Origin of the sequence: Pyxidicoccus trucidator (assembly GCF_010894435.1) — a bacterium.
GTDB classification, from domain to species: Bacteria; Myxococcota; Myxococcia; order Myxococcales; family Myxococcaceae; genus Myxococcus; species Myxococcus trucidator.
The window spans coordinates 449884-563215 of the sequence record NZ_JAAIXZ010000001.1; the positions used below are offsets into that span (position 1 = coordinate 449884).

Here is a 113332-nt window from a genome sequence, read left to right on the forward strand (position 1 = left end):
GGGCCATCCTCCAGGTCATGCCCTGGCCCATCTACGGGAAGATGCGGGACGCGGACCTGCGGGCCATCTACGAGTATCTACGGGCCATTCCCCCGGCCCAGCCAGGGACAGCGCCCGCCCCGGCGCCCTGAGAGCGGCCACTCGCCGCCCGGCCCCGACCTTTCGGGGCCTCTCTGGCGCCCGTCGGGATTGCGCGCTCACCACAGCGGTTCAGCAAGGTTAGAGTGCGCCACCGGCGAGGGGGCGTCTGACGACATGGCGACGAGAAAGAGCGAGGACCAGGAGCGGCTCATCGACCGCGACCTCACCGCGCTGGGCCGCGAGGGCAAGCTGCCGGCGGCGCACGGGGTGGACGCCGCCGTGACGGAGGTGCTCGGCCTGCTCACGCGGGGCGGAAAGCACCCCCTGCTGGCGGGCGAGCCCGGTGTGGGCAAGAGCGCGCTCGTGCAGGAGGTGGCGCGCCGCATCGCCGAGGGGCGCGTGGACGCCGAGCTGTCCCAGGGACGGCTGGTGGAGGTGTCCGTCGCCAACATCCTCGCGCGCAGCACCCAGCGCCAGGCCGCCGAGAGCTTCGAGGAGCTGCTCGCGCACCTGGGCCGACACTCCTGCCCCATCATCTATATCCGGGACTTGCCGGCGGCCCTGGGAGGCCCCCTGGCCCCGGTGGCCGTGCGCGCGCTGCGCACCGGCGGCCTGCGCTTCATCTTCGAGACGGAGCCCAAGCGCGTGCAGGAATTGCTGCGCTCGGACGAGGCGCTGGCCGAGCGGCTCCACCTGCTGCCCCTGCATGAGCCGCCGCTGGAGAAGGCGCGCTGGGTGCTGGGCCGCGTGGCGGAGGAGCTCGAGAAGGAGCTGCGGCTGCCCATCGACCCGGCCGCGTGTGATTTGGCCCTGCGCCTGTCGGCCAAGTTCCTGCTGGCGCAGCGGATGCCGCGCAAGGCGATTGAGCTGCTGAAGGAGACGGCGGCGGAGGCCGCGGGCGCGGCCAAGGACCACGTCGGCCCCGAGGACGTGCTCGCCCGCTTCTGCGCCGCCACCCGCCTGCCCCGCTTCGTGGTGGACGACACGATGCCGCTGGATTTGGACGAGACGGAGCGCTTCTTCGGGGAGCGGCTGCTCGGCCAGACGGACGCGGTGGGCGCGGTGCTGCGCTCGGTGGCGCTCTTGAAGGCGGGCCTCAATGACCCGCGCCGGCCGCTGGGCGTGTTCCTCTTCGCGGGCCCCACGGGCGTGGGCAAGACGCAGTTGGCGAAGCTGCTGGCGGAGTACCTCTTCGGCTCGGCGGACAGGCTGGTGCGCCTGAACATGGCGGACTACCCCAACGACGGCGACGAGAGCGTCCCCTTCGGCGCGTCGTGGGCCCCGGCCCTGGAGACGCGGCGCGGCGAGCTGAGCGCGCTGCTGGACGGCAAGGTGTTCACCGTGCTGCTGCTCGACGAGTTCGAGAAGGCGGCGCGCAGCGTGCACGACCGCTTCCTCCAGCTCTTCGACGAGGGCACCTTCGTCAACGGGGCCGGCGAGACGGTGTCGTGCAACAACACGCTCATCGTCGCCACGTCCAACGTGGGCGCGGAGGTGTACCGCGAGTCCGGCATGGGCTTCGTGGGCCACAAGCGCTCGGAGGAGATGGTGACGGAGGTGGACCGCCGCATCGGCGAGGCCTTCCGCCCGGAGTTCCTCAACCGCTTCGACGCCATCTGCCACTTCCGGCCGCTGTCCAAGGTGGACATCCGCAAGATTGCCCAGCGCGAGGTGGGCCGCGTGCTGGAGCGCGAGGGCATCCGCGCCCGCGCGCTGGACGTGGAGGTGACGCCGCAGGTGGTGGACCTCCTCGTGGAGCGCGGCTACTCGCCGCAGTTCGGCGCGCGCTACCTGCAGCGGGAAATCGAGAAGACGCTCACCGCGGCGCTGGCGGTGGAGATTGCGCGCAAGCCGCTGCCTCCGGGCACGCCGGTGCGGGTGGAGACGCGGCCGGGGAGCCGGGTGGTGGCCGTGGCGGAGCCGCCCGCGGCACCGCCCTCGCCCACCGCGCAGCTCCTGCTGCCTTCGGCCCGCGCGGCCCCGGTGAAGCGGCGGCTGGACCGCAAGTCGCTCCTGTTCGAGATGGACCGGCTGGTGGGCAAGACGCGCGCGCTGGCCGTGTCCTCGGGCCGGCCGGAGCTGGAGCAGCGGCGCGCGGCGCTGCTGGCGGAGACTCAGGCGCCCAACCTGTGGGACGACCCCACGCGCGCGGCGGAGGTCATCCGGGCCTTCCGCTCGGTGGAGGCGAACCTCAACGAGCTGGAGCGGCTGGAGGCCGCGTGCCTCTTCGCGCGGCGGCTGGTGCGCGAGGCGAAGAACGAGGTGCAGCTCGCCTCCGCGGCGAAGCAGGTGGAGGACGTCGCACGCGAGGTGCAGATGGCGGAGGCGCTCCACGCGTCCGGCTCCACCCCGCAGGACAACGAGGCGCTGGTGGACATCTGCGCCAGCGACGCGGCGGAGGCGCAGGACGCGTGGGTGCAGGAGCTGGCCACCATGTACCTGGGCTGGGCGCAGCGGCGCGGCTACGAGGCCGTGGCGGTGGCCGAGGCGGAGGAGCCCGCGCGCGTGGTGGTGCGCATCGCCGGCCCTGGCGCCTACGGCTTCCTCGCGGGCGAGGCGGGCATGCACCGCCGCCTGGAGGACGAGAAGCGCCAGCGCGCGTACGTGCGCGTGCATCGGGGCGGCGCGCTGTCGGAAGACGAGCTGGAGCTGCTGGACGTGCAGGGCCGTCCGGTGAAGAGCCACGAGGGCTCCTACCTGCAGCGCGTGCGCACGGAGGTGACGGTGAAGGACGAGTCCACCGGGCGCGTGCTCACGCTCACCGGCGCGGGCGAACTGGACGAACTGAAGGACATTGCCTCGCGCGTGGTGTTCGGGCAGGGCGGCTCCACGGACGAGGCCCGGCGCTACTACGTGGGCCGGGGCGCCCGGGTGGAGGACCCGCGCACCGGCGCCGGCAGCCCGCGCGTGAAGGACGTGATGCGGGGCGAGCTGGACGTGTTCATCGCCGCGTGGATTTCCCGCCCGCCCGCGGAGCCACCCGTCACGGGGAGCTGAGGCAGAAGCACCCTGCTCGGGGCTAGGCTGTGGCCCATGCGCCTCAAGTCGGGCTCGCCTCTCTTCTTCGTGCTGCTGTGGTCCGTCGTCGCCCTGGGGGCCGATGCGTTCGTCCTCCTGAGCATCGCCCGCGGCCTCCGCACGGCGACCTGGCCCGAGGCGCCGGGCACCATCCTGGACAGCTCGGTGAAGGCGCACCGGGGCAGCAAGGGGACCACCTACAGGCTGTCCGTGCGCTACAGCTATTCGGTGGACGGGCAGTCGTATGAGGGCACCCGGCACCGCCATGCCATCTGGAGCACCACCAACAGCAAGGTGATAGGGGCCCAGCTTCAGCGCTACCCCGCGGGCGCCCAGGTCACCGTGTCCCACTCGCCGGACGCCACCGACTCCGTGCTGGAGCCCGGAGCCAGCGGTGTGGACATCTTCCTGCTGCTCATCCTCTTCCCCTTCAACGTGGTGCTGCTGGCAACCACGCGCGCCGCGTTGCGAAGCACGAGGCCAGAGGAGGTCGCGGTGGCCGCCGTGCAACGCAGCGGCCGCCTGCACGTGGTGCTCAATGACACGCCACCGAAGCTCGCGGGCGCCTACGGTGCGGGCGGCGCGGCCATCGCGGCCGTCTTCGGCGTGGGCATCCCCGTCGGCTTCGACCCGCGCCTGTCCGTCGCGCTGTTCTCGTGGGCCGCCGTCGCGGCGGCGGGCATGGCCGCGGCGGGGTGGATGCGGGCGCGGGTGGACTCCGGCCACTACGACCTCGTGCTCTCCCCTCGCGCGCGTCGCCTGTCCCTGCCCGCCAGCTCTGGCCGCAAGGAGCGGCTGGACGTGCAGTGGGACGAGGTCCAGGCCATCACCGTGGTTCCCCACGAGGAGACGACGAGCAGGGGCGTCCGGACGACGTACCGTCCCACTCTCGTGCTCACCGGCGAGGTCCAGCCCCGTCAGGTGGTCGTCTTCGACGAGCCCGACGAGGGCAGGGCCGAGGCGCTGGCGGCCTGGCTGCGGGCCCAGCTGAAGCTGGACACAGCAGCGGGCCCGGCCTGGCTGTCCGCCTGAAGTCTCCGCGTCAGCGAGCCCGCTGGGCTACCCGGGCGGGCGGGTTCGCGCCGGGCGCCGAGGCCATGGACTGGCCAAGCTTCCTGGCGCTCTGCGGGAAGGGCCCACGGGCCACTTCCTCACCCGAGGGGCTCAGCACCTTCGCGACGACCTGGTCGAAGCCCTTCTTGAGGCCCATCGACTTGTGGGGCTCGCCCTTCGAGTCCGCCACCATGTACAGCGACGACTCCAGCTCCGCCGGCACCGCCTGCCCGTGCTTGCGGAACATCTGCTTCATCAGGTCGAGCGACTCGCGGTGGCTCTTGCGAATCTCCCCCTTCGCCATGCCCTTGAAGAGGCCGGGCACGTCCCGCAGGTCCACGTGGACCACGACGATGGGCTTCTCCTCGCGCACGTCGTAGATGAACTGGTACACGTGCTGACGCAGCTCGTCACGAGTCCCCTTGTTGGCATAGAGCACCACCGTGGGCCGGCCCTGGCCGATGGGGACGTCCTTGCCGAATACGTCCTGGAGCCCGGCAGCCTGCGCGGGGAGTGCTCCTACCAGTGCCAGCAGACCTGCGAGTGCCGCGATCATCCTCATGTGACGTATCCCTTTCGTGTCGAATTGCGGAGTCCTGACGAACAGGGCGATGCGTGTCCTGAATCCCCGCCACGTGACGGGGACCTCCGGGGTCCTCCCGCTCCCCTGGCGGGCCGCCCCTGGCAGGCCTGCTCGATTGCCCCACGTCCAGGACCTCTGCTATCGCCCCCCACCTCGCGCCACATGAGCGTGGCGCCGGGAGGGGGCAGTCATGTCGCGGCCGTGCAAGGGTTTGAGAGGAATTGTCACACTGTTGCTGATGGCGCTGGCGGTGCCGGCGTCCGCGGCCAATCCGTTTGAGCAGGGGATGGTGACCATCACCCTGGATGACGGCTGGGCCACGCAGTACACGAAGGCGCGTCCGGCGCTCAACGCGCGGAACATGGACGCCACCTACGCGCTCGTCACCAACGCCATCTCCCAGGGCTGGGGCGGCTACATGAGCCTGGCCCAGGTGCAGACGCTCGTCGCGGAGGGTAATGACATCGCCAGCCACACGCTCACGCACCCGGACCTGACGACGCTGTCCGCGCCCCAGCTCACCTCCGAGCTCCAGGACTCGCAGGCGTGGCTCCTGAGCAACCTGAACGTGTCCGCCGTGCCGAGCTTCGTGGTGCCCTACGGCATCTACAACAACACCGTGCAGGGCTCCATCCGCCAGTACTACGCGAGCAGCCGCACGGTGAACGCCGGCCGCAACTTCCGCGACACGCTGGTGTACGAGCTGCGGGGCAATGACGTGCACCGCGCCGTGACGGTGGCCACCGTGCGCGGCTGGATTGACCAGGCCATCGCCGAGAAGAGCTGGCTCATCCTCGTGTTCCACGAGTTCGTGGACGGCACGCCGACGCGCGACACGCAGTACAAGACGGCCAACTTCGCCTCCATCCTCAACTACATCCAGACGCGCGGCGCGCGCACCGTCACCCTGTCCGAGGGCGTGGCGATGATGGAAGGGCGCACCGACCCGGACCCCGTAGCCGGCCTGCCCATCTACGCGGACGCGCTGGAGAGCGGCTTCGCCAACTGGAGCTGGGCGACGCACTCGCTCGACGAGACGGGCGTGGTGCACGCGGGCAGCTCGGCCATCAGCTTCGAGGCGGACGCGTGGTCCGGGCTGATGTTCCACCACTCGGGCGTGGACCTGTCGCTGTACCAGTCCCTCGAGCTGTGGGTGCATGGCGGCACCACGGGTGGGCAGTCCGTGCAGTTGGTGCTCCATGACGGCACGCAGACGCTCGGGGCCGTGTCACTGGACGCGGCGCTGGGGGCGGCCATCGCCCCGGGCACGTGGCAGAAGGTGACTGTCCCGTTCAGCAGCCTGGGCCTGACGTCCGGGACGCTGGTGGACCTGTACTTCCAGGACGCCTCGGGCGGAGACCAGGCCACGGTGTACCTGGATGACATCTCGCTGATTCCCCACTGAGGCGCTCGGTGGGGCCGGGCTCCGGGCCTTCCCTCGGGGAAGGCCGGCCTGGAGCCCGGCGCGGGGGCTTCAGAAGCGGCCGGAGAACCCGCCGATGAAGCCACCGTGAGGCGTGGTGCCCGCGGAGGGGACCAGCAGCAGCGCCGGGCTGGAGCTGGGGCCCCGCCGGGGCTCGGGGCGCGACTGGGAGGGGGACAGGTCCTCGGACAGCTCGAAGCCGACGACGGAGCCGAGCACCGCCGCCAGGGGGACGCTGAGGAGGACGACACTGCCGTCGCCGTTCTCGATACTGCTATTGATGAGCACCGAGGCGAGGAGCGCGCCGCCCCCGCCCACGAGCATCCCCAGGTAGGAGCTTCCCAGCCCACCGCGGACTCCCAACAGCCGCCCGACCGCGAAGACGCCCAGGGGAAGACCGAGGGCCGCTCCGCCGAGTGCTCCAAATAGAATCGGACCGAGGCAATCCTCACTTCCACAGTCGGAGACCCCGACCAGCGCCACCATGCCCAGGACACCTCCCACCGCGCCGGTGGCGCCCGCGCCCAGCGATTCGAGCAGGCCCCGAAGGGCCAGCGGCATGGTGGAGCCACTTCGCGGCTCCGGCTCGCGCAAGTCCAGCGGCTCGCTGAGGAGGTCCGGAATGGGCGTGAGCTCCGGTGCGGGAGCGGGCTCGGCCGGGACGAGCGGCGGAACGGACACGGCCTCCGGGGGAGCGGAGTCCTGGGCCTCCATGGGCACCGCCCAGGCCTCGGAGAGGCCGGGGAGCGCCGTGCACAGGAGGAAGAAGGAGATGGCGAAGCGGCGGAACTTGACCATGCGGGCAAGCCTAGCGACTTCCCGAGACGCCTGCGCAGTGCCCCAGGGTGCGGACGGACCGCGCCATCGGTCTCAGGCGCCGGGCGTCAGCAGGCCGTGGACGTGGGGCTGTCCATCCTCGGCCCTCACACGCCAGGCGACGCCTCCCCCGGGCTGCGCCGCCGTCTGGAACACCACGCGCGAGGGCAGCAGCAGCGGGCGGCGGAAGTCCGAGGTGAGCGTGAGGGCGGGTGCTTCCGCGGCCTCGCCCATCTCCGCCACGCAGCGACCCACGGTCCACATGCCGTGGACGATGGCGCGTGGGAAGCCGAAGAGGCGCGCGGTGAGGGCGTACAGGTGGATGGGATTGTAGTCGCCGGAGGCGCGCGCGTACCGCCGGCCGGTGTCCTCGGGCACCGACCAGTTCGCGGGGCGGCTGCTGGCGAAGCGGGCGTCCTCTTCGGTAGCAGTGGAAGCGCTCGCGGGCTTCGGCTCGCGAGGGCGCGCGTCGGCACCAGGAAGGCGGCGGAGCATGGTGGTGAAGGCGCTCCACACGAGCGTGCCGTCCACCTCCACGTGGGTGTGCAGGTCCAGCTCGCGTCCCAGCCGCACCTCGCGCTGTCCCTCCACCCAGGTGTGCACCGAGAGCGGCGTCCCCTCCTCCAGCCGGCGGTGCTGCTGGATGCGGTTGCGCACGTGAATCATGCCGAGCAGCCGGTAGGGGAACTCGGGGTGGTTGAGCAGCGCGATGTGCAGCGGCGCGGCGAGCACCTGTGGGAAGGGCAGCGGCAGGTACCCGTCGGAGGGGAAGCCGCAGACCTCCCGGTAGCGGGCGAGCTGCACCGGGTCCGGAGCGAAGTGGCGCAGCCGCACTTCCAGTCGGGGCACCTCGGCGGGGCGCGAGGGACGGCGGGCCACGGCGGCACGCAGCAGCTCCCTGGCGAGCGGTGGGGGCGAGGTGAGCTCGAGGACACGCGAGGTAGCGGACACGGAAGGCTCCTATCGGGAAGCGGCCGGACGCCCCCTTATGGCAGCACGCGCGGCGGCGGGCGGAAAGAAGTGTCTCCGGCACGACGCGCGGGAATCAGCCAGACAACGAAGTCGCGGGCGGATGAGCGGGAGTCGGGAGCCGCCCTGCCTGAAGTCCCCTGGCGAAAGCAAGGCCCCTGCCCCGGGCCCCGCCCCTTCTCACGGGCATGCGGCGTGGGAGAACATCCTGGCCGTGTCCTGTTTCGATGAGAAGGCCGCACGCGCGCTCGCCGCCGGCATGCTTCCCAGTGTGGAAGCAAACCGGCTGCGTCGTCATGCGGAGGGGTGCCGCCATTGCGCGTCGCTCCTGGCACGGGTGACGCCCCCGGGTTCCGCCTCTCACCGTGCCGTCGTCGCTTCAGGGGAGGCGGTGACGATTCGGAACGGCAATGAGCCGCGCGGCGCCGCGAAGGCTGGCGCCGACGACAAGCACGTCACCGAGCCCATCCCCGTGGCTCGAGCGTCCAGGTCGCGAAGGGCTGGACGCCGCGACCCCGCCCCCGCGCAGGTGACGTTGGTTGTCCCACCGCCCGCGCGGCCCCAGGGCGCCAGCGTCCGCGTCCCGCCTCCCAACGCGAACGCGAGCGTGCCCGCCTCCGAGAAACCGCTCCGCCCCGAGCCGCGCGGCTCGCCTCCCGAGGCCGTGGCCCCCGCCCCCGCGCGCAAGGCCCCCGCGGACCGCGAGTCGCCCGCACGCGCCTCGGTGGGCCGCTACCACATCCTCGACAAGCTGGGCTCCGGCGGCATGGGCGTCGTCTACAGCGCCTATGACCCGGAGCTGCACCGGCGCGTGGCCATCAAGCTGCTGCACCCGGACGCCAACACGGTGGTCCGGGCCGACGGCTCCTCGCGACTGCTGCGCGAAGCCCAGGCCATGGCGCGCCTCTCCCACCCGAACGTCGTCTCCGTCTACGACGCGGGCACCTTCGCCGGGCGCGTCTTCATCGCGATGGAGCTGGTGGAGGGCCTGTCCCTGCGCCACTGGCTCCAAGCGGAGCACCGCACCTGGCGCGAGGTGATGGAGCTCTTCCGCCAGGCCGGCCAGGGACTGGCGGCGGCCCACGCGGCCGGGCTCGTGCACCGCGACTTCAAGCCCGCCAACGTCATCGTGAACCGCGACGGCCGTGCGCAGGTGATGGACTTCGGACTGGCCCGCACCACCACGGACCTCGAGGCGGCGGAGGCGGGCCGGCCCACCACGCCCTCGCTGCTGCCCATCACCCAGGACGACCTGCTGGAGTCGCCCCTCACCGAGGCCGGCCGTGTCATGGGCACCCCCGCGTACATGCCGCCCGAGCAGCAGCACGAGGACGGGCGCACCGACGCGCGCGGAGACCAGTTCAGCTTCTGCGCCTCCCTGTATGAAGCCCTCTACGGACAGCTCCCCTTCGAGGGGAAGCGCTCGGCGGAGTACCTGAGCGAGGCGCGCACGGGCCGCGTGCGTCCGCCGCCCCGGGGCAGCCGCGTCCCCTCCTCGCTGTTTCGCGCCCTCGCCCGGGGCCTGTCCCCCTCGCCCGAGGCGCGCTACGCGTCCATGGCGGTGCTGCTGGAGGCGCTCGGCGGGGACCCGTCCGTGGACTGGCAACGTCGCGGGGCCGTGGCCGCCGCGGCGCTGCTGCTCGCCAGCGCCGTGGGCGTCACGTGGTGGGTGGGCAACCACCGTCGGACTCCCTGCCGTGACGCCGAGGCCAGGCTGGCCGGTGTCTGGGACGGTCAGCGCAAGGTCGACGTCCAGCAGGCCTTCACGGCTACGGGCAAGCCCCACGCGCCCACGGCCTTCACGCGCGTGACCGCGACGCTCGACGGCTTCGCGCGCGAGTGGACAGGCATGCACCGCGAGACGTGCGAGGCCGCCCGGGTGCGAGGCCACCAGTCCGACGAGGTGCTGTCGCTGCGCATGGCGTGCCTGGAGCGTCGCCGCTCCGCCCTGGGCGCGATGACGGGCGTGCTCGTGCAGACGGATGCCGAGTCGCTCGACTCCGCGCTGGACGCGGCGCAGCGCCTGCCGCCCGTGTCCGGCTGCGCGGACGTGGAGGCCCTGCGACGCGGGCTGCCCGAGTCCTCCGAGCAGCGCGAGCAACTGGAGGCCCTGCGCGCCCGCGTGGACCGCGCCACCGCGCTGGTGGAGGCGGGCCGCTACACGCAGGCCCAGGAGGAGCTGAAGGTGGCGCTGGAGCAGTCGCGCACGCCGGACTCGCGGCCGGTGCTCGCGGAGGCGCTGGAGCTGGAGGGCCGGCTCGGCCTCGTCATGGGCGACGAGGCCCGCGCCCGGGCCGCGCTGCGCGAGTCCCTGCTCACGGCGCAGGCCCTCCGCCATGACCAGCTGGCCGCCCGCGCCGCAGCGCGGCTGGTCACCACCGTCTCCTCCGAGCGCACGCTGGAGGAGTGGAGCGTGGCGCAGGCCCGCTCCGCAATCGAACGCGCCGGCGGAGCCCCGGAGCTGGAAGCGCTGCTCCAGATGAGCCTGGGCCGCAACGACTTCCTCCGGGGCCAGTATGCGCAGGCCGCGGAGGCCTTCGCTCGCTCCGCCACGCTGCGCGAGAAGGACCTCGGCGCCGAGCACCTGCTCACCGTGGAGTCGCTCCGCAATCAGGCCGCGGCCCTGTCCCGCACGCCGGACACCGAGCGCGCCGCCGACCTGCTGCGCCGCGTGCTGGAGACGACGGAGCGGGTGATGGGCCCCGACCATCCGCAGACGGCCATGGCCGCCAACGCCGTCGGCTACCACCTGGTGTCCAGCCGCCGCTTCGAGGAGGGCATGCCGTACCTGCTGCGGGCCATTGCCCTCGAGGAGCAGGCGCTGGGCGCCGACAGCGCCACGCTGAGCTACCCGCTCAACAACCTCGCCGACGCGCTGGAGTCACTCGACCGCTACGCCGAGGCCCGGCCCCTGCGCGAGCGCGCGCTGGCGTTGGACCTGAAGGCCCATGGCCCCGCGCACCCGGAGACGGCCGCGGACCTGACGGCGCTCGGAGACCTGGCCCTGCGCGAGGGCAGGCCGCGCGACGCCATGGACTTCGCCCGGCGCGCGGTGGACGCATACGAGGCCTTCCAGAAGGACCACCCGGACGTGGCCGCCCCGCTGACGACGCTGGGACAGGCGCTGCTGGCCCGGGGACAGGCGCGCGAGGCCCACGCCGCGCTGGAGCGCGCGCTCCACCTCCGCACCCTCCACCCCGGCCCGGGAGCGGACCTCGCGAAGACGCGCTTCGCCCTCGCTCGCGCCCTGCCCTCGAAGGACGCCGCCCGGGCGCGCGCGCTGGCCACCCAGTCCCTGGCCTTCTACGCCTCGGACGCCGCCACCTTCTCCGCCGAGGCCGACCGCATCCGGGAGTGGCTCCAGGGCCGGCGCCGCTGAGTCCTCCGCTCCGGGTCTCTCCGGACCTGTCGGACCTGGCGAGGGCCTCGTCGCCGGCTTCTCACCCTTCGTGCGCCTGGGCGGGCGCCAGCGCCAGCCAGGGGGGCCGGCGACCGGACCCGGTCGCTCTTCCGCCTCCCCTCCATGCAACTTTCCGACGCGCGCGACGGGCTGAGTCCTTACACTTCCGTCAAATGCTTCACGTCATACCCCTCGGCGGCCTCGGAGAAATCGGCCTCAACTCCATGGTCGTCGCCTGTCGCGGGGAGATGCTGCTCATCGATGCCGGGCTGATGTTCCCCTCCGCGGGGATGCCCGGCGTCGACATCATCATCCCGGACTTCAGCCACCTGAAGCAGAACGCCGCCCAGCTCAAGGGCGTGCTGCTCACCCACGGCCACGAAGACCACCTGGGCGCGCTCCCCTACCTGCTCAACGAGGTGCCCGTCCCCGTCTACGGCACGCGCTTCACGCTGGCCATGGCCCGCCACCGCCTGAGCGAGATGGGGCTGGAGGCGGACCTGCGCGAAATCGAGCCGCGCGAGCCCTTCCACGTGGGCACCGCCTTCAAGGTGGAGGCCAGCCGCGTCACCCACACCGTGCCGGACGCGGTGGGCTTCATCATCCGCACCCCCGAGGGCACCCTCATCCACACCGGGGACTTCAAGCTGGACCCGGACCCCATCGACGGGCTGCGCACGGACCTGGAGCGCTGGGGCCAGGCCGGCGAGGAGGGCGTGCTGTGCCTCCTGTCGGACTCCACCAACTCCGAGCTCACCGAGGAGACGGGCAGCGAGCGCGTGGTGGAGCAGACCTTCGAGCGCCTCTTCACCGGCGCCACCGGCCGCATCATCGTCGCCCTCTTCTCCTCCAACCTCCACCGCGTGCGGCACCTCCTCGCGCTCGCCGAGCGGCTGGGGCGCAAGGTGGCCCTCCAGGGCCGCAGCATGATTCGCAACGTGGAGATGGCGCGCGAGCTGGGCTACCTGGACGCGCCCGACTCGCTCTTCATCCACCTGGACACGGTGACGCAATTGCCGGCCCACCGCGTGCTGGTCGTCACCACCGGCGCCCAGGGCGAGCCCCGGGCCGGGCTGTCACAGCTGGCCGCGGGAGACGGGCCCGTGCGGTTGGACCCGGGAGACCTCGTGGTGCTCAGCTCGCGCCCCATCCCCGGCAACGAGCGCTCCGTGGGCGCGCTCATCGACGAGCTCCAGTGGCGCGGCGCGCGCGTCGCCTACGCGCAGCTGGAGCCGGGCGTCCACGTCTCCGGCCACGCCAGCCGGCCGCAGCAGCGGCGGGTGCTGGATTTGGTGAAGCCGCGCCACTTCGTCCCCGTGCACGGCGAGGGCCGCCACCTGCACCGACACCTGGCCACCGCGCGCGAGGCCGGCCTGGAGCCCGCGCAGTGTCTGCTGGCGCAGGACGGAGACATCGTCACCTTCCAGGAGGGCCGGGGCCGCTTCAGCGGCAGCGTGCCGGCGGGCCGCGTCTTCAAGGACAGGTTCGGCAGCGGTGTGGTGACGCCGGACACCCTCCAGGAGCGCGTGAAGCTGTCGGAGACGGGCATGGTGGCCGCCGTCGTCGTCCTCCAGCGGGACAACCAGAAGCTGGTGGCGGGGCCCCAACTGTCCGGCCAGGGACTGAGCCTGGACGAGCAGGTGATGCTCCCCCGGGTGGCCCAGGAGGCCCGTACCCTCTTCGAGGCCCTGTCCCCCCAGCTCCGGGGGGACGACGCCCTGGTGCGAGAGGAACTCACCCGGGCGGTGCGCCGCGCCTTCAAGCTGTACACCTCCCGGCGCCCCCTGGTGGTGCCCATGGTCGTCCGGGTGTAGGTGTGGTAAGGGCCGCACCCGATGCCATCCTTCGACGTCGTCTCGAAAATCGACCTGGCCGAGCTCGACAACGCGGTCAACCAGACCAAGAAGGAGCTCAGCACCCGCTATGACTTCCAGGGCACCCAGGCGGACGTGGTGCTGGCCCCGGACCATACCGCCATCACCGTGAAGGCCAACAGCGAAGACCGCGTCCAGGCCGCCAAGGAAGTCCTCCTGGGCAAGCTGGCCAAGCGCAACATCAGCCTCCACGCGCTGGAGTACGGCGACATCGAGAAGACCGGCCTCCACAACGTGAAGCAGGTCATCAAGCTCCAGCAGGGCATCCCCGTGGAGAAGTCCAAGGAGCTGGTGAGGCTCCTCAAGGACTCGAAGATGAAGGTGCAGGGCTCCATCCAGGCGGACCAGCTCCGTGTCACCGGGAAGAACCGGGACGACCTCCAGGCCGCCATGGCCCTGTTCCGCAAGGAGCAGGACCGGATGAAGCTGGACATGCAGTTCACCAACTTCCGCGATTAGAAGACGCCCATGCGCGCCGCTGCTGCCCTGTCCCTCTTCCTGATGCTGTGCGCCCCGGCCGTGGCTTCCGCCCAGGAGGAGCGCCCCGCCCGGGCAGTGCCCGTCCTGTCCAAGGCCCCGCGCTTCCAGGGGGGCCTCAAGGGCCTCACCTCGCCGTTGCTGCTCAAGCCCGCGCCCGTCGCGGGGGCCAGTGCGTCCTTCACCGCGAAGGTGGGCGTGCGCAAGGACACCCTCTATGTGGCCGTGGAGGCCACGGACGACCAGCTCGGCGCGGCCGACCTGCTCACCGTGTCCCTCTTCTTCCCGGGCTCCGGCCCCACCGCCACCGGCTACACGTGGCGCTTCGCCTTCGACGGCAAGCGCGCCTCGGGCGCGGAGAGCGGCACGCCGGCCTTCGCCCAGGAGAAGGTGACGGCGGCCGTGCAGCGCCGGGGCAACACGCTGGAGCTGATGGCCTCCATCCCCGTGCGCGCCTTCCCCCGCTTCCCCGCCACGGACCCGCTGGTGATGGACCTGTGCCTCACCTACGAGGACCAGGACGGCACGGGCGGCAAGACGACGTCCGTCTCCAACTGCCAGAGCGGCACCATGGTGGGCGAGGCGCTCCGGCTGCCGGACGAGCTGCGCAAGGGCCTGAAGCTGAAGCCGCCGGAGGCCGTCACCGCGCTGGAGCCCGCGAAGGACGGCTGGCTGGGCTGGGATTTGCTCAGCTTCCCGGCCTGGGTGCAGGCGGACGTGCCCCTGACTCCCGCCTCGCTGCGCACGCTGGCGTTGCCGGGCTCGCTGGAGGCCTCGAAGATGGGCGTCAACGTCCCGGAGGCGCTCAGCCTGCCGGACGGGCGCCCCGTCGTCTCGGTGCTCTCAGGGAAGAATCCCTATGCCGTCGACGGTCGGTGTGACGCCGATAGTGAGCTGCGGATGGGGCTATACCTGGTGACGGGGAAGACAGGGCTTCGGGTGCTCGAGTGGCCGGCCGCCACCTGCGCGCTGGGTCGGGCTGCTTCAATGGAATTGGATGAAGAGGGAGCGCTGACCATCGGTTACTCGAACGGCGCGACCATGAACTTTGTCTGGAGTGGCGACCACTTCGGGCAGACTCAACTCGGAAAGCGGTAGACGCAGTGGACGACACCAAGAGCCTGTACATGATGACCCTCGGCTGCCCGAAGAACCGGGTGGACTCCGAGGTGATGCTGGGCACGTTGCAGCACCACGGCTACAAGCTGGTGCAGGAGGCCTCCGAGGCCCAGGTCATCGTGGTCAACACGTGCGCCTTCATCGGTCCGGCGAAGCAGGAGTCGGTGGACTCCATCCTGGAGATGGCCGAGCTGAAGAAGTCGGGCGCCTGCCAGACGCTGGTGGTGACGGGCTGTCTGTCCCAGCGCTACGGCCAGGAGCTGTCGAAGGAGATGCCGGAGGTCGACCACTTCCTGGGCACCAGCGCCTACGCCCAGATTGGCGACCTGCTGGCCGCCGAGGCGTCGCCGCGTCAGGTGATTCCGGACCCCGACTACATCCACGACTCCAACACGCCGCGCGTCAACTCGATGCCGAAGTACACGGCGTACCTCAAGGTGTCCGAGGGCTGCGACAACGCCTGCGCCTTCTGCATCATCCCCACGCTGCGCGGCGGGCAGCGCTCGCGCCCCATCGACGACATCCTCATCGAGGCGAAGCGGCTGGCGGACAGCGGCGTGCAGGAGCTGAACCTCGTCGCGCAGGACCTCACCGCGTACGGGCATGACCTGCCGGGCAAGCCGAAGCTGCATGACTTGCTCAAGGCCCTGGTCCAGGTGGACGTGAAGTGGATCCGCCTGCACTACGCCTACCCGCGCGTGTTCCCGGACGAGCTCATCGAGGTCATGGCCGCGGAGCCGAAGATTGCCCGCTACCTGGACATGCCGGTGCAGCACGTCAGCGACAAGCTGCTGCTGTCGATGAAGCGCGGCCGCAACTCGGAGTTCCTCAAGGGCCTGCTGGCGAAGCTGCGCGCGCGCGTGCCCGGGCTGGTGATGCGCACCTCGCTCATCGTCGGCCTGCCGGGGGAGACGGAAGAAGACTTCGAGATGCTGAAGGAGTTCGTGAAGGCGCAGCGCTTCGAGCGGCTGGGCGTCTTCCAATACTCCGACGAGGAGGGCACCGCCGCGTTCGACTTGCCGGACAAGGTGCCGCAGAAGACGATTGAGCGCCGGTGGCGTGAGGTGATGGCCATCCAGAAGCGCATCAACCGCGAGCAGAACAAGAAGCTCGTGGGGCAGCGGCTGGAGGTGCTGGTGGAAGGCCCCGCGCCGGAGACGGAGCACCTGCTGGTGGGCCGCCACCAGGGACAGGCGCCGGACATCGACGGGCTCGTGTACATCAACGACGGCTTGGCGTACCCGGGGGAGCTCGTCACCGTGGAGGTGACGGAGGCCCACGACTACGACCTGGTCGCCCGCGTGGTGGAGCGCCCGGACCCGAAGCAGCGCCAGCACACCGCCCGCGACGCGCATCCCGCGCCCGTGCCGGTGGTCGCGAAGCCGCGCCCCGCGACTCGCGCGGAGTAGTGCGTCACCCGGGGCCGTGGGCAGTGCGCCACGGCCCGTGCGGCAGTTGGCCCGCTGAAATGGCGCGGGCCGTGCGACGCGCTCACTTCGTGGGCGCGTCCTCCAGGAGGATGCGGCGGCCCGGGCTGACGGCCTGCAGCCGCTCGCGCAGCTTCTCCCGCTCCTTCTGCATCCCCTTCGGCAGCGCTGCCAGCTTCTCGTGCAGCTCGCGCGCCGTCTCGTCGTACCAGTCCTGGCGAGCGGTGCCGCCCGACGCGAGGTAGTGCGCGGCGCCCGCCAGGAGCACGCAGGCGTTCTCCCAGCCCGGGTCCTGTCCGGGACCACCCTCGTTACGGGTGAAGAGGACGGCCTGCCCCAGCGTCGTCCCCGGCGCGAGGACCACGGTGACGAGGGAGAACGCCGCGGTGCCCGAGGGCTCGCGCATGCTGAGCCAGAGGAACCAGTAACGCCCCTCGGGGGCGGGGGACTCCACCACGTAGATTTCAGTAATCGGCGCCAGGCCGCCGCCGGGCAGCCGGCCCACGAGGCCGACCTCTTCAGGCACCACCAGCACCAGCGAATCCACCGGGAGCTTCAGGTCATCACATGGCAGCGTGGGCGGCGTCTCCCTCAGCAGCCGCCGGGCGAGCTCCGCCGTCACTTCGTAGCGCTGCCGGCCTCGCTGCTCGTGGGCGACGAGGTGCCAGTGCCGGAGGACCGTCTGGAAGGTGGACTGACGAAGCTGCTCGCGGGCCGCAGGCGCTTCGATTCCGCGCCGCTCGCTGATGTCGTCCAGGGCGAAGCGCATCGCCTCCGCCATCTCCTTGTCCTTCATGAGCTCGACGTAGCGCGTGTAGCCGACGCGTGCGGCCACGCGCTCGACGACGGCCAGCAGCGCGTAGCGGACGGCGCCCGCACCCTCCTCCGCCGACAGCTTGCCCCGCTCCACATCCTTCACGAGGACACGCTGCATCCGCGTGAAGCCCTCCTTCTCCAGGTAGAGGCGGGCCAGCTCGATGGAGTGGCGCTGCTCGGTGTACTGACGGTCGAACTCGGTCGGGGGCGGTCGCATGAGGGAGGGAACCCGTGGGACGTGGAGCCCGGAGCAGAACGCAGGCCCCGCCGACTGTCCAGGCAACCGGCGTGGCCCATGACGTTCCCACGTCAGTCCGCCAGCCCTCCCCCACCCGCCGTACGGGGAGCAGCTCCGGGCGCTACCTCGGGTCCTCGGGCTCCAGCTCGCGCTCCTCGGGCGGAGGCTCACGCGAGGGCGAGGTGCGGGAGGGCAACGCCACGCCCTCTCCCAGCGGGGTGGGCTGGCACTCGCACAGGGTGCGGCGGGAGGCCGTCTCGGTGACGAAGGCACAGGCCGTGGGGCACTCTGGCTGGCGGCCCTCCTCGAACAGGGCCAGCTTGAAGCTGGCGGCGGCGGACAGGGCCGCATGGCACGCGGGCAGCGCCTGCGCCAGCGAGGTCCACGGCAGACGGTGCTGCGTGGTGAGCCCCCGACTGGTGGCAGGGAAGCTCAGTCCCACGCCGCAGCCCGTCTCCAGCCGCAGGCCGTCCGCGCCCAGGGCCTCCAGGTGCAGCCGTCCCCCCTCGGGCAGGTCGCGATGAACGGCGCCACTGACGGAGACACTGCCGTCCGGCTCGCGCCGCACGTGCAGGCCGTAGCAGGCCTCCTCGCTGAAGGTACCGTCCGGGTGGGCGCACCGCTGGCGCTCCACCGAAGGCGACGCCGCCGACGCCGATGAAGAAGCCGAAGCTTCGCCCGGAGCTGGAGCACCCGACGGAGCCGGGGCCGAGGCTCCGCCCGGTGCGGGGGCAGTAGCCGAAGCCGCCACCCCACCTGACACCGGGGCCGGAGCAGGCGTCAGCGGCCCCACGCGCGGCCGGCGCAGCACCAGCGCTCCACCCTTCGCGTCGAGCGTGGCCGTGAAGCGCCCCCAGACATCCGGGCCCAGCCGCCCCAGGCTACTCGGTGAGTCCCACCGCCCCGCCGCCTCCACCACCAGCGGGCTGGCTCCCACGCCTTCCGCCACCTCCACCGCATCCACCGCGAAGGTCCGCGCTGGAAGGTTGGCCGCCGTCTCCAGCGGTTGCAGCCCCTGCGCCTCGGCGGGCCCCACCGCCAGCCGGGAGAAGGGCTCACGCGAGCCGAGGACGAAGGGGCCCGTCAGGTCCGCACCGCCCTGTCTCACCCGCACGGCCAGCAGCGGCCAGTCGCCCAGCGGCTCTCGGTTGAGCTCCACCACGTAGACCTCGCGCGCGGCCTCGGAACCTCTCGCCTCCGCGGCGTACGCCTCGCGCGGGCGGGAAGCCGTGAAGGTGACCTCGCGACGCAGCGGGTCCACGGTGAGCGCAAGGGGCTCCAGCACGTCCGCGCCCAGCGTCACCGCGCAGGCCCGCTCGCCGGACAGGCCCGCGGTCCGCATCGGCGACACCACCGGCCCCACGGAGAACGCGGGCAACGGCACCACCGGCCAGGACCTGAAGCCGCCCGCGGGCTCCGGAGCGCGCACGGTGCCCTCGGGCGCGGGGGGCTCGCCCTCGAAGCACCCCTTGGACACGAGGGAGAGCGGCCGCGCCACATCCAGCACCACCGGCACGGCGCGGGTGCCCAGCCGGCCCGCCACCGTGAGGCGCAGCGCGGGAGACGCCAGCAACGGCAGCGTCTGGCCCGCGAAGCCCTGGGGCTTGGAAGAAGGGCCGGAGGCCGCACCCTGCCGGCACCCGGCCACCATCATCAACCCTACGAGGAGGAACGCGCCGCGCACGTCCCGCAGGTTACTTCTTCTGGCCCTTGGTGAAGTCATCCACGCGGGTGTCATCCGGCACGTCCAGCTTGAAGCTGTCCGCGGCGATACCCACGTTCGTCTTCAGGTCGATGAAGGAGATGGCATTCTCGCTGCCGTCCGGGTCCACCACGGTGCTCTTGAGCACCTGAGCCGTGCTCGGGTCCACCTCCAGGCGCACCTGGCGGAAGCGGGGCTCGGCCTTCAGCGGGTCCAGCACCAGCAGCGTGCCCTTGCAGTCCTTGCACGCGCCCTTGGTGATGGCGAACTCGTCCGCCAGCTTCCCCTGGCCGAACAGGAATGTCACCGAGGCGGAGAGCTGGCTCGTGTCCACGCTGCCCACCGTGAGGCTCTGCGCGGCCGGGTCGTGCGCGTACACCTTGTTGCCGGCCAGCACGAACGTGCGCGGGGAGGGCTTCTGGTACTCCCACCGCATCAGGCCCGGCTTCTTGTAGCTGACGGTGCCTTCGGACGTCTGCGTGCGCCGGAAGGTCTTGTACTTGTAGTCCTGCCGGAAGGCGGCCCGGAAGTCGCCGGTCTTCTCGTAGAAGGCCTGCATCCGGTCCACCAGCGTCTTCACCTCAGGCGTCATCGCCGGAGCCGGCTTCGCGGCCGCGGCGGGCTTCGCCTCGGCCGACTTGCCCTGCTGCGGGGCCGCGGCCTTGCCGGCCTCGGCGGCGGGCGTGGCGGGCTTCGCGGCGGGGGCCGGCGGCGTCGCGGCCTTGCCCGTCGCAGGCGCCTTGCCAGCCTCGGCCGCGGGCGTCGGAGCGGGCGCGGCCTGGGCCACCACGGGCTTCACCGCCGACTGGGCGGGCACGGGCTGCGCGGGGGAGGCCGCCGGGACGGCGGGCGCGGACAGGAGCGTGGCGAGCAGGGCTTCCAGGAACATGGCGTGCGTCTCCAGGCGGGCCGTGTAGGCCCAGCAGCGACCATCTACCCCATACCGACGGGGGACAGGGGCACGGCATTCATGGCCGCGTCTTGAAGATGCGCTTCCTCTGTTTGATGGACAGCACGTGGAAGCGCTCGCGCAGGGCCTGGGCCTCCTCGGGAGACAGGTCCCCCGAACCCCCCAGGTGCTCGTCCCGCCAGGCGACCGCCCGGCTGATGCAGGCGGACGCGGCGGCGGAGATGTTGAGGCTCTGACTGAAGCCCTTCATCGGCACCCAGAAGGTGCCGTCCACGGCGTTCAGCACCTCCTCACTCACCCCGCGCCGCTCGTTGCCGAAGACGAGCGCCGTCTTCACGTCGAAGCGCATCGTGTAGAGGCTGGTGGCCCCCTCGCGGATGGCGGAGGCGTACAGGAGGAAGCCCCGCGACTTCAGGTGCTCGCGGCACTCGGCGAAGCTCTTGTAGAGCTTCACGTCCAGCCACTTGTCACACCCCTGGGACACCTTCGAGTTGGGAACGAAGGGGGCCTCGGGGTTGATGACGACGTGCACCTCCTGCACGCCCATGGACTCGCAGGTGCGCAGCACCGCGGCCATGTTGAAGCTGTCCTCCAGCCGGTCGAGGACCACGGTGAAGTTGCGCGTCCGTTGGCGGATGACCTGGTCGATCTTCTCCTTGCGCGCTTCGAGCAGGAACTGCTCCGGCTCGAACTGCTCCTTCTCGAAGCGCTCATAGCGACCACCGCCACCGGACATCGCCTCAGGACCTCCTGCCGCCGGGCTTGCGCGCCGGAGCCTTCTTCGCGGCCCGTGTCTGCTTCGCGGCCGGCCGCTGCTTCGCCACCGCCGCGCGCTTCGCCGGAGCCTTGCGCGCAACAGGCTTCTTCGCGGCGGCCTTGCGAGCGGGGGCCGCCTTCTTCGCGGCCTTGCGCGCGACAGGCTTCTTCACGGCCGCCTTGCCCGCACCCGCCGCCTTGCGCGCCGGCGCCTTCTTCACGGCCGTCTTGCCCGTACCCGCGGCCTTACGAGCGGGAGCCGCCTTCTTCGCGGCCTTGCGTGCCGGGGCCTTCTTCGCGGCGCCCGCCGTCGCGGCCTCGCGAGCCGGAGCCTTCTTCGCCGCCTTGCGCGCCGGAGCGGCCCGGACGGGCGGCTCCACATGCAGCTTCTCCGTGCGGCCGGTGAAGAGCACCTCCGCCACCGAGTCCATCAGCGCCTGCATGCCCTCGCCGGTGACGCAGGACACGGGGTAGACGCGGATGCCACGCTCACGCAGCGCCTCGGTGAGGGACTCCAGCTTCGCCTGCGCGTCGGGCAGGTCCAGCTTGTTGGCCGCCACCACCTGCGGCTTGGACGACAGCTCCTCGCTGTACTTCGCCAGCTCCGTGTTGAGCACGTCGAAGTCGTGCAGCGGCGCGCGGCCCTCGCCCTCCGCCCCCATGTCGAGGAGGTGGATGAGCACCTTGCAGCGCTCCACGTGACGGAGGAACTGGTGGCCCAGCCCCACGCCCTCGCTGGCGCCCTCGATGATGCCGGGGATGTCCGCCATGACGAAGGACAGGCTGTCCTTGTACTGGACCATGCCCAGGTTGGGGACCAGCGTGGTGAACGGGTAGTCGGCAATCTTCGGCCGCGCCCGGCTCACCCGGGAGATGAAGGTGCTCTTGCCCGCGTTGGGGAAGCCCAGCAGGCCCACGTCGGCCAGCAGCTTCAGCTCCAGCCGCAGCGTCTTCTCCTCCCCCTTCGTCCCGTCCTGCGCGAAGCGCGGCGTCTGCCGGGTAGAGGTGGCGAAGTTCATGTTGCCCAGGCCGCCCCGCCCGCCCTTCGCCGCCACCCAGCGCTGGCCGGGCTCGCCCAGGTCCACCACCAACTCCTCGGTGCCCGCGTCCTTCACCAGCGTGCCCACCGGAACCCGGAGCACCATGTCCTCGGCGCCACGACCGTTGCAGTCGTTGCCCATGCCGTGCTCGCCGGACTTCGCGAAGTGGTGCTGCTGGTAGCGGTAGTCGAGCAGCGTGGTGAGCTGCGGATCCGCCACGAAGATGACGGAGCCACCATTGCCACCGTCTCCCCCGTTGGGGCCGCCGCGCTCGATGTACTTCTCCCGCCGGAAGGAGACGGAGCCGTTACCGCCATCGCCCCCCTTCACGAAAATGCGGACTTCATCGACGAACTTCATGAAAGGACTCCTGAAAAACGCAGAGCGGGCCGCCCTCGCGTCCCGCTGCCGGAAAGGGCGCGTGGACTGGAGAAGCGACCCGCTCGTGGGTGCCACACGGCTGCCGGCCTCGAGGGGCCGGCGGACCGTCAGGCGCTCGGCTGGGCAGCGGCCGGGTAGACCGAGACCTTCTTCTTGTCGCGGCCCAGGCGCTCGTACTTCACCACGCCGTCGACCACCGAATAGAGGGTGAAGTCACGGCCGAGCTTCACGTTGGAGCCGGCGTGGATGACCGTGCCCACCTGGCGAACCAGGATGCTGCCGGCCGACACCGTCTCACCGCCGTACACCTTCACACCACGATACTGCGGGTTGGAATCACGCCCGTTGCGCGAAGAACCCTGTCCCTTTTTATGGGCCATGACACCTTGCTCCTGAAGTTGGGGGTAAACCGTCCGGACTAGCCGGCGATGGAGGTGACCTTCACCTCGGTGTACGGCTGACGGTGGCCGCGGCGGCGCGTCCAGCCCTCCTTCTCCTTCCGGAAATGGAGGACGCGGCGGTGCTTGTCCTGAGCCAGGACCTTGCCCACCACGCGAGCGCCCGACACGGTCGGCCGGCCCACCTTGGGGCTGTCCGTACCACCCAGCATGAGGATGTCCGTGAAGGTCACCTCGGCGCCAATGTCTCCCGCGATCTTCTCGATCCGGAGCACATCGCCCTCGGCGACGCGGTACTGCTTACCGCCCGTGCGAATGACTGCGTACATCGTCAAACCCCTGTCAGCTTTCGGGTTGGGTCAACCCTTGGAATCGACCGCGCATTTCGGACGGGTCCACCATCCAATCGCGCCAAAGGCGGCGGGATTTACGGGATGTGCCCTGGGGAGTCAAGGCGGATGAAGGATCATCCCGCACACCCGGGGTGGTTTACTCGCCCCTGGAACCAATGTTAACTGGAAACCGGGCTTTCGGTCGCTAGGATGCGGGCCGATCAACCAACCTCTATTCGAGGGGGAATCCACAATGAAGAAGATCATGATCGGCCTGGTGGCCGTCTCGTCGCTCGTTTTCGGTACCGGCTGTGGTGGTGACGTGTGCGAGGACATCGCGGACGCCTTTGAGGGCCTGGACGCGAAGACCGAGGACTGTCCCTCGATCAACGCGGTCGTCGGCAACCTGGAGTTCACCGACGAGGACATCGACGAGTGCAAGAGTGACTTCGAGGATTGCTCGGGCGATGACAAGGACGCGCTGAACGACACCATCGACTGCATCAACGACCTCCCGGACTGCGAGGAGGGCGAAGAGGCCTCCTGGTCCCAGAAGTTCACGGCCTGCAGCGAGAAGAGCGAAGACGTGACCTGCGAGTAGTCCTCGCCTCGTCTTCACTTTTTCGGTAGCGCCGGGGCCCGGCTCCCTCTCAGGGGGACCGGGCCCTGTCATTTCCCGGTGCGGGCGCGGCCCGGGCCGCCAGCGCCCGGCGGACCACCCGGTAGCGCTGAAGCAGCCCCGGCTCCAGCGGATCCAACGCCAGCCCGCGCTCATAGTGATCCAGGGCCCGCGCCAGCTGGCCGCCACGCTCCAGGCCTCCTCCGGACAGGAAGTGCACGCGGGCCATCCCCTCGGCCTGGGGGTGACGGGCGAGGAACTCGCGCCGCAGCGACGCGAGCTGCTCGGCCGTGAGCCCGGCCTCCAGGCAGCGCGCCACGCCCAGGTGATTGCCGTGCCCCGCGTCGTACAGGGCCCGCTGGACGGGCGCCCCGAGCGCGTCGCCCGCCTCGCGGACGCGGACCCGCACCGCGTCGAGCTGGGCGCGCTGGGACGGGGACAGGGGTCGCTGGCGCAGCGACTCCAGGGAACTCCAGGCCTCACGCGTCCGGGCCCGCACCGCCTCCATGTCGGCATCCGGAGGAAGCGCGAGCACCGCGTAGTGGTCCCCCGCCGAGCGCTGGCGCCAGGCCTCCAGCACCCGGACCGCGTCCGCGTCGTCCCCCCGGGGGCTTGGGTTCGGGCCGCGCGGAGTCTCTCCCTTGAGGAGCTGATCCACCGCGGCCTTCAGCGTGGCGGTGGCCTCCACGAACTGGACGCCGAAGCCGGTGGGCATGCCCCAGACCCGGGCCTGCTCGGGAGGCACCTGCCGCACCACCTCGCAGAGCACCGACAGGGGGCCGGACTCCAGCTCCAGCACCACGGGCAGCCTCGCGCACAGCGGCGGCAGCGAGCCCTCGCTGCGCAGGAACAGGCCGCCGCGCGACAGGTCCGAACCCGTGAGCCGCACGGGCTCCTCTCCCGGCCGCAGGACCACCTGCACCGGCAGCTCCACCGTCCGCGGGCGTACCGGCGTCGCGGCCCGGGCCGGAACCGCGGAAGGGCTGCCCACCGAGGCTGGCGTGGAGGAACTGCCCACCGAGGCCGGCGTGGAGGGGCTTCCCTCGGAAGCCGGGGCGGACGGGCTGCCCGCGGCGGACGGGCTTCCCGTGGAAGCTGGCACGGAGGGAGCCCTCCCGGACGGGCGGCTCGGCGCAACAGCCCCGTTGGGGCCCGCGCCCCCCGTGGACGCACCGGGCGGTGTCGCGGCGAGGGCGCCCGCGTCCTGCCCCTGCGGCCGGGCATCCTCGGCGATGGCGGCCTGCAGGGCGGCACGAAGCGCCATCGCGGACGGGTAGCGGTCCTCGGGCGCCTTGGCCAGGGTGCGCAGGATGACGCGCTCCACGGCCGGGGACACGCCCGGGTGCACCGAGCGCGGTGGCGGCGGGGGCCGCGTCTGGTGGGCCACGAGCTGCGCGGCCAGTCCCTCGTCGTTGAAGGGCAGCTTCCCGGTGACGAGCTGGTAGGCGATGACGCCCACCGCGTACAGGTCCGCGCGCCCGTCCAGGCGCCGGCCCACGGACTGCTCCGGCGCCATGTACTCGGGCGTGCCCACGATGATGCCCGCATGCGTCTGCGGCAGCTGCGGATCCACCAGCTTGGCGATGCCGAAGTCGAGCACCTTCACGAAGGGCATGCCCCGCCCGCGTCGCACCAGGAAGATGTTGTCCGGCTTGAGGTCGCGGTGGACGATGCCTCGCGCGTGCGCCGCGTGGAGCGCGTCACACACCTGCGCCAGCACGGCCACCACCGCCGCGGCCGGCAGCGGCGTGCCCACCCACGCGGACAGCGGGGCCCCGTCCAGGTACTCCATGATGAGGTACGGGCGCGGCGGCGCGGCGTTCAGGTCGAAGATGCTGACGATGTTCTCGTGGCCGATGACGTTGACGGCCCGCGCCTCCGCGTGGAACCGCCGCACCAGCTCCGGGTACATGGCCAGGTGGTCGTGCAGCACCTTCACCGCCACCCGGCTGCCAATCGAGACGTGCTCGCCCAGGTACACCGCCCCCATGCCGCCCCTTCCGAGACGGCGCACCAGACGGAAGCTGCCGAACCGCTGGCCCACCAGCGGGTCCGCTTCCTCGCCTGGCGGGGTGCACCTCTGCCGAGGCGTCCCCGCGCTTGCTTCGTCGGCGCGTACCAGCGTCGAGCACGATGCTTCCGCCCCATGCCACCGGCCGCACGCCACGCACTCACCGCTGTTGCTCACCTCGGCCATACCGCTCCCCCGGGCCTGCCTGCACAGCTTGGACACCGGGGAAGACATGCATCCACTGTCGGTACGGGCGGATGTCACGTAGTACCGCGCTACCCGGAGCCGCGGTCGCAGAGGACGGTCCTCCGGAAGACGCCCCTGCTGCCGAGAATCCATCACGCTGGTTAGAGTGCGCGCCCATGTCTGGAACCGCACGCCGCATCCCCGTCGTCAACCTGTCCCACTACCGCACCGGCACACCGGGCGAGCGCGCCCGCTTCGTGCGGGTGTTCGGCGACGGCCTCAAGGAGTTCGGCTTCGTCACCGTCGAGGGCCACGGCGTCGATGACGGGCTCATCCGCCGCACCTACTCGGACGTGGAGCGCTTCTTCGGGCTCCCGGAGTCGGTGAAGGCCCGCTACTCGGAAGCGGAGCGCGGGGGGCAGCGCGGCTACATCGGCTACGGACAGGAGCACGCGAAGAACCGCAAGGTGGGCGACCTGAAGGAGTTCTGGCACGTGGGCCGCGAGCTGCCGCCCGGCCACCGCTACCACCAGGTCTACGGCCCCAACATCTGGCCGGAGGAGGTGCCCACCTTCCGTGAGCACACGCTGTCGCTCTTCCGTGCGCTGGATGGCGCGGCCGGGGTGATGCTCCAGGCGCTGGCCGAGTACTTCGGCCTCGAGCGCGACACCTTCAGCGGCATGGCCACGGACGGCAACTCGGTGCTGCGGCTCATCCACTACCCTCCGCTGAAGGAGCGCTTCATCCCGGGCGGCGTGCGCGCCGCCGAGCACGAGGACATCAACCTCATCACCCTCCTCTGCGAGGGCACCGCGGGCGGACTGGAACTGCTCACGCGCGACGGCGAGTGGCTGCCCGTGGACACGCTGCGCGGGCAGATTGTCGTGGACTCGGGCGACATGCTCAGCCGGGTGACGAACACCATCATCCCCGCCACCACGCACCGGGTGGTGAATCCGCGCGGCACGGACGAGGACACGGTGCGCTACTCCATGCCCTTCTTCGTGCACCCCTACGCGGACTGCGTGCTGCAGCCGCTGCCATTCACGCAGACGACGGACAACCCGGCGCGCCATGCGCCCATCACCGCGGATGCGTTCCTCAAGCAGCGCCTGCGGGAGATTGGCCTGCTGAAGTAGGACCCGCGCTCGGCGCCCGAGACTCGGACGCCATGCCAGTCCCCAGAGGAAGGCTCGACCCCGTCACGACCCGGTGCCATCCTGACGGCACACCTCAGGACGCTTCCTTGGCCGCTCCCCTGCCCGCCTCCCACGTCGAGTTGTTCGCCGTCCAACCCCGCGTCGCACTGGAGGACTACGCCTCACCCGAGTCCTTCGCCGCGCGCCACCGGGCCCTGGCGGCGCGAGTGGACGCCCTGCGAGCGAGGGACGCCTCCGGACAGCCGCTCTACCCCGCCCTCGCGGTGTGGCCGGAGATGGTGGGCGCGGCCCTGGGACTGATGGGGCACCTGCCCCGCGTGCGCCGCTGCCGCACCACGAACGGCGCGATGACGCGGATGGCCCTGGCCGAGGCGTGGGCGATGTGGCGCACCTGGCGCGGCTTCCGGCCACCGACGATGGAGGAGTGCCTCTACGTCGCGGTGGCGCCCCGAGTGCACCGCGCCATGTGGGAGACCTTCTCCGGCATCGCCCGCGACTTCGGCCTGTGGGTGGTGGCGGGCAGCGCGCTGCTGCCGGCCAACCGCCTGGGGCCGGACACCCCGGAGTTCGAGGCGGACGGCGCGCGGACCTACAACACCAGCTACACCTTCTCGCCGGAAGGCCGCTGCGTGGCGGTGACGCGCAAGGTGAACCTGGTGCCCACGCAGGAGGACGTGCTGCACCTCAGCCCGGGGCGTCCGGAGTACCTGCCGGTGCTGCAGACGCCCTTCGGCCGGCTGGGGACGCTCGTCTGCTACGACGGCTTCCGCGAGCCGCACACCGCGAAGGAGCCATGGTTCGTCCCCTGCGCGCAGTACCTGGACGCGCTGGGGGTGGACGTCATCGCCCAGCCCTCCGCCAACGCGTGGCCCTGGGACGCGCCGTGGGCCTTCAACGACACGGCCTCGGGCGAGGCCCAGCTGCGGCGCGAGCAGTGGTTCAACGAGGGGCTCTACACCCAGCTGCGCACGCTGACGCGGGTGCGCTACGCGGTGAATCCCCAGCTCGTGGGCGGCTTCTTCGACAACGTCTTCGAGGCGCCCTCGCTCATCCTGGAGCGGCCGGCGCCGGGCGAGGTGCGCGTGCTCGCCCAGTCCGCGAATCCCCAGGGCGAGGACGTGCTCCACGTCACCGTGCCCCTGCCCGCGAGCACTCCGGCCCAGTCGGCCCGGGGTTAGCCGCCGAGCTTCTTCTTCAGCAGCTCATTGACGAGGGTGGGGTTGCCCTTGCCCTTCATGGCCCGCATCACCTGGCCCACGAAGAAGCCGAACACCTGCGTCTTGCCCGCGCGGTACTTCTCCACCTCACCCGCGTTCTTCGCGAGGATGTCGTCCACCACCGCCTCAATCGCGCCGGTGTCGCTCACCTGCGCCAGGCCCTTCTCCGCGATGATGTCCGAGGGCGCCTTGCCGGTGCGGAACATCTCCCCGAGCACGTCCTTGCCCGCGTTGGCGGACACCGTGCCCTTGTCCACCGCGCCCAGCAGCTCCGCGAGCTGCGCCGGGGTGAAGCGCAGCGCGGACAGCGGCGTGCCCTCCTCCTTCAAGAGGCGCATCAGCTCGCCCAGGAACCAGTTGGAGAGCTTCTTCGCGTCCGCGTAGTGCGCCGCGCACGCCTCGAAGTAGTCCGCCAGCGGGCGCTCGGCGGTGAGGATGCGCGCGTCATACGCGGGCAGCCCGTACTGGCTGGTGAAGCGCTGGAGCTTCGCGCGAGGCAATTCGGGCAGCGCCTTCGCCGCCGCGTCGATGGCCGCGTCGCTCACGTGCAGGGGCGGAAGGTCCGGCTCCGGGAAGTACCGGTAGTCGTGCGCCTCCTCCTTGCTGCGCATGGAGCGGGTGACGCCCTGGTTGACGTCCCACAGGCGCGTCTCCTGGATCACCTTGCCGCCGGACTCGATGACGTCCACCTGCCGGGAAATCTCGTACTCCACCGCCTGCTTGAGGAAGCGGAACGAGTTGAGGTTCTTCAGCTCGCAGCGCTGGCCGTACGTGGACGAGCCCTTGGGCATCACCGACACGTTGGCGTCGCAGCGGAAGCTGCCCTCCTCCAGGTTGCCATCGTTGACGCCCAGGTAGACGAGCACGTCGCGCATCGCCTTGAGGTACTCCACCGCTTCGTCCGCGTCGCGCAGGTCCGGCTCGCTGACGATTTCCAGCAACGGCACGCCCGCGCGGTTGAGGTCCACCAGGCTCTGGCCACCACCCGCGTCGTGCACGTTCTTCCCCGCGTCCTCCTCCATGTGGATGCGGAGGACGCGGATGACCTTCTCGCCCTGTGGCGTGTCGATGACGAGCCGGCCGTGCTCGCAGATGGGCAGGTCGTACTGCGTAATCTGGTAGCCCTTCGGCAGGTCCGGATAGAAGTAGTTCTTCCGGCTCCACACGCTCGTCTTCTTGACGGTGCACTCCAGCGCCAGGCCGGTGCGCACGGCGAACTCCACCACGCGCTGGTTGAGCACCGGCAGCACGCCCGGCATGCCCAGGCACACCGGACAGGTGTTGCGGTTGGGCTCGGCGCCGAACGCGGTGGAGCAGCCGCAGAAAATCTTCGACTGCGTGATGAGCTGAGCGTGGACCTCGAGGCCGATGACAGGCTGGAAATCGCTCACGGGCATGGCGGTGTCACCGATGCGTACGCGCCGCTAGCCCTGGAGGGGCGCCGGGCGGAGGAAGAAGTCGTGCTCGCGCTCGAAGGCGCGGGCGATGCGCAGCAAGCGGGCCTCGTCGAACGGGCGCCCCAGAACCTGGAGCCCCACCGGCAGGCCCGCCTTCGTGAAGCCACAGGGCACCGACAGGCCGGGCAGGCCCGCCAGGTTGCACGGCAGCGTGAAGACGTCCATGAGGTACATGGACAGCGGGTCGTCCACCTTCTCGCCCAGCTTGAAGGCCGGCACCGGCGAGGTGGGTGACAGCACCGCGTCCACCTGCTGGAAGGCCTTCGTGAAGTCCTCGCGGATGAGGGTGCGGACCTTCTGCGCGCGCAGGTAGTAGGCGTCGTAGTAGCCGGCGGACAGCGCGTACGTGCCCAGCATGATGCGGCGCTTCACCTCCGGCCCGAAGCCCCGCTCGCGCGTCAGGGCGTACAGCTCCTTGAGGCCGCGCGCGTCCTTCGCCCGCTGGCCGTAGCGGATGCCGTCGTAGCGGGCCAGGTTGCTGGACGCCTCCGCCGGGGCGAGGAGGTAGTAGGTGGCCAGCGCGTACTTCGTGTGGGGCAGCGACACGTCCACCAGCGTCGCGCCCAGCCGCTCGTACTCGCGCAGCGTCTCGCGGATGGAGGCCTCCACCTCCGGGTCCATGCCCTCGGTGAAGTACTCGCGCGGCACGCCCAGCTTCAGGCCGCGCACCCCGCCCTCCAGGTCCGCCGAGTAGTCCGGCGCCTCCACCGCCGCGGACGTGGCGTCCTGGGCGTCGTGCCGGGCGATGAGTTGCAGCAGCGCCGCCGTGTCCGCCACCGTGCGCGCCATGGGGCCGGGCTGGTCCAGCGACGAGGCGTAGGCGATGACGCCGTAGCGCGACACCCGGCCATAGGTGGGCTTCAGCCCCACGGTGTTGGTGAAGGCCGCGGGCTGGCGGATGGAGCCGCCGGTGTCCGTGCCCAGCGCGCCGAACACCTCGCGCGCCGCCACCGCAGCGGCCGAACCGCCCGACGAGCCGCCCGGCGTGCGCGACAAGTCGTAGGGGTTGTGGCTGGGGAAGTACGCGCTGGACTCGTTGGATGAGCCCATCGCGAACTCGTCCATGTTCAGCTTGCCCACCAGCGGCAGGCCCGCCTCCTTCAGCAGGCGCACCACCGTGGCGTCATAGGGCGGGACGAAGCCCTCCAGGATGCGCGAGCCGGCGGTGGTCTCCACGCCCTCGGTGAGGAAGATGTCCTTGAGCCCCAGCGGCACGCCGTCCAGGGCGCTGGCGGGACTGCCGGCCTTGCGGCGCGCGTCGCTGGCGCGGGCGGCGGCGAGGGCGCCCTCCTCGTCCACGCGCAGGAAGGCGCGCACCTTCGGGTCCACCTGGCGGATGCGCTCCAGGCACGCGCGGGTGGCCTCCTCGGAGGAGACCGTCCGCCCGGCCAGCTTCGCCGCCAGCTCCAGCATGGTGAGGTCCGTGAGCTGCATGGCGTGAGGCTCCGGGGCTACTCGATGATTTTCGGCACGGCGAAGCTGGTGCCCGACTTCGCCGGCGCGTTGGCCAGGGACTTCTCCGACGGCAGCGACGGCCGCATCACGTCCTCGCGCAGGAGCGAGGCCGCGAGCGTGGCGTGGGACGTGGGCTCCACGGCCTCCACGTCGAGCGACTGGAGCTGCGCCACCGCGTCCAACACGGCGGACAGCTGCGTGGAGAAGCGCTGCTCCTCCTCCGGAGTCAGCGCCAGCCGCGCCAGTGTGGCCACGTGGCGCACCTGCTCGAGCGTGAGGGCCATGGAGTGTCCTCCCGGTGTCGCTACTTCTTCTTGAAGAGGTTGAGGATGGCGCCCATCACCTTGCCGCTGCCCTCGTGCCCGTGCTGCTGGACGAGCTGGTCCAGCTCGCCCGCGTCCAGGAAGATGCCGTGGCAGTTGAAGCAGGTGTCGATTTCGACGTTGCCCTGCTTCAGCGTCTGCAGGTCCATGCCGCACTTGGGACACTTCATGTAGTGCAGCTGCTTGAGCTCCTCGCGCTGCTTCGCCGCGGTCTCCGCAGCCTGCTGGAGGGCCAGCTTGCGCTTCTTCTCGATTTCCTCCCGGGCGAAGTACTCCTCTTCGGTGGAAGACGGCTTCTCGGTACGGGCGTCGGCCATGGGTGTTCCTCCGCGAATTCCAGCCACCCCGCGACGCGGCGCGTGGGCGGCGCTGATGGTTGGCAACATACCCCCTCCGTGGAGGGGCGCAGCCGAAATGTAGGCGTCCTGTCGCATGCCTTCCGCGTCACTCGCGCTTCGCTCGGCGGACTGCTGGAAAATTGACCGCACCCCCTCCCTCCCTACACTCGCGACGGGCATTGCTACAGCCCGCTACGCGGCTGAGACGCGCAGAGGGAAGAGGGTCATGACAGCGAAGAAGGGTCGGGCGGAGAAGGCAGTGCTGTCCCGGCAGGAGATCGCCACGAAGCGCAGGGCGCTGGCGGACAAGCGCATGAAGGCCGGCTCGGGCGGAAGTGTCGCCGGGCGGGCCATCACTGGCGTCTTCGTGCTCGCGGCATCCCTGCTGTCACTGCTGGCGGTGGCGACGTTCGATGCAAAGGACCGGGTCGGCCCGGGCTTCCGCAACGCGGTCGGCCCCATGGGCCACCTCATCGCGGAGTCCCTGCGCGGGTTGCTCGGGGTGTGTGCCTACCTGATTCCAGCAGGTGGCATCTACACCGCCATGGTGCTCTTCGTGGGCAGCCGCGAGCGCAAGCGCGGGGCGCAGATAATCGCCCTGGTGCTGCTGACGGTCAGCGTGTCCGTGCTGGCGCAGCTCATGTTCGCCGGGGACAAGGGCTGGGCGCACCCGCCGGGAGGCGCGCTGGGCGCCGGGCTGGGCGGCGTCATGGAGGGCCTGTTCTCCACCGTCGGCACCGTCATCCTCGTGACGGCCATCAGCGCCGCCGCGCTCATCGTCGGCACGCAGTACACCTTCCTCAAGCTGTGCTCGCTGGCCTGGGCCGGCATGTGCGTGCTGGGCAACCGCGTGCGCGAGTCCGCCCTCGTCTTCTGGGAGGCGCAGAAGGTCGCCTACAAGGAGCGCCAGGAGCGCGCCGCGCAGGAGAAGGAGGAGGAGGCCGCCTTCCTCGCGCAGCTCGAGGCGGATGAGGAAGAGCTCGCCGAGGCCGAGCGCCTGGCCGCGGAGGCCGAGGCCGCCGAGGCGGAGGCCATGGCCGAGGAGGCCGTGCGCCTGGCCAAGCAGAACGAGAAGGAGCAGGCCGCCGCTGCGAAGGTGGCCCTCAAGGAGTCCCGGGACAGGGAGAAGCTGGAGAAGCAGCTCGCGGCCCGGAACCCGACGCGTGAGGACGACTCGCTCCCGCCCGTCTCCCCCACCGCCATCACCGAGAAGCCGCCCGCGCGGGCGGAGAAGCGCCTGGGGCCCGGCGCGGACCCCGCCTGGGCCGCGTCGTTCCTCGCCCCCGAGCCCCGCCCCGTGCCCGCCGGCACGGAGAACGCGGAGCCCCCGCGCGGACGACGCAAGACGCCCAACATCGTCACCGGACCGGCGCCGTCCACGCCGCCCGTGTCCGCCCTGGCCCTGGCCTCCGGGCAGGCCGACGACGACGAGCCCATCGCTCCGGCGGTGGTGCCGTCCCTCGCCGCCGCTCCGGTGGCGCCCGCGGCGGCTTCCCCGGCCGCCATCGTCCCGGCGCCCCCGTCCGCGCTGGCGGCGCGCATGCCGCTCATCGTGGAGCCCAAGGCCCCGCCCAAGCCCACTGCGAAGAAGACCCAGGACCAGTTCGAGTTCGTGGGCGACCGCAAGAGCTTCTCGCTGCCGCCGCTGGACGTGCTCGAGTGCGACAGGCAGGAGCGCACCGCGCTGGACAAGGACGCCTTCCTCGTCACCGCGGAGAAGCTGCGGGCGAAGCTGGCGGACTTCGGCATCGTCGGCGAGGTGGTGGAAATCCGCCCCGGCCCCGTCGTCACCATGTACGAGTTCCTGCCGGGCCCGGGCATCAAGGTGAGCAAGATTGCCTCGCTCGCGGACGACCTGGCCATGGCCATGGAGGCCATGCGCGTGCGCATCGTCGCCCCCATCCCCGGCAAGGGCGTGGTGGGCATCGAGGTGCCGAACAAGGACCGTGAGACTGTCTATCTCAAGGAAATCGCCGAGCAGGACGCCTTCAACAAGGGCGCCAGCAAGCTGACCATGTGCGTGGGCAAGGACATCGAGGGCATGCCGTACGTCCTCGACCTGGCCAAGGCGCCGCACCTGCTCATCGCCGGCACCACGGGCTCCGGCAAGTCGGTGGCCGTGAACTCCATGATCATGAGCATCCTCCTCAAGGCCACGCCCGAGGAGGTCCGCTTCATCATGGTGGACCCGAAGATGCTGGAGTTGTCCGTCTACGAGGGCATCCCCCACCTGCTGCTGCCGGTGGTGACGGACCCGAAGAAGGCGGCGCTCGCGCTGCGCTGGGCCGTGGAGGAGATGGAGCGCCGCTACCAGCTGCTCTCCGAGGCGGGCGTGCGCAACATCGCCGGCTACAACAAGCTGGTGGAGAGCACCGCCACCGAGGTCAAGGACGCGGCCCTCGAGCCCGCTCCGAAGAAGAAGTCCAAGCCCAAGAACGTGCTGGTGCTGGACGCGCCGATGACTGGCGGCGAGAGCATGGGCGTGGCCGCGCCCCGCGACGACGACGAGGACATGCGCGAGGCGGTGGTGTCCGAGGAGGCCCCCGAGGTGCCCGAGGTGGAGGCCGAGCCCGAGGACTCCGAGGAGGACCTGGTCGCCGCGGCCGCCGCGGAGAAGGCGGAGAAGAAGCAGCGCCAGAAGCTGCCCTACATCGTGGTCATCATCGACGAGCTGGCGGATTTGATGATGGTGGCCAGCCGCGAGGTGGAGACGTATGTGGCCCGCCTGGCGCAGATGGCACGCGCTTCCGGCATCCACCTGATGGTCGCCACTCAGCGCCCGTCCACGGACGTCGTCACCGGCATCATCAAGGCCAACTTCCCCACGCGCGTCAGCTTCATGCTGCGCTCGAAGCCGGACTCGATGACGATTCTGGGCACGGTGGGCGCGGAGGCCCTGCTGGGCATGGGCGACATGCTCATCATGCCGCCCACCAGCGCGCACCTGCAGCGCGTGCACGGCGCCTACGTGTCGGAGACCGAAATCAAGCGGGCGGTGGACCACCTCAAGGCCCAGGGCAAGCCCGTCTACGACGAGTCCATCCTCAAGCCGCGCGACGAGGAAGGCGAAGGCGGCGGCGGCGAGGAGGACGAGCTGTCCGACGAGCTGTACGACCAGGCGCTCGCGACGGTCAGCGAGATGCGGGCCGTCTCCATCTCCATGCTCCAGCGCAAGATGCGCATCGGCTACAACCGCGCGGCGCGCATGATTGAGCGCATGGAGCGCGACGGCGTGGTGGGCGCGGCGGACGGCGCCAAGCCCCGCGAGGTGCTCATCCGCGGCGTGGGCGACATGCCGGGCGCGGGCGCCATGTAAGTCCGCATGGGAGGGCGCCCCGTCCGGGAACGGGCGTGGCGTCCCGGGCGGTTCTTCCTGTCGGGGGTGTTCGGGCCGGGCCCGGGCGCCCCCGCCTCTTTTTCCGCGAGGCGCGTGCCCCATGATTGTCGCCATCTCCCGCTTCCGCCCGGCGCCCGAGGACACCGAGCGCCTGGTCGCCCGCTTCCAGGAGCGCGCCCGCCGCGTGGACGCCTACGAGGGCTTCCTGGGCCTGGAGGTGCTGCGCTCCTTCGAGCGCTCGCCGGAGTTGCTGCTGGTGACGCGCTGGCGTGACAGGGAGGCGATGCGTGCCTACTTCCAGTCCGAGGACTTCCAGCGGGCGAAGGAGGCCAGCGCCGAGCAGGAGGGCGCCACCTTCGCCATCTACGAGGTGGTGGGCACTTGATGCGTGATGCCGGTTCCCAAGCGGCCCCGCGTCGTCTATGGGCGGTATCCCATGGCTGAACGCATTGCCCTCTTCGCTACCGCCGCCCGAGGCACCGAGGACCTCCTCGCCGAGGAACTGAAGGAACTCGGAGCCCGCCGCATCCGCCAGGACCGCGGCGGCGTGCGCTTCATGGCCACGCTCGACGAGGCGCTGATGGTGAGCCTCTGGTCCCGCATCGCCATGCGCGTGCTCTACCCACTGGGCACCTTCGAGGCCCACGGCGCGGAGGGGCTCTACGAAGCCGCGCTGAGCATCCCCTGGGAGGAGCACCTCAACCCGGACACCACCTTCGCGGTGGATGCCACGCTGAAGGACAGCGAGCACAGCCACTCGGGCTTCGTCGCGCTCAAGGTGAAGGACGCCATCGTCGACCGCATCCGCAACGCGGTGGGTGCCCGGCCGGACGTGAATACGCGAAACCCGGACGTGAGCGTGGTGGCGCACCTGGCGCGCGAGACGCTGTCGCTCTCGCTGGACTTGTGCGGCGAGCCCCTGCACCGCCGGGGCTACCGCGTGCGCCCCACCCCCGCGCCCCTCAAGGAGACGCTGGCCGCGGCCCTGCTGCGCGCCGCGAGCTACACCGGAGAGGAAGCGGTGGTGGACCCGATGTGCGGCTCGGGCACGCTGCTCATCGAGGCGGGCCTCATCGCCCGGAAGCGGGCGCCCGGCCTCAACCGCGACTTCGCGGTGGAGCGCTGGCCGGAGCTGGGGACGCGGGCACGCGAGCTGCTCGCGGACATGCGCGCGGACGCCCGGCGCAACGAGCGCAAGGTGACGGTGCCGCTGCTGGGCTTCGACAAGGACCCGGAGGCCCTGGACGCCGCCATCCGCAACGTGCGCGCGGCGAAGCTGTCGGAGGAAATCCAGCTCGCCGAGGGCGACGCGACGCAGCTTCCAAAGCTGCCCGACAGCGGCGGCCTGCTCATCACCAACCCGCCTTATGGAGACCGGCTGGGCTCGGGCGGGCAGAAGGGCATGAAGAGCTTCTATTACAAGCTGGGCGAGTCGCTCCGCGTGCCGGGCTGGCGCGTCTGGGTGCTCTCCGGCAACACGGCCTTCGAGAGCGCCTTCCACTCGCGTCCGTCCATGAAGCGGGACATGTGGAACGGCCCCATCGCCTGCACGCTGCTGGGCTACCGGCCCCCGGTCGGCTCCGGGTTCTCCCAGCGGGAGGACGGCTCAGAAGCGCCGCTCCGTGTGCCGCATCAGTCGGCCGATGTTGCTCCGGTGCGTCCACAGCATGAGGGCGAAGAGGACAGCTGAGAGTCCGGCGTACTCCATGGCGCGGGCGGTGAGGGCGGACGTGCCCACCGCCGTGGCCCCCGCGGCCAGCGAGCCGAGCGAGCTCACCCGCCACACCGCGAGGATGACGGCGTACACCACCGCCCCGGCCAGCGCCGCCATGGGCACCAGCACCACCAGCACGCCCAGCGCGGTGGCCACGCCCTTGCCGCCGTGCAGCCTCAGCCACACCGGGTACACGTGGCCCAGCACCGCGGACAGGCCCACCAGCACATGCAGCACGGGCTGTCCCGGCAGCAGCCGCAGGGCGAGCGCCACCGGCAGCGCGCCCTTGAGGGCGTCGAGCAGCAGCACCACCGCGCCCAGCTTCTTGCCCGCCACGCGGGTGACATTGGTGGCGCCGATGTTGCCGCTGCCCTTCTGGCGCACGTCCACGCCCACCAACCACCGCGTCAGCAGCACACCGAAGGGAATGGAGCCGGCGAGGTAGCCCAGCAGGACGAGCGCGTATGGCACGCGGTACAGGCTACAGCAGCAGGTGGGGGAAGCGCGTCTTCACCACCACCCAGGCGTAGTTGACGACGATGAGGATGGGCAGCGCCACCTGCAGCACGGCCCACTCCCGGGGGGAGAACTGGACCTCCGGGATGGGCATGGCGAAGACCAGGTGCAGCACGGCCACCACCGCCAGCAGGGCGAAGACGAAGGCGGCCACCGTCCCCAGCGGGTTGGCGTCCCAGGCTCCGGCGAAGTTGAGGTGGGACACCCGGTCCGCCACCCGCGTCAGCCCACAGCCGAGGCAGGGCCAGCCCGTCTGCTCGCGCAGCACACAGCCCCAGAACGGGATGATGCGGGCCACGGGGATGTAGCGGGCCACCAGCAGGCCCAGGATGCCGGCGAGGCCCAGGGCATCCACGGTGCTGAAGCGACGGTTGCGAGGAGGGATGAGGACTTTCATGCACGCCTCACCAAGTGGGGTGGGACAGGACGACTGTAGTACGAGCGCCAGCTTGCCGGGGCAATGACTTCTGGCTAAGCGTACGGGTCATGAACTCGCTCCGCACGTCCCTGATGCTGCTGGTCGCCGTTCCCCTGGTCGCGCTCGCGGGTGACAAGACGCCCGCCAAGGCCACCAAGGCCGCCGAGGGTGACTGTCACCACCCCGCCGCCCCGCAGGCCGCCAAGGCCGAGGCTCCCGCCGCCAAGGCGGAGACGGCCGCCGCGCCTGCCGCCGCCGCGCCCGCCGCCGCTCCGGCCCAGGATGGCTGGAAGCTCACCCGGGGCGAGCCCCTCAAGGGCGCCAAGGCGGTGAAGCTCGCGGACGTGCTGGCGAAGCCCCAGGCGCACGACGGCAAGACGGTGCTGGTCGAGGGCACGGTCCGCAAGGCGTGCGAGCGCAAGGGCTGCTGGATGGAGCTGGCGACCGACACCAAGGACAAGAGCCCCGGCGTCCGGGTGACGTTCAAGGACTACGGCTTCTTCGTGCCGCTGGACTCGGCCGGCTCCCAGGCGCGCGTGGAGGGCGTGCTGAAGCTCGCCGAGCTGAGCGACAGCCGCGCCCAGCACTACGAGTCCGAGGGCGCCATCGTCCCGCGCGGCGCGGACGGCAAGCCCCGCGAGGTACAGCTGGTGGCGACGGGCGTCGAGCTGCGCCGCTGAACCGACACCATGGCGCGAAGCTTCAGCATGAGGGGCGTGCAGGGCGCGGCGGACCGCGCCGTCCAGCACGCCCGCGCGTGGCTGCTGGAAACGGAGCCTGACTCACGCGTGCACGACGTGCAGGCTGACCCGCGCTTCCAGCACCGCGGCGTGGACCTCCTCTGGGAGCTGCCCTCGGGAGAGGTGCGCGGAATCGAAGTGAAGGGTGACCGCAACGCCACCCGCCGCCGCTACTTCTTCGAGCTGGTGTCCAACCTGGAGAAGGACACCCCGGGCTGCTTCCTCTACAGCGGCGCGGACCTGCTGGTGTACGTCTTCCTGTCGCAGGGCGAGCTGCACGTGCTGCCCATGCGCGCCGCGCGCGAGTGGTTCCTCCCCCGCGCGAAGGAGTACACGCTCAAGCACGCCTTCACGCAGACGGGCGCCATCCGCTACACCACGGTGGGCGCGGTGGTGCCGGTGAGGGACGTGTCCGAGGGTGTTCCCGGCGTGCTCCGCGTGCCGCTGAAGCGCACGGCCGACGCCGCGAAGGAGGAAGGCGCCCCCGGCGTGGAGGTGCCTCCCATGCTCGCCTCCGCCCCCAAGGACGAGGCCGGCGGCCCGGACGGGCTGGGCTGACAGGGCGCGGAAGGTGGGCCCTCGTCAGGCCCGCCCACCGCGCCGGAGTCCGGACACCGCCTCAGGGCCCGTGACGGTGCCGCCGGTGGCCCGGGTGAATCTTGTCGTGGGCCGCCTCGAGGCGCTCGGAGATGCGCATCAGGTCCAGCAGCTGCACGCGGTCGTTCTGCGCCTTGTAGATGTGCTCCAGGCGCGGGACGAGGTCCAGCGCGAGGTGCAGGTCTCCGCCCTGCTCCGCCGACTCCAGCAGGGTGCGGGCCGCCGCGGCCGCCCGGCCGTGGGCCTTCACGTGGATGAGGCCGTCCACGGCGAGCAGGCGGGCAATCGGCGAGCGCGACGTGTCCTCGGTCAGCTTCGCCAGGTCGTCCGTGGCGGCGTCCAGCTCGCCGCGAGCGGCGCGGACCATGGCGCGGGAGATGCCCTTGCGGTCCGGCAGCAGGAACTCCTCCACGTCGGCGAAGGCCTCCGCGTGGGCCGCGTGGCCCCGGGACGCCATCGCCTCGGCGAGGCTGTCGAAGACCTCCGCCTGCTTCTCCGTGAAGGGAGCGAGCGCCTCGCGCATGAAGCGCTCCTGCGGGGCGCCCCGCTCATCCAGCGGCATGCGCGAGCGCAGGGCATTCATCTTCTCGAAGGCCGCCGTCACCGGCGCGTCCTGCTTGCCGTCCAGCAGCAGCTCGCACGCGTGCATGAGGGACGTCAGCGTGTCGGCCAGCTCCATCGGCGCCACCCGGTCCGGCAGCCAGCGGCTCCACAGCTCCACGGCCGCCGCGTCGACGAAGTCCTTGAAGGGCCCGGTGCCCTTCCACTTCGGCCTCCACTCCTGGGCGATTCCCAGCGGGAAGGACGTCTCCGCCAGCTTGCGGAAGTCCTCCTCGGCCACGGGAAGCCCGTAGTGGCCGAGCGTCCCCAGCAGGGCCTCCGTCGAATACTCCTTCAGGCCTTTCTGCTGCCACGCCTTGTCCACACGCTGCGCGCTCACACGGTTCTCCGCTGCCCTAGACGCCGGCTATCGGCGCCAGTGGTCTTCTAGCGGAAGCGGGGGCGGCCGTGCACCGCCACATCGCATTCCCCGTCAGGCGGCGGACGCCGGGGGGGAGACTTCCGGAGGCGCCACCTTCGGCACGGTGGGCCACAGCACGGGGTTGCGCCGCCCGTCCGCCACCCTGCGGGCCATGTAGGGCTCGCAGCCCCGGGCCTCGAAGGCGCGCTTCCAGGCCGCGAAGCTGCCCCCGGCACGCCACGCGTCCATGGCCGCCAGCCCGCCTTCCGGGCCGCACTGGGCCAACATGTACTCCACCCAGGCCCAGCGCGCGGACGTGGGCCGAACCTCGGCCCGGCCCCGCAGGCCCTTGCGCAGCCGCTCCAGCCGCCCCTCCACCTCGCGGATGCCGGCGAAGGGCGCCCCGTCCAGGGGCGTGTTCCGCTTGGCCACGAAGGGGGCCACGCCCAGCGCCACCGGGAGGATGCGCGACAGCTCGCTGGTGAAGCGGATCAGCTCGTCGATGTCCTCGTCGCCCTCGAAGGGCAGGCCCACCACGTTGTAGACCTTGAGCTGCCGCATCCCCGCCGTCCGGGCGAAAGTGGCGGCCCGGATGATCTGCTCCTCCGAGTGCTTGCGGTCCACCAGGTCTCGCATCCGCTGCGAGGCCCCGTCCGCCGCCACCGTCAGGTTGGTGGCCCCGCCCCGGCGCAGCTGATCCACCAGCTCCTGCGTCAGCCGATCCGCCCTCAGCGAGGACACGCCCACCTCGCGGCCCGAGTCGACGATGGTGCGCAGCAATTCGACGATGCGGGGGTGGTCCGTCACCGCGGCGCCCACCAGTCCCACCCGCTTCGCCGTCTCGGGGATGAGCGACAGCACCCGCTCCGGCGGCACCGTCCGCATGCCCCCGTTGGTGGTCCGCCGCATGACGCAGTAGTGGCAGCCCCGCGAGCAGCCCCGCTCCGGCTCGATGAGGAACATGGAGCGCAGCTCGGTGTGCGGCGTGACAATCTGCGAGCGGGCCGGCAGCCGGGCGTCCGTCGCCTTGGCGACGTGGTACCGCGTGCCGCCCCGCCCCGGCACCCGCAGGCCAGGGATGCGCGCCAGGTGGGCCAGCAGGGACTCGCGGTCGTCGATGGAAGACGCCGCGTCCACCAGGACGTGGATGAGGTCCTCGGCCTCTCCCTGGACGAGCACGTCCACGAAGGGCTCCAGCGGATCCGGATTGGAGAACGTCAGCGGGCCTCCGGCCACCACCAGCGGGTAGCCACCGTCCCGGCGCTCCTCCGCCAGCAGGGGAAGCCCCGCCAGCTCCAGCAGGGAGAAGAGGCCCGTCAGCTCCAGTTCGTAGGCCACCGAGAAGGCCAGCATGTCGAAGCTGGAGACGGCGTTGCGCGACTCCCAGGTGAAGAGCGGCGTGCGCGTCTTCTTGAAGGCCTCCACGTCATCCGGGAGGAAGACCCGCTCCGCCGTGGCCCCGGGATGCTCATGCACCTCCCGGTAGATGGCCTGGAAGCCAAGCGAGCTCATGCCCACGTGGTAGGGGCTCGGATAGCAGAGGGCCACCCGGTAGGGCGCCGCCTTGTAGAGCGTGCCCTGCTCGTCCGCCAGCAGTGAGCTGACGTGTTCGATGAGTGAGTAACGGCCCTCCAATGCGCCTCCAGACAGGTACAGCCTTGTAAACACCGCGGCCCCGGTGGCCACTCCCATGGGGGAGGGCTGCCGGGGCCGCGTTGGCCACCCGAGTGGGGTGGCACGGCTCAGCTAGGGACTAGTCCTCGCTCGCGACGAACGAGGGGATGGGCTTCGCCGGAACGCAGCACCCGTCGTGATCCGGGTTCAGCGAGCCGCAGTTCGCGATGGCAACGCACGTGGCGTCGAAGTCCGGGTTGAGACCCGAGCCGTTGCCGCAGGCGTTGGCCGGGTCGCTGCCCCGGTCCGCGCCCATGATGCAGCCCTCGGCGGGCCACAGCGCGCGGATGACGTACGTCGAGGTGCAGCCGTCGCGGGTGTACTTGAGCTCGCCCGTGAGCTGCGTACCCGGAGCGGAAGGCGCCGAGTACACCCGCACGTTGCTGAACTCGTAGGTCACCGAGGTGGCCGCCGCGGTGGCGGTGGCCGCCGCGTCAACCGTCGCCACGGAGAAGCCCGTGCCGGAGCAGAACTCTTCCGCGTCCGGCTCCGCCGACAGGCGGCCGAGGGCCGTCTGGCGCGCGGGGTCACCCGAGTCACGGCCGGCCAGGGCCGTGAGGCCCGTGGGACGGATGGTGATGAGGGGCTCCGCCCGGTTGTCCGGGTCGACGAACTTGTACACGCCCAGGCGCTCGCCGATGCCAGGCGAGAACGTGCAGGCAGTACCGTCCGCCAGGCGCGGCTCCTGGACGACGTCGTACTTCGCGTACCAGTTGGTGGCGTCCTGCACGAAGCAGGGGGCCTCAGGCTGCTCGAAGTCGCAGCCCGTCATCAGGCTGCCCGCGCCGAGCACCACCAGCGCAGTCTTCAGGATGTTCTTGGTCATGTCCTTGAGATTCCGTGGATGGCCTGGAGATTAGAACGTGTACCGGATACCGAACCGCACCTGACGCGGCGGCTGGTAACGGCTGGGGTTCTTGAAGTTCCTGTTGACGTCGCCGGCCACCGAGCCGAACTGCGACTCGTCGACCGTCGGGGTGGTCGGGTCGTCCTCACGCTCCGAGCCCTCCTGCCAGTCCAGCACGCCGATCGGGTTCTGGACGTCGCTGGGCTTGCCACCGGCGAGCGGCTGCACGTTCAGGGTGGTGTACGTCTGGTCCACCTGGTCGACGCCCTGGAAGTTGAACAGGTTGAACACGTCCAGGGTGAAGGAGATGACGCTGTCCTTGCTGACGCGGTAGTTCACGCCCACGTTGGAGTCGATGGTGTTGATCCAAGGGGTGCGACCACCCGTGCCACGGGGCAGGACGAAGGACTCATCCGTGCCGTAGGCATCGTGCGCGCCGAAGTAGTTGATCGGCGTACCGGAGCTGCCGCGGTAGGACAGACCGATGCTGGCCGACAGCTCGCTCGTGACGTTGAACTCCTTCGCGCCGAACACCTTGACGGAGTGCGTGCGGTCGAAGGGCAGCAGGCCCGTGCGGTTCTCCAGGAGCTCGATGAGGTCGAAGTCCGAGAGGATGTTCGGGTCGAGCTGCGCCGTCTCCGGGCGGAACAGACCGGGGTAGTTACCGTACAGACGCGACCAGGTGTAGTTGGCCTGGGCGAGCCACCCGTCCGCGAAGGTGCGGTTCAGGTAGACGGTGACGGCGTCGTAGTCACGCTCCGGCTTCGGGAACTCCTTGGCGAAGCCCGAGCCCGGGTTGCCGAGGAAGTACGAGTTGCCGTCGTCGCGGCTCATGTCCTCGATGACCGAGCCCATGGAGCGGTGGGTGTAGCTGGCGCCCACGCGGGTGTTGGCCAGGACCTCGTACTCCGCGCCCACGACGAGTTCGTCGGAGGACTGCGGCTTGATGTCCGGGTCCACCGGCTCGTTCTCCACCTTGCCGCCGGTGTACAGGCGGTTCGGGTTGCGGCTGCTCTCCGGGTTGACCAGCACGTTCTCGGACGCCTGGCACGCGGTCGTCTGGCTGTCACGGCTGGACGGATCGCAACCACCGGCCTCACCCGGCTCCACCAGGCGACGGCGCGCGCTGTAGCGGCGCTCACCCGGGAAGGCGCGGTCGAGCAGGTTGAGGGGAACGGCCTCGTAGTACCGGGCGAAGTTCACGAAGAACTTGGCACGGCCGTTGGCGAACGGGTCAAGGATGGCGCCGACGCGGGGCGACCACTGGTTGCCCAGGATGAGGGCCAGCTCGCCGTCACCGCCGTACATCGCCTGCACGTCGTAGCGCACGCCGAGGTTCAGCGTGACGCGGTTGGCGATGGACCAGGAGTCCTGCAGGAAGCCGCCCACCGTGGTGCCGGTAGACTTGGCCTGCTGGGTCAGCTGGGTGATCGGCGTGTCAGGAGACGTCTGGTAGCCGTAGCGACGGAAGTCGCTGATGGCCGGCGTGACGCCGTCGTAGCCAATCGACTCCTGGTAGAACACGCCGCCGCCGTACGCCTTGGTCTGGTCGTACACCAGGAACTCGGTGTCCACGCCAGCCTTCAGCACGTGGGTGCCGAGGGCGTTCAGCAGGTAGGTGGCCTTCGCGTTGATCTGGTAGCGGTCCAGCTTCGCGTCGCTGATGAAGCCGGGGCCGCCCACCGCGTAGCCGGTGACCGGGCACGGATCCACCAGGCCGACGTCGGTCATGACGGGGTCGCACGCGCCCTGCTGTCCCTCGGGCAGGTTCTCGAACGTCGTCAGCGAACGAGGATTGAGGTAGTTCATGCGCGAGTAGCCAGCCAGGCCGTTGGACGTGCCCAGCTTGCTGCCGTCACCCGGGAGGGTGGACGCGGTCTGGTGGAACCAACCGAGGTTGGCGTCGACCAGGACCTTCTTGTCCATGAACGCACCGGCGTACTTCAGGCCGAGCGACGTGGTGCTGGAGTTGTTCTCCGTGAGGCCGAAGTCTCCAGGACGCGCCGCGAGGGCGCCCGGGAGCAGGCCGGTGCGGGGATCCAACGTCAGCTTGCCCAGACCACCCGTCGAGGACGGGGTGCCGTTCAGGGCGAACGACACGTTGTGGTCCTGGTTGATGAGGTACGTCAGCTTGCCCATGTACTGGACGCTGCGCGAGTCAGCGTAGTACTGGCGATCCGAACCCGGGATGGCGTTGGTGACGACGAGCCCGTTCTCGTCCAGCTGGGCCTCTCCCGTCGTGGTGTTGATGGCCAGCGTGTTGAGCGTGCGGGTGTGCTGGTAGCGGGTGAACGACGGCGCGAAGCCGGCGAAGAACCACAGCTTGTCCTTGAGGATGGGACCACCGAGCGTGGCGCCGAAGTCGCCGAGGTTCTGCAGCTCGTTCAGGCCAGAGATGACCGTACCCGAGTCACGAACCTGCTCGCGCGTCCCCTCGAGCGTGCCAGGCGTCCAGTTGGCGAACACGGAGCCGTGGAACTCGTTCGAGCCCGAGCGGGTCACCGCGTTGATCACACCGCCCGTGGAGCGACCGAACTCCGGCATGTAACCGCCGGTGATGATGTTCACGTCCTGCACGAACTCGATGCTCAGCGGGCTGGCGTTCACGCCGTAGGCCGGGTCGTTCGTGGACAGACCGTCCACCACGTAGCCGTTCTCAGGCGAGGTCGCGCCGTTGATGGACACGCCGTAGTTGTCCGTCTGGGCGCCAGGCGCCAGCTCGGCCAGGGACTCGAAGGAGCGGGCAGCGCCGCCCTTTCCACCCGGACGGGCCACCGCGATGCGCTTGATGAACTCCTGATCCACGTTGACGCCCGTGGTCGTGGAGCCCACGTCGATGGTCGGCGGGGCGCCGACGATCTCCACCACCTCACCGAGCGACTCGGGGAGCAGCTCCACGTTCACGCGGATGGTGCGGTTGAGGCGCAGCTGGACGTCGGACCGGGCGTACGGCTTGAACTGCTCCTTCTCGAACCGCAGGGTGTACACACCCGGCGGCAGCTGGGGAATACGGTAGTTGCCCTGCGCGTCACTCACCACGGTCTGCTCACCCTGAAGGTTGGGCGAGGTCGCGGTAACAACGACGTCAGGAACAGGCTGCCGGCTCTGAGCGTCGATGATCGTACCGATCATCGTGCTCGACTGCGCGAAAGCCGCCGATCCATAAAGCAGACCTGCGGCCAGGACAACTCCGGTTTCCCGGAGCACTCGGTTCAAGTGCATACCATACCCCTCCAAGGCGGGTTGCAACCGAAAATGACTCGGGAAAATATCCGAGGTCGGGCAGTTGTCAATAGACCGTTGCTTTTTGGTGACCAGTGGGGCAATTGCGCGATCACGTCAGTTCGCCTTCGACACGCCTGCTTGAACCCGGACCTCGTTTCTGTATGGTGACGCGCCCTTTCATCCGGCAGGGCGTGGCCGGTGTCCACTGGTGAAGAGGAGTCTATTTCATGTTCGATTCAGTCCTTGACCGGGGTCAGGGGCCCAAGCCGAGATTCGGCATCGGGGCCACCATCTCGGTCATCCTCCATGTAGGGCTCTTCGGCCTCGCGCTCTGGCTGTCGACACGGCCGCCTCCCGTCGAGGAGAAGGAGATCGAGGTCACGCTGAAGGCCTCCATGGCCCCGCCGCCTCCTCCCCCTCCCCCGCCGCCTCCGGCGTCTTCCTCCAAGCCCAAGACGGAGAAGAAGAAGCCCAAGAAGCCGGATCAGATCGTCCAGCCGAAGGAGGTCCCCAAAGAGGTTCCTCCAGAGGCGGAGCCGACCGAGGAGCCCCAGGAGGAGGCCAGCGAGGAGGAGGTCGAGGGTGGCGTGGAGGGTGGCGTCGCCGGCGGTGTGGTGGGCGGCGTGGTGGGTGGTGTGATTGGTGGTGTGGTGGGGGGTCAGCTGGGTGGTACGGGCACGGACGTGCTGCCCTTCGGCGCGGGTATGACGCGCCCGGAGAAGCTTTCGGGCCCCACGCCAGAGTATACGCGCGAGGCGCTGGAGGCCCGCGTGGCGGGCACCATGATCGTCAAGTGCATCGTCACGGTGGAAGGTCGGGTGGAGCGCTGCCGGATCATCAAGCCCCTGCCCCACATGGAGCGGGCCGTCCTGGACGCCCTGACGTCGTCACGTTACAAGCCGGTCACCTTCCAGGGTCGTCCGGTGCAGGTGGACTACACCTTCACGCTGAACTTCAAGCTGCCGCGCTGACCCGGCACGCCGTACCGAAGCACCGCAGACTACCCCGCGCTCGTGAGGAGGAGCGCTCAACCTAACCATGCAATTCACTCTCGCAGACATCTGGGCGCACACGGGCCTCTTTGCTCGTTGCATCATCTTTACCCTGGCCATCATGTCGGTGGCGTCGCTGGTCGTGATGGCGGAGCGGATGCTCGTCTTCCGCAAGACCCGCTCCGACAGCCGCAACTTCGCCGCGAAGATGGGGGCCATCCTGGCCAAGGGCGACCTGAACGCGGCCGCCAACACGAACCTGGGCAAGGACGTGGGTCACCTGGGCCGGGTGATCAACTCGGGCCTGACGGCGTTCCGCATCAGCCCCAACAACAAGGACGTGGCGGTGGAGTCCGTGGCCCGTGCGCTCGAGCGCCAGGCGCAGCGTGAGGTGCAGAGCATGAAGCGCGGCCTGGGCCTGCTGGCCACGGTCGGCTCCACGGCGCCCTTCGTGGGTCTGCTCGGCACGACGATGGGTATCGTCAACGCCTTCCAGCTCATGGCGGCCGCCGGCTCCGGCGGTCTGGGCACCATCTCCGCCGGTATCGCCGAGGCGCTCATCACCACGGCCTTCGGCCTGCTGGTGGCCATCCCCGCGGTGATGGCCTACAACTTCCTGCAGGGCTGGGTGGACGCCCGTTCGGTGGACATCTCCGAGTCCTCCAACGAGTTCCTGGACGTCGTGGCCCGCCACCATGGCGGCGGCGCGCACTCCTCGCACGCGGCCTGAGCCTTCACGGGCGAGCCCAGGGACGACCCGAGGCCCGCCCTTCGCGTAGGTACCGCTCCAGCCCCTGAGTGAGGGGCCGGAGCCGCCGCGCGGGGGCGGGCTCCTCCATCAGGAAGCAGGTACACGCATGGGTATGTCAGCAGGCCCCAAGGGGGGCATCAAGAGCGACATCAACGTCACGCCCCTGGTGGACGTGGTGCTGGTGCTCCTCATCATCTTCATGGTCGTCACCCCCATGCTCCAGCGCGGCAAGTCCGTGGAGCTGCCGAAGGCCACCGAAATCGAGAAGGAGGGGGGCAAAGACGCAGACCCCATCGTCCTCTCCATCACCCCGGACAAGAAGGTGTTCGTGGAGAATGACATGGTGGACGACGCGGCACTCCAGGCGAAGCTGTCTGAGGAGCTGGCGAAGGACCCGGGCAAGAAGATCCTGCTCAAGGGTGACAACACGCTCAACGTCGGCGACGTGCGCAAGGTGCTGGACGTGGCCCGCAAGTCCAAGGCGAAGCAGATCGCGCTCGGCGTAGAGGAGAAGAAGTAATGTCGGGACGCAAGCAGCGGCAGTGGGTCAAGCCCGCGACTCCGCCGAACTCCGAGATCAACGTCACGCCCCTGGTGGACGTGGTGCTCGTGCTCCTCATCATCTTCATGGTGGTGACGCCGCTCCTGGAGAAGGACATCCTGGTGCGTGTCCCCGACACGGAGGTCGAGGAGGAGCCGCAGCCTCCGGATCCGAACGACCAGCAGCTGGTGGTGCAGTTGGACAAGGACGGCGGCTACTCCATCAACACGGAGAAGATTCAGCCCGCCGACTACGTCAACCGCCTCAAGCGCATGCTGGCGGCCAAGAAGCCGGACGAGAAGATCGTCTTCTTCATGGCGGATGACGCCACCAACTACGGTCGCCTCATCGTCGCGCTGGATGGCGCGAAGGCCGCCGGGGCGAAGGTGCTCGGCATGGCCACCGAGCTGCCGCCGAACGCGGTCATCCAGGGCACCGAGGTCGACACCGGCACCGCACCGCCGGCCCCAGCGCCCGCTCCCTGAGAGCCTCCTCCCAGCAGCCTACGCGCCGGGTTGGAGTCGCGGTTCACTTCGAGAAGCTCGTCGGCTAGAGTCCACGACTCATGGCCGACGAGCTTCTCATCTTTGAGCAGACCATCGAAGCTCTGTTCCTCCGCGCGCTGAGCGGACGACTGACGCCCGAGTGCAAGGCACGACTGCGGCAGGCGGGCCTCGACGTGGACCAGAAGCTCCGGCCCGCCTACCCCTTCGAGTCGTGGATGACGTTCCTCCGCATCACCTCGGAGGAGCTCTTTCCCGGGGAGCCGCTGCCGCAGGGCACCTGGAAGCTGGGCGAGGCCTACATCGAAGGCTTCCGCGAGACGATGCTGGGGCGCGCCGTGCTGTCACTGCTGCGCGTGCTGGGCCCCCGTCGGGCGCTGATGCGCGCCACGCAGAACTTCCGCGCCGGCAACAACTACACCGAGTCCCGGCTGAAGGAGCTGGGACCCGCGCAGTTCGAGCTGTGGATGAACGAGGTGGGAGTCTTCCCCGACTTCACCGCGGGCATCATCCACGCCGGGCTGCGGGTGGCCGGAGCGCAGGACATCGTCATCGAGATGTCCGGCTACGACGGCCACGCCTGCACCTACCGCATCAACTGGAGGGAGGCCTCGGTCTCCTCGGGCGTGGCGGGCAGCGGCGACTCCAAGGCGGCCAGGAGGTCCGGGTCCATCATCTCCCTGTAGATGAACTCGGCGATGAGCCCCGTCACCATCCAGATGGGGAGGATGTAGAGCGACGTCATCTCCCAGAGGATGGCGCCCGCGTCCCCGTAGTACCAGATGCGGTAGCCGGTGAGCCGCTCGAGCAGGACGCCGGTGAAGCCCTCGAAGAGCAGGATGACGATGCCGTAGATGGCGGCGCGCAGGCCGGTGTGCTGGTACAGCATCCACCGGTAGAGCGGCTCCACGAACCAGAAGCACGCCACGCCATAGATGAGGAACATCCACAGCGAGCACTGGCCGTAGGCGGTGACGATGGGGGTGTCCCAGATGGCGTTGAGCCCCAGCCTGTCGTCCACGCGCCACTGGAACCGGAAGAGCGCCTCCAGCACGGGCACGTGCCGGGCCACCCGCACCAGGTTGTAGAAGAAGATTTCGGAGCTGAGCCCCAGCATTCCGTAGAGGCAGAAGCGGAACATCCCGAAGGCCAGCTTCATGCGCTGGCCGCGCTTCATGTCCGCTCGACGGATACGGACCGGACGACGTTGACGAGTCTCGGTGCCCACTGTGCCCTGTGCCCCCATTGCGTTCCCCACGTAGGCGGCAAGGTACCGGACTCATCCAGCCCTGGCTAGAGCACGGTTCACTAATCCGGTGCACCTGGAATCAGTGCTCCCGGCGACGGGACGGGCATCCACCGCGTGGGATTGGGCCGGGGCGTCCGACGCCTCGGGTGGGCGGCGGTACGGCCATTGCTGAAGGAGGCGGGGAGCGGCTTCGGGAGGACGGACATGCTGGCGAGGGTGAGGTCGGGGGCGTTGATGGGCATCGACGCGGTGGTGGTGGAGTGCGAGGTCGACATGGCCCTGGGCCTGCCCTACTTCAATGTGGTGGGGCAGGCGGAGGGGGCGGTGAAGGAGTCCAAGGTGCGGGTCATCTCCGCGCTGAAGAACTCGGGCTTCGAGCTGCCGCAGAAGCGAATCACGGTGAATCTGGCTCCGGCGGACCTCAAGAAGGAGGGAGCGGCCTTCGAGCTCCCCATCGCCCTGGGCGTGCTGGTGGCGGCGAAGCAGCTGGAGGAAGCGCCCCTGGCGCGCCTGCTCTTCGGTGGGGAGCTGTCCCTGGACGGCTCCGTCCGGCCCATCAAGGGGGTGCTGCCGCTGGCCGTGGCGGCGCGCAACGGGGGCTACGACGGCGTCATGGTGCCGGCCGCCAACGCGGACGAGGCGGCGCTCGTGGAGGGGCTGCGGGTGCTGCCGGTGGCCCACCTGCGCGAGGCGGTGGACCACCTGACGGGGGCCCGGCTGGTGGCGCCCCATGTCCGCGAGGGTGACGCGGAGAGGTCCGGGCAGGGCCGCTCGGCGCCGGACATGGCGGACGTGCGGGGCCAGCCGGAGTTGAAGGTGGCCCTGGAGATGGCGGCCGCTGGCGGCCACAACGTCTTGATGTGCGGACCGCCAGGCTCCGGGAAGACCATGCTGGCGCGGCGGCTGCCCGGCATCCTCCCGGAGATGACCTTCACCGAGGCCCTGGAGGTGACGAAGGTGCACTCGGTGCTGGGCCTGCTGGGAGAGGGGCACGCGCTGGTGCGCGAGCGGCCCTTCCGGGCGCCGCACCACACCCTCTCGGACGCGGGGCTGGTGGGCGGAGGACTGGCGGCGCGCCCCGGGGAGCTGTCCCTGGCGCACAACGGGGTGCTCTTCCTCGACGAGCTGCCGGAGTTCCGGAAGAACGTGCTGGAGGTGCTGCGCCAGCCCCTGGAGGAAGGCGTCATCCACCTGGCGCGGGCCAACCAGCACATCACCTACCCGTGCCGGGTGATGCTGGTGGCGGCGATGAACCCGTGCCCGTGCGGCTACTGGGGCGTCCCGAGCCGCAGCTGCACCTGTGCCCCCTACCGGCGCTTCGAGTACCACACGCGGGTGAGCGGGCCCCTGCTGGACCGCATCGACATGACCCTGCAGACACGTCCCGTGGAGTACCAGTACCTGGCACAGCCGGACTCGAACGAGCCGCCGAGTCGCTACTACCGCGAGCGGGCGGAGGCCGCGCGCGAGCGACAGCGGGCACGCTTCCGCTCCGAGCCGGGCGTGCACTGCAACGCGCAGCTCCCGCCCCACCTGCTGCGCCGCCACTGTGTCCTGAGCCCCCGCGCCGAGAACATGCTGGAGCGGGCGGTGCGCAAGTATGCGCTGTCCGCGCGTGCCCATGACCGCATCCTCAAGGTCGCCCTCACCCGCGCGGACCTGGAGGAGCACGCGCGCATCGAGGACGTGGACATCCAGCTCGCCATCGACTGCCGGATGCTGGACCGTGAGACCTGGCTGCGCGACAGCACGCAGGGCCCCCTCCCCTCTCAGCAGGAGACCCACGCCGCGCGCGCCCTGCCCTCCGGGCCGGCGAGTCCTCGCGAGGATTGCTGAAGACCCGCCGGGACGTCAGTGCGTCACGGGCGTGGTGGGCTCGGGCCGGGCGACCCTGGCCCGGGCGGCGGCCTCGAGCTCCGCCGACTGCGTGCCCCCATCTGGAAGCCGCGGGCGCGCGGACGGCGCATCCAGCCGGGGCGTGGGGCCGGTGATGATGCGGGCCGACTTGGCGAACGTCAGGTACGAGTAGGCCCAGTCGAGCAGCACCGCCAGCCGGCTGCGGAAGCCGATGAGGAAGGTGATGTGGATGAGGAGCCAGGCCGCCCAGGCGAGGAAGCCCGACTGCTTGAAGCGACGGAAGGCGATGCCCACCGCGTGTCCACGGCCAATCACCGCATACGAGCCGCGGTCCCAGTACTTGAAGGGCACCATGGCCTTGCCGGCCAACCGGTGGCGGATGTTGTGGGCCGCCTGCTTGCCCATCTGCATCGCCGCGGGCGCCACGCCGGGAACGGGATGTCCATCATCGCCCTTCACGGAGGCCAGGTCCCCGACGACGAAGATGTCGTCGTGCCCGGGCACCGTCAGCTCGGGCGTCACCAGGACGCGCCCGGCGCGGTCCAGCTCCACGCCCAGTGTGCGCGCCACCGGGGACGCGGCCACGCCCGCCGCCCACAACACCGTGCGCGCGGGGATGTGCTCCTCGCCGATGAAGACCCCCGTCTCGTTGATGTTGGTGACGCGGGCGCCCGTGCGGACCTCGACGCCCAGCTTCTCCAGCGTGCGGCGGGCCTTGAGGGACAGGTCCTCGGGGTAGACGGGCAGCACGGTATTCACCCCCTCGATGAGGATGATGCGCGCGTCTCGGGGGTCGATGTTCTGGAAGTCACCGGGCAGGGAGTGGCGGCTGATTTCCGCCAGGGCGCCCGCCAGTTCCACGCCCGTGGGGCCCGCTCCGATGATGACGAAGTTGAGCAGCGCGCGGCGGATGTCCGGGTCCGGCTCACGCTCGGCCAGCTCGAAGGCCATCAAGACGCGGCGGCGAATCTCCACCGCGTCCTCGATGGACTTCAGCCCCGGAGCGAACTGCGCCCACTGGTCATTGCCGAAGTACGAGTGCGTCGCGCCGGTGGCGATGACGAGGTAGTCGTAGTTCAGCTCGCCATCCGCCAGCAGCACGCGCTTTCCAGCCGTGTCCACACCCGTCACGTCCGCCAGCACCACGCCCACGTTGTGGGGGCCCAGCAGCCCGCGTAGGGGCGCCGCGACCTCGCTCGGACTGAGCGTTGCCGTGGCCACCTGGTACAGCAGCGGCTGGAAGAGGTGGTGGTTGTGGCGGTCCACCAAGGTGACACGCACCGGCGACTTGTACAGGTGCCTGGCGGCGTAGAGGCCAGCAAAACCTCCGCCGAGGATGACCACATGGGGCAGGTCTTCGCGTTTCGGTTTCGGGCTCACGCGAAGGAAGTTCATATCGAGCCCTCTCAAGTTCAACGCGAAGCGCCAACTTGCGAGCGGCCGGGCGAGCCCTCCCCTGGCATCACCTAGAAGAATGGATGACAACGCACCGCACCGTACAGTGGCCGACACCCGCCGCTGCTCATGTTGCGCCTGTACCCGCAGCTGACCGTGCTCCAGGTCGTCTTCCTGATGGTGTGGAGCGTGTTCTGGATGCCCCTCACCGGGCTGAGCCTGGTCCGCACCACCCTCCACCGCGCGAGACGCGGGGCCACGCTCGTGGACGCCTCCGTTCCCGCCTCTCCGAGGGAGCACGTCCCGGCACGGCCGTTGCTCACCTGCCCGTCCGATGCGCCCGGCACGTCGTGGCGCAGCACCCACTCACAGGCAGGGCGGCGAGGGAGCCGAAGACGCGATGAGCAAGCTCACGGAGAAGCTGAAGGCGGTGGCGGCGGCGGTGGCGGCAATCGAGAAGCAGTTCGGCCGGGGCTCGGTGATGACGCTCGGGGGAGATGCCCAGGAGCAGAAGGTGGCGGTCATCCCCTCGGGCTCGGTGGGCGTGGACCGGGCGCTCGGCGTGGGCGGCTACCCGCGCGGGCGCGTGGTGGAGGTCTTCGGCAACGAGTCCTCAGGCAAGACGACGTTGACGCTGCACGCGATTGCGCAGGTGCAGTCCGCGGGCGGCGTGGCGGCCTTCATCGACGCGGAGCACGCGCTGGACGTGTCCTATGCGCGCAAGCTGGGTGTGAAGGTGGAGGAGCTGCTGGTGTCCCAGCCCGACACCGGTGAGCAGGCGCTGGAAATCACCGAGCAGTTGGTGCGCTCGGGGGCGGTGGACCTCATCGTGGTGGACTCGGTGGCGGCGCTGGTGCCGAGGGCCGAAATCGAGGGGGAGATGGGCGACGCGCACATGGGCGTGCAGGCACGGCTGATGAGCCAGGCGCTGCGCAAGCTCACCGGGGCGGTGAGCCGCTCGGGCACGTGCATCATCTTCATCAACCAGATTCGCATGAAGATTGGCGTGATGTTCGGCAACCCGGAGACGACGACGGGCGGCAACGCGCTGAAGTTCTACTCCTCGGTGCGACTGGAGATCCGCCGCACGGGCAACCTCAAGGAGGGGGACGCAGTGGTGGGCTCGCGGTCGCGGGTGAAGGTGGTGAAGAACAAGATGGCACCGCCCTTCCAGGAGGCCGAGTTCGACCTGCTGTACGGCAGCGGCATCCACCGCGTGGGCGAGGTGCTCGACCTGGGCGTGGCCATGGGCCTCATCGACAAGTCGGGCAGCCACTTCAGCCTGCGCGGCGAGCGCATCGGACAGGGCCGCGAGCGCGCGGCGGAGTGGCTGCGTGAGCACCCCGACGTCCTGGAAGCGCTGGGGAAGGAGCTCACGGGCACGGTGGCCCTCCCCTGCCCTCCCGCCCCCTCGGAAGCGGCGGCCTAGGCGGACACGGGTAGCGCGTCCAGGGACACGGGGAGGGGGAGCCGATTCTGACCGGCGCACAAGAGGAGGCCCCCGTCGGGCCCCTCCTCCAGGAGCTGGCCAAGCTGGTACTGGGCATCACGCGAGAAGCGCGCCCCGGCCCGGCCATGCTTCACGCGGCAGGACAGGACACCGTCCGGCTCCACGTGCAGCGAGGAGATGTCCAGCGCCTCGGCGGTGCGGTCACTCAGCCGGATGGAGACCCGCTCGTCCGGGGTGACGTCCACCGTGCGCACCTCGTAGGCGGCTCCCTCCACCTGGACGTAGCACCAGTCATTGCCGATGCGGAGCTGGTAGCGGCCAGCGTCGTCCAGCACCAGCGAGCTGTTGAAGAGCTCGATGATTTTCGGGTGCTGGATGGGCTCGTCGTCGTGCCACCAGCGCAGGGTGGCATCGAGTCGGATGCCGCTGTCCTCGCGGGTATGCCAGCGCTTGCCGGGAGGGGGCTGTCCGGTGGGAGGTTGCATGGCCTCTCTTATGTGCGCGCGGGGCGCTGAGGATTCAAGCCCGTGGACCCCAGGCGCCTACCAGTTCCGGACAAGCTCCGTGTAGCCGCGGAAGGCCACGGCACCCCAGAAGTTCACCAGCACGCCAAGCGCCACCGCGGCCAGCACCGCGCGGTGGCGCAGGGACCAACCCCCCACGGCGAAGAGCAGGAGGAGATAGGGCGTGTAGTCGAGGCTGAAGCGGAAGCCGAACTGCATGTAGCCGGTGTTCTGGTACAGCAGGCCCGGCAGCGCACACACGGCCACGGTGAGCCATAGCGGCCAGTGCAGGCGCGGACGCGTCTTCGGGACGAGCAGGAAGACGAGCAGCGGCAGCGTCAGCAGCAGCGACAGCCCATGCGGGTCATAGGAAAGCTTCAGCGGCTCCAGCGACAGCCGCGGCAGCTTGAAGAAGGCGGCCTCCAGGTTGCGCGACAGGTATTCCCAGTTGAACAGGCCCCAGCGGTCGATGTCCGTGTTGACGCGGTTGTTGAAGAGGAAGCCATGGCCGAACTCACCGGGACGACCGAAGCGGTAGACGTTGTACGCCGCCGCGAGCAGCCCGAGGGGCGCGGCTCCCAGCGCGAACAGGCCCACCTTCCGCGCCGCGGGCTTCCAGTCCCGGCCCAGCGCCTTGAGCTGCGCCAGGCGGGACTCCGGCCCGGGGCACAGCGCCTCCAGGACGAAGAACAGGCCGGTGAAGAGCAGCGGCGCGCGAGTGAGCGTAGCCATGGAGAAGAACAGGCCGGCGAGCACCGGCCGGTGGGCGCGCACCGCGTTGCGCGCATAGAGGCAGGTGAACGCCACGCCCATGACCTCGGCGCTGAACCAGACCTCGCCGCGAATGGCGCAGTAGAAGAACAGGGTGCCGAAGGCGAGGATGAGCGCGAGTGCGATGTTCTCGTCGCGGTTGCGCGCCGTCTCGCCCTCCTTCGCCAGGAAGCGCAGCAGCGAATAGAAGAGCGCCACCGCCAGCGCGCCGACGATGACGCCGAAGGAGGTGTCGTTGAACTGGTAGCCGTGCAGCGCGACGAAGGGCAGCATCACCACTGCGGGGAAGGACGGGAAGCTCACGAACCAACGGTCGCTCGGGAGCGGCCGACCCTCGCAGCGGACCTTCTCGCCGCCCACCACCCGCACGCAGGCCCAGTCCTCCAGGTTCGGCAACACCTGCGGGTCGATGTCCAGCCGGCCGTCCAGCCACGACTGCGCCTGGTAGACGAAGTGCGGCGCCGCGCTCTGGCGCAGGAAGCGCTGCGAGCTGAAGCTGGCCAGCACCACGAAGGCCACGAGGAACAGCACCACTTCCACCCGGTAGGCGGACAGCCACACGCGCAGGATGTTGAGCGGCAGCCCTCCAGACGGGGTGGCGCCTTGCGACGGTACGGCGGAGCCACCGGCCCCGGCGGCGGGGGCACTCGTGTCGGAGCCGCCGTGCTCGGAAGCGGAGGACGTGGCGGCGGCATCGGGCCCGGAGGCGAACGTCGGTGCGGCCTGGCCACCCGGGCCGGTTGCGGCCGAGCCGGCGTGGCCTTGCTCCGAGGCGGACGTCGGCGCAGCCTTGCCGCCCGAGGCGGGTGCGTCCAGGCGAGCGTGGCCTTGCTCCGGGGCGGACGTCGGCGCGGCCTTGCCGCTCGTGTCGGCCCCGGCGGCGGGCGCCGATGCCGTGGTGCCGGACCGGCCGGGCGTTCCTGGCGCGGAGGAGGACGGACGGGGGCGCTTGGACTTGGAGCGGCTCATGGGGTGGTGGGCGCGGCGAGCAGGTGCCGCCGCAGCATTTCCAGGGTGTGGGAAGCGGCGAACAGGCGCACGCGGTCGCGGTCGCCGGAGAGGGTGATGCGGTCGCAGCGGGTGGGCATCCCCGCGCCGGCCAGCGCGCAGTACACGGTGCCTACCGGGTCCTCCGGCGTGCCACCGCCCGGACCGGCGTAGCCCGTCACCGACAGGCCATATGTGGTGCCGCAAGCGGCGCGCACGCCCTCGGCCATGGCAACGGCCGTCTCACGCGACACGGCGGTGTGGCGCTCCAGCACCTCCGGAGGGACTCCCACCCACGCGGTCTTCATCTTCTCCGCGTACACCACCGCGCCTCCGATGAAGACGCTGCTGGCGCCCGGCACCGCCGTGAGCTGCTGGGCGATGAGGCCCCCGGTGCAGCTCTCCGCCGCCGCCAGCGTGGCCCCTGCCCTTCCGAGCAGGCCCAGCAGCGCCGGGGCGTACTCCTCGGCGTCGGCGCCGAACACGTGAGCGCCCAGCACCCGCCGACAGTCCGCCTCGGCGGCGGCGAGCGCGGCGTCGGCCTGGGCCTGCGAGGGAGCCTCGGACATCAGCTTCAGGTGGTTCTCCGGCGCGTGCGTGCGGAAGCCGAACACCACCTGCGGGTGGCTCGGCGCCAGGGGCATCACCTGCAGGTCCAGCGTCGACTCACCCAGGCCCACCGTGCGCAGCAGGCGGAAGGCACGGCTCGTGCGGCCGGGCTCCGCCTCCAGCCACGTCCGGATGCGAGGCAGCACCTCGCCTTCCAGCAGGGCCTTGAACTCGCGCGGCACGCCGGGGAGGAAGAAGAGCCGGCAGCGCCCCAGGGTGAGGATGACGAGGGGCGCGGAGCCCGCCGGGTTGCGCACCGGCTCGGAGCCCTGGGGGATGCGCGCCATGCGCAGCTGCCCGGCGTTGAGGGGCGACGACATGCCCCTCTCGGCGTAGCGCTCCTTCAGCCAGCCGAGCACCCGGGCGTCCTCCTCCAGCGGCACACCCGCGGCGGCGGCGGCGCACTCGAGCGTGAAGTCGTCCGACGTGGGGCCCAGCCCCCCGGACACCACCACCACGTCGGCGCGGGAGGCCGCGGCCAGCAGCGCATGGGTGATGTCCGGCTTCACGTCCCCGACCAGCACCACGCGCTCGACCTTCACTCCCAGGTCGAAGAGGCGGGCCTCCAGGTACGTGCTGTTGGTGTCCGTGATGAGGCCGGTGACGAGCTCGTCACCGGTGCACAGCAGCTCGACGCGCATGGGCCGCGCATCCTAGCGGCAGCGGGCGGCGGCGGCACGGACTGAAGGAGCGCCGTCCGCCGCTCCGGGTTCCTACAGGTAGGCGGGGCCGTCGTTGCCCGGGCCGGCCTCGGCCTCGGAGTCCTCGTCCTCTTCGTCCTCGTCGTCGATGACGGAGGCGACAGCCACCGCGGCCACCGCGCCAGAGGCCACCTTGCGAGCCACCAGGTGGCTGCGCACCTGCACCGCGGACTCCACCAGCCCGAGCGCCAGGTACGCCCCGCAGCACGCCACCAGCACCCAGGCCGGATGGAACTGCGTGGCAATCACCACCCCGCCAAGCACCATCAGCATGAAGGCCAGCGCGCTCTTCCGATTCGGCCGCGCGTCCTTGAAGGTGCGGTAGCGCACCGTGGACACCATCAGCAGGGACAGCGCCGCCACGGCCACCGCCATGGGCACGGCCGCCGCGGCCGCCAGGGGCTCGCCCCCCGCCGCCGCGTGGTGGGAGATGATGACCGACACCAGCATTCCGGCGGCAATCGGGATGGGCAGCCCCACGAAGAAGCGGCCACCACCACCGTGCGGGTTGCGCGCCGCCAGCACGTTGAAGCGCGCCAGCCGCAGCGCGCCGCACGCGGCGAACGCGAAGGAGATGAACAGGCCCGCGAAGCCCAGGGGCGCGAGCGCCCACTTGTAGACCAGGAGGCCCGGCGCGGCCCCGAACGAGATGACGTCCGCCAGGCTGTCGAGCTGCACCCCGAAGTCGCTCTGCGTCTTCGTCAGGCGGGCCACCCGGCCGTCGAACCCGTCGAAGAACATGGCGAAGAAGATGGCCAGGGCCGCCTGGTAGAACTGCACCGGACCCGCCTCACCCGAGCAGAGGGTGATGGCGTAGAAGCCACAGAAGATGGACGTGACGGTGAAAAGGTTCGGAAGCACGAACATCAGTTTCCGCAGCTTCATCATTCCCTCGACTTCCTCTGATGCCCGTGAGTTCCGGCGGCAGGACGGCGGGTGAACGGACCTTAGCAGGGTTTTATTTGCGCCAACGTCGCCCTGGGGTCCGTTATGGAGGCGGAATGGATGCTTGGCGGTGGGGCGTGTGGGTGCTGGTCGCCGTGCTCGCCCTGGTGCTGTGGAACGTCGTATGGGTAGCAGCCGTGCGGCGGTGGTACCGCCCCCGGACGGAGCTGCCCCAGGCCCTGCGCGCCCGATGCGACGACGGCTGGGAGCTGGTCGTCCACGCGAGGCGGGCCCCGGTGCGCCGTTTCGAGGAGCCGGTGCTGCTGTGCCATGGGCTCGCGGCCAACCGGTACACCTTCGACTTCGAGCCACCCTACTCGGTAGCACACTACCTGGCCGAGGCCGGCTTCGACTGCTTCAGCGTCGAGTGGCGTGGCACCGGCCACTCGCGGGAGCCGCCCAGGGGCCGACGCTATACGGACTTCACCATCGACGACCACATCCTTCATGACGGGCCGGCGCTGCTGGAGCTGGCGCTGAAGGAGACAGGGGCGAAGCGGGCCTTCTGGCTCGGCCACTCGCTGGGGGGGCTGGTGGGCTACGGGGTGGCCCAGGGCGCTGACGGCGCGAAGCTGGCCGGGCTGCTCACCCTGGGAGCACCCGTGCACTTCAAGTCCGGGCCCCTGATGCGCTCGCTCATCGCCATGGGCGTGCGCGCCGCGTGGCCCGCGCGCTTCCGCCAGGAGTGGATGAGCGCCAGCCTCGCGCCCTTCCTCGGCTACGTCACCCTCCCCCTGTCCGATTTGCTCGTGAATCCCGAGCACATCCCTCCGCGCATCCAGCGGCAGGTCTACGCGAACATGATGTCGTCGATGAGCCGCAAGGTGCTGCTCCAGTTCCAGGACTGGATTGAGCACGACGCGTTCCGCTCGTTCGACCGCGTCACGGACTGGCGCGCGGGAATCTCCCGGCTGCAGCTGCCCCTGCTCGTCATGGGCGGCAGCTCGGACCGGCTGGCCACACAGGAGAACGTGGAGTCCCAGTTCGCGCTCGCCACCTCGCCAGACCGCACGCTGCATGTCTTCGGCAGGGACCACGGCGACAAGATGGACTACGGGCACGGGGACCTCGTCTTCGGCACCGGCGCGCCGCAGGAGGTCTACCCCGTCATCCGGGAGTGGCTGGAGCAACACGCCACGCTCCTGCCCTCCGCGTCCGTGCCGCCTCCGGCCTGAGGCCCTGTGAGAGACTGGAGCGTGACGCCTCGCTCCACCCTTTCCGCGAGTCCGCCGCAAGCGTGCCCGAGGCCACGGATGCGCGCCCCCGGGCACGGGCATCCCATGGCGCTTCCCTGAGTCGTCAGCGCGGAGCCCCGGACTCGCTGGCGGGGCGCTCGACACACGGGGCGGACAGGCCGCGCACGTCCGCCGCGCGCACGTGCTCCAGGCGCACTCGGGTGGCGCCCTTGCACTCAGTCCAGGCGAGGCCCTCGGAAAGGTCGCTCGCGCTGAGGTCGTCCACCCGTAGCTCTCCGCCTCCCATGGCGGACAGGGCGACTCCACTCTTGTGGACTTCCAGACTGGGGGCTTCCAGCTTCGCGAGCGTGTCCACCGCCACTCCCGCGCGCTGACAGCCTCGCAGGTCCGCCTCGCGCAGCACCACGCGGGCATCCTGCGCGGCCAACACGCACGCTCCCGCCACGTCGCGCACCCGCACGGCCTCCACGTCCGCGTCCACCTGACGCAGGTGCAGTCCATCCCCAGCAGCGCCGTCTCCCGAGGTCACCCCGGTGATGGAGCCGCGGCGCAGCCGCAGCTTCCCGCTCAGGGCCGACAGCCCGTACTCGGCCGAGCCGTTCACCTCGAAGCGCCGCACCTCCATGTCGCCACCCACGAACTGGAGTCCCCCGAACTCGCCGCTGTCCTTCACTCGCACGTCCTCGAGCACCCCTGTTGAGCGCACCACCCCCAGGCCCGCGCGCCGGGCGCCCTCCGAAAAGAAGCCCCGCACGTCGAGCCTCCGCGCGTTCATGGCCGAGAGCCCGTACTCGTGCCCCGTCACCCGCACGTCCTCGAGGACCAGCGTGCCGTCCACCACGGAGAAGGCCGAGCCCGTGCCCCCCTCCGCCACCGCGCGCCGCACCTCCGCGTGCCCACTGTCCACGCCTAGCGCGGACACCGGCCCGGAGAAGCGCACGTCCTCCAGCTCCACGCGGGCTCGCGTCCCCCGGATCCGCACCGCGCGCCGGTAGGGCCCGGTGAAGGTACCGCGGGTGATGCGCGCTTCCGCCACGGCGGGAAGGAGCGCCGAACCCTGGGGTGCTCGCGCTGGCGCTTCGGGGCGGGGCAGCGCCCGTGGCTCCGGTGGCACCTTTGCCTCCGCCGAGGCTCCGGGCGCTGACGCTGTCGGTGCGCCCTCCGCCGCAGTGGGCCCTGGCCCGGACGCTGGCGATGCTCCCTCCCCCGATGCTCCGGACTCAGGCTCCAGCGGCCCGCCTTCCACCAGGACTCCCGTGGTCTCGGCGACGGTGGCCACGAAGGTTCCGGACTCCACCACCAGTTGCCCGGCCTCGACCCGCACCGCGCCCGTGCGTTGGCCGGTGAAGTCCACCCGCTCCAGCCGCACCCGGCCGCCGCCCGTCACCTCCAGCCCCCAGCCTCCGCCGCGCACCGCGAGCTTCACCAGCTCCGCGTCCCGGCCCGCCCGCAGCACCGGAGCGTCCTTCCCGTCCACGGCCAGCACCGAGTCCGCTCCGTTCCCCTCCAGACGTACGCCCTCGGGCAGGGTGAAGGGCCCCGGGTACGTCCCCGGCCCCAGGTGCACCGTCAGCGGACCGGGCCGGGCCAGCGCCTCGGCCAGCGAGCGCAGGGGCCTCGCCTGCGAGCCGTCTCCGAGCCCGGGCCCGGACTCCGCCGCGTCCACCCACAGGTGGGTGCGGGTCCCCCCTGGCGGAGGCGCGTCGCGCGGCGCCGCCCTCTGACAGGTGCACAGCACGAGGATCAGCGGAAGGAACGTTGGAAAGCGCACGCGGGCGGGCACTCTAGCGCCTCCCCGCACGGGGGCGCGGGAATGCGATCAGCGGCGCCCGCCAAGTGATCATTATTCCAAAGACTTTCTTTCAAAGACGATCACCCACCGCTGTTTCAAACCTCACTGCCGGTGGAGTGTCGGAATGAGACACGAGCTGGCGACTTCTCCTCTGTACGCCCGGTGTTTCACAGAGCCAACTTTTCGTCCCGAGGCCGATTTTTCGGCCTCGGAGCGCTGCCAGCATTGACAGGGAAAAGAGCGATTTGTTACCACCGTTCGGGTTAAGGACTTTCAAGGCCAGACAACGCAAGGACGGAGGGGCGTAATGACCAAGGCAGAGCTCGTCGAGGTGGTGGCGGCGCAGACACGTCTCACCAAGAAGTCCGCGGCGCAGATCCTCGACATCGTCTTCACCAACATCGGCAAGGCGGTGAAGAAGGACGCCCGCTTCAGCTACCCCGGCTTCGGCACCTGGTCGGTGCGCTCGCGCAAGGCGCGGAAGATCCGCAACCCGCAGACGAACGAGATGATGAAGCTGAAGGCCTCGAAGACCATCGGCTTCCGGCCCGCCAAGGAGCTGAAGAACTCGCTGTAGGCCGTCCTCCCGGTACCGCTCGCGGTCGCCCCAGGGGCACCGTCAGCGGACCGGGTCTACGTTCAGGGGCGCTGACCCACCGGGCGGCGCCCCTGATTCGTTGCGGGGCCCACGGCCTCGCGACCCAGGGCCATGGGCGGCACCTCCACCGGGGACGCCTCGTCGCCGCCCAGCGCATCCAGCGGATCCAGCGGCTGGCCGTCCCGCCACAGCTCGAAGTGCAGGTGGACGCCCGTGGCCAGCCCCGTCTCACCCGCCAGGCCCAGCGCGTCGCCGCGCTCAAGGACTTCTCCCGGCTCCACCAGCACACGGGACAGGTGGCTGTAGCGCGTCACCCAGCGGCCCGCGTGCTGCACCTCCACCTGGTTGCCGTGGTCGCCATTCCACCCGGCGCGCAGCACCACGCCCCTCTCGGCGGTGTAGATGGCCTGCCCCTGGCTCGCGGCCAGGTCCACGCCCAGGTGGCGGCGGTGCTCGCCCGTCACCGGGTGCCAGCGCTGGCCGAAGAGGCTGGTGATGGAGACCGGGGCCAGCGGCCACGCGAGGCGCGGGTGCCCCTCTGCCTCCTCCGGGTGCGCCACGCGGCGCAATTCCGCCAGGAGCAACGCGAGCCGCCCCACGCGCTGCACCACCGCCTCCGCCAGCGCGCCCGGCATGTCACCGTACGCACGGCCGTCCTGCTCCAGCTCGGACTCCAGCACGCTCCGGGCCCGCCCCAGGTCGCGTAGGTCCGCTCCCCCCATCGGCCGCGCCAGGAAACCGTCCATGGCCCGGTTCATGGCCTCCCAGTTCGCCACCTGCGTCGCGGGCATCGTCCCGCCCCGGGCCACCTGCGTGCGGTAGACCCGGGCCCGCTCCGCGAACGAGGCGAGCGCGGCCTGGAGCGTCTCGGGTGTGGACAGGTACGTGTCCGGCGACACGGCGGGGGCAGGGCCGTCCACGCTTGCTGGCGCGGGCGGCTGCGAGCGCGAGGCGCCATACAGCTCCTCGAAGCTCATCTTCGGCTCCGCGCGGGGAGCGGCGCAGGCACAGGCAGTGAGGAGGAAGAGGAGGCTCGGGCGGCGCACGGCAGCGCGATTCTACCATGCCCCGCCCGGGCGCCTCCTCATGCTCCGGGAGTGGGCTCCCGGGTGTCCGGTGGTCCGCGTTTCACGCGGCGTGGAGGCAGGCGCCCCCGCTCAGGCCACGGCGCGGCGGATGCGGGCCACGGCCTCGTCGATGTCCGCGGCGGACACGTCCAGGTGGGTCACCAGCCGCAGCGAGCGCGGGCCGCCCGCGGGATTGGTCAGCACCCCCTGCGTGGCCAGCAGCGCCACCATCTCCGACGCGGGCCGCGAGAACTCCGCGAAGACCATGTTCGTCTCCACCTGCGTCGCGTCCACCTTCACGCCCGGGACTTCCGCCAGCCCCGCGGCCAGCCGGCGCGCGTTGGCGTGGTCCTCGGCGAGCCGGGCCACGTGGTGGTCCAGCGCGTACAGCGCCGCCGCCGCGAGGATGCCCGCCTGCCGCATGCCGCCCCCCAGCCGCTTGCGCAGCCGACGCGCCTCGAGGATGACGTCCGCCCGACCCGCCAGCACCGAGCCCACCGGCGCCCCCAGGCCCTTGGAGAAGCACACCGACGTCGAGTCCGTCAGCTTCGACCACGCGGACACCGGGACGCCCGCGGCCACCTCGGCGTTGAACAGGCGCGCTCCATCCAGGTGCACCGCCAGCTTCGCCCGGCGCGCCGCCTCCACCACCGCGCGGAAGCGCTCCACCGGCCACACCGAGCCGCCCCCCCGGTTGTGAGTGTTCTCCAGCGACAGCAGGCGCGTGCGCGGGGCGTGGATGTTCTCCGCGCGCACCGACTCCGTCACCTGCTCCGGCGTCAGCAGGCCGCGCTGGCCCGGCAGCGGCTGCGGCTGCACGCCCCAGAGCGCCGGCACCGCGCCGCCCTCGTACTGGATGATGTGGCTGCCCGCCTCGGTGAGGACCTCGTCGCCCTGGCGGCAGTGCACGCCGATGGCAATCTGGTTCGCCTGCGTGCCCGACGGCGTGAAGACGGCCGCCTCCAACCCGAGCCGCTCGGCCACCCGCTCCTCCAAACGGAGCACGGTGGGGTCCTCGCCGTAGACGTCGTCCGCCACCTCGGCCTCGGCGATGGCGCGGCGCATGGCGGGGGTGGGCTTCGTGACGGTGTCGGAGCGGAAGTCGATGGGCTTCATGGGTCTCTCGAAAAGGGTTGGTCCCAGCCGGTGCTTGGGCTCGCCGCAGGGGTGACATACAACGGCCGCGTGCCTCGACGTGAGACGGTGGCGGAGAAGAAGCAGCGAGCCCTGGCGGTGATGGACCGGCTGCAGGCCGACATGCCGGATGCCCGCATCGAGCTGGACTACCGGACACCCCTGGAGCTGCTGGTGGCCGTCATCCTTTCCGCGCAGTGCACGGACAAGCGCGTCAACCTCGTCACGCCCGCCCTCTTCCAGCGCTTCCCCGACGCCCGCGCCTACGCCGGAGCAGAACCCACGGACGTGGAGCCGTTCATCCGCACCTGCGGCCTCTACCGCGCCAAGGCGAAGAACATCGTCGCCGCCGCCCGGGCCCTCGTGGAGGAGCATGCCGGGCAGGTCCCCCTCCGGCGGAGCGTGCTGGAGCAGCTGCCGGGCGTGGGCCGCAAGACGGCGGGCGTGGTGTGCATACACCTGGGCGGCGACGCGGCCTTCCCCGTGGACACCCACGTGAAGCGGCTGGCGTACCGGCTCGGCTTCACCACCCAGGAGGACCCGGACAAGGTGGAGACGGACATGCAGGCCGTGCTGCCCCCGGAGCGGTGGACCCTGGGGCACCAGTTGCTGGTGTGGCACGGACGGCGGACGTGCTTCGCCCGCTCGCCCGAGTGCGGGCGCTGCGTCGTCGCGGACCTGTGCCCGAAGAAGGGCGTGCGGGCCGCGGGAAGGGGCGCGGAAGCGGAGCCTCGCGAGGCCCCGGCCGCCGGGCCCGCTACCGGGAAGCCTGCGAGCCCAGCTCGCGCTCGCGCGCGGACTTGAAGCGCTTCATCCGGTTGCGGATGAGCTCGCGCTTGAGCGTGGAGACGTGGTCCACGAAGACGGTGCCGTTGAGGTGGTCCGTCTCGTGCTGCACGGCGATGGCGAGCAGCCCGTCGCAGCGCAGCGTCTGCTCCTGGCCCTCCTCGTCGAGGAACTTCACGGTGACGATGGCGGCCCGGTCCACGTCCTCGGACTCGCCGGGGATGGACAGGCAGCCCTCCTTGTAGCTCGTCTCGCCCTCCATGCCGATGATCTCCGGGTTGATCATCGCGATGGGCTTGGACTCGGGCTGGCTGTGCGTGGTGTCCAGGACGATGACGCGCTGGAGCACACCCACCTGCGGGGCGGCGAGCCCCACACCCTCGGAGGAGTACATCGTCTCGAACATGTCCTTCACCAGGACTCGGACGGCGTCGTTCACCTTCGCCACGGGCCGGGCCTTCTGCTTCAGGACGGGGTCGGGCCAGATCAGGATCTCGCGAACCATGGGCGCCGTCTTAACTCCACCCGAGCGGGCGGGCAACCGTGTGTGACGGCCTGCGACCGCCGGGCGCACGGCTGCCCACCGGGCGTCAGTCCAGCAGGCTGCGGGCGTACTCCGCTCGCAGCCGGTCGTCCCCCAGGGCCTGGGCTGCCTCGGAGAGGACACTGCGAATCTGCTGCGCGCGGTGCTGGAGCGCCGGGTCCGGGTGCCCGGCGAAGCGCAGCGGGTGGAACTCGGCGGCCAGCAGTTCGTAGGCGCGCTTGACCTCCTCGCTGCCGGCGGTGCGGGTCAGCCCCAGCACGGTGAAGTAGTCGGCGTCCTGAATCTCCTCGAACTTCGACTCCAGGCGACGCACGTCCAGCTCCGGCGGCAGCTCACCGGAGTCCTCGTCGCTGGCCTCCTGGAGCCTGATGAGCCCGAGCGTCCGAGCCACCGCGAGCGCCTTGAGGGCGGCCTCCTGCGGCAGCCCCGCGCCCAGCAGCAGGGCCTCCAGCGTGTGCTCGCCGTCCACCTGCGACAGGAGCTGCAAGTCGCGGGGAGCCAGTCCGAAGTCGTCGGGGGCCAGGTGGATGTCGCCCCGGGTGACGCGCGCGCGCAGGCTGCCGGCCGCCTCCAGCAGGGCCTCGGAGGTGAGCGTGTTGCGCAGCGCCTCGGCCAGCAGGTGCAGCGGAGGGCGCGTGGCGGCGGCGAGCGCCACCTCGTGCGGTGCGGGCTCCGGCACCAGCCGGTACAGCGTGGAGGGCTCGGCGAGGGCGTCGAGGAAGACCTGCTCGGTGTAGCGCTGCACGAGCGGCACGGACTCGGACTCGCGCAGGTAGCCACGGCCTCGCAGCGCGTCCAGCAGCGCGCCCGTGGTGGCGCTGCGCACCAGGCGCAGCTCGCCTTCCTGGCGCGCGTCGATGAGGCCATCCGCGCGGGCCCGGTCGATGAGCGACTCCCCCTGCGCCGAGGAGACGGCACCCACGAGCGCGCCATCTCTCAGCCAGAGGACGCGCAGGGCGTTCATCACCTTCAGCTCCAGGCGCATCTCCATGCGCGCCTCGCAGAGCCGGAGCACCAGCTTCGCCAGGCCGTCCTGGGTGACGCTGCCGCTGCGAGACACCGCCAACTCGGGCCGACCGGGCGGGGTTTCCAGCGGGAGCAGCGCGGCACGGGCCTGCGCGGCGGCCTCCTCGGCCTCGCGACGCCCACGCTCTTCCAGCTCCACGCGCTCACGCTCGGCGCGGACGCGCTCCTCGGCGGAGTCGGCCTCCAGCTGCGTCTTCTCCGCGCGCAGGGCTTCCAGCGCCTTCTCGACGGCCTCGCGGGCTTCACGCTCGCGCGCGAGCTCCTGGCGGAGCGTCTCGGAAGCCTGTCGCGACTGTTCGAGCCGGCCCTTGAAGGTGGCGAGCTCGGACTCGGCGGCGCTCCGGGCCTGGGACGCCTCTTCGATTCGGGATTCCGCGGCCGCGCGCTGTTGGGACTCGGCCTCCAGTCGGACCTCGAGGGCCGTGCGGTGACGACCCTCGGTCTTGGCACGGGCGACCGCTTCGGTCGCGGCCAGCGCGGCCTGCTGCACGAGGGCCTCTGCTTCCGCCCGGGCCTTCGTCTCGAACTCGGTGCGAGCCTCGGCTTCGGCCCGGCGCTTCGCTTCGGTCTCTGCCCGGGCGTCTGCTTCGGCTCGCTGCTTCGCCTCGGCTTCGGCGCGGGCTTCGGCTGCGGCTCGCTGCTTCGCCTCGGCCTCGGCTCGGGCTTCGGCTTCGGCTCGCTGCTTCGCTTCGGCCTCGGCACGAGCCTCGGCTTCGGCCCGTTGCTCCGCCTCTGCCTCAGCGCGGGCCTCTGCTTCGGCTCGCTGCTTTGCTTCCGACTCAGCGCGGGCTTCCGCCTCGGTGCTGGACGTCGCGCCCGCTTCGGCACGGGCCTCGGATTCAGTACGCGCCTTTGCCTCGGCCTCCGCGCGCGACTCCGCCTCCGCTCGCTGCTTCGCTTCCGCCTCGGCACGGGCCTCGGCCTCCGCGCGCTGCTTCGCTTCCGCCTCCGCTCGCGACTCCGCGCTGGCACGCTGCTCCGCTTCGGTCTCGGCTCGGGCCTCCGCCTCGGCCCGGAGGCGCGCTTCCTTCTCGGCGCGCGCCGCTGTCTCTGTCCGGGCCTTCGCCTCGGACTCCGCGCGCTCCTCCGCTTCGGCCTGAGCCAGCGCCGCCAGCTCCGCTCGGGCCTCCGCCTCGGCGCGAGCGCTGGCCTCGGAGGTCGCGCGCGTCTCCGCCGCGAGCCGGGCCTCGGCTTCGGCTTCCGCCCGCTCCTCTGCCGCCTCACGGGCGCGAATCTCCGCCTCCGCGCGGTCCTCGGCGGAGGAGGTCGCGGTCTCCGCCGACTCCGCGCGGGAGTCCGCATCCCGGCGGGCCTTGGCCTCCAACTCGGCCCGGGACTCGGACTCCACGCGGCCGGCGGCCTCGGACTCCAGGCGCGTCTCGACTTCCTTCAGCGCCTGCATCGCGGCCTTGGCGCGAGTCTCCGCCACGGTGCGGGCCTTCACCTCTTCCCGGAGGCGCGCTTCGAGCTTCTCGATGCGCACCTGCAGCTCACTGCGCGCGAGGGCCTCCGCATCGGAGCGCACCTGCGCCTCATCGCTGGCGGTCGCCGCGTCCTGGGCCCGGACCTCCGCCTGCACACGGGCGTGCTCCTGCGTCTCGGCCCGTGCCTCGGCGTCGATGGCCCGGGTCTCCATCTCCGCGCGCGTCTCCGCTTCTTCACGGGCGCGAGCTTCCGCCTCGCTGGCACGCGTCTCCGCCTCGGCACGGAGACGGGCCTGTTCCTGCGCCTCGGTCTTCAGCTCCTCGAGCTGCGCTCGCAGCTCGGTGAAGTCGTGCTCGCGCTCCTCGATGCGCCCGAGCGCCGCCCTCGCGGCGGCATCCACGGTGGCGCGCTCGCGAGCCTCGGAGCCAGCGCGGGTCTCCGCCTCTTCGAGGCTTGCCTGGAGCGTGGACACCTGCTCGCGCAGTTGCTCCAGCTCGGCGTCACGCTGTTGGATGAGCTCGCGCTCTGCCTCGGCCTCGCGGCGCAGCGTCTCCGCTTGCGAGCCCTGCTCGTCCAGCGTGGCGAGCCGCTCGTGAAGTTCCTGGACCTGGCGCTCCGCTTCTTGCCGCAGCTCCACCTCACGCGAGCGCGCTTCCTCCAGCGCCTGCTCCCGCAGCCGGGCCGCCTCCGCCAGCTCCTCCGCCACGAGCCGCAGCGAGGACTCCTGCTCGCGCGCGGCCTCCGCCTCGACTCGCAGCGCGGCTTCACGGTCCAGCACGCCGCGCAGCGACTCGCCGAGCTCACGTGCTTCCACGACCTGCTGCTCGACTTCGAGGCGGCGCGCGACTTCCGCCTCCAGCTCGGCGCGCACCGTGCGCACCCGCTCGTGCGCTTCAGCGAGGTGGCGCTCCGCCTCCTCCTGCTGCGCCTGCCACTGCGCGAGCAGCGCGGACGGGGCCCCTACCGCGCTCGCGGGCTCGCCTTCCGCCATCCGCGTCGGGGCCTCCTCAGGCGACTGCTCATCCAGGTACGCGGGCGCGTCCGGAACGGAGCTTCCATCCCAGCCCGCGTCCGCCTCGGAACCCGGGAGGGACGAGGACTCCGGCTCCGCTCCAGTCGATCCCCACTCCAGCGTCTTCGGTCCAGGCGCGGTCGCGGCGGGGGCACCGTCCGTGTCCGAGTCGAACCAGTCCGCGCCCGTGCTCGTGCCGGAGGCCACGGTGTTGGCCGTCGCCGGGTCGCTCCACCCCTCCGCCGTGCCCGCGGCCGGGGAGGCGTCGGGATCGGCGGCGCTCCAGTCTTCATCAGAGCCCGGAGCAACAGCCGGGGGCGCGTCCGATTGTCCCCAGGCCTCACCCGGGCCCGCGGCCGCTACGCCCGCGGTGTCGGCCTCCGAGTCGCTCCAGTCCTGCTCATCAGCGCTCGCGCCCGAAGCCACACCGTCGGCGGACTCCGCGTTGTTCCAGTCACGCGCATCAGCGCCTACGCCCGGAGCCACGCCATCGGCGGGCTCCGCGTTGTTCCAGTCACCCGCATCAGCGCTTGCGCCCGGAGCAACGCCATCGGCGGGCTCCGCGTTGCCCCAGTCCTGCTCATCAGCGCTTACGCCCGGAGCAACGCCCTCCGCTGCCGCCGAATCGCTCCAGCTTTCAGAAGCGGCCGTGCCCGAAACGACACCCTCGTCGGCTTCCGCATCGCCAGCGCTCGCGTCCGCGGCAGCACCCTCACCAACGTCAGCGCCGTCATCAGCGCTCCCGCCGGTAATCAGGGTGTTGGCGGCTTCCGAGTCGTCCCAATCCTCACCCGAGCCCTCAGCCGAATCCGACTCGGACGAGGACAGTCCCGCCTCCTCCGCCTCGCGAGCTCGCACCGCGGCCTGCAGCTCCGCTTCCAGCACATCCCAGGCAGACGGCACGGCGTCCGCGTCGTCTTCGGCACCCTCGGACTCCGCGAGGTCTCCGTGCTCAGAGTCCTCCTCGCTCCGCGCCGCTGCATCCCAAGCCGCCTTCCCCGACTCACCAGGGGTCTGCGCCGCGACACTGCCCTCGGTGGGACCGGCCTCTCCCGGTGCTCCGGCCTCGGGGGAATCCGTCCCCAGCTCGGCCTCCGTCCCCCACTCCGAGCCCTGCTCGCTGGAACCCTCCCAGCTCCCCTCCGGAGCCGCACCGGCGTCAACGGGAGCGGACGGAGCCGGCTCGGCCCACCGCACCGCCATCCGCGCGGTGTTCTCCATCTCGGGGTCCGGAGGCAGCTCCATCCAGGACGGAGTCCCGCTGGCGGCCGCCGCGAAGGGCGCCTCCGCTTGCGGCGTGGCGTCCTGCGAAGTCCCGGGCGTGTCGACGTCGAAGAACCCCTCGTCCCCGAGCTGGGGCGCCGCACCCACAGGCCGGGCAACGGGCGGCGAGACGGGCTCCTCCGTCCACGCGAGCCCTCCCACCGGCGGCGACAACTCCGAGGACAGCTCCGCCTGCTCACGCGCCAGCGCCGCGTCAATCTCCAGCTGCGCCAGGCGCTCGGTCTCCGCGCGAACCTCCGCCTCCACGTCCCCGAAATCTGACGAGGGATCCGCGCCCGACTCGAACTGCGAAGCCCCATCTCCGACGTCTGGCGGCGAGAACTCCGCGCCCGGCTGAGACTCCGAAGCCCCGTCCCCGAACTCTGACGAGGGCTCCGCAGCCGGCTGGAACTCCGACGCCCCGTCCCCGAACTCTGACGAGGGCTCCGCTCCCGGCTGGAACTCTGAAGCCCCGTCCCCGTACTCTGGCGAGAACTCCGCGCCTGGCTGAGACTCCGAAGCCCCGTCCCCGAAATCTGACGAAGCCTCCGCGCCTTGCAGCGGCTCTGAAGCCCCCTCTTCCGGGACAGGGGCCTCCGCTCCTGCTCCATCCACCGGCGCAGCCGGGTCCTCCGCTCCCGCGCCATCCTCCGCCGGAGCCGCCGGAGTCCCCTCTCCCCAGCCGTCCCCCACCTCCGTGCCGAGCGCCGAGTCGATGGAAGCCATCGCCTGCGCCTCCACCTCCTTGTGCGCCAACTCCATGGCGGAGAACATGACGAGGGTCGTCCGGTGGTCGCGCTGCTGGGCCTCCTCGTGGGCGTTGCGCTCCTCGCGCGTCATCGCCGCCAGCTCCCAGTCCGTCTGGTGCAGCGGGGCCAGGTCACCGAAGAGCGCGTTCGCCAGCGCCGGGTCTCCCGCCACCGGGCGCGGCGCCGTGGCGTGCCAGGACTCGGTGTCGTCCGCCGGAGTCGCGGGCCCGGACGCGGGCAGGCTGCGGTTCTCCACCACGTGCCAGGCGTCCGCCTCCGTCGGTGCGCGGATGAGCGAGGCCACCAGCGCCATGAAGCCCGTCCCGTCCAGCGGCAGCGGGGCCACCGGCGCGCTGAAGCCGGCAATCGGCTCGCCCAGCAGCAGCACGCGGGCCTTCTTTCCCTCCGGATGCTGGAGCAACTCTTCCAGCACCACGTGCCCGCGTCCGCTCTCCACGCCCGGGGCGAGCACGACGAGCACGGGCAGGTGGTGCCCGAAGCCGATGAGGGCATCCGCGGCGGAGGTGGCGAGGATGACCTCGTACCCTTCACGCGTGAGCAGACGCCGCACCGCGGCGATGGTGGCGATGTCGTCGTGTACGAGGAGAACCGGTGCGCCCATGGGGGGCACCGAGTCTACAGCATGGCCCCCGGATCCACGTCGATCACGACCTTCACCCCATTCGGAACGTCCCCCAGGGCCGCCTCCACCCTGGCGAGCAGCGGGGCAAGCGCCGCATGCGTCGGCCCCTTCACGAGGAACTGCCAGCGCGTCTTCCCCCGGATGCGGGAGATGGGCGCCAGGGCCGGCCCCAGCAGGCGCACCCCCGCCGAAGCAGGCGGCATGTGCCGCGAGACGAGGTTGCCCAGGTGGCGAGCCACCCCGGCCACCTGCTCGGGGTGCTCACCCTCCAAGCGGATGGCCGCCATGCGCGAGTAGGGCGGGTACGCCAGCGCCTTGCGCCACTCCAGCTCCTGCTTCGCGAAGCCGTCGAAGTCGTGGGCCAGCACCCGCCGCACCGGCTCCGCGTCCGGGTTGTAGGTCTGCACCAGCACCTTCCCCGGGTCCTTGCCCCGTCCCGCGCGCCCGGAAACCTGGGTGAGCAGGTGGAAGGTGCGCTCGGCGGCGCGGAAGTCCGGAATGGACAGCGACGTGTCCGCCATGACGACGCACACCAGCGTCACGCCCGGGAAGTCGTGCCCCTTGGCCACCATCTGCGTGCCCACCAGCACGTCCAGCTCCCGGCGGGCGAACGAGGCCAGCATCTCCGTCAGCCGCTCCGCGCTGGTGGCCGAGTCCCTGTCCAGCCGGGCCACGCGCGCGGTGGGGATGCGCTCCAGCACCTCCGCTTCCACCTTCTCCGTGCCGACGCCCAGCTTGAGCATGGGGCCGGTGCACTCCAGGCACCGGTCCGGCAGCGGCATGGCCAGCCCGCAGTAGTGGCACACCACCCGGTTCTGCGAGCGGTGGTGCGTGAGGCACACGTCGCACTCGGTGCACTTGAGCGACAGGCCGCATACCTCGCAGATCAGCACCGTGCTGTGCCCGCGCCGGTTGAGGAAGAGGATGACCTGCTGCCCGCGGCCAATCGTCTCCTCCATGGCCGCCAGCAGCGGCGGGCTGAGGATGGGCGCCTCCTCCGTCACCATGCCCTCGCGGGGACGCTCCACGCGCAGGTCCACCAACTCGATGGTGGGCATGGGCCGGTCATCCACCCGGTTCTTCAGCTCCAGCAGCCGGTAGCGCCCGCGCTTGACGTTCTCCAGCGTCTCCAGCGCCGGCGTGGCCGAGCCCAGCACCACCACCGCCCCGGCCTGCTTGCCGCGCACGACGGCCAGGTCCCGGGCCTGGTAGCGCAGCTTCTCCTCCTGCTTGAAGGACGGGTCGTGCTCCTCGTCCACGACGATGAGCCCCAGGTTGTCCACCGGAGCGAACACCGCCGAGCGCACGCCGACGGCAATCTTCACGTCCCCCCGGCGCAGCGCCTGCCAGTGGAAGAGGCGCTCACGGTCCTTCAGCGCCGAGTGCAGCACCGCCACCTCCGCGCCGAAGCGGCTGCGGAAGCGGCCCACCAGCTGCGGCGTCAGCGCGATTTCCGGCACCAGGATGAGGCTGCCCTTGCCTTGCGACAGCGCATGCTCCGCCGCGCGCAGGTACACCTCCGTCTTCCCGCTGCCGGTGACACCGTGCAGGAGGAAGGGCTGGAAGTCGCCCACGTCCAGGGCCGCGCGCAGCTCCGTCACCGACGTGGCCTGCTCCGGGGTGAGGCGCTCGGGCCGGCCCTGCATGAGGCCGTCCCTCACGCCGGCCTCCAGCTTCTTCTCCTCAATCCGCGCCATGCCCCGCGCGGCCAGCTTCTTCAGCGTCTCGCGGGCGCCCGGAATCGCGTGGGAGACCTCCTCCAGCGGCGCGCGCCCTCCCACGGCCAGCAGGTACGCGAGCGCGGCGGACTGGGCGGGCGCGCGGTGCAGCTCCGGAGGCACCTCGGTGACGAGCGCCACCGCGAAGAGCTGCACGTCCGGCTTCGCTTCCTTCTCGTCCACCGCCTTGGACAGGCCGGGGGGCAGCGCGCCGCGGATGACCTCGCCCAGCGGGTAGCGGTAGTGCACGGCCGCGAAGCGCAGCAGGGCGATGAGGTCCTTCGGCAGCGACGGCGAGTCCTCCAGCACGCGCTGGATGGGCTTGAGCTTGACGCCCTCCTCGGCGGGCGGGGAGGCGGGCCCCAGGTAGAAGCCCAGCGCCGTGCCCCGGCCGAAGGGCACCAGCACGCGCTGGCCTGGCGCCAGCTGGCCGGCGAGCGCGTCCGGCACCGAGTAGGTGAACTCGCCCCGGACGGGACGGCCAACGGCGATGGAGGCCAGGACGGGAGGGCTCACTGCGGCGCCCACTGTAGCGGCGCCTTCGGGCTGGGACAGTTCCCGGCGGCTCCTCGCACCGGACGTACGCACGGACATGGAACCCCGGGTGGAGGGGGCCGCCTCCGGCTTCGCGCCCGTGTCGTCCCACAAGGCTTGCTGTTCCATGACGCTCCCTTCGACCGCCACCCCAACCCCGACCGTCCTGCTACCGGGGTTCACAGTGCCGGATGGGTCTGACATGGCCTCGAAGGTGAAGGACTTGCGCGGTAGTCCGTTCCAGGAGCGTGCTGCCGAGCCCATGAACGTCCGCCCGCCCCAGCCACACCGTCAGGACAGGGGGCGGCTGGAGCCGTGCGTCTCGCGGGAGCTGCGCCTTCCCGAGCGGGGCCTCTAGCGTGAGACCCCGGCCCGGGTGGTGCGCGCGGCGGGCTACCGGCCCACGACCTTCTTCCACGACGGACGGCTGCTCACGCGGTTCCACCACGCGGCCACGTTCTTGTGCTGGTTGATGAGCTCCACGCCGCCGGAGACCGCGAAGAACTCCATGTACGGCATCCAGGACACCTCGGCGAGGGAGAAGCTGTCGCCCGCGAGGTACTGCTGCTTGCCCAGCACCGGGTCGATGACGGCGAAGACCTGCTCCACGCCCTTGAAGCCCTCCGCGATGCGGGCCTCGTCCGGCGCGCCGCCGCCCATGTGCGGCTTGAAGAGGCGCTCGAAGAAGACCTTCCCCGCCGCGGGGGTGAAGTAGGAGTGCTCCACGCTGATGTACTGCTCCATCAGGCCATAGCCGCGCGCGTCGGTCGGCGTGAGCGAGGGGCCCGACAGCTTGCGGTCCAGGTAGCGCATGATGGCGCGCGACTCGTAGAGCATGCCGACCTCGGCGTCCTCGAAGGCGGGAACGACGCCGAACGGCTGGCGCGCCACGTGCGCGGGCTGCTTGTGCTCGCCCTTCATCAGGTCCACGAGGACGAACTGGGCCTCGTGGCCCTTCTCCGCCAGGGTGGTGAGGACGGCGCGCGTACAGCCGCTCATCGGATGGCCGTAGACCTTCATGTGTTGCTCCTCTTGCGTGGCGGGCCGGGTGGAGCCCCGGCCAAGCGTGGCCGGACTCTTCCCCCCAGACGCCGCGCGCCGCAAGGGAATCAGCCCAAGGAGGAGGGGCTCCGCGCCCGCACGCCCGCACGCCCGGCTGCGTCAAGGGCCACGGACGTGTGACGACGGGCCGCGACTACGGCGTGAAGAGCTTCTCCGGAATCGTGGCGCGGTTGTCGCCCTTGAGCGCGGTGAAGCGCAGCGCGCGCTGTCCGCCCTTCCAGACTTCGATGGTGCGCGGCATCCACTCACCGGTGGCCGGCGACGTGTAGTCGAGGAAGCGGATGTCCCAGGCGGTGTTGGCGCTGTCCGTGTAGCGCAGCCGCGCCGGGCGGAAGGAATCCTTGTAGACCCAGAACTGAGGCCGGCCCTCGGCCATCTCGCCAAGCACGTACGCCACCTCGCCGCCGAAGCGCGCCAGGCCGGTGCGGCTCGTATCCACGCCCAGCGACTGGAGGTACTGCTGCAGGGACTCCTTGAGGTCCTGCACGTTGCCGCCGCCAGCGGCGAGAATCGGACACACCTGGGAGACGAGCACCGTCATGGCCGGAATCTCGGTGCCCTCCGAGCGGCGGCGGCCCCCTGCCTGCACGGCGGCGGCGCGGGCGTTGCCGTCGGGCACGGAGGCCTCGAAGCGGCAGCGGCCCGGCACGCGCAGGTACAGGATGCCATCGCCCTGCACTTCCGGGCGGTCCGTGGGGGTGCCGAGCGCGGCCCCGGCCTCCTTCACGGCGGCGCCGCTGAAGCTGAGCGAGCCCTCCACGCGAAGGGAGGACAGCCTGAGCTCGTCGCGTTCGGCCACCGTGCGGCGGAGGATGGAGCCTCCGGGCAGCACATAGGCGCCCGCGGCAAAAGAGACCAGGACTGCCAGGAGTGCGGCAATGCGCTTCACGGCTTCTCCGTCTTGACGACCTCGCGCGGCGGTTCGAGCAACCCGGGGCGCTCAAGGCGCGGAGGCGAGATGGGTCAGATAGCCCACGTTGGGGCCGGGAATCTATTGATGGCACCCGCCCCCTTCAAGCTGGATAGGATGCCAACGACATGCCGATCCGCCCCACTGTCCTGCTGATTGCGCTGTGTGTGTCCACCGCCTCCCTGGCCCAGCCCGCGGAAGACTTGCGGAATTTGATGAGCGCCCGGGCCTACGGCATGGGAGGTGCCTACCGGGCGCTGGGCCTGGGGACCGAGGCCGTGCTGGGCAATCCCGCGGCCATGGCCCTCTTCCCCGCCTACCGGGTGGAGGGCACGGGTGCCTGGGACGTCGAGACGAAGGAAGGCCTGCTGGGCATCTCCGTGCTCGACGCGGCCTCCAGCCGGCTCGCCATGGGCATCGACTACCACTGGGTGAGCCTGGGCCGGGGCGGCGCGCGCACCAGCGCCCATTTCAGCTCCCTGGGCGTGGGGCTGCCCCTGAACCAGGCGGTGATGCTGGGCGTCGTGGCGCGCTACCTGCGACTGAGCGGCGATTCGCGGTACGCGAACTCCGTCACCGGGGACGCGGGCCTGCTGCTGCGCCTGTCGCCGTCGTTCATGGCGGGGGTGTCCGCGCACAACCTCATCGACACGGACAACGCGGAGCTGACGCGCTACTTCACGGCGCACGTGGGCGTGCTGACGCAGCAGTTGACGGTGGCCGCCGACGTGCGCGCGGACTTCGTCACCGAGAACACCAACACCTTCACGTACAGCGCGGGCCTGGAGTACCTCTTCGGGCAGGTGCTGCCGGTGCGTGGCGGCTACACGTATGACGGCTTCCGGAAGATTTCCCAGCTCAGCACGGGCATCGGCTTCGTGTCCGAGGGCGGCGGCGGGCTGGACCTCGCCTACCGTCATGACCTGGGCGGCGAGAAGGGGCGACTGCTGGCGCTCACCATCAAGCTGCTGATGCGCTGATTCAGCGCGACGCGCGCTGCTCGCGCAGCTCGTAGTACCGCTCGGACGCGGCGAAGCGCAGCAGCTCCACCAGCTCCGAGTCCTGGTTGCGGCGCGCGCGCAGGATGGCCAGGGCCGGCCCCACGCTTCCACAGGCGACGAGCCCCGCGCGGTTGGCGGAGTCGCGCGCCGCGTCCGCGAGCGCGGAGGAGTTGAAGTCGCGGGTGCCAGCGTCCAGCAGCGCGAGGGTGCGCTCCAGGGCCCGGGGCGAGAGCGAGTCGCGCACCACGCGAGCCTCGGGGCCGGAGGCGCGCGGGTCCTTGAGGATGGTGGACAGCAGGGCCAGCGCGCGCAGGAGCTGGCCTCCCTTGAGGGCGCGCAGGGCCATCAGGTCCGGGGACAGCGACAAGAGCGCGCGGCCGGCGTGGAAGCGGAGTTCGGCGGCGGACAGGGGCTGACGTATCGACAGGCGCCCCACGAGCAGGCGCGGCTGGCCCGCGTGGACGGCGGTGAAGGGCGGGCCGTCGTCCTCGGCGAGGACCAGCTCGGGCAGGTGGACGTCCAGCACGCGCGCGGCGGTGTGGAGCGCGTCGAGGATGGCGGGCGCGCCGGGGCCCGCGGAGGCGCGCAGGGGCTCCGAGGTGCCGGCGGCGCGTCCCTGGGCGGGGAAGAGGCGGCAGAGGGCAATGCCCGCGCAGGCGAGCAGCTCGCCGGAGGGCGTGCGCAGGCCGGGGTGGCGCAGGCCGGCGCGCTCTTCCAGGGTGAGCTTGGGGCGCTGGAGACGCGGCGCCGCGGGGGACTCGCGCCCGTCGAGTGCGTCGGCGATTTCGCGCATGAGCGAGGCGCGGCCGGGGTCGCCCCGGCTGTCGAAGTACTCGGCGGACTCGCGGTAGGGCTTCGCGTCGAGCGGGCGCTCGCGGAGGTGCTTGAAGGCGTTGGGCTCGGTGTCCTGGTAGGGCTCGGAGACGGCGGGGGCTTCGCGCGTCTCCGAGGCGCCGGGCCCCACCCGGGCGGGAGCTTCGGGGGCAGAGGGCTTCGCGGTGGCCGGTCTGGCCGGGGCGGCTACGGTGACGGTGCCCTCCGGGCGCGCGCGGACGATGCGTCGCACCTGCTGCATGGGGCCGGGAGGAGCTTCCCAGGAGATGACGCGCGTCTCCGCCACGGGCGCGGAGCCAAGGTCCACGGACTGTTCCGCCATGATGTCCATGGCGCTCTTGCTGCGGGGGAGCGACTCACCTTCAGCGGCGCCGCCGCGAGCCTGCGGCGCGGGGACACGGCCGCTCGCGCCGAGGGCCCGGGTCGCCATGACGGAGGGCTCGTCGTCGCTCACGGGCTGGGGGGCGCGGGGTGGAGGTGCCTTGTCTCCACGTGAGGCGGGGCCGCGCTGCGCAGCGGGAGCTTTCGCGGCTGGGTCGGCGCCTTCCGAGGGGATGAGGCGGGGCGGCTCGGGGCGAGCGGAGGGCTTCGGGGCCGGACTGGCGCTGGCCGATGGAGCGGGGCGCGGCGGCTCGGCGCGAGCGGGAGACTTCGGGACAGGGTCCGCGCTGGCCGATGGAGAGAGGCGCGGCGGCTCAGGGCGAGCAGGAGACTTCGGGGCGGGCTCCGATGGCGAGAGGCGAGGTGGCTCGGCGCGAGCAGGAGACTTCGGGGAAGGCTCCGCTGGGGAGAGGCGAGGTGGCTCGGCGCGAGCAGGAGACTTCGGGGCGGGCTCCGATGGCGAGAGGCGCGGCGGCTCGGCGCGGCCAGGCGCCTTCGGAGCCGGGGAGGCTCCGACTGGGGCAGGATTGCGCTGTTCGGCGCGACCGACGGGGACGCCGGGCGCGACGGCAACACCCGGTGCGGGGGGCGCGACGGAAGTGCGCTCCGCACGGGGCGAGGCGGCACCGCCCTTCACGTCGGGAGCCTCGCTGGCCTTGTCTGACTGGGACGCACGCTTCCCCTTGCGCGACGAGGACGGCGCATCACCCTTGCGGGCCTTCTTCCCTGCTCTTTCCCTTCCGGCGCTCGGTGGCTCCACGACGGCGGGTACGGCGCCCGGGTCCGTGGTGGAAGTGACCTCGTTGGCCAGCGCCGCGATACCCGAGGGCGTGAGGGACAACGTCGCGGGCGCCGGAATCAGGGGCGACTTCGGCCCGCTCGGCTCACGGCGTGGCGTGGCGCTGCGGGGCGGCTCGGGAGGAGGAACCTCTCGCTCCTCTCGCGCCTGCCGCAGACTCTCCGCTCGACGCGCGAAGACCTGCGCACGCTCGGAATCGCGGAGGACGTCGCGCCAGAGCCGGGCGAGCCGCTCCCAGGCGCGCTCGCGCTCCTGCTCGTCCTCCATGGCGGTGGCCGCGTGCTCCAGCGCCCAGGCCGCTTCGCCCATGCTCCCGCGCGCGGTGAGACGGTCCACCAGCAGCAGCCACGCTTCCTTGTGGCCGGGCTCGTACCGCACCGCCTGGCGCAGCTCGTTCAGCGCGGCCTCGTCGTCGCCCAGCGCTTCCAGCGTGGACACCAGCTCCAGGCGGGCCTGTCGGGCGGGAGGACCTCGGGACTCGCGGGCGAGCTGCGCGCGCAGGAGCTGGCCGAGCGCCTTCGGGTCTCCCAGCTTCCGCGCGAGCGCCACGAGCTGGCCCCGGGCCTGCTCACTCTCGGGGCTCTCCGCGAGCACCTCCGTCCAGGCCCACTGCGCCATGCGCAGGTCACCCAGCGACTCCTCCGCCGCCTGCGCGAGCATGCGCAGCCCTTCGAGCCGGTCGGGCGCGCGGCGGGGCGCGGCCGCGAGTGCGACCCGGAGCCGCTCGGCGGTGGCCGGCCGCTCCGCCTCGGAGACACAGCGAAGGAGCCCCGCGAGCACGGGCAGCAGTCCCGGCACGAGCGCCTCCGCCGCCTCGAAGTCCACGCGCGCCATGGTCGGCTCGCCCATGTGGAGCCATCGCTCTCCGCGCGTGAGGAGCGCGCCCGCGCGAGCCCGGGCACTGCGAGCCCGCTGGATGGCCTCGTCGAGCGCGCGCCGCACCAGGGACGCATCGCCACGCGTGGACAGGAGCCGCACCTGCTCCCGGAGCGCGGAGCGGTCCCCCGTCAGGTCGACGATTTCCCGGTACATGCGCGCGGCACCCGCGGGGTCCTGGAGCTCGTTCTCCATCACCTCCGCGAGACGGGTCAGGGCCTCCGCGCGCACGGACGCGTCCTTCGCCCGGTCGGCACGCTTGAGATAGAGCTGCGCCAGCTCGCGCCACGCCTGACGCGCGATGAGCTGGGCCTCCAGCTTCTGCGAGCGCGCAAGCTCCTCCGCGTCCTCGGGCTTCAGCCCCGGGCCGGCTTCCACACGTGCACCGGGAGCACGCCCCGCGCCTGGCGCCAGCGTGTCCGCGCCGTCAGCGCGAGCCGTGGGAGCACTTCCCACCGTGGCAGCGGGAAGTGGCGCTCCCGCGCCGTCCGCTCGGGCGGGGGTGGCTCCTGACGGCCGCGCCCCCGAGAGCGCGGCTTGCAGGTCCGCCATGGAGACTTCCTGCGTGTCCACGGGCGACATCGGCTGGGGAGGCTGCGCGCCCGGCGATTTCGCAAGCGGAGGAGCGCCCCGAGGTTCATCGGCCGGAGGAGGAGGTGGCGCTTCCGAGGTGACCTCACCCGTCGCTTCGTCATCCGTCCAGGCACCGGCGCGAATGTAGGGCGGCGGCGGGGCGTCCCGCTTCACCGGAGGCGGCGCTTCGTGCTCCTCGTCCTCGGGAGAGTCGGACCAGGGGACGGACAGGTGCTGTCCCCCGGTAGATCCAGAGCGCTGCTCGGAGGGCACCGTGCTGGAGGTCGCGGGTGGTTCCACCGCTGCCTTGCGAGGCTCGACGGTGGGCGTGCTCGAAGGCACGACCACGGCGGGCATCTCCACCACCGTCGGGCGCGACTCGAGCGGTGGCGGGCTCGGCGAAATGGCCACCGCGGGCATCTCCACGACAGTCTTGCTTGCTTCCGAAGCGGGCTTGCTCGCGGGCAACACCACCGCGGGCAGCTCCATCAGCGTCTTGCTGGCCTCCGGAGCGGGCCTGCTCGACGACGCCGCTACCGGCAGCTTCTCAGTCGGGCCGAGCGCCATCCCGAGCGCCGGCATCTCCAGCTCCGTCTTCGAGCGCGACTCAACCCGGGCTGCGTCGGGCTTCCCCTCTGGCGGCGACCAGGGCGCGTGCGGCGGAGGCGGAGCCACCACGGGAGAGGCCACCGCCGTCGGCTCGCGCGGCTCCGCGGACGCCACCGATGGGAAGGCCACTGCCGTCGGCTCCCTCGGCTCGGAGGAAGCCACCGACGGGAAGGCCACTGCCGTCGGCTCGCGAGGCTCGGCGGAAGCCACCGACGGGAAGGCCACCGCTGTCGCCTCGCGAGGCTCGGGCGGCTGTGCCTCCTCCGACCCGTCCGAGGCGGGCTCCACCAACGTGACCTCGCGATAACCCGAGTCCTCATCCCAGACGGCGGGGGCCTGGACGCCGGCCTTCCGGGTCGGGAGCTTCGCCAGCACGCCGCTCACGGTGGCGGCAGGCTCAGCGGTCCTTCCCGCTGGTGCCTCCGTGCCCCCCTCGACGTCGCCTCGCGCCCGCGCCTCGTGCTTCTTCAGCACCTGGAGTCCGTGCCGGGCCCGCCGGTCTTCGGGGAACTCCGCCAGCACGGCTTCCAGCGCGGCAATGGCGCGAGGGAGCTGCCCCACCCGCCGCAGCACCCTCGCGAGCTGCCGTTGCACCGCGCGGCGGACCTCGGGAGTCCCTCCCTGCGTGGCATCGAGCAGGGTGATGGCGGCGGCCTCGGTGCCGGCGAGCAGGGCGAAGCGCACGAGCGCGGCGGCCAGGCGCGGCGTCATGGCCTCGGTGCGGCTGGCTCGGGCGAGCTGGCCGAACGCACGGGCGGCGGAGCCCTCGCGCAACAGACCCACGGCGGACCGGAGGTGCCGGTCCACCGAGTCTTGCGCAGCCTCCTCCGGCCTCACGTCGGTTACGCCGGGCCGCAGCGCCTCAGGTCGGGCGGCTGGGGGCTCCGGCGTGCCGGCGCTCTTGCCGTTTCTCACGCCACCCATGGGTGGGGCAGTCTACACAACGATGCCCCTCCCGGTGGTCACGGTCCTTCTCCCTGCAAGAAATGCCGAGCCCACCGTGGCCCGCGCCCTGGAGAGCTTGCTGGAGGGCACCCTCCGGGACGTACGCGTGCTCGCGGTGGACGACGGCTCCACGGACGGTACGCGTGGGGTGCTGGAGGCCCTCGCGGCCCGGGACTCCCGGGTGGAGGTACTTGACGGCGGGGGCCGGGGTCTGGTGGCGGCGCTGAACCTGGCGCTCGGTAGGGCCACCTCGCCCTACGTGGCCCGGATGGACGCGGATGACGAGGCCCTCCCCCGCCGCCTGGAGGCCAGCGTCGCCGCGCTGGAATCCGAGCCTGAGCTGGCAGGCGTGGGCACGGGCGTGGAGCTGTTCCGCGAGGACCAGCCCGTGAGTCCCTCCCTCCAGGCGTACGCGTCCTGGCTCAACGGACTCACCTCCGCCGAGCGCCTCTTCCGCGAGCGCTTCATCGAGAGCCCCGTCTGCCACCCCTCGGTGTGCCTGCGCCGGGACGCCGTGGTGGCCGCGGGCGGGTGGCGGCACGGGGACTTCCCGGAGGACTACGCGCTCTGGCTGGAGCTGATGGACCGGGGCCACGGCATGAGGAACCTCGACGAGGTGCTGCTGCGCTGGCGCGACAGCCACCAGCGGCTGACGTGGACGGACCCACGCTATGCGGTGCGCCGCTTCACCTGGACGAAGGCGCAATACCTGATGCGCGGACGCGGGCCCCTCGCGGACGGGCGTCCCTGCACGGTGTGGGGCGCGGGCCCGAGCGGCAAGACGCTGGCCCGCTTCCTGCGCGAGGAGGGCGCGACGGTGGAGCGCTTCGTGGAAGTCCACCCACGCAAGGTGGGCACCCGCATCCAGGACATCCCCGTGGTGTCACCGGAGGAGCTGGGGCCTCCCGGGCGGAGCCACCTGCTGGTCTGCGTGGGCGTGCGCTGGGCGCGAGAGGAGATTCGCGCGGACCTGACGGCGCGGGGCTGGGTGGAGGGACGGGACTTCACCTGCGCGGCGTGAGGGGCGCGGGCACACGAGGAGCGCGAAACCACGCGGGCGGCACGGCCGTACAGGGGACATATGCACCGCGTCCCGCCGTGGGTCCTCCTGCTGCTGACAGCCGCATCCGCCTGCCACTCCGCCACGGTGACGCCGCCGCGAGGGCTCGTCCGTCCCGGGACGCCGGAGCGGGTGGACATCGTCCAGGCTCGCGACCGGGGGCTGGAGCAGGGCTTCCAGTGGGAGCCCTGGGGCGCGGAGGCCTTCGCACGGGCGAAGCGGGAGGGCCGGTACATCCTCGTCGATGGCGCGGCGGAGTGGTGCCACTGGTGCCACGTCATGGACGAGACGACGTACCGGGACGCCGAGGTCGGCCGCCTGCTGCGAGAGCGCTTCGTCACCATCCGCGTGGACGTGGACGCCCGCCCGGACCTGGCCGAGCGGTGGGTGGACTACGGCTGGCCCGCCACCATCCTGCTGACGCCGGACGCGGAGGAGGTGGGCAAGTATCGGGGCTATCTGCCACCGGAGCGCCTGCTGCCGCTGCTCCAGCGCGTGGAGGCCCTGGCGCGGGAGCCCCGTGACGCCATGGGAGCCCGCGTCCTCGACGTGCCGGCGACGCCCGCGCTGCTGCCCTGGGTGGCGGCGCGCCTGGTGCTCACGCTGGACGGTGGGTACGACGCGCGCGAGGGCGGCTGGGGCGACTTCCAGAAACTGCCACTGGGTGGCAACACGGAGTTCGAGGTGCGCAGGGCCGCGCGTGGAGACGCTGCGGCACGGCGGCGGGTGGACTTCACGCTGGAGCGCCAGCGCGCGGTGCTGGACCCGGTGTGGGGAGGCGTCTACCAGTACTCGGCGGGGAAGGACTGGAAGGACCCGCACTTCGAGAAGCTGATGGTGATGCAGGCGCCGAACCTGGAGGCGTATGCGCGCGCCTGGGCGCTCCTCCGGACTCCGGCGCTGCTGGACGATGCGCGGGGCATCGCGCGCTACCTCGAGACGTTCCTCGGCGCGCCGGATGGGACGTTCTACACGAACCAGGATGCGGACGTGGGCGCGCACGACCGGAGCGTGCCGTTCGTGGATGGCCACGTGTACTACGCGAAGGACGACGCCGGTCGCCGTGCGCTCGGGCTGCCGTGGGTGGACACGCATGTGTACGCGCGGGAGAACGGACTGGCCATCGCCGCCCTCGTGGCGCTGCACGAGGTGACGCGGGACTCGGCGCCCCTGGTGCGTGCGCGCAAGGCCATGGACGTGTTGCTCGGCACCCATGTGGACGGGGGCCTGGTGTGGCGCGAGAAGGGAACGCGCTCGGGACCGCGCTTCCTCGCGGATGCCGCGGCGCTCGGGCGGGCACTGGCGGTGCTGGCACGAGTCACGGGCGAGGCACGCTATCGCGAGGTCGCCGAGCGGGTGGCCCGGGCGATGCTGGCTGACTTCGGCGGCAAGGAAGCGGGTGGGCTCCACGAGATGACACCTGACTCGGATGCGGTCGGCGTCTTCGCGCGCAGGGAGCGTCCGTTCCTCCACAACGTCGCGGCGGCGCGCTTCCTCGCGGCGCTGCATGGGCTCACCGGTGACGAGGCGTGGCGACAGCGGGGCCTGGAGCTGCTCGCGGCGGTGGCGACGCCGAAGACCCTGGCCGACCAGGGCCGGATGCTAGGGGACTTCCTCCTCGCGGCGGACGAGCTGGGCGTGGTGCCGTGGTCGGAGCCTCCAGCCATGGCACGGAGTCCGTAGCAGCCCCGCTACTCCCTGTCGGCGGGGGCGACTCGTCCCTCCTCCACTGCCGCGATGGGCCCCTGCGGCACCGCGACGCCCACGGCGGAGAAGAAGCGCAGCAGGTCCTCCGGCACCGGCGCCTCCACTCGCAGCACCTTCCCCGTGCGCGGGTGGCCCAGCTCCAGCGCCTGCGCGTGCAGCAGACACCGGAGCGCCTCCACGCCTCCGGCCTTCGGCGCGCCGCCATAGCGCGCGTCCCCGAGTATCGGCGCTCCGAGCGCCGTCAGGTGCGCGCGGAGCTGGTGAGTGCGGCCCGTGTGCGGGAGCAGCTCCACCACGCAGAACTCCGCCCCCGCGTGGAGCGTGCGGAAGTCCGTCAGCGCGGGCACGCCGTTGGCCGCGCGGGTCGCCCGCCAGCGCCCGGGGCGTGACGGGTCCTTCGACAGCGGCAGGTCCACCGTCCCCGAGGGAGGCAGCCCCGGCCCGGTGGCCGCCACGTACCGCTTGCGGGCCCGTCCCTCGCGGAACTCGGCGGCCAGCGCCGACGTGGCCTCCGCCGTCTTCCCGAACACCGTCACGCCGGACGTCTCCCGGTCCAGCCGGTGGACGAGCCCCGCCTCGCGGCCCAGGTGCGCGCCCACCAGGTCCACCAGACTGCCGCCCACGCGTCCCTCCGTGGGCTGCGCCGTCACGCCCGCCGGCTTGTCCACGGCGATGACGTCCGCGTCCTCGTACAGCACGCGCAGCACCGGCGCCGCGGGCGCCTCGGCCAGGGAGCTCTGCCCCGACTCCTCCAGCACCACCATCACCACCTGCCCCGCCGTGAGCCGCGCCTGCGCATCCCGGCTCCGCCGCCCCGAGACGTACACCGCGCCCACGTCCACCAGCTTGCGCGCCTCCGTCGCGGGCACGGCCAGCTCGGACGCCACCGCGTCCGCTACCGCCCGCCCCACCAGCGCACCCTCCGCACGGAACGTCCGTCGCTTCACCACCGCACCTCACGCGCCGGAAGGCCCGCATCATTAATAGGTGACTTCACGGCCCCACCTCGTGCGCTCGGGCAGGCGCCTCCGCTCCGTCCCGCCGCGAAGCGTCGGGGAGCGCGCATCTCCATGAGTCAGGCGCAGGTGTCATTGCGGCGGCACTCTACGCCCGCCTCGCCCTCCCGCGCCGCCCGCTTCCTGTTACCTTCCGCGCCCATGGACCGTCCCCTGCATTCCGTCCGTACGCGGCTGGACGACTTCCTCGCCGAGCTCGCCACGCTCCACTACCGGCATGGCGCCGGCCTCGCGCCGGGACTCCCCGTCACCAGCCTCTACGCGTCCTTCCCCGAGCTGTCCTCCCCGGACACCTTCGCCGCCGCCAACGAGGCCCTCGCCAAGGCCCGCTTGCGAGAGGAGCCCGTCACCGTCCGCCGCATCCTGCTCGTCCGTGAGCTGGTCGCCTCCCAGGTGGAAGAGGCGCTCGCCGCCCGTCCCGCCGAGGCCGTGGCCACCCTGGAAGCCCAGTCCCAGCTCCCCGTGGACGACCAGACGCTCTCCCTCGCCGAGGCGCTCAGCGAGCTTCCCCGCGAGTCCGCCCGGGGCCGGCGCACCCTGCTGGAGCGCGCCGTCGGCAACTTCCTCTGGGACCACCGCGGCCCCTATGGCGACCGGCGCGAGGCGATGCTCCACACCGTGGCGCGGCTGGGCGCGAAGGACTACCCCACCCTGCGCGAGGAAGTCACCGGCATCGCCTTCGGCAAGCTGGCCGAGGCCGCCGCGGAGACGCTCCGCCGCACCGAGGACGCCTACCGCGACGTGCTCGGCTACGTCCTCAAGAAGGTGGAGCCGACGCTGCGCCCGCTGCCCGGCGGCGAGGCGCGCCGGCATGACCTCCAGGCCGCACTCCAGGCCCCGTGGATGGACGCCTTCTTCCGCCGCGAGGACGCCTTCCCCGCCGTGGTGCGCTGGCTCGGCGAGTGGCACCTGACGCCCAACGCCGAGGGCCGCATCCGCATCGACGACGAGGCGCGCCCCGGCAAGGCCCCCCGCCCCTTCGTCGCCACCGTGCGCGTGCCGGAGGAGGTGCGCCTCGTCATCCAGCCGCGCGGCGGCATGGACTCGCTGGGCAGCCTCCTCCATGAGATGGGCCACGCGCAGCACCGCGCCCACGTGTCGGAGAACCTGCCCATGGAGCTGCGCCGCCTCGGAGATGCCTCCGTGACGGAGGCGTACGCGGCCCTCTTCGAGCGGCTGCTGCTGTCCCCCGGCTGGCTCAAGCGCTACCTCGACCTGCCCACCCTGGCCGCGCGCGACGCGGCGCGACTGGGCGCCTTCCAGGCCCTGGCCGTGCTGCGCCGCCACTGCGCGAAGCTGTCCTACGAGCTGTCGCTCAGCCTGCGCGGCCCCTCGGCGGAGCGCGCGGAAGAGTACGCGGACGGCCAGCGCCGGGCGCTCTTCGTCGAGCCGCACCCGGGCTTCTTCCTCCACGACGTGGACCCGCAGCTCTACACGGCCCACTACCTGCGCGCGTGGGCGCTGGAGACGCGGCTCACCGCCCGCCTCACGGAGCGCTTCAACGAGGACTTTTGGAGGAACCCCAGCGCCGCCGCCTGGTTGAAGGGGCTGTTCGCGCGAGGGGGTACGGACGACGCGGAAGGACTGGCCACAGAGGTCTCGGGCACGCCACTGGCATTGCCCGAGGCCGGGGAGCGCCTCGTGGCCATCCTCAACCGCTAGGGGGTACTCCGCGAGAGGACTACTTCTTCTTGCGGAGCGCCCGGACGATCTTGTCCTTGGTGGCGTTGCCGGCCGCCTTGGTGGGCGTCGGCGCGGGTGCCGCGGGAGTCATCGCCTGCTTGTTGTTCCCGCTGGCCACCGGCTTGCCGCCCGCACGGGCGCGCATCGCCTTCAGCAGCTGCATCTCGATGACGAGCAGCTCGTCGCCGAGCTCCTGGTTGTCACCCGCGGCACGGGGAAGCGGAGCACGGGTGCTGGAAGCGCCGGCACCGTGCCGCATGCGCAGAACCCTCTCCTCCTCGGCCGACAGCGTGCGCGTCTTCTCCAGCGCCGCCTTGACCTCCTTGGCCGTCACCGTGCTACTTCCGACCTTGCGCTCCATCGCCGCTCCCTTGCTGTGTGGCCCGCTGAACGTCCGTACATGTCGGACGCGTCCGAGCCGCAACCGTCGAGGATTGTAGAGGACGCAAGAGTGAGCGCAAATTTTCTTCCAACAGGTCGCTGCCGGGCTGTAGCGCCAGGGGCCTCGCGCTACAGACGGAACCCCAGGCCGAGGTACCCTGAAGTCATGGACTCCCGTTCACCAGAGAACGGGTCTCCACCCGCGGAGAAGTTCTGGTACCGGGCCTCGGCGGAGAGAAAGAGCTGGCTCCCCAGCTCCACCCCCACCCCGCCGCACAGCTCCGCGCCCACCTGCAGCGCGCGCGAGGCAGCCACGTCCTCCTTGTCGTGGGCCATCAGCAGGCTGGCCCCGCCGCCCAGGTAGGGCCGCACGCGCCGGGGGCCTGACGGGGTGATGCGGATGGACATGGGGGTGGCCTCGGTGTGCCGGCGGCTGGAGGCCACGTGCCCGCCCACCTCCATCACCGAGGAGTGCTTGCGGTAGCCCCAGGCCAGGCTCGCGGTGTAGCCCGCCTCGCGCGCCCCCTCCGGGTCCGTCAGGAGATAGGCCCCCACCGGAGCGACGGTGACGCCCAGGTTGCGGAGGAGCGGCTCGGCGAGCACCGGAGGTGCGGACAGCCCGGCCAGGCACGACAGGAGGACGGCAAGACGGCGCATGCCCGCCCATTGAGCAAGGGGCAAGCCACGCCGGAAGGCCAGTAAAGTCAGGGGCTTGCGGGGCGGGGCGAGGCACCCTGCCGCCCGCGTCCGGGCGGGCCCGTCAGAGCAGGCGAGCAGCCTCGTACACAGCGGCGCCGGGCCCGGGGGAGCGGGCTCCGGGCGCACATGACGCGGGGGCCAGGGGCGCCGCGCACCCGGTGGCCCCCGGGCCTCGAATCAGGTGCCCTCTTCGTCCTCGGGCTCGGGCGGGGCGTCGGTGGCGGGCTTGGTCTTGTCGGCGTCCTCCGGCTTCTTGCGCTCGATGCCGAAGGCGTCCAGCGCGTCCGCGATGCCCTGCGGCTTGTCGGCGTCGGGGAGGAAGTCCTCGGGCGGCTGGAGCTTCGGGTCCTGTCCCACCTCGGTGAGGGCGGACTCCAGCGTCATGCGCAATTCGGCGGCCTCGGGCGTCTTCTCCGAGGGCACGCCCATGCGGCCATCCAGTCGGGCCTTGAGGACCACGGACGTGGTGGAGTCCACCAGCACCTCGCCGTCCAGAGAGCGCGGCACGCGGTGGGCGAAGAAGCTGGCGCGGCGGCGGGTGCTCTCGTCGGTGCCCTTGGGCTCGAAGGGCGCCGGCAGCGGGCGGGAGGCGGTGCCTTCCGAGACGGGGCCCAGCGTCACGGTGTAGCGCCACGCCACGCGACCCTCGTGGGAGACGGTGCCGTCGGGGGTGAGCTTGATGCGGCCCTGGAAGAGGCTGTCGAAGTCGCGGATGGCGCCGGTCAGCTCCGTGCGGGTGCGCTCGGCCATGCCGCGGTCGCGCAGGCGCTGGCGGAACGGGCCGTAGCGGTTGCGGGCGAACACCTGGCCGCCCACGCGCATGACCTCCAGGCCCTGGTCCCTCGAGTTCTCCAGCACACCGTGGAAGTCACCGCTGACTCCACCGGGGCCGGCGCGGAAGGTGCGCGACTCGGTGAGCTTCACCGGGTTGGCCTCGGCGGAGGTCCACTCGTAGCTCACGGTGGACTGGAAGCGGTGGGGCCCCAGCCGCTCGGTCACCTCGGCGGCGTCCATGCCCAGGATGCGGCGGGCCACCTGGGGGTTGCTGGCCACATCCTCGGGGGGCAGCTTCTGCTTGGCGGAGGCCACGACCTTGGGTGGGTCCTCGGGCGAGAAGATGCGCGCCTTGGCCGCCTTGTCGACCGGGTCGGAACAGCCCACGGCGGCCAGCGCCAGGGCGAGGGTGAAGGCGGACTTCTTCAGACGACTCACGACTCCTCCAGAGGGGTACGACAAGGCCGGCAAGTTACGTGGGGCATACAAGTGCGGCAAGCAGTGGCTTGCGTGCAGCCGTGCAAGGGATAGAACGCCCAACTCATGCAGAACCTGCGCGACAAGTTATTGAAGGCGGGCCTCGTCACCGAGGAACAGACCAAGAAGGTGGAGACGAAGGCCAGCCAGGCGGAAGCCCGGCGACCCGCTCCCCAGGAGGGTGGCCGTCCAGGCGGCAACCGTTCCGCCCCCCCGCGTGACGAGAACCGGACACAAGCCAGTCCCCAGGCCCGCGAAGGCGGCCCCCGCGAAGGCGGCGGCCGGCGCGAGGGCGGTGGACGTCCCCCTGGCGGGGGTGGGCGCTTCGGTCCTGGCGGCGGTGGCCGTCCGGGCGGTGGCGGACGCCCCGGAGGCCCCATTCCGCGCTTCGGCGGCGGTGCTCCCCAGCAGGGGCGCCCGGGTGCCGCGGCGCCGGAGAAGGCCATCCCCAAGCTGCCGCCCATGCCTGGCTCCAAGGCGTACCAGCGTGCCGAGTCCAAGAAGCAGGTGGAAATCGACAGGGCGCTGAGGGAGCTGGTGCTCGGCGCGCAGGTGCCTGTCGAGGCAGGCGAGACGGCGTTCTACTTCATGACCCGCAAGGGCAAGCTGCGGCGGCTGGAGCTGAGCCCGGCGCAGGCGAAGCAGCTCGAGGAGGGCGAGCTCGGCGTGGTGGAGCGGCCCGAGCCCGCGCAGATCGAGCACTCGCTGGTGCCCGCCTCGGCGGCCGAGCAGATGTTCGCGCTGTCGAAGAAGTCGGTGCGCTTCTTCAACCGCAAGGACAACCCCGTCGGCTTCATGAACGACGAGGAGCTCAAGGCGCAGCAGGCGTCGGAGGCCGCCGGCACCGCGCCGGAGCTGTCCGACGAGGCCGAGGGTTCCGAGGGCGCCGAGGGTGAGGCTGAAGCACAGGCCACGACCGAGGGTGAGGCCGAAGCACAGGCCACGACCGAGGGTACCCCCGCGGAGACCACCGACCAGACGCCCGACGGTGGCGACAAGGTCGGCAACGGCTGACCCGGGCTTCCCGGGCCTCTTCCCCTCCCCTGCTTGAAGCGGGGGAGGGTGTTCCACTCACACCTGGCTTTGCCTCGGTGGAGCGCGCCCATGTCGGAGCGCGCTTCACCATGGCTCCCGGAGTGTTCCCGCCGAGCGCCTCGCCATGGCGTCAGCCATCGGCTGCACGCGCAGCACCACAGCAGGTCCACGTGCGCGGGCGGGAGCGGGGCTGGAGCGCATCGGTGAGCGCGTTCGCTCTGCGAAATTGGCCACCGTGCTCGCGCCCACCGTCTGAGCGGATGCGTGTGAGCGTTGGTGCCGAGCCCGACCGCTGGCGCTAGGCTTCCGCCCATGACAACGACTTCCAAGACGGTGGTGGTGACGGGTGCGAGCCGGGGCATCGGCCGTGCCGTGGCGCTGTCCTTTGCCCGCGAGGGCTTCAAGGTCTGGGCGTTGGCACGCTCGGCGGATGCGCTGACGTCGCTGCGGAGCGAGGGCGGCGACAACATCCGGCCGCACGCGGTGGACGTGGCGAACGAGTCCGCGCTGCTCGCCATCAGCAAGACCATCCTCGCGGACGGCACCCCGCGCGTGCTGGTGAACAACGCGGGCATCACCGTGTCCGCGCCGCTGACGAAGACGAGCACCGAGGACCTGGCGCGCGTCATGGCCGTCAACGTGACGGCCCCCTTCATCCTCTGCCGCGAGCTGATGCCGGCCATGGCCAAGGCGGGCGGCGGCCGCGTCATCAACATCGGCTCCATGATGGCGGTGCGCGGCGCGAAGTACACGTCGGCGTACTGCGCGTCCAAGCACGCGCTGATGGGACTGACCCGCTCACTGGCGTCGGAGTACGCGAAGAAGAACGTCACGGTGAACGCGGTGAACCCGGGCTGGGTGGAGACGGACATGTTCGCCTCGGCGGCCTCGGCCGTCACCCAGACGACGGGCCGCACCGAGCAGCAGTCGCGCGAGGCGCTCGCGGCCATGAACGCCATGGGCCGCATCATCCAGCCGGAGGAGGTCGCCGCGCTCTGCGTCTTCCTCGCCTCGGACGCGGCGGGCGCCATCACCGGCGCCGCCTACGCCATCGACGGCGGCGAGTTGGGCTGACACTTCACTCCCATTCCGCCTGTCCGGCTGCCGGGCCGCCACTCGTGGCCCGGCGTGTTGCACGCCGGGAATCGCATACCCACCCTGCGCCATCGCCCGGACGGCAACGGGTGCTTCGCGATGGGGAGGTAGGGCGTGAGGCGATGGTGGGGTGCGGTGCTGGGCGTGTGTGTATGGGCGGGCTGTTCAGCGGGGGACGGTGGCGAAGCACCCGTGCCAGAGGTGGACACGCCGGCGGTGGCAGACCCGGACGCACCTTCCGTTGAGGTGACGCCCCCTCCCGAAGTACCGCCCGCCGGAACGGGGGACCCGGTGGAGGAGACACCGCCCGGCGATGAGCCGCCCGGGGACGCCGAGGAGCCCGCGCCTCCGGCAGCCTGCTCGGGCCCGGACGGCACGGCGCGGCTGGCGTGGAGCTACGACGCCGCGTGGGACCAGACGGTGGACTTCCGCGGCACCCTGGACGCGGACGGCCAGACGTATTGGACGGAGTGCGACAGCTCCTACTGGTCCGACAAGGAGCCACACGAGCTCCAGTGCCACCTCGTCTCCGCCACGCACGACGGCGCCATCCGCTACCGGCTGCCGATGCCCCGCGCGGGACTGCCGGCCGTGCACTCGGTGGATACGGAGCGGCTCTACGCGACGTCCGGGGGCGCCACCGTCTCCGCTCATGCCCGTGAGGATGGGCGGGAGCTGTGGAGCGCCAACCTCGCCACGCTGCGCCCCGGCTTCCCGCCCGTGGGCGCGTCGCTCGTCATCGACGCGGTGGCGCTCGGTCCACCGTATGTGTTCACGGTGGCGCGTCACGCCGTCGAGGAAGAGAACGAGCAGAGCCTCCTCGTGGCGCTGCGCGCGAGCACGGGCGCGGTGGCTTGGACGGCCCTGACGCCTCCCGTGCGCGCGCCCCTGGTGCTGGACGCGGAGGGCAACGTCTACGGCGGCTCCTTCAGCGCCGCGACCCAGGAGACGACGCTCTTCTCGTACACGCCGGATGGCCAGCGGCGCTGGCAGACGCGCCGCGCGGGCCAGCGCAGGCCCAGCGCGGTGGATGGCGGCCGGCTGCTGCTGGAGCGCGCCGAGGTGGCGGACGCGGCCACGGGCTCACCGCTCGCCACGCTGGCCACCGCATCGCCGGATGACTCGTACGTCGCGCTGGGCTCATCCAACTCGCCCTTCGGCCGCGCGGTCTTCCAGGCCAGCGGCGTGCTCGTCCTCGCGGACCAGCCGTGCACCGCCGAGGGCTGCCCGGAGGCGCTCCACCCCGGCCGCACGTTCCTCTACGGCTTCAACCCGGAGGACGGCGCGCTGCGCTGGCACCAGCCCATCGGCGCCTGGCCCATGGCGCCGGTGCTCACCCAGCGGGACTCGCTGCTCCTGGTGGACCGGCCTCCGACCGAGGGCTGCGAGGAGGACTACAGCTGCACCGGGGACGACTCCCACCATGGCTCGTTCCTGCGCGAGCTGGACGTGAAGGACGGGCGGGAGCTGGCGGCGTGCGCGCTGCCGGGCACGGCGCCCTACATCACCCCGCCCGCGCTGCACCGGGGCCGAGTGGTGCTGGGCGCGTGGACCAACTGGCTCGCGAGCAACGACTGGACGCGGCGGATGAGCATCCGCGCCTTCGAGCTGTCCGTGCCCACCGAGCCGGCCACCTCCGGCTGGGTGACGGCGGGCGGCGGCAACTCGCGCTCGGGCACGCCGCGCTCCAATCCGTAGTCACGGGCCGGGCCACCGAAGGCGTCCCGGGGACGGGAGTGGCGGTGACTCGCCGCCCTCCCCCACTGGAGCGTTACAGCTGGTAGCGCCCGACGATGGCGCCCAGCTCGTTGGAGGCGTTGGAGAGCTGGATGGCGGCCTGCTCGCTGGCGGCCATGCGGTCGACAATCTGGTCCGCCGAGTCCGCCATGGAGCTGAGCGCGGCGAAGAGCTCGGCGATGCCGGCGTCCTGCTGGCTGACGGCGTCGGCGATGCTGCGCACCGTCTGGCCGTTGTTCTGGATGATGGTGGCCAGCGAGCGCAGGCTCTCGCCCGCGGCGCGCACCTGCTCCAGTCCGCCTTCCACCTCGCGCGCGCCGCCCTCGCTGGTGTGCACGGCGTTGGAGATGGCCCGGCCGATGTCACCGAGGATGGCCTGCACCCGCGTGGTGGCACCCGCGGACTGGTCCGCCAGCGAGCGCATCTCCCGCGCCACCACCGCGAAGGAGCGGCCCGTCTCACCACTGCGCGCCGCCTCGATGGAGGCATTGAGGGCCAGCACGTTGGACTGGTCCGCCAAATCCTTCACCGTCCGGGTGATGTCGCCCACCTGCCGCGTGCGCTGGTGCAGCTCGGAGATGGTGCGGCCCATCTGCTCCACGTGCGAGCGGATGTGCGTGAGTCCGCCCACGCTGCCGGACACCGCGGCCTCGCCCTCCTGGCCGTACACGCTGGCTCGCTCCGCCTCGCGCTGAATCGCGTCCACCCGCTTCGCCGCCGCGCGCGAGGCTTCCTGGAGCTGCTGCGCCGCGAGCTGCGTTTCATGCAGCGCCACGGCCTGCATGGACACCGCCTCGTTCTGCACCGATGCGGACTCGGTGAGCTGGGCGGACGCCGACTCCAGCTGATCGGCCGAGCCGCGCAGCGCGATCAGCAGCCCGCGCAGCTGCGCCATCAGCCCCGCGAAGGAGGCGGTGAGCTGGCCAATCTCATCCTGGGAGCGCACCTCCAGGGTGCCGCGGAAGTCGCCCTCGGCAATCACACGGGCCGTGGCGGCGGTGAGCTCGCGCAGGGGCGCCGTCATCCGGCGAATCAGCACGAAGATGGCAACCCCCGCGCCGAGCGCGAGGACACCATTCAAGAGACCGAGCACCAGCACGGAGCCGAAGGAGACCGTCTCCCAGGACCGGGACAGCGTCCCCGTGAGCGTGACGCTCACGGTGGTGAGGACGACGAGGACCAGGGTAATGGCCGCGGTCAGGCGAGCGGCAAGGCTGTGCGTCATTCGCTGCGAAGCCAAGGAGAGGATCACGAGGGGGACTTCGAATCCTACTCCTCCAAACGCGTCTTGTTTAGAGGGGAGTGCCAATCACAGCCCCGCTGGAATCAGTGACCACCCCGCGTCGCAAATGACCCGTTTTTGAGAGGAGACGTGTCGGGTCGTCCCCCTTCACGCGAGGTCCAAGGTCTCCGCCCTGCTGCTGACACTGCGAGCGCCCCGGGGTTGACGCGAACAGAGCCCCTGCGCTCCCGTCACCTCATGCGTCTGCCCTCCTTGCCGCCGGCCGTGGCCCTGCTCGCACTCATGCCCACCGTGCTCCACGCGGAGGAAGTCGCGGGCGAGGCGCGAGCGAAAGCGGAGCCCGCCTTCACGACGCGCAACTTCGGCAACCTGCGCGTGGGTGGCTCCACGGCCAACGGCAACGGCCGACCGGAGCTGTGCCTGGAGCTGTCCCCGGTGTCCTTCCTCTCCGTGGAGGGCTGCGGCACTGGCAGTGGATTCCTGCATGGGGACCCGGAGCCGGAGGTGGCGCACTTCCGGGCCAAGCTGCGGCTGCTCTCCATCGACAAGGAAGGCTGGGGCACCCTCCAGCCCTTCTTCGCCGCCGGGCTCGCCGAGGCGCAGGTGGGCGAGGACGACCCGGGCTTCCAGCTCAACGGCACGGACGCGCGCCGCGTATCCACGACGGGGCCGGAGCTGGGCGTGGGGCTGCGCTTCCTGCGGCCGCTGGCCTCCGGCTTCGAGCTGGTGGGCGACTTCAACCTGGGCATGGCGTGGCTGCCACATGCCCCGGAGCTGGTGAAGCCCGGGGACACGTGGCTGCCTTCGGCCAGCCTCTCCTTCGGCGTGGGCTTCTAGCGCCCCGGCGTCAGGCGTCCGCCACGCGCAGCACCACCGCGGTGATGTTGTCCTTGCCTCCCGCCTCGTACGCATCCGCGACGAGCGCGTCACACACCTCGCGCGCGGTGGACAGCGTCAGCCGCCGCAGCAGCCCTTCCAGGCCCAGCGGCTCGTAGAGGCCGTCCGAGCACAGCAGGAACACGTCTCCGGGCTCCGTGCGCAGCCGCTGCACCGTGGGCTCCGCGTTGTCCGTGCCCAGCGCGCGGGTGATGAGGTGCCGCAGGTTGGCCGGCCCGCCCGGCGGCTCCATGCCGACGTCGCGCAGCTCCTCGATGAGCGAGTGGTCCCGCGTCAGCGCCTCCAGCTTTCCGCCGCGCAGCCGGTACAGCCGGCTGTCTCCCACGTGGGCCACGGCCGCGCCGTGGTCTCCCACCGCCAGGGCCACCACCGTGGACGCCATCTCCCTCAGCCGCCCCACGCGCTGGGCCTGGAGGTTGCGCTGCGCCAGGGCCGAGCACGCCGACAACAGATTCTCCTCCCGGCTGCGCTGCGGGTCCGGCACCGTGGGCCACGTCGAGTCCCGGTCCTGCCCGAGCCGCAGGCCGAAGCCCGCGAAGGTGTCCACTACACAACGGCTGGCGACCTCTCCACCCTCCTGTCCGCCCAGCCCGTCCGCCACGACGAACAGCCCCAGCTCCGGCAGGACGCAGTACGAGTCCTCGTTGTGTGTCCGCCGGCCAATGTGGGTCTGCCCCGCGCTGTCCATTCTCATGACTCCTCCTCGGCCTCTCCCCCAGCAAGCGTGAGGCCAGCGCCCTCTCCCCCGGTCGGGCACCCGGAACGGATACTCCGTTCGGGGGCCGTCTGGAGAGTGAGTGCCACAGGACCCCGACATCCGGGCCCCACCCGTCCGGTGGCTGACGCTGCGAGCGCCCGCCATTCATCAACGCGCATCAGGGCGTGGGGTATCCACCCCACACCTCACGCCAGGCCTGGAATTGAACAGCTGAACGGAATGAGGGCCCAACCGCTCGATTCGCTCGAAGCGGGCCAGGACACCGGCCCCGGGTCCTGGGCGCCCTGGCAACTTCCCAGGCGGCGGAGCGACAATCCCGATGCGGCCACCGGTGCGTGCCGCCTGGGGTGCCCGATGTCGACCATCCGCCGCGTGCTGTCAGGTATCTCCTCCTCCATCTCCCGCGCCAGGCTGGACGTGGAGCTGGAGCCGGTGACGCCGCTCACCCCTCGCGAGCCGCTGGAGCCGGTGGCCCCGGTGCGGCGCGGCTTCTCCGACCAGAGCGAGTTCCAGGCGGAGGTGGATGACCTGGACGCGTCGCTCGCCGCGCATGCGCCCTCGCTGGCCGGGACCTCCGGGCCGTCGCAGGGCGGTGCGCCGCCCCCGCAGCAGCTCCGCGTGTTCTCCGGTGAGAGCTCCTTCGAGAGCTCCTTCGAGTCGGCGCGCCCGCGCTACGCGCAGCTGCTGGGCACGCAGCTCCCGTCCTCGCTGGGCGCTCCCGGAGAGTCCTCGGGCGGCGTGGGCTCCCTCTCCGCGGGCCGGGGCCGGGGCGGCGTGAGCGCGCCGGACATGGATGACGACCTGCTGTCGCCCGACGCGGCGGCGTGGGAGCTGCAGAACCTGGACACCTCCACGCCCACCATGGTGGAGCCGGAGGACCTGCTCTTCATGCTGGACCCGCCGGGCTCCGCGAGCTCCAGGGCGCCCGTATTCGAGCTGGGACTGGATGACGTCTTCGAGGACGGGCCGGGCGCGATCTCCGGCTCGGGCGGAGCAGGCACTCCGGGCTTCGCGGGCGTGGAGGCCACTGACGACGTCCCGCTGGACGCCGCTTACGACACCACCGAGCTGCCGCCGGAGTTCCTGGACCCCTCCGTGAGGCCCGCGGGGCCGGACGAGTTCCTCGCGGACACGAGCGACCTGGGCTCCCTGATACCGGAGGAGCCCTCCCTGGGTGACGCGGCCCTGGCCGGCGTGCTGGGCCCGGTGATAGCCAACCCCGCCGCCGCCAGCGTCCCGGTCTCCGCGGCGCTCGCGTCGCAGGGCGTGGAGGCCGTGGCGGACACCTTCGAGGCGGACCTCCAGGCACAGCCCACCGTCGACCTCGGCGCGGCGGCGTCCAGCGAGCCTCCGCTTGCGTCGTTCGACGTAGACGCGGCGGTGGCCGGCGAGCCGTCGGTCGTCGTCGCGTCCACGGCGCTCGACGTCGACGCGTCCACGCCCGTGGAGCCGCGAGAGGGCTGAGCCCCACCCCGCCTCGTGAGGCGGGGGCCGTCCGTCAGGGCTTCTTCGTCTCGGCCAGGATGGCGTCGAGCTGCGCCTGGGCCTCGTTGACGTCGTTGGTGAACTCGTTCCTGTAGCGCCTGCGCTCCGCGCTGTCCCACTCGGTGGGGGAGAACGAGGAGGCGGGGTAGTCGCTCGTGGTGTGGACGTACCCGCGCAGGGTGGTCATCAGCTCGCGGTCCGGGTCTCCGGACTCCTTGAGGAGGAAGCCCTCCACGTCGCGCAGCTTCAGCGGGAAGGTGGGCCCCTCGTCCAGCACGAGGTTGCCGGCGATGGTCAGCTTCACCTCCTGCGCGCCCTCCCTCAGCTCCTCGTTGAAGGACACGTGCGCGAAGGGGGCGCCGCTCTCGTCGTCCAAGCGGCCCGCCACCACGTACCGTCCGGCCTTCCGGACCTGAATCCCGAGATAGAGCTTGAGGGAGCCCGCCTCCATCACCTCGCGCACCGTGCCGGTGAACAGCGCCGGAGGGAACGGGGTGTAGAGGACGTCGAAGAAGGCGGAGCCTTCCGCCTTGCCCGAGCGCACGCTCACGCCCACCCGCAGCGTGCCGGAGAACATCGGGAAGCCCTGCTTCGACGGCTGGAACCGGCCGGTGAAGTTGCCGTCCCCCGCGAGCGTGTCCCCCGCGGAGCCGTCGTCGTGAAAGGCCAGCGGCACCGCGGCCGTGCCGGCCCCGCCCGTCATGTGCTCGGCCTCGTGCGCGGAGGCGGACACCACCTGGCAGGGCCTGGGCGCGCGCTGCGCGTCCTCGCAACCCACCACGAAGTGCACCGTCTCGTCACCGACGACGAAGACCCGGTCCTGCTTCAGCCGGAGCTGCACGTCCGGGTTGTCGCGGCTCAGCGGGCGGGTGCGCTCCGGCTCCGCCAGGTCCATCTGGTCCACCTGCTCGCTGCTGGGCCGGGACTCCGGCGGATAGCGCGTCGCGGACACGTACGCGTCCAGCGTGCGCTTCGCCCGCTCCAGTCGCTGCTCCCACAGCGAGCGCCGGGCCTCGCGCTCCGCTTCGACGGGGTCCTTCGCGTCCGCCTGCGCGGAGCCCGCGGGCCCGGAGGGCGCTCCGCCCGTCGACGTCCCGCCCCACGGCGCCTCATCCTTCCCCGGGGCTGCCATGGCGCCTGAGCGCGCGACAGCCTCCGGGGACGTGGAGGACGCGTCCCCGGAGGGCTCCAGACCGGCACTGACTCCCCCACTCCACCACCACCCCACGACACCCAGCGCCACGGGGATGAAGACAACAGCCCACCAGACGCGGCGGGAGCGGGAAGCAGGAGGGGGGACGGTGCCAGGAGGAGTCATGTCACTTCGCGGAGTCGGGTTCAGCGAGCGTAATTCACCATGTCCTCGCGGACCTTGGAGACGATGCCACCCCAGTTGCCGTTGGCGTAGTGGTTGTACGCCTCGCCATCATCGCGCAGCTGCACGGTGTGGTAGCTCCACTTCGCCTTGCCGTCGCTGCACGCGGCCGTGCCGGTGTTGAGGGTGCCGCCGCAGAACCAGTCGCCCGGGTTGCACTGCGAGCTGCCCGAGCTGCCGGACACGCCACCCGTGGAGTGGTAGGACACAGCCTCGTCGTCCTGCCCCGGCAGGATGCCCGAGTACACCGTGCCCTTGGCGCCGGCGAACATGTAGAACCAGAGGTTGCGCGTGGTGTTGTGGTTGTACATGGCGCGCGCCGTCGTGGTGACCAGGTCACTGACCAGCGGGTCGCCCACCGCCCACTCGCCCACGTCCGCCAGCTCGCTGCCGCCGCCCGCGCCGGACGCGATGTCCACCCACTTGATGTTCCAGCCCGTCTGGGTGGTGCCATCCGTGTTGCCACACACGCCGCTGGAGTTGGGGACCGCGTTCTTCTTGTAACGCGCGGAGCCACCGTACAGCGACAGCGCGTAGCCAATCTGGAGATTGCCCGCGCTGTGCGCGGCGATGTAGCACCAGTTCTCGCCGGTGCAGAAACAGTCCAGCGCGTCACGGACGCGATAGTTCTCCCCGCCGATGCGCTGCGTCCCGTTCCAGTTGACGGCCTTCTTGTTCACACCGGCCGCGGTGGAGCTGGGCCCCCAGTAGCTGAAGTCGTTGTAGTTGCCGGCCTGCGTCGTGTTCCCGTTCTTGCCGTGGATCCACAACGAGTAGTTGGTGGCGGCCGCCTCCGTGCCTGCCAGCAACGTGACGGCGGCTACGGCTACACCGATCAGCTTCTTCATATTGAGCGCCTCGCTCTGAGATGGGGGACAACCCCGCACGGAGGGGGACCGAGCAGGGAGGCGCACACTCTAAGACGTTGGGATGAAAAAGGTCGAGATCGTGGAAAACTTGAAGTGAGGGAAATAACTGACACGACGCGTCACAGGATGACGCACGGCACTGCGCAGCCATCCACGTGCGTCAGCGTCAGCGCGAGGCGATGACGAAGCGCTCCAGGCGGGCGAGGGCGTCGGGGAGGTTGGCGCGGCCCAGCCCCAGCCGGAAGTGGTTGCCGGGGAAGTCGTAGACGTCGCCGGGCAGCAGCAACACGCCCTCGCGCTCGACGAGCTCTTCGGTGAAGCGGGCCACGGGCGTGTCGCGAAGCAGACGCGGGAAGGCCACGCTGCCGGCGCGCGGGCGCACCCAGCGGAAGGTGTCCGCGTGCCGCGCGAAGAACGCATCCAGCAGCGCGAGGTTGGTGGAGAGCAGCTCCCGGCTGCGCGCGAGCACCCGCTCCTTCGCGCGCAGGGCGATGAGCGAGAGCACCTCGCTGGGGGCGCTGTTGCAGATGGTGGTGTAGTCCTTGAAAGCCATGCAGCGACGCAGCAGCTCCGCGTCGCGGCAGGCGAGCCACCCCACGCGCAGCCCCGCCAGGCCCAGCGCCTTGGACATGACGCCCAGGCTGAGGCCGCGCGGCGTGCGCTCCGCGGCGGAGGGCAGCGTGTCGCGCGAGTCATACTCCAGCAGCCGGTACACCTCGTCGGACAAGAGACAGATGCCGCGCTCGTCGGCCAGCGCGCACAGCGCCTCGAAGGTGGCACGGTCCGGCAGCGCACCGGTGGGGTTGTGGGGGAAGTTCACCACGAGCAGCCGGGTGTCCGGCCTCAGCGCGCGGCGCAGGGCATCCAAATCGAGCGCCCAGCCGTCCTCCTCGCGCAGCGGCAGCAGCGTCACGTCCGCGCCCGTCGCGCGCGCCACTTCGTACAGCGACTGGTAGCCCGGCCAGGTGACGACGGCATGGCTGCCCGGCCCCAGCAGCACGTTGGCCAGCACGAAGACGGCTTCCTGTGCGCCCGCGAAGGTGAGCACGTCGTCCGGGGAGAGGCCCGGGTAGAGCGCGGCGATCTCCGCGCGCAGGGCGGGCAGCCCGGTGGACTCGGTGTAGCCGAGCGTCAGCCCCTCCCAGCGCGCCAGGGCGTCCGGGTCGGCGAGCGCCAGCAGGTCCCTCAGCCGCCAGCCCTCGATGTCCGAGGAGCACAGCAGGTAGGGCGCCGAGAACTCGTAGCGCGCGAAGTACCGCTCCAGCTTGAAGTCGGGGATGCGCATGGCCGCCTCTCTGCCTGCTCCGAGGACGGGCGTCCAGCGTCGTCGGAGCGACTCCGGGGCGCCCGAAGTCTCGCGGCCGACACCCGGGGTGCCCGTGCCGTCCGGGCAGGCGAGCGGCCCTGGGGGCCTCGCGGGGGGAGGACGGCGCCGGCCGATGCATAGCTTGAGTCGCGTCCTCCTGAAGCCCACTCGTGGGAGCATGCATGCCGACGCTCGACATCCCCATCACCCTGCTGGACCCGACAGGCGGCTGGGTCAACATCCCCGTCCACGTCTCGGAGCTGGATGAGTTGCCCGTCCTCCTCCACTTCTTCTCCATGGACCAGGTGAAGAGCACCGCCGACTTCGACGAACTGAAGCGCATCATCGGGGAGTTCGCCCCCCGCGGCCTGCGCGTCATCAGCGTGGACGTCACGAAGTCCGATAAGGAACTGCGCGACACCAACGCGGTGGAGGCCTTCGCGCGCAAGCACGACCTGACCCACCCCATCGCCGTGGACGACGGCTCCATGGCCAAGGCGTACGACGTGACGCAGACGCCGGCCTGGCTCGTGTTCGACGCGGACTCCGCCCGGCTGCGCCACCACTTCACCGGGCGCAACGGCGCGCACCACGCGCGGCAGGTGCTGGACCGCTTCACCCGGTACGCCACCTCGGCCGCGGCCCCGCCGCCCTGAAGTCCCGGCCCCTGGACGACTGAATCCGGCCCCGGACACCTGAGCCCGGCCCCCTGGGCGCATGGGCCCCGGGCCCCTGCTGCCCTCACTCGCCATACGGAGACCCTTCATGGCTGACCGCCGCAAGGACAAGGACGCAGCCCGCATTTCCGTGGGCACGCTGGTCGCCGCCGGTGTCGGCGCGGCACTGGGCCTGCGCAAGGCGCTGAAGCCCCGCTTCCACTTCTCCAGCCGCACGGTGCTCATCACCGGCGGCTCGCGGGGCCTGGGGCTGGTGATGGCGCGCCTCCTGGTGAAGGAGGGAGCGCGGGTGGCCATCTGTGGCCGTGACGAAGCCACGCTGGACCGCGCGCGAGACGAGCTGGAGCGCGAGGGCGGCGAGGTGCTCGCCATCCCCTGTGACGTGCGGGACCAGGTGCAGGTGGAGGCCATGGTGTCCGCCGTGCACGAGCGCTGGGGCGCGGTGGACGTGCTCATCAACAACGCGGGCGTCATCCAGGTGGGCCCGCTGGAGTCGATGACCCTGGAAGACTTCCGCGAGGCCGTGGACACGCACCTGTGGGCGCCGCTGTACACGACGCTCGCGGTGCTGCCGGAGATGAAGCGGCGCGGCGTGGGCCGCATCGTCAACATCTCCTCCGTGGGCGGAAGGGTGAGCATTCCGCACCTGGTGCCGTACGCGGCGAGCAAGTTCGCGCTGGTGGGGCTGTCGGACGGGATACGGGCCGAGCTGCGGCAGGACGGCATCCTGGTGACGACGGTGTGCCCGGGCCTCCTGCGCACGGGCAGCCCGCGCAACTCCTGGTTCAAGGGCAACCACGAGAAGGAGTACGCGTGGTTCGTGGTGGGGGACTCGCTGCCCTTCATGTCCATGAGCGCCGAGGCCGCCGCGCGCAAGGTCATCGCGGCGTGCCGTCGCGGGGACGCGGAGGCGCTGGTGGGGCTTCCCGCGAAGCTGGCCGCGGTGGGCCGGACGCTGGCGCCCGACCTGACGGCGAGCATCACCGCCTTCGTCAACCGCGCCCTGCCCCAGGACAGCAACCCGGACCGCGTCCGGGGCAGCGAGTGCGAGACGCCGCTCACCCGGTCCTGGCTCACCGAACTCACGCGTCGCGCGGCCGAGCGCAACAACGAGAATGAAGTCCCCATCCACTGACGCCGTGCCCTACCAAGAACCTCGAACCTGAAGGGAGTCAGGGGATGAATGCCATTGACCTGCTGAAGCTGCAGCACCGCGAAGTCGACGTGCTGTTCATGCGCGCCTCCAAGGCCGCGCTGGACGAGAAGGTCGGCCTGCTGGGGCAGATTGCCGAGAAGCTCACCCTCCACACGCGGATTGAGGAGCAGCACCTGTATCCCTTCGCCCGGCGCATGGGCATCCAGGACCTGGTGGACCACTCGCTCAAGGAGCACATGGAGGCCAAGCGGCTTATCGCGAACCTGCTCCAGTGCAAGCGCAGTGACCCGAAGCTGAACCAGGAGCTCGCGCAGCTGCAGCAGACGGTGCGGCAGCACGTGAAGGAAGAGGAGGAGAAGCTCTTCCCTCGCCTGTCGGAGCTCGCTTCGGCGGAGGACCTGGAGCAGCTGGGCGGCACCCTCCAGCAGAGCGCCGACGAGCTGGCGAACCAGGAGCTCCTGACGATGGCGGAGAACGAAGGCTCCGCCCTTCCTCCCGTGCAGTCGTAGTCGGGCTCCGGGCTCCGAGCTCGGAGCCTCAGTCCGCGGCCAGCTCCATGGCCCAGTGGCCGCGGTGCTCGTAGGCCAGGGCGAGCTGCTCGCGCAGGGCGGCAATCATCTTCGTGTTGCCGTCCTGCTCGTAGCCCTTGAGCGCCTCCTCGCAACCAGGCAGACGCGAGAGGAACTCCTTCAGCGCGTCCACGGACAGCTCCTTCACGTACATCCCGTACCCGAGCTGTTCCAGATAGAGGGCGTTGATGATCTGCTCGAACTGGCCCACCAGCGGCACGCTGAGCACCGGCTTGCGCAGGTACACCGCCTCGCTCATCAGCGTGTAGCCGCCGCTGGCCACCACGCCGCGTGACGTGCGCAAATCGTCGATGAAGCCCTTCTCGCTGAAGGGCCGGTACGTGAGGTTGCCGTCCACCAGGTCCTCGGTGATGTCGCGGCGCAGCCCGTACACGCGGCAGGGAATGCCCGCGGCCTTGAGGATGTCCGGCAGCGCCGTGTTCGTCGTCGACGTCTGGTACACGAGCAGGTGCTCGCCCGGCTCCGACTTCGCCTCCAGGATTTCCGGCCGCAGGATGGACGGCGCCAGCGTGGTGCGGCGCTTGCGCAGCGGCGGGTAGAAGAACGTGGTGACGAGGTAGTGGAAGGCGCCCGGCAGCTTCGCCTTCACGATGGCCCGCGACGTCTCGAAGCTGTCCTCATACCCGGCCAGCAGCGCCGGCTCGTGCTGGCACCGGTTGATGACCTGCATGTTGTCCACGCTGATGACGGGCAGCCGGTGCGTCTTCGCGAACAGGTAGCTGAAGGACTCGAAGTCGCTGACCACCACGTCCGGTTTGAAGTCGCCCACCAGGTCGAAGTACTGGCGGATGTTCTGCGGCAGCCCCTTCACGGCGCCCGTCACGTTCTGGAGCACCGTCTGCCACTTCTTCACCGAGTTGCCCTCGTAAGCCAGCGTCAGCCCCCAGATGCCGTGCACGTTCTGGAAGCGCTTCTTGAGGTAGTCCTGGGCCCGGCCGGAGACGACGATGTGGACCTCGTGCTCCTTCGTGAGCTCCTCGAGGAGCACGCGCGAGCGCGTCGCATGGCCCATGCCTTCGCCGACGACACCGTAGAGGATTCGCATGGCCCGGCAGCATACGCCGCCTGCCCACGCCCGTTGAGCCCGCCCCTCTCCACGGCTATAGCTGCCCCATGTCCCCCGCCTCCGAGACTCCCCCCCGCCAGGGCTCGTCGCTCGGCCGCTCCGCGGCGCTGGGCCTGTGTGGCGGCCTGCTGCTCGGGGGGGTGGGCCTGCTGCTCGCCGGCCTGCGGGGCCGCTTCGGCACCCTCGACTGCACGGGCCTCGCGGGCGCGGAGTGCGAATTGCTCCAGCAGGCCACCCGCGAGGTGGGCCGCGTCCAGGCGCTGGCCGGCGGCGCGCTCATCGCCCTCGCCGCCGCCCTCTTCGTCCTGCTGCGACCGCGCCTCCCCGCCCCGCCCGAGGACCCGGACACCCCCTGAGTCCGTCCCCGCCTCCTTCCGAGTCGCTGAACGGCCGGGCAGGCCACCGCCGGTTAAGGTCTTTTCGCGGCGTGCGGTAGGCGAGCTAATTAATTCTGGCCTAATCATTAGGTTTGGGGGTAGGAGACGGCCTTATGCAGCTCGAATCCTTGAAGATGTTCTGCGACGTGGTCGAGACAGGCTCGTTCTCCCGGGCGGCGCAGCTCAACCACGTGACGCAGTCCGCGGTGAGCCAGCAGATCCGCGCCCTGGAGAATCGCTACGAGCAGAAGCTCTTGTCCCGCAGCGCGCGCCAGGTGACGCCGACGCCCGCGGGTGAGCGGCTGTTCCGCGGGTGCAAGGAAATCCTCGCCCGCTTCGCGGAGGTGGAGCAGGAGATTCGCGAGCAGGCCACCGAGGTGGCCGGCACCAGCACCGTGTCCACCATCTACTCGGTGGGTCTGCACGAGCTGAATGCGGTGCAGAAGCAGCTGCTCAAGGCGCACCCGAAGGTGAACATGCGCCTGAACTACCGCCGCAACGACCAGGTGTACGACGACGTGATTCTGGGCGCGGCGGAGATTGGCATCGTCGCGTACCCGCAGCCGCGCGCGGGCGTGGACATCCTCCCGTTCCGCGACGACAAGCTGGCCGTCGTCTGCGCGCCCAACCACCCGTTCGCCACCAAGGCGAAGGTGAGCCTCACCGCGCTGTCCGGCGTGCCCTTCATCGCGTTCGACCGCGAGGCGCCCACGCGCAAGGCGCTGGACAGGCTCTTCCGCGAGAAGAACATCGACATCAACCCGGTGATGGAGATGGACAACGTGGAGACCATCAAGCGCGCGGTGGAGATGGGGCTGGGCGTCGCCATCCTCCCCATCTCCACGTCCCAGAGCGAGGTGAAGGCGGGCTCGCTGGTGGCCAAGCCCTTCGCCGAGGGGCCTGTGTCGCGCCCCATCGGCCTGCTCATCCGCAAGGGCAAGTACCTGGACCGCGCGTCCGCCGCCGTGCTGGAGGCCTTCAAGGCCGCCGCCAACATCCCCTCCGCCGCCGAAGAGGCGTAGGAGTCAGTAGAGCTTCCGGAGCCGCGCGGCGAAGAACCCGTCGAAGCCCTCCGGCCCCGGCAGCGTGCGCAGGTACGCCTGCGCCATCGGCAGCTTGAGCCCCGGCAGCACCGGCGGCTCCGCCGTCCACTCCGGGTGGCTGCGCAGGAACATCTCCACCTGGTCCTGCGCCTCCTGCGCCTCCACCGTGCACACCGCGTACACGAGCAGGCCCCCGGCGGGCACCGCCTCCTGGCAGTTCTCCAGGATGCGCCGCTGGAGCGTGGCCAGGCGGGACAGGTCCTCCTCCTTGCGGCGGTAGCGCAGCTCCGGGTGGCGGCGCAGCGTGCCCAGCCCCGAGCACGGCGCATCCACCAGAATCGCGTGGAACTCACCCCACGCCTCCGGGAAGGGCTCCGCGGCGTCGTGCGCGTGGGCCTTCAGCCGCTCGGAGAGGCCGAGCCGCTTCGCCTCGGCGTCAATCTTGCGGAGCTTGTTGGCGTGCAGGTCCACCGCCACCACCTCGTGCGACTGCGCCAGGTGGCAGGCCTTGCCGCCCGGCGCGGCGCACGCATCCAGCACGCGCGCCGACTCCGGAATCGCGCCGTAGACGCCGACGAGCTGCGCGGCCTCGTCCTGCACCTGCCACAGCCCTTCCGCGTAGCCGTACACGTCCTCCACCCGGCCCACGGGCGGCAGGGTGATGCCCACGGGCGACACGGTGGTGGCCTTCGCCTCCACGCCCGCTTCCTGGAGCTGGGCGAGCAGCGCGTCGCGCGTCACCTTCGCGGTGTTGGCGCGCACCACCACGGCCGGGGACTGGTTGTTCGCCACCAGCATGGACTCGGCGCGCTCGCGGCCGAACTGGCGAATCCACCGCTCCACCAGCCACTTCGGGTGGCTCTCGCGGATGGACAGGTGCTCCACCGCGTTCGACTCGGACGGCAGCGGCGGGCCGGGCAGCTCCGCCAGCTTGCGGAGGATGGCGTTGGTGAAGCCGGCCGCGCGAGCGAGCCCCACCTCCTTCAGCGCCTGCACCGTCTCCGCCACCGCCGCGCGCGCGGGGATGCGGGTGTGGAAGATTTGGTAGGCGCCCACGCGCAGCGCGGCGAGCACCTTGTCCTCCAGCGCGTCCAGCTTGCGGTCGGCGAAGCGGGTGATGGCGTAGTCGAGCGCGAGCTGCCGACGCGTGCTGCCGTAGGCCAGCTCGGTGACGAGCGCGGCGTCGCGAGGGTCCTTGGGCGGTGACTCGGACAGCAGCGTGTCCAGCACCACGTTGAGGTACGCGTCCGTGGCGCGGACGCGCGAGAGCACCTGGATGGCGAGTGCGCGGGCGTTCATCCTTCGTCCAGCCGGGTCAGCAGGTCCACGAGCTGCTCATCCGAGAGCTTCGACGCGGGGAGGGTGGAGAGGGTGAGGCTCTGGAGGCTCTCCTCCAGCAGCTCCCGGTGGCCGCTCTCGGCGGGCGCGCCCCGCTGGACGGCCTGGTACTGCGTGCGGGCCCAGGCCGCGAGCTCGGCCGGGGTGAGCTTCCCCGCCAGCCGGTCGGAAATCTTCTGCCGCACCAGCGCCCGCGTGAGCAGGTCCGACGCCAGCGTGAGGGACTTCGAGCCCCGGCCCAGCGTCTTGCCCGGGCGGGCCTCCTCGGCCTCCTCCTTCTCGGGGACCGACTTGCGGCCCAGCGTCTTCGTCGTCCCACCGGCTTCCACGGCGCGGGCCAGGGACTGCGCGGGCGAGTTCGAGGACTTCACCAGCGCCACGGGCCCGCCCTTCCGGGCCGGCTCGTCCTTCTTGCGGCCGAGCGACTTCTTCGGCCCCGCCTGCTCCGTCGTGAAGACGCCGCTGGCGAAGGTCTCCAGTGCCTGGAGGTACGGCTCGAAGCCGCCCTGCGTGCCGTGCACCTGGAGGACGCACGCCTCGCCCACCACGGACTCGCGGGCCGGAGGACGGAGGAGGACCTCAATCGCGGGCAGGCCCACCGCCTCCAGCCCGTCCTTCAGCGCGTACGAGCCGAAGAGGCCGGCGGGGTTGATGAGGATGCCATCCACCTCCTCGCGCTCGGCGGCGAGCGTGTCCAGCAGCACGCCCTCGTGGTTGGACTGGACCACCTTCAGCTTCAGCTCCAGCTCCTTGGCGCGCGCCTCGAGCGCGGCGTCCAGGTCCGACAGCTTCTCCCCGGACATGCCGTCGCGCACGCCCAGCAGGTTCAGGTTCGGCCCATGCAGCACCAGCAGTCTCATGCCCATCCCCGCTTGCCCTCGTTGAGTTCCAACACCGCCTGCCCCCGCTAGCTCGCGCTGAAGGGAAAGCCGCCGGTCGCCAGCTTGTGCCCCGACAGGAAGTCCGCCGCGCTCATCACCCGCTTGCCCTCCGGCTGGACCTCCAGCAGCACGAGCGAGCCCTCGCCGCACGCCACCTCGATGCCGTCCTGGTTGGCCGCCAGCACCGCGCCGGGCGCGCCCGTGCTCCCGGCCGCCCGCATCCGGTGCACCTTGAACAGCTTCCCACCCAGCGTGGTGAAGGCCCCGGGCCACGGGGTGAAGGCACGCAGGCGCCGCTCCAGCTCCACCGCCGGCTTCGTGAAGTCCAGGCGGCCCTCGTCCTTGTCGATGATGGGGGCCAGCACCACGCCCTCGGACGGCTGCGTCACCGGCTTCAGCTCCCCGCTGAGGTACTTCGGCAGGGACTCGCGGAGCACCTCGCCTCCGAGCGCGGCCAGCTTCACGTGCAGAGACGCGCTCGTCTCGTCCGCGCCAATCGGCAGCCGCTTCATGGCCAGCACCGGCCCGGTGTCCAGGCCCTCGTCCATCACCATCAGCGACACGCCCGTCTCCGTGTCACCGTGGGCGATGGCCCACTGGATGGGCGCGGCGCCCCGGAAGCGCGGCAGCAGCGAGGCATGGACGTTGACGCAGCCCATGGGTGGAAGCTCCAGGATGTCCTTGGGGAGGATGCGCCCGTACGCCGTGACGACGCAGACGTCCGGGTTGAATTTGCGCAGCTCCTCGGAGAACGGCGGCGTGCGCAGCTTCACCGGCTGCAGCACGGGCACTCCGCGCGACAGGGCCAGCTCCTTCACCGGCGGCGCGGCCAGCGTGTTGCCGCGGCCCTTGGGCTTGTCCGGCTGGGTGACGACAGCCACCACGTCGCCCAGCTCGAAGCAGGCGGCGAGCGACGACACGGCGAACTCCGGCGTGCCCATGAAGATGATGCGGGGTCGACTCATAGGGGGTGCGCTTCTCCTGCTCCGGGCGACTCAGGCCACGGACTTGAAGGTTCCGCCAGTGGGATTGTCCACTGCCTGACGCTTGCGGGTATGCAGCGCGGACAGGGTGTCCAGCGCCTCACGGGCCTCCGCGGTGGTGGCCACGCCCTTGAGCGCCGCCAGGGCGGACTCCAGCGCGTGGGCCTCCTCGGCCTCGCGCTGGCGGATGCGGTCGAAGGCCTCGCTGAAGCGCTCGAAGAAGCGCTTCAGCTCATCCCCTTTGCGCAGGGGCCTCATCCGGGGGTAGCGCCCGGCCGCCAGCGCCGCCACGTAGAGGCTCATCACATGGACGGGGCCGGCCACCCGGTGAGTGAAGAGCAGCCCGAACAGCCCCAGCGCCACGGCCGTGCCCACCGTCCCCAGGCCCGTCAGCCACAGCAGCGTCTCTCCACCGTCCATGCCCGAGGCCACCGCCGACACGTGGACGCGGTGCGCCAAGAGCCCGAACACGAGGATGCTGCCCGCGCCAATGCCGGAGAGCAGCAGGATGTATTTGAGCTGGAACTCCCGGTCGAGGATGTACTGCCGGCGGGCGTAGGTGGGGCGCGACGCCTTCTGGATGTCGTCGGACATGTCGTTGACCAGCGTACCCCAGGAGACCTGGGTGGTTTGCTTCCTTCGTCACAAGAGGTTTACTCGGAAGACAAGGCAAACCCGCAGACACAAAGGAGACCGCATGGCCCGCTCTCTCGCCGCGTTGTGTGTCGCGCTCTCGTTCCTCACGCTGGCAGGTTGTAAGGGGGACCCGGCAAGTCCGGAGTACTGGGAGGCGAACATCCAGCAGTCGCGACGCCCGGAGGACCGGGTCCGCATGGTGGAGGCGCTGCGCTCCTCGGGGAAGCTGAACGAGTCCTTCCTCCCCATGCTGCACCAGCAGCTCTCCTCCGAGAAGAAGCCGGAGGTGCGGGCCGCGCTGGCCCGGGCGCTGGGAGACGTGAAGCACGCCTCCTCGGTGGAGCCGCTGAAGGCGGCGCTGGACCCCGCCGCCGGGGACATGTCCGCGCAGCTCGCCAACAAGGCGATGGTGACGACGCTGGGCGCCATCGGCGACACGCGCGCGGTACCGGCGCTGGTGCCCCTGCTCCGCGCGAAGGACAACTACACGCGCATCGAAGCCGTCCAGGTGCTGGGCGCGATGAAGGCGCAGGAGGCGGTGGAGCCGCTCATCGCGCTGGCCACGGACGAGAGCGTGGAGCCCTTCCTCAACAAGAAGGCCATTGAAGCGCTGGGCAACATCGGCGACCCGCGCGCGGCGCCCGCCCTCATCCGGATGCTGACGAAGGAGCGCAAGGGCAAGTCCTTCTACGTGGAGAGCTCCTACGCGCTGTTCCAGTTGGGCCAGCCCGCGGCGGACGCGCTGCTCCCCGCGCTGGAGGGCCGCGACGCGGAGCTGCTGAAGTGGGCCCAGTCCAACGGCGTCAACCCGGCCAGCTACGCGATGAAGGCCGCGACGGTGCTGGGAGACCTGCGCGAGAAGCGCGCGGTGGGGGCGCTGCTGAAGCAGCTGTCCTTCACGCACTCGGACGCGCAGATTCAGGCGCTGGTGCGGATGCAGGCGGCGGACGCGCTGGCGCGCATCCGGGCGCCGGAGGCGGTGAAGCCGCTGGCGGCCCTGGTGTCGGAGACGGACCCCACGGTGCGCGACGCCTACGTGCAAGCCCTGTCGCGGCTGGGCGGGCGGGACGCGCTGCCGGCGCTGGAGAAGGCGGCGGGCACGGGCGACTTCGACTCGCGGGAAATCGCGGTGCGGGGCCTGGCCATGCTGGGTGACGCGCGCGAGCTGCCGATGCTGCAGAAGCTCATCGCCGCCGAGCCGGCGCGCACCGCGGCCGACTGCAAGAAGACGGGCGAGGAGGGCTGCGACGACGCGGCGGGGCTGGGCAAGAAGCGGGCGGACCAGCTGGCGAAGAACCTGAAGCTGCTGGAGGCGGCGCAGGCGTGCACGGGCAACGCGGGCTGCTGGGTGCAGCGCATGGAGAAGGCGGACCCGTTGATGCTGGAGCGGGCGGCGCTGGAGGTGGGGCGCTCCGGCTCGGCCGAGCACGCGGCGGCGCTGGCCGCGCGGGTGGGCGAGCGCAACACCGAGTCGCGCCTGGCCGTCATCCTCGGGCTGGGCTGGCTGCTGGAGGGCTCGCCGGACGCGGCCAAGAAGGTGCGCGAGGCGTCGCTGCCCGCGCTGCGCAAGCAGCTCCAGGAGGAGCAGGGCATGACCCAGTTCGTCACTGTGAATGAGGACCTGCGCCGGCTGGTCGCGCGCATCGACCGCACCTGAGCGCGAGTGGCCGCGAACCGCTCACGCGCGCAGCGTGGGCGGTGAACCACGTCGGGCGTGCGGAGGGCAGCCACGCACCGCTGGCGGTGACTCACATCTGGTGTGCGGAGGGCAGCCACGCACCCGCTCACGCGAGCAGCGTGGACGGCAGCCGCTCCGCCGCGCGGTGCAGCACGGAGAGCTGGCGCACGACCCGCTCCACCTGGGTGCGGGACAGCGCGTCCGTGTCCACGGGGGGTGCCTCCGGGGGTAGTGGGGCTGGGACGCGCCGCTGCTCCACCGCCGTGGCCAGCTCGTCCAGCACGCGGGCGGTGTAGCGCGCCACGGGCTCCAGGTCCGGAGCGCCGGGCCCGCGCCGGCTGGAGGACAGCGCCGTCACCGCCGACGTCAGTCGCCGCGCATAGGTGAGCAGGGCCATGACGGGCTCGAGCTGCTGTGCGGGCCCGCGCCACTCGGAGAGCATCCGCTGAAACGAAGCCTCAGCGGAGTGCAGAGCCAGGCCCATGCGCCGCCGGGCGTCGCGCACGGCGGGCTCGGCATCGGAGCGTGAGGCGACCACCTGGCGCAGGTAGTCGCGGTCCGCGCGAAGGGCGCTGGCCACCTCCTCCGGGAAGCGCAGGTGCTCCGGACTGGGCCACAGCAGCCTCGCCCCCACGAGCGCGAGCGCGCCCCCCAGCAGCGTGTTGACGATGCGCACCCCGGCCAGGTCCCAGTCGCCCGTCTGGAGCTCGGCGAGCAGCACCAGCGCCGGGGTGAGCAGCACCTGGAACGCGGGCAGGCTGATGGGCTGCACGCTCATGGCGACGGCGAACAGCACCATGATGGCCACCAGGATGACGACGGGGTCTCGCACCAGCACGACGAGCCCCGCCGCCAGGGCCGCGCCCAGGAGGGTGCCCGCCACGCGCTGCAGGCTCCGCTGCAACGTGAGCCCCGAGTACGGCTGGAGGACGATGATGACGGTGATGATGACCCAGTAACCGTGGTCCAGCCCGAGCCCACGCACGAGCGCGGTGGCCAGCGCCGCGGAGA

93 protein-coding genes and 1 pseudogene (2 of these 94 running past the window's edge) are annotated in these 113332 nt (G+C 71.2%); 43 read left to right on the forward strand and 51 right to left on the reverse strand.

What is annotated here, in order from left to right; all coding sequences use genetic code 11:
- From G4D85_RS02005 to G4D85_RS02015, 3 genes are all read left to right on the forward strand, one after another.
- Window positions 1–131, forward strand: the end of a protein-coding gene (locus G4D85_RS02005) for a cytochrome C (protein ID WP_164007323.1). It extends 475 nt beyond the left edge of the window; 131 of the gene's 606 nt are visible here — the last part of the coding sequence; its start codon lies beyond the left edge, outside the window; its stop codon occupies window positions 129–131.
- Between the two features lie 124 nt (window positions 132–255).
- The gene (locus tag G4D85_RS02010; protein ID WP_164007325.1) at window positions 256–3078 is read left to right on the forward strand and encodes an AAA family ATPase; all 2823 of its coding nucleotides are present in this window, start codon (window positions 256–258) and stop codon (window positions 3076–3078) included.
- A gap of 36 nt (window positions 3079–3114) precedes the next feature.
- Window positions 3115–4131, forward strand: a complete 1017-nt coding sequence (locus tag G4D85_RS02015; protein ID WP_164007327.1) for a DUF3592 domain-containing protein — start codon at window positions 3115–3117, stop codon at window positions 4129–4131.
- A gap of 10 nt (window positions 4132–4141) precedes the next feature.
- Here G4D85_RS02015 and G4D85_RS02020 read toward each other — a convergent pair whose 3' ends face one another.
- The gene (locus tag G4D85_RS02020; RefSeq protein WP_164007329.1) at window positions 4142–4714 is read right to left on the reverse strand and encodes a hypothetical protein; all 573 of its coding nucleotides are present in this window, start codon (window positions 4712–4714) and stop codon (window positions 4142–4144) included.
- A 307-nt stretch (window positions 4715–5021) separates the two neighbouring features.
- On the opposite strand from G4D85_RS02020, the gene G4D85_RS02025 reads away from it, so the two are divergent.
- A complete protein-coding gene (locus G4D85_RS02025) occupies window positions 5022–6140 on the forward strand; it encodes a polysaccharide deacetylase family protein (RefSeq protein ID WP_240359022.1) in 1119 nt (372 codons plus the stop codon).
- Between the two features lie 69 nt (window positions 6141–6209).
- Here the strand turns inward: G4D85_RS02025 and G4D85_RS02030 are convergent, their stop codons facing one another.
- Together G4D85_RS02030 and G4D85_RS02035 are read right to left on the reverse strand one after the other, a co-directional pair.
- Window positions 6210–6956: a hypothetical protein gene (locus G4D85_RS02030; RefSeq protein WP_164007333.1), complete on the reverse strand. Its 747-nt coding sequence runs from the start codon at window positions 6954–6956 to the stop codon at window positions 6210–6212.
- 72 nt (window positions 6957–7028) lie between these two features.
- Complete coding sequence (locus G4D85_RS02035; RefSeq protein WP_164007336.1) at window positions 7029–7925, reverse strand: MaoC family dehydratase; 897 nt, start codon at window positions 7923–7925, stop codon at window positions 7029–7031.
- Window positions 7926–8334: 409 nt separating this feature from the next.
- Between G4D85_RS02035 and G4D85_RS02040 the strand changes: the two genes are divergently transcribed.
- From G4D85_RS02040 to rimO, 5 genes are all read left to right on the forward strand, one after another.
- The gene (locus G4D85_RS02040) at window positions 8335–11322 is read left to right on the forward strand and encodes a serine/threonine-protein kinase (protein ID WP_240359023.1); all 2988 of its coding nucleotides are present in this window, start codon (window positions 8335–8337) and stop codon (window positions 11320–11322) included.
- Between the two features lie 194 nt (window positions 11323–11516).
- A complete protein-coding gene (locus tag G4D85_RS02045; protein ID WP_164007340.1) occupies window positions 11517–13157 on the forward strand; it encodes a ribonuclease J in 1641 nt (546 codons plus the stop codon).
- A gap of 21 nt (window positions 13158–13178) precedes the next feature.
- Window positions 13179–13676, forward strand: coding sequence for a YajQ family cyclic di-GMP-binding protein (locus G4D85_RS02050; RefSeq protein ID WP_164007342.1), 498 nt, complete (start codon window positions 13179–13181; stop codon window positions 13674–13676).
- Window positions 13677–13685: 9 nt separating this feature from the next.
- Entirely contained in the window at window positions 13686–14792 is a 1107-nt protein-coding gene (locus G4D85_RS02055; RefSeq protein WP_164007344.1) for a DOMON domain-containing protein, read from the forward strand.
- A gap of 32 nt (window positions 14793–14824) precedes the next feature.
- Window positions 14825–16222 (forward strand): 30S ribosomal protein S12 methylthiotransferase RimO, encoded by a 1398-nt coding sequence (gene rimO, locus G4D85_RS02060; RefSeq protein ID WP_420821694.1) that lies wholly within the window; start codon window positions 14825–14827, stop codon window positions 16220–16222.
- An 82-nt stretch (window positions 16223–16304) separates the two neighbouring features.
- Here rimO and G4D85_RS02065 read toward each other — a convergent pair whose 3' ends face one another.
- The 7 genes from G4D85_RS02065 to rplU form a co-directional block, all read right to left on the reverse strand.
- Entirely contained in the window at window positions 16305–17273 is a 969-nt protein-coding gene (locus G4D85_RS02065; protein ID WP_164007347.1) for a hypothetical protein, read from the reverse strand.
- A gap of 142 nt (window positions 17274–17415) precedes the next feature.
- Window positions 17416–18978: a hypothetical protein gene (locus G4D85_RS02070; RefSeq protein WP_338052853.1), complete on the reverse strand. Its 1563-nt coding sequence runs from the start codon at window positions 18976–18978 to the stop codon at window positions 17416–17418.
- 10 nt (window positions 18979–18988) lie between these two features.
- On the reverse strand, window positions 18989–19885 hold the full coding sequence (gene lolA, locus G4D85_RS02075; RefSeq protein WP_164007349.1) for an outer membrane lipoprotein periplasmic chaperone LolA: 897 nt from the start codon (window positions 19883–19885) through the stop codon (window positions 18989–18991).
- 79 nt (window positions 19886–19964) lie between these two features.
- Window positions 19965–20642 (reverse strand): TrmH family RNA methyltransferase, encoded by a 678-nt coding sequence (locus tag G4D85_RS02080; RefSeq protein WP_164007351.1) that lies wholly within the window; start codon window positions 20640–20642, stop codon window positions 19965–19967.
- 4 nt (window positions 20643–20646) lie between these two features.
- Window positions 20647–22062 carry a GTPase ObgE gene (gene obgE / locus G4D85_RS02085; protein ID WP_164007353.1) on the reverse strand — a complete coding sequence of 472 codons (1416 nt, stop codon included), beginning with the start codon at window positions 22060–22062 and terminating at the stop codon, window positions 20647–20649.
- Window positions 22063–22190: 128 nt separating this feature from the next.
- A complete protein-coding gene (gene rpmA, locus G4D85_RS02090; RefSeq protein ID WP_163996080.1) occupies window positions 22191–22463 on the reverse strand; it encodes a 50S ribosomal protein L27 in 273 nt (90 codons plus the stop codon).
- Window positions 22464–22501: 38 nt separating this feature from the next.
- On the reverse strand, window positions 22502–22810 hold the full coding sequence (gene rplU, locus G4D85_RS02095; RefSeq protein ID WP_164007355.1) for a 50S ribosomal protein L21: 309 nt from the start codon (window positions 22808–22810) through the stop codon (window positions 22502–22504).
- A gap of 256 nt (window positions 22811–23066) precedes the next feature.
- Between rplU and G4D85_RS02100 the strand changes: the two genes are divergently transcribed.
- A complete protein-coding gene (locus G4D85_RS02100; protein WP_164007357.1) occupies window positions 23067–23414 on the forward strand; it encodes a hypothetical protein in 348 nt (115 codons plus the stop codon).
- A gap of 49 nt (window positions 23415–23463) precedes the next feature.
- On the opposite strand, the gene G4D85_RS02105 is transcribed toward G4D85_RS02100, so the two are convergent.
- Window positions 23464–25629, reverse strand: coding sequence for a protein kinase domain-containing protein (locus G4D85_RS02105; RefSeq protein WP_164009034.1), 2166 nt, complete (start codon window positions 25627–25629; stop codon window positions 23464–23466).
- A gap of 176 nt (window positions 25630–25805) precedes the next feature.
- Here G4D85_RS02105 and G4D85_RS02110 point away from each other — a divergent pair, with 176 nt between their 5' ends.
- A complete protein-coding gene (locus tag G4D85_RS02110) occupies window positions 25806–26768 on the forward strand; it encodes an isopenicillin N synthase family dioxygenase (protein ID WP_164007359.1) in 963 nt (320 codons plus the stop codon).
- Between the two features lie 107 nt (window positions 26769–26875).
- Window positions 26876–27967 (forward strand): carbon-nitrogen hydrolase family protein, encoded by a 1092-nt coding sequence (locus G4D85_RS02115; RefSeq protein WP_240359025.1) that lies wholly within the window; start codon window positions 26876–26878, stop codon window positions 27965–27967.
- On the opposite strand, the gene gatB is transcribed toward G4D85_RS02115, so the two are convergent.
- The 4 genes from gatB to G4D85_RS02135 are packed head-to-tail and all read right to left on the reverse strand — an operon-like array spanning window position 27964 to window position 31558.
- Window positions 27964–29403: an Asp-tRNA(Asn)/Glu-tRNA(Gln) amidotransferase subunit GatB gene (gene gatB, locus G4D85_RS02120; RefSeq protein WP_164007363.1), complete on the reverse strand. Its 1440-nt coding sequence runs from the start codon at window positions 29401–29403 to the stop codon at window positions 27964–27966. The two genes, G4D85_RS02115 and gatB, sit on opposite strands and share 4 nt — an antisense overlap.
- Window positions 29404–29430: 27 nt before the next feature.
- Complete coding sequence (gene gatA / locus G4D85_RS02125) at window positions 29431–30897, reverse strand: Asp-tRNA(Asn)/Glu-tRNA(Gln) amidotransferase subunit GatA (protein ID WP_164007365.1); 1467 nt, start codon at window positions 30895–30897, stop codon at window positions 29431–29433.
- Between the two features lie 17 nt (window positions 30898–30914).
- On the reverse strand, window positions 30915–31202 hold the full coding sequence (gene gatC / locus G4D85_RS02130) for an Asp-tRNA(Asn)/Glu-tRNA(Gln) amidotransferase subunit GatC (RefSeq protein WP_164007367.1): 288 nt from the start codon (window positions 31200–31202) through the stop codon (window positions 30915–30917).
- A gap of 20 nt (window positions 31203–31222) precedes the next feature.
- Window positions 31223–31558, reverse strand: coding sequence for a TFIIB-type zinc ribbon-containing protein (locus tag G4D85_RS02135; RefSeq protein WP_164007369.1), 336 nt, complete (start codon window positions 31556–31558; stop codon window positions 31223–31225).
- A gap of 247 nt (window positions 31559–31805) precedes the next feature.
- Between G4D85_RS02135 and G4D85_RS02140 the strand changes: the two genes are divergently transcribed.
- The 3 genes from G4D85_RS02140 (at window position 31806) to G4D85_RS02150 (ending at window position 36606) form a co-directional block, all read left to right on the forward strand.
- Window positions 31806–34895, forward strand: coding sequence for an FtsK/SpoIIIE family DNA translocase (locus G4D85_RS02140; RefSeq protein WP_205525380.1), 3090 nt, complete (start codon window positions 31806–31808; stop codon window positions 34893–34895).
- Window positions 34896–35016: 121 nt separating this feature from the next.
- On the forward strand, window positions 35017–35301 hold the full coding sequence (locus tag G4D85_RS02145; protein ID WP_164007372.1) for an antibiotic biosynthesis monooxygenase family protein: 285 nt from the start codon (window positions 35017–35019) through the stop codon (window positions 35299–35301).
- A 51-nt stretch (window positions 35302–35352) separates the two neighbouring features.
- A complete protein-coding gene (locus G4D85_RS02150; RefSeq protein WP_240359026.1) occupies window positions 35353–36606 on the forward strand; it encodes a THUMP domain-containing class I SAM-dependent RNA methyltransferase in 1254 nt (417 codons plus the stop codon).
- On the opposite strand, the gene plsY is transcribed toward G4D85_RS02150, so the two are convergent.
- Together plsY and G4D85_RS02160 are read right to left on the reverse strand one after the other, a co-directional pair.
- Window positions 36523–37101: a glycerol-3-phosphate 1-O-acyltransferase PlsY gene (gene plsY, locus G4D85_RS02155; RefSeq protein WP_164007375.1), complete on the reverse strand. Its 579-nt coding sequence runs from the start codon at window positions 37099–37101 to the stop codon at window positions 36523–36525. The genes G4D85_RS02150 and plsY overlap by 84 nt on opposite strands.
- A gap of 10 nt (window positions 37102–37111) precedes the next feature.
- Window positions 37112–37543, reverse strand: a complete 432-nt coding sequence (locus G4D85_RS02160) for a DUF2752 domain-containing protein (protein ID WP_164007377.1) — start codon at window positions 37541–37543, stop codon at window positions 37112–37114.
- 89 nt (window positions 37544–37632) lie between these two features.
- On the opposite strand from G4D85_RS02160, the gene G4D85_RS02165 reads away from it, so the two are divergent.
- Both G4D85_RS02165 and G4D85_RS02170 read left to right on the forward strand, forming a co-directional pair.
- Window positions 37633–38244 (forward strand): DUF4920 domain-containing protein, encoded by a 612-nt coding sequence (locus tag G4D85_RS02165; RefSeq protein WP_164007379.1) that lies wholly within the window; start codon window positions 37633–37635, stop codon window positions 38242–38244.
- Between the two features lie 9 nt (window positions 38245–38253).
- A complete protein-coding gene (locus tag G4D85_RS02170) occupies window positions 38254–38862 on the forward strand; it encodes a hypothetical protein (protein WP_240359027.1) in 609 nt (202 codons plus the stop codon).
- Between the two features lie 61 nt (window positions 38863–38923).
- Here G4D85_RS02170 and G4D85_RS02175 read toward each other — a convergent pair whose 3' ends face one another.
- The 4 genes from G4D85_RS02175 to G4D85_RS02190 form a co-directional block, all read right to left on the reverse strand.
- Complete coding sequence (locus G4D85_RS02175; RefSeq protein ID WP_205525381.1) at window positions 38924–39841, reverse strand: hypothetical protein; 918 nt, start codon at window positions 39839–39841, stop codon at window positions 38924–38926.
- Between the two features lie 93 nt (window positions 39842–39934).
- Window positions 39935–41497, reverse strand: a complete 1563-nt coding sequence (locus G4D85_RS02180; protein WP_164009038.1) for a radical SAM protein — start codon at window positions 41495–41497, stop codon at window positions 39935–39937.
- A gap of 118 nt (window positions 41498–41615) precedes the next feature.
- Window positions 41616–42362 (reverse strand): hypothetical protein, encoded by a 747-nt coding sequence (locus G4D85_RS02185; RefSeq protein ID WP_164007382.1) that lies wholly within the window; start codon window positions 42360–42362, stop codon window positions 41616–41618.
- A 30-nt stretch (window positions 42363–42392) separates the two neighbouring features.
- Window positions 42393–45605, reverse strand: a complete 3213-nt coding sequence (locus G4D85_RS02190) for a TonB-dependent receptor (RefSeq protein WP_164007384.1) — start codon at window positions 45603–45605, stop codon at window positions 42393–42395.
- Between the two features lie 230 nt (window positions 45606–45835).
- Between G4D85_RS02190 and G4D85_RS02195 the strand changes: the two genes are divergently transcribed.
- The 5 genes from G4D85_RS02195 (at window position 45836) to G4D85_RS02215 (ending at window position 49081) form a co-directional block, all read left to right on the forward strand.
- A complete protein-coding gene (locus tag G4D85_RS02195; RefSeq protein ID WP_164007386.1) occupies window positions 45836–46579 on the forward strand; it encodes an energy transducer TonB in 744 nt (247 codons plus the stop codon).
- 67 nt (window positions 46580–46646) lie between these two features.
- Complete coding sequence (locus G4D85_RS02200) at window positions 46647–47330, forward strand: MotA/TolQ/ExbB proton channel family protein (RefSeq protein WP_164007388.1); 684 nt, start codon at window positions 46647–46649, stop codon at window positions 47328–47330.
- Window positions 47331–47457: 127 nt separating this feature from the next.
- Window positions 47458–47871 carry an ExbD/TolR family protein gene (locus tag G4D85_RS02205; protein WP_164007390.1) on the forward strand — a complete coding sequence of 138 codons (414 nt, stop codon included), beginning with the start codon at window positions 47458–47460 and terminating at the stop codon, window positions 47869–47871.
- The gene (locus tag G4D85_RS02210; RefSeq protein WP_164007393.1) at window positions 47871–48377 is read left to right on the forward strand and encodes an ExbD/TolR family protein; all 507 of its coding nucleotides are present in this window, start codon (window positions 47871–47873) and stop codon (window positions 48375–48377) included. Before G4D85_RS02205 ends, G4D85_RS02210 begins: the two co-directional genes overlap by 1 nt.
- Before the next feature lie 80 nt (window positions 48378–48457).
- Entirely contained in the window at window positions 48458–49081 is a 624-nt protein-coding gene (locus tag G4D85_RS02215) for a DUF2378 family protein (protein ID WP_164007394.1), read from the forward strand.
- Here G4D85_RS02215 and G4D85_RS02220 read toward each other — a convergent pair.
- Complete coding sequence (locus G4D85_RS02220; protein WP_164007396.1) at window positions 48982–49653, reverse strand: hypothetical protein; 672 nt, start codon at window positions 49651–49653, stop codon at window positions 48982–48984. The genes G4D85_RS02215 and G4D85_RS02220 overlap by 100 nt on opposite strands.
- A gap of 195 nt (window positions 49654–49848) precedes the next feature.
- Here G4D85_RS02220 and G4D85_RS02225 point away from each other — a divergent pair, with 195 nt between their 5' ends.
- The gene (locus tag G4D85_RS02225; RefSeq protein ID WP_164007398.1) at window positions 49849–51480 is read left to right on the forward strand and encodes a YifB family Mg chelatase-like AAA ATPase; all 1632 of its coding nucleotides are present in this window, start codon (window positions 49849–49851) and stop codon (window positions 51478–51480) included.
- 15 nt (window positions 51481–51495) lie between these two features.
- Here G4D85_RS02225 and G4D85_RS02230 read toward each other — a convergent pair whose 3' ends face one another.
- On the reverse strand, window positions 51496–52896 hold the full coding sequence (locus G4D85_RS02230; RefSeq protein ID WP_205525383.1) for an NAD(P)/FAD-dependent oxidoreductase: 1401 nt from the start codon (window positions 52894–52896) through the stop codon (window positions 51496–51498).
- A gap of 400 nt (window positions 52897–53296) precedes the next feature.
- Between G4D85_RS02230 and recA the strand changes: the two genes are divergently transcribed.
- On the forward strand, window positions 53297–54325 hold the full coding sequence (gene recA / locus G4D85_RS02235) for a recombinase RecA (RefSeq protein WP_164007400.1): 1029 nt from the start codon (window positions 53297–53299) through the stop codon (window positions 54323–54325).
- Here the strand turns inward: recA and G4D85_RS02240 are convergent.
- The 4 genes from G4D85_RS02240 to pssA form a co-directional block, all read right to left on the reverse strand.
- A complete protein-coding gene (locus G4D85_RS02240) occupies window positions 54322–54831 on the reverse strand; it encodes a DUF1285 domain-containing protein (protein WP_205525384.1) in 510 nt (169 codons plus the stop codon). The genes recA and G4D85_RS02240 overlap by 4 nt on opposite strands.
- Window positions 54832–54888: 57 nt before the next feature.
- A complete protein-coding gene (locus tag G4D85_RS02245; RefSeq protein WP_240359029.1) occupies window positions 54889–56589 on the reverse strand; it encodes a hypothetical protein in 1701 nt (566 codons plus the stop codon).
- Window positions 56586–57857, reverse strand: coding sequence for a CinA family nicotinamide mononucleotide deamidase-related protein (locus G4D85_RS02250; RefSeq protein WP_164007402.1), 1272 nt, complete (start codon window positions 57855–57857; stop codon window positions 56586–56588). The genes G4D85_RS02245 and G4D85_RS02250 overlap by 4 nt, the downstream gene beginning before the upstream one ends.
- 72 nt (window positions 57858–57929) lie before the next feature.
- Window positions 57930–58805, reverse strand: a complete 876-nt coding sequence (gene pssA, locus G4D85_RS02255) for a CDP-diacylglycerol--serine O-phosphatidyltransferase (RefSeq protein WP_164007404.1) — start codon at window positions 58803–58805, stop codon at window positions 57930–57932.
- A gap of 113 nt (window positions 58806–58918) precedes the next feature.
- Here pssA and G4D85_RS02260 point away from each other — a divergent pair, with 113 nt between their 5' ends.
- Window positions 58919–60037, forward strand: coding sequence for an alpha/beta fold hydrolase (locus tag G4D85_RS02260; protein ID WP_164007406.1), 1119 nt, complete (start codon window positions 58919–58921; stop codon window positions 60035–60037).
- 124 nt (window positions 60038–60161) lie between these two features.
- Here the strand turns inward: G4D85_RS02260 and G4D85_RS02265 are convergent, their stop codons facing one another.
- Window positions 60162–61829, reverse strand: a complete 1668-nt coding sequence (locus G4D85_RS02265) for a right-handed parallel beta-helix repeat-containing protein (protein ID WP_240359030.1) — start codon at window positions 61827–61829, stop codon at window positions 60162–60164.
- 328 nt (window positions 61830–62157) lie between these two features.
- Here G4D85_RS02265 and G4D85_RS02270 point away from each other — a divergent pair, with 328 nt between their 5' ends.
- Window positions 62158–62427 carry an HU family DNA-binding protein gene (locus G4D85_RS02270; RefSeq protein ID WP_002635502.1) on the forward strand — a complete coding sequence of 90 codons (270 nt, stop codon included), beginning with the start codon at window positions 62158–62160 and terminating at the stop codon, window positions 62425–62427.
- 62 nt (window positions 62428–62489) lie between these two features.
- On the opposite strand, the gene G4D85_RS02275 is transcribed toward G4D85_RS02270, so the two are convergent.
- The gene (locus tag G4D85_RS02275) at window positions 62490–63494 is read right to left on the reverse strand and encodes a M23 family metallopeptidase (protein WP_164007410.1); all 1005 of its coding nucleotides are present in this window, start codon (window positions 63492–63494) and stop codon (window positions 62490–62492) included.
- Between the two features lie 111 nt (window positions 63495–63605).
- Window positions 63606–64631 (reverse strand): low-specificity L-threonine aldolase, encoded by a 1026-nt coding sequence (gene ltaE / locus G4D85_RS02280; RefSeq protein WP_164007412.1) that lies wholly within the window; start codon window positions 64629–64631, stop codon window positions 63606–63608.
- A 30-nt stretch (window positions 64632–64661) separates the two neighbouring features.
- Here ltaE and nth point away from each other — a divergent pair, with 30 nt between their 5' ends.
- Window positions 64662–65453 carry an endonuclease III gene (gene nth / locus G4D85_RS02285; protein WP_164007414.1) on the forward strand — a complete coding sequence of 264 codons (792 nt, stop codon included), beginning with the start codon at window positions 64662–64664 and terminating at the stop codon, window positions 65451–65453.
- Here nth and def read toward each other — a convergent pair.
- The 3 genes from def to priA form a co-directional block, all read right to left on the reverse strand.
- Window positions 65407–65940 (reverse strand): peptide deformylase, encoded by a 534-nt coding sequence (gene def / locus G4D85_RS02290; RefSeq protein ID WP_164007416.1) that lies wholly within the window; start codon window positions 65938–65940, stop codon window positions 65407–65409. The genes nth and def overlap by 47 nt on opposite strands.
- Window positions 65941–66025: 85 nt before the next feature.
- Window positions 66026–72076, reverse strand: a complete 6051-nt coding sequence (locus G4D85_RS02295; RefSeq protein WP_240359031.1) for a DnaJ domain-containing protein — start codon at window positions 72074–72076, stop codon at window positions 66026–66028.
- A 14-nt stretch (window positions 72077–72090) separates the two neighbouring features.
- A complete protein-coding gene (gene priA, locus G4D85_RS02300; RefSeq protein WP_164007418.1) occupies window positions 72091–74478 on the reverse strand; it encodes a replication restart helicase PriA in 2388 nt (795 codons plus the stop codon).
- Between the two features lie 73 nt (window positions 74479–74551).
- Between priA and G4D85_RS48755 the strand changes: the two genes are divergently transcribed.
- A complete protein-coding gene (locus G4D85_RS48755) occupies window positions 74552–74707 on the forward strand; it encodes a hypothetical protein (protein WP_205525385.1) in 156 nt (51 codons plus the stop codon).
- A 35-nt stretch (window positions 74708–74742) separates the two neighbouring features.
- Here the strand turns inward: G4D85_RS48755 and G4D85_RS02305 are convergent, their stop codons facing one another.
- Together G4D85_RS02305 and G4D85_RS02310 are read right to left on the reverse strand one after the other, a co-directional pair.
- A complete protein-coding gene (locus G4D85_RS02305) occupies window positions 74743–75369 on the reverse strand; it encodes a glutathione binding-like protein (RefSeq protein ID WP_164007420.1) in 627 nt (208 codons plus the stop codon).
- Window positions 75370–75544: 175 nt separating this feature from the next.
- Window positions 75545–76300, reverse strand: a complete 756-nt coding sequence (locus G4D85_RS02310) for a hypothetical protein (RefSeq protein ID WP_164007422.1) — start codon at window positions 76298–76300, stop codon at window positions 75545–75547.
- A 149-nt stretch (window positions 76301–76449) separates the two neighbouring features.
- Between G4D85_RS02310 and G4D85_RS02315 the strand changes: the two genes are divergently transcribed.
- Complete coding sequence (locus G4D85_RS02315; RefSeq protein WP_164007424.1) at window positions 76450–77301, forward strand: PorV/PorQ family protein; 852 nt, start codon at window positions 76450–76452, stop codon at window positions 77299–77301.
- A 1-nt stretch (window position 77302) separates the two neighbouring features.
- Here the strand turns inward: G4D85_RS02315 and G4D85_RS02320 are convergent, their stop codons facing one another.
- Window positions 77303–82318 carry a hypothetical protein gene (locus G4D85_RS02320; RefSeq protein WP_164007426.1) on the reverse strand — a complete coding sequence of 1672 codons (5016 nt, stop codon included), beginning with the start codon at window positions 82316–82318 and terminating at the stop codon, window positions 77303–77305.
- Window positions 82319–82340: 22 nt separating this feature from the next.
- Here G4D85_RS02320 and G4D85_RS02325 point away from each other — a divergent pair, with 22 nt between their 5' ends.
- Together G4D85_RS02325 and G4D85_RS02330 are read left to right on the forward strand one after the other, a co-directional pair.
- On the forward strand, window positions 82341–83360 hold the full coding sequence (locus G4D85_RS02325; protein WP_164007428.1) for a glycosyltransferase: 1020 nt from the start codon (window positions 82341–82343) through the stop codon (window positions 83358–83360).
- 60 nt (window positions 83361–83420) lie between these two features.
- On the forward strand, window positions 83421–85082 hold the full coding sequence (locus G4D85_RS02330; protein ID WP_164007430.1) for a DUF255 domain-containing protein: 1662 nt from the start codon (window positions 83421–83423) through the stop codon (window positions 85080–85082).
- 8 nt (window positions 85083–85090) lie between these two features.
- On the opposite strand, the gene G4D85_RS02335 is transcribed toward G4D85_RS02330, so the two are convergent.
- Complete coding sequence (locus tag G4D85_RS02335) at window positions 85091–86053, reverse strand: RluA family pseudouridine synthase (RefSeq protein ID WP_164007432.1); 963 nt, start codon at window positions 86051–86053, stop codon at window positions 85091–85093.
- Between the two features lie 210 nt (window positions 86054–86263).
- Here G4D85_RS02335 and G4D85_RS02340 point away from each other — a divergent pair, with 210 nt between their 5' ends.
- A complete protein-coding gene (locus tag G4D85_RS02340) occupies window positions 86264–87784 on the forward strand; it encodes a peptidase M3 (RefSeq protein ID WP_164007434.1) in 1521 nt (506 codons plus the stop codon).
- A 19-nt stretch (window positions 87785–87803) separates the two neighbouring features.
- On the opposite strand, the gene G4D85_RS02345 is transcribed toward G4D85_RS02340, so the two are convergent.
- The 3 genes from G4D85_RS02345 to G4D85_RS02355 form a co-directional block, all read right to left on the reverse strand.
- Complete coding sequence (locus G4D85_RS02345) at window positions 87804–88166, reverse strand: hypothetical protein (protein ID WP_164007436.1); 363 nt, start codon at window positions 88164–88166, stop codon at window positions 87804–87806.
- 149 nt (window positions 88167–88315) lie between these two features.
- Window positions 88316–88843 (reverse strand): acyloxyacyl hydrolase, encoded by a 528-nt coding sequence (locus tag G4D85_RS02350; RefSeq protein WP_164007438.1) that lies wholly within the window; start codon window positions 88841–88843, stop codon window positions 88316–88318.
- 219 nt (window positions 88844–89062) lie between these two features.
- Window positions 89063–90097 carry a hypothetical protein gene (locus G4D85_RS02355; RefSeq protein ID WP_164007440.1) on the reverse strand — a complete coding sequence of 345 codons (1035 nt, stop codon included), beginning with the start codon at window positions 90095–90097 and terminating at the stop codon, window positions 89063–89065.
- Between the two features lie 105 nt (window positions 90098–90202).
- On the opposite strand from G4D85_RS02355, the gene G4D85_RS02360 reads away from it, so the two are divergent.
- The 3 genes from G4D85_RS02360 (at window position 90203) to G4D85_RS02370 (ending at window position 93964) form a co-directional block, all read left to right on the forward strand.
- Entirely contained in the window at window positions 90203–91150 is a 948-nt protein-coding gene (locus G4D85_RS02360; protein ID WP_164007442.1) for a DUF2058 family protein, read from the forward strand.
- A 333-nt stretch (window positions 91151–91483) separates the two neighbouring features.
- Window positions 91484–92245, forward strand: coding sequence for an SDR family NAD(P)-dependent oxidoreductase (locus tag G4D85_RS02365; RefSeq protein WP_164007444.1), 762 nt, complete (start codon window positions 91484–91486; stop codon window positions 92243–92245).
- Between the two features lie 213 nt (window positions 92246–92458).
- A complete protein-coding gene (locus tag G4D85_RS02370) occupies window positions 92459–93964 on the forward strand; it encodes an outer membrane protein assembly factor BamB family protein (RefSeq protein ID WP_240359033.1) in 1506 nt (501 codons plus the stop codon).
- 73 nt (window positions 93965–94037) lie between these two features.
- Here G4D85_RS02370 and G4D85_RS02375 read toward each other — a convergent pair.
- Window positions 94038–95060, reverse strand: a pseudogene (locus G4D85_RS02375) (methyl-accepting chemotaxis protein); the annotation flags it as partial.
- A gap of 423 nt (window positions 95061–95483) precedes the next feature.
- Here G4D85_RS02375 and G4D85_RS02380 point away from each other — a divergent pair.
- Window positions 95484–96083, forward strand: coding sequence for a hypothetical protein (locus G4D85_RS02380; RefSeq protein WP_164007446.1), 600 nt, complete (start codon window positions 95484–95486; stop codon window positions 96081–96083).
- A gap of 10 nt (window positions 96084–96093) precedes the next feature.
- Here G4D85_RS02380 and G4D85_RS02385 read toward each other — a convergent pair whose 3' ends face one another.
- On the reverse strand, window positions 96094–96837 hold the full coding sequence (locus tag G4D85_RS02385) for a PP2C family protein-serine/threonine phosphatase (RefSeq protein ID WP_164007448.1): 744 nt from the start codon (window positions 96835–96837) through the stop codon (window positions 96094–96096).
- 378 nt (window positions 96838–97215) lie between these two features.
- On the opposite strand from G4D85_RS02385, the gene G4D85_RS02390 reads away from it, so the two are divergent.
- Complete coding sequence (locus G4D85_RS02390; RefSeq protein WP_205525387.1) at window positions 97216–98325, forward strand: hypothetical protein; 1110 nt, start codon at window positions 97216–97218, stop codon at window positions 98323–98325.
- 34 nt (window positions 98326–98359) lie between these two features.
- On the opposite strand, the gene G4D85_RS02395 is transcribed toward G4D85_RS02390, so the two are convergent.
- The 3 genes from G4D85_RS02395 to G4D85_RS02405 all read right to left on the reverse strand — a co-directional run bounded on the left by G4D85_RS02395 (window position 98360) and on the right by G4D85_RS02405 (window position 101875).
- Window positions 98360–99664: a choice-of-anchor X domain-containing protein gene (locus tag G4D85_RS02395; RefSeq protein ID WP_164007450.1), complete on the reverse strand. Its 1305-nt coding sequence runs from the start codon at window positions 99662–99664 to the stop codon at window positions 98360–98362.
- Between the two features lie 20 nt (window positions 99665–99684).
- Window positions 99685–100569, reverse strand: a complete 885-nt coding sequence (locus tag G4D85_RS02400; protein WP_164007452.1) for a hypothetical protein — start codon at window positions 100567–100569, stop codon at window positions 99685–99687.
- A 187-nt stretch (window positions 100570–100756) separates the two neighbouring features.
- Window positions 100757–101875: an aminotransferase class I/II-fold pyridoxal phosphate-dependent enzyme gene (locus G4D85_RS02405; protein WP_164007454.1), complete on the reverse strand. Its 1119-nt coding sequence runs from the start codon at window positions 101873–101875 to the stop codon at window positions 100757–100759.
- Window positions 101876–102078: 203 nt separating this feature from the next.
- On the opposite strand from G4D85_RS02405, the gene G4D85_RS02410 reads away from it, so the two are divergent.
- The 3 genes from G4D85_RS02410 (at window position 102079) to G4D85_RS02420 (ending at window position 104238) form a co-directional block, all read left to right on the forward strand.
- On the forward strand, window positions 102079–102552 hold the full coding sequence (locus G4D85_RS02410; RefSeq protein WP_164007456.1) for a peroxiredoxin family protein: 474 nt from the start codon (window positions 102079–102081) through the stop codon (window positions 102550–102552).
- 109 nt (window positions 102553–102661) lie between these two features.
- Window positions 102662–103708, forward strand: coding sequence for an SDR family NAD(P)-dependent oxidoreductase (locus G4D85_RS02415; RefSeq protein WP_164007458.1), 1047 nt, complete (start codon window positions 102662–102664; stop codon window positions 103706–103708).
- A 44-nt stretch (window positions 103709–103752) separates the two neighbouring features.
- Window positions 103753–104238, forward strand: a complete 486-nt coding sequence (locus G4D85_RS02420; RefSeq protein WP_164007460.1) for a hemerythrin domain-containing protein — start codon at window positions 103753–103755, stop codon at window positions 104236–104238.
- A gap of 28 nt (window positions 104239–104266) precedes the next feature.
- Here G4D85_RS02420 and G4D85_RS02425 read toward each other — a convergent pair whose 3' ends face one another.
- Window positions 104267–105364, reverse strand: coding sequence for an MJ1255/VC2487 family glycosyltransferase (locus G4D85_RS02425; RefSeq protein WP_164007462.1), 1098 nt, complete (start codon window positions 105362–105364; stop codon window positions 104267–104269).
- 68 nt (window positions 105365–105432) lie between these two features.
- On the opposite strand from G4D85_RS02425, the gene G4D85_RS02430 reads away from it, so the two are divergent.
- Both G4D85_RS02430 and G4D85_RS02435 read left to right on the forward strand, forming a co-directional pair.
- Window positions 105433–105741 (forward strand): hypothetical protein, encoded by a 309-nt coding sequence (locus G4D85_RS02430; RefSeq protein ID WP_164007464.1) that lies wholly within the window; start codon window positions 105433–105435, stop codon window positions 105739–105741.
- A gap of 134 nt (window positions 105742–105875) precedes the next feature.
- Window positions 105876–106784 (forward strand): LysR family transcriptional regulator, encoded by a 909-nt coding sequence (locus tag G4D85_RS02435; RefSeq protein WP_164007466.1) that lies wholly within the window; start codon window positions 105876–105878, stop codon window positions 106782–106784.
- A gap of 3 nt (window positions 106785–106787) precedes the next feature.
- Here the strand turns inward: G4D85_RS02435 and rsmB are convergent, their stop codons facing one another.
- From rsmB to G4D85_RS02455, 4 genes are read right to left on the reverse strand one after another with little or no spacing between them, the layout of a single operon-like run.
- Window positions 106788–108104: a 16S rRNA (cytosine(967)-C(5))-methyltransferase RsmB gene (gene rsmB / locus G4D85_RS02440; protein WP_164007468.1), complete on the reverse strand. Its 1317-nt coding sequence runs from the start codon at window positions 108102–108104 to the stop codon at window positions 106788–106790.
- Window positions 108101–109003 (reverse strand): type II 3-dehydroquinate dehydratase, encoded by a 903-nt coding sequence (locus G4D85_RS02445; protein ID WP_164009050.1) that lies wholly within the window; start codon window positions 109001–109003, stop codon window positions 108101–108103. Before G4D85_RS02445 ends, rsmB begins: the two co-directional genes overlap by 4 nt.
- Window positions 109004–109050: 47 nt before the next feature.
- Complete coding sequence (fmt, locus tag G4D85_RS02450; RefSeq protein ID WP_164007469.1) at window positions 109051–109989, reverse strand: methionyl-tRNA formyltransferase; 939 nt, start codon at window positions 109987–109989, stop codon at window positions 109051–109053.
- 30 nt (window positions 109990–110019) lie between these two features.
- Window positions 110020–110601, reverse strand: a complete 582-nt coding sequence (locus G4D85_RS02455; RefSeq protein ID WP_164007471.1) for a signal protein — start codon at window positions 110599–110601, stop codon at window positions 110020–110022.
- A gap of 103 nt (window positions 110602–110704) precedes the next feature.
- On the opposite strand from G4D85_RS02455, the gene G4D85_RS02460 reads away from it, so the two are divergent.
- Window positions 110705–112300 carry a HEAT repeat domain-containing protein gene (locus G4D85_RS02460; RefSeq protein ID WP_164007473.1) on the forward strand — a complete coding sequence of 532 codons (1596 nt, stop codon included), beginning with the start codon at window positions 110705–110707 and terminating at the stop codon, window positions 112298–112300.
- A gap of 127 nt (window positions 112301–112427) precedes the next feature.
- On the opposite strand, the gene G4D85_RS02465 is transcribed toward G4D85_RS02460, so the two are convergent.
- On the reverse strand, window positions 112428–113332 hold the end of the coding sequence (locus G4D85_RS02465; RefSeq protein WP_164007474.1) for an FUSC family protein. Its footprint extends 1213 nt past the window's final position; the window shows 905 of its 2118 coding nt (coding positions 1214–2118); its start codon lies off the right edge, out of view; the stop codon is at window positions 112428–112430.

What these genes read in the sequence shown, in the direction of transcription:
- gatA (WP_164007365.1), bottom strand. Translation starts at nt 30,897, where the DNA reads ATGCAGCTCACGGACCTCACCATGCTGGAGCTGGCGGCGAAGCTGGCC.
- G4D85_RS02325 (WP_164007428.1), top strand. Translation starts at nt 82,341, where the DNA reads ATGCCCCTCCCGGTGGTCACGGTCCTTCTCCCTGCAAGAAATGCCGAG.
- G4D85_RS02020 (WP_164007329.1), bottom strand. Translation starts at nt 4,714, where the DNA reads ATGAGGATGATCGCGGCACTCGCAGGTCTGCTGGCACTGGTAGGAGCA.
- G4D85_RS02455 (WP_164007471.1), bottom strand. Translation starts at nt 110,601, where the DNA reads ATGTCCGACGACATCCAGAAGGCGTCGCGCCCCACCTACGCCCGCCGG.
- G4D85_RS02295 (WP_240359031.1), bottom strand. Translation starts at nt 72,076, where the DNA reads ATGGGCGCACCGGTTCTCCTCGTACACGACGACATCGCCACCATCGCC.
- rsmB (WP_164007468.1), bottom strand. Translation starts at nt 108,104, where the DNA reads ATGAACGCCCGCGCACTCGCCATCCAGGTGCTCTCGCGCGTCCGCGCC.
- rimO (WP_420821694.1), top strand. Translation starts at nt 14,825, where the DNA reads ATGACCCTCGGCTGCCCGAAGAACCGGGTGGACTCCGAGGTGATGCTG.
- G4D85_RS02460 (WP_164007473.1), top strand. Translation starts at nt 110,705, where the DNA reads ATGGCCCGCTCTCTCGCCGCGTTGTGTGTCGCGCTCTCGTTCCTCACG.
- G4D85_RS02030 (WP_164007333.1), bottom strand. Translation starts at nt 6,956, where the DNA reads ATGGTCAAGTTCCGCCGCTTCGCCATCTCCTTCTTCCTCCTGTGCACG.
- lolA (WP_164007349.1), bottom strand. Translation starts at nt 19,885, where the DNA reads ATGTTCCTGGAAGCCCTGCTCGCCACGCTCCTGTCCGCGCCCGCCGTC.
- G4D85_RS02225 (WP_164007398.1), top strand. Translation starts at nt 49,849, where the DNA reads ATGCTGGCGAGGGTGAGGTCGGGGGCGTTGATGGGCATCGACGCGGTG.
- G4D85_RS02205 (WP_164007390.1), top strand. Translation starts at nt 47,458, where the DNA reads ATGGGTATGTCAGCAGGCCCCAAGGGGGGCATCAAGAGCGACATCAAC.
- rplU (WP_164007355.1), bottom strand. Translation starts at nt 22,810, where the DNA reads ATGTACGCAGTCATTCGCACGGGCGGTAAGCAGTACCGCGTCGCCGAG.
- G4D85_RS02385 (WP_164007448.1), bottom strand. Translation starts at nt 96,837, where the DNA reads ATGAGAATGGACAGCGCGGGGCAGACCCACATTGGCCGGCGGACACAC.
- priA (WP_164007418.1), bottom strand. Translation starts at nt 74,478, where the DNA reads ATGGAACAGCAAGCCTTGTGGGACGACACGGGCGCGAAGCCGGAGGCG.
- G4D85_RS02395 (WP_164007450.1), bottom strand. Translation starts at nt 99,664, where the DNA reads ATGACTCCTCCTGGCACCGTCCCCCCTCCTGCTTCCCGCTCCCGCCGC.
- G4D85_RS02390 (WP_205525387.1), top strand. Translation starts at nt 97,216, where the DNA reads ATGTCGACCATCCGCCGCGTGCTGTCAGGTATCTCCTCCTCCATCTCC.
- G4D85_RS02050 (WP_164007342.1), top strand. Translation starts at nt 13,179, where the DNA reads ATGCCATCCTTCGACGTCGTCTCGAAAATCGACCTGGCCGAGCTCGAC.
- pssA (WP_164007404.1), bottom strand. Translation starts at nt 58,805, where the DNA reads ATGATGAAGCTGCGGAAACTGATGTTCGTGCTTCCGAACCTTTTCACC.
- G4D85_RS02240 (WP_205525384.1), bottom strand. Translation starts at nt 54,831, where the DNA reads ATGCAACCTCCCACCGGACAGCCCCCTCCCGGCAAGCGCTGGCATACC.
- G4D85_RS02260 (WP_164007406.1), top strand. Translation starts at nt 58,919, where the DNA reads ATGGATGCTTGGCGGTGGGGCGTGTGGGTGCTGGTCGCCGTGCTCGCC.
- G4D85_RS02015 (WP_164007327.1), top strand. Translation starts at nt 3,115, where the DNA reads ATGCGCCTCAAGTCGGGCTCGCCTCTCTTCTTCGTGCTGCTGTGGTCC.
- G4D85_RS02110 (WP_164007359.1), top strand. Translation starts at nt 25,806, where the DNA reads ATGTCTGGAACCGCACGCCGCATCCCCGTCGTCAACCTGTCCCACTAC.
- G4D85_RS02185 (WP_164007382.1), bottom strand. Translation starts at nt 42,362, where the DNA reads ATGACCAAGAACATCCTGAAGACTGCGCTGGTGGTGCTCGGCGCGGGC.
- G4D85_RS02400 (WP_164007452.1), bottom strand. Translation starts at nt 100,569, where the DNA reads ATGAAGAAGCTGATCGGTGTAGCCGTAGCCGCCGTCACGTTGCTGGCA.
- G4D85_RS02380 (WP_164007446.1), top strand. Translation starts at nt 95,484, where the DNA reads ATGCGTCTGCCCTCCTTGCCGCCGGCCGTGGCCCTGCTCGCACTCATG.
- G4D85_RS02415 (WP_164007458.1), top strand. Translation starts at nt 102,662, where the DNA reads ATGGCTGACCGCCGCAAGGACAAGGACGCAGCCCGCATTTCCGTGGGC.
- G4D85_RS02200 (WP_164007388.1), top strand. Translation starts at nt 46,647, where the DNA reads ATGCAATTCACTCTCGCAGACATCTGGGCGCACACGGGCCTCTTTGCT.
- G4D85_RS02360 (WP_164007442.1), top strand. Translation starts at nt 90,203, where the DNA reads ATGCAGAACCTGCGCGACAAGTTATTGAAGGCGGGCCTCGTCACCGAG.
- G4D85_RS02055 (WP_164007344.1), top strand. Translation starts at nt 13,686, where the DNA reads ATGCGCGCCGCTGCTGCCCTGTCCCTCTTCCTGATGCTGTGCGCCCCG.
- gatC (WP_164007367.1), bottom strand. Translation starts at nt 31,202, where the DNA reads ATGGCCCTCACGCTCGAGCAGGTGCGCCACGTGGCCACACTGGCGCGG.
- G4D85_RS02430 (WP_164007464.1), top strand. Translation starts at nt 105,433, where the DNA reads ATGTCCCCCGCCTCCGAGACTCCCCCCCGCCAGGGCTCGTCGCTCGGC.
- G4D85_RS02160 (WP_164007377.1), bottom strand. Translation starts at nt 37,543, where the DNA reads ATGAAAGTCCTCATCCCTCCTCGCAACCGTCGCTTCAGCACCGTGGAT.
- G4D85_RS02045 (WP_164007340.1), top strand. Translation starts at nt 11,517, where the DNA reads ATGCTTCACGTCATACCCCTCGGCGGCCTCGGAGAAATCGGCCTCAAC.
- G4D85_RS02420 (WP_164007460.1), top strand. Translation starts at nt 103,753, where the DNA reads ATGAATGCCATTGACCTGCTGAAGCTGCAGCACCGCGAAGTCGACGTG.
- G4D85_RS02025 (WP_240359022.1), top strand. Translation starts at nt 5,022, where the DNA reads ATGGTGACCATCACCCTGGATGACGGCTGGGCCACGCAGTACACGAAG.
- G4D85_RS02350 (WP_164007438.1), bottom strand. Translation starts at nt 88,843, where the DNA reads ATGCGCCGTCTTGCCGTCCTCCTGTCGTGCCTGGCCGGGCTGTCCGCA.
- G4D85_RS02215 (WP_164007394.1), top strand. Translation starts at nt 48,458, where the DNA reads ATGGCCGACGAGCTTCTCATCTTTGAGCAGACCATCGAAGCTCTGTTC.
- G4D85_RS02170 (WP_240359027.1), top strand. Translation starts at nt 38,254, where the DNA reads ATGGCGCGAAGCTTCAGCATGAGGGGCGTGCAGGGCGCGGCGGACCGC.
- ltaE (WP_164007412.1), bottom strand. Translation starts at nt 64,631, where the DNA reads ATGAAGCCCATCGACTTCCGCTCCGACACCGTCACGAAGCCCACCCCC.
- G4D85_RS02410 (WP_164007456.1), top strand. Translation starts at nt 102,079, where the DNA reads ATGCCGACGCTCGACATCCCCATCACCCTGCTGGACCCGACAGGCGGC.
- G4D85_RS02435 (WP_164007466.1), top strand. Translation starts at nt 105,876, where the DNA reads ATGCAGCTCGAATCCTTGAAGATGTTCTGCGACGTGGTCGAGACAGGC.
- recA (WP_164007400.1), top strand. Translation starts at nt 53,297, where the DNA reads ATGAGCAAGCTCACGGAGAAGCTGAAGGCGGTGGCGGCGGCGGTGGCG.
- G4D85_RS02270 (WP_002635502.1), top strand. Translation starts at nt 62,158, where the DNA reads ATGACCAAGGCAGAGCTCGTCGAGGTGGTGGCGGCGCAGACACGTCTC.
- G4D85_RS02445 (WP_164009050.1), bottom strand. Translation starts at nt 109,003, where the DNA reads ATGAGACTGCTGGTGCTGCATGGGCCGAACCTGAACCTGCTGGGCGTG.
- G4D85_RS02145 (WP_164007372.1), top strand. Translation starts at nt 35,017, where the DNA reads ATGATTGTCGCCATCTCCCGCTTCCGCCCGGCGCCCGAGGACACCGAG.
- G4D85_RS02230 (WP_205525383.1), bottom strand. Translation starts at nt 52,896, where the DNA reads ATGAACTTCCTTCGCGTGAGCCCGAAACCGAAACGCGAAGACCTGCCC.
- gatB (WP_164007363.1), bottom strand. Translation starts at nt 29,403, where the DNA reads ATGCCCGTGAGCGATTTCCAGCCTGTCATCGGCCTCGAGGTCCACGCT.
- G4D85_RS02065 (WP_164007347.1), bottom strand. Translation starts at nt 17,273, where the DNA reads ATGCGACCGCCCCCGACCGAGTTCGACCGTCAGTACACCGAGCAGCGC.
- G4D85_RS02135 (WP_164007369.1), bottom strand. Translation starts at nt 31,558, where the DNA reads ATGGCCGACGCCCGTACCGAGAAGCCGTCTTCCACCGAAGAGGAGTAC.
- G4D85_RS02210 (WP_164007393.1), top strand. Translation starts at nt 47,871, where the DNA reads ATGTCGGGACGCAAGCAGCGGCAGTGGGTCAAGCCCGCGACTCCGCCG.
- G4D85_RS02315 (WP_164007424.1), top strand. Translation starts at nt 76,450, where the DNA reads ATGCCGATCCGCCCCACTGTCCTGCTGATTGCGCTGTGTGTGTCCACC.
- G4D85_RS02245 (WP_240359029.1), bottom strand. Translation starts at nt 56,589, where the DNA reads ATGAGCCGCTCCAAGTCCAAGCGCCCCCGTCCGTCCTCCTCCGCGCCA.
- G4D85_RS02320 (WP_164007426.1), bottom strand. Translation starts at nt 82,318, where the DNA reads ATGGGTGGCGTGAGAAACGGCAAGAGCGCCGGCACGCCGGAGCCCCCA.
- G4D85_RS02305 (WP_164007420.1), bottom strand. Translation starts at nt 75,369, where the DNA reads ATGAAGGTCTACGGCCATCCGATGAGCGGCTGTACGCGCGCCGTCCTC.
- rpmA (WP_163996080.1), bottom strand. Translation starts at nt 22,463, where the DNA reads ATGGCCCATAAAAAGGGACAGGGTTCTTCGCGCAACGGGCGTGATTCC.
- G4D85_RS02340 (WP_164007434.1), top strand. Translation starts at nt 86,264, where the DNA reads ATGGACCGTCCCCTGCATTCCGTCCGTACGCGGCTGGACGACTTCCTC.
- G4D85_RS02365 (WP_164007444.1), top strand. Translation starts at nt 91,484, where the DNA reads ATGACAACGACTTCCAAGACGGTGGTGGTGACGGGTGCGAGCCGGGGC.
- G4D85_RS02140 (WP_205525380.1), top strand. Translation starts at nt 31,806, where the DNA reads ATGACAGCGAAGAAGGGTCGGGCGGAGAAGGCAGTGCTGTCCCGGCAG.
- fmt (WP_164007469.1), bottom strand. Translation starts at nt 109,989, where the DNA reads ATGAGTCGACCCCGCATCATCTTCATGGGCACGCCGGAGTTCGCCGTG.
- G4D85_RS02105 (WP_164009034.1), bottom strand. Translation starts at nt 25,629, where the DNA reads ATGGCCGAGGTGAGCAACAGCGGTGAGTGCGTGGCGTGCGGCCGGTGG.
- G4D85_RS02010 (WP_164007325.1), top strand. Translation starts at nt 256, where the DNA reads ATGGCGACGAGAAAGAGCGAGGACCAGGAGCGGCTCATCGACCGCGAC.
- G4D85_RS02425 (WP_164007462.1), bottom strand. Translation starts at nt 105,364, where the DNA reads ATGCGAATCCTCTACGGTGTCGTCGGCGAAGGCATGGGCCATGCGACG.
- obgE (WP_164007353.1), bottom strand. Translation starts at nt 22,062, where the DNA reads ATGAAGTTCGTCGATGAAGTCCGCATTTTCGTGAAGGGGGGCGATGGC.
- G4D85_RS02405 (WP_164007454.1), bottom strand. Translation starts at nt 101,875, where the DNA reads ATGCGCATCCCCGACTTCAAGCTGGAGCGGTACTTCGCGCGCTACGAG.
- G4D85_RS48755 (WP_205525385.1), top strand. Translation starts at nt 74,552, where the DNA reads ATGGCCTCGAAGGTGAAGGACTTGCGCGGTAGTCCGTTCCAGGAGCGT.
- G4D85_RS02345 (WP_164007436.1), bottom strand. Translation starts at nt 88,166, where the DNA reads ATGGAGCGCAAGGTCGGAAGTAGCACGGTGACGGCCAAGGAGGTCAAG.
- G4D85_RS02100 (WP_164007357.1), top strand. Translation starts at nt 23,067, where the DNA reads ATGAAGAAGATCATGATCGGCCTGGTGGCCGTCTCGTCGCTCGTTTTC.
- G4D85_RS02195 (WP_164007386.1), top strand. Translation starts at nt 45,836, where the DNA reads ATGTTCGATTCAGTCCTTGACCGGGGTCAGGGGCCCAAGCCGAGATTC.
- G4D85_RS02150 (WP_240359026.1), top strand. Translation starts at nt 35,353, where the DNA reads ATGGCTGAACGCATTGCCCTCTTCGCTACCGCCGCCCGAGGCACCGAG.
- G4D85_RS02165 (WP_164007379.1), top strand. Translation starts at nt 37,633, where the DNA reads ATGAACTCGCTCCGCACGTCCCTGATGCTGCTGGTCGCCGTTCCCCTG.
- G4D85_RS02330 (WP_164007430.1), top strand. Translation starts at nt 83,421, where the DNA reads ATGCACCGCGTCCCGCCGTGGGTCCTCCTGCTGCTGACAGCCGCATCC.
- def (WP_164007416.1), bottom strand. Translation starts at nt 65,940, where the DNA reads ATGGTTCGCGAGATCCTGATCTGGCCCGACCCCGTCCTGAAGCAGAAG.
- G4D85_RS02250 (WP_164007402.1), bottom strand. Translation starts at nt 57,857, where the DNA reads ATGCGCGTCGAGCTGCTGTGCACCGGTGACGAGCTCGTCACCGGCCTC.
- G4D85_RS02080 (WP_164007351.1), bottom strand. Translation starts at nt 20,642, where the DNA reads ATGTCCGGTGGCGGTGGTCGCTATGAGCGCTTCGAGAAGGAGCAGTTC.
- G4D85_RS02190 (WP_164007384.1), bottom strand. Translation starts at nt 45,605, where the DNA reads ATGCACTTGAACCGAGTGCTCCGGGAAACCGGAGTTGTCCTGGCCGCA.